Below are 112,181 nucleotides of genomic sequence, written 5' to 3'. Positions count from 1 at the left end.
CCTCCTCGTCCGAATCGGGACGGGCGGTGAGGCAGCGCAGATCGGCGTAGACCTGCATGGAATCGGTGTTGATGACCACGCCGCCACGCTGCTGCGCCAGCCGGGCGGCGAGCGCCGACTTGCCCGACGCGGTGGGCCCTGCGATGAGGATCGCCGCCGGGCGCCCCCCGGCCTCTCGGTCTGGCAAGGCGAACCTCCACGATGCTGGTCGCGGTCCTGATAGCAAACCCGGATCGGCCGTCCATCACCGACGCGGTGCTGGCCGAGACCCGCGCCGTGCTGCGGACGGAGCACCAGCCCCGGATCCTGCACGGGGAGGTCGCGGCCGAGCTGCTGGTCCCGGGCGAGCCCGCCGCCGCGGCTTCCCTCACGGACACGCTCCGGACGGCGCTCGCCGGCGAGCCGATCGACCTCGCCGTGCTCCCCGCCGACGCGCATCGGCGCAAGCGTCTGTTCCTGGCCGACATGGACTCCACCATGATCGAGCAGGAATGCATCGACGAGCTCGCCGGGACGCTCGGCCTCAAGGATCATGTCGCGGCGATCACCGAGCGCGCGATGCGGGGCGAGATCGCCTTCGAGCCGGCTTTGCGCGAGCGCGTGGCGCTGCTGAAGGACATTCCGATTGGAGCAATCGACGGGCTGATCGCTGAGCGGTTGAGCCTTACACCGGGCGGTTCCACGCTGGTGCGGACGATGCGCGCGCGTGGCGCTCAGACCTGCCTCGTCTCAGGGGGCTTCACCCTGTTCACCGGCCCGATCGCCGCGATGATCGGCTTCCACGAGCACCGGTCCAACGTGCTGGGCGTGGCGGACGGCCGGCTGACCGGTACCGTCGCGGATCCGATCGTCGGCAAGGCCGAGAAGCGCGCCACGCTGATCGAACTTCGCGGCGCGCTCGGCCTCAACCCCGCGGACACGCTGGCGGTGGGCGACGGCGCCAACGACCTCGACATGCTGGCGGAGGCCGGCCTCGGCGTGGCGTTCCGGGCCAAACCCGCGGTGGCCGCTGCGGCGCAGGTCCGGGTCGAGCACGGCGACCTCACCGCACTCCTCTACCTCCAGGGCTACGCGGCGGCGGAGTTCGTAGGATGAGCGCTCAGTGGATGGTCCGGGTCAGGGCCACCACGGTGCCCAGCACCGCCAGCGTCTGAAAGCCGATTGCCCCGGCGAGCCAGCGCACCGTCTCGACTTTGGCGGAGGCGATCGCGCCCTTGACGGCCTCGATGTCGGCCTTCGTTTCCAGCCGCAGCGCCTCAATATCGGCACGGGTCTGGATTTTCAGGGCCTCGATATCGTTTCGAACGACTTGGATGTCGGTCTGCACATCGCGGATGTCGGCTTTCGTGGCGATGTTTCCATCGAAGACGTCCACGAGTGCGTCAGCCAAGCCCTCCGCCTGCTCGGGGGACAGCTTCGCCTTATCGCGCAGGGCGCGGGCGAACTTCAATGTATCGAAGGCAACGGCTGTCATGGCTTCAGGATCGTCCGAGCCGACCCGACTCGCTGCACCAGTGTGCCGTCCCGCAGCACCACGGCAATGCGAGCTTCCCGAATGCAGAGGCCGCCGCTCCGCGCGAAGCGGCGGCCTGGGATCTTTCGTCCGACGATGCCGCTCAGTCCAGCCCGAGGGCCACGAACCGCACGTCGCCCGTCGCACTGGCCACCAGCAGCAGGACCGACTTGCGCCCGTCCTTCTTCAGGGCATCGATCCGCTTGGTCACGTCGGCCGGCGTGTTCACCGCCTCCTGGCCGACCTCGACGATCACCTCGCCGGGCTGGATCCGCTTGTCGGCCGCCGTCGAGTTCGGGTCGACGCGGGTGACGACCACGCCCTTCACGGTGTCCTTGATGGAGTACTTCTTGCGCAGATCGTCGGTCATGCCCGACAGGTTGAGGCCGAGCGCCTGACGGGTCGCGCTCTCGGGCTCCGGCTGGCGCAGGTTGGCGAGCTGCGGCTTGTCGCTGTCCTCCAGGCGCCCGAGGGTGACGGGCTTCGTCACCTCCTCGCCCTTGCGCATGACGACCACGTCGACCTTCTGGCCCACCGGGGTGGAGGCCACGATCCGCGGCAGGTCGCCGGACGCCTTCACGGGCGCGCCGTTGAACTTCAGGATCACGTCGCCAACCTCGATCCCGGCGGTCTTGGCCGGCCCCTTCTCGTCGACGCCCGCGACCAGAGCCCCCCGCGGCCCACCCTTGAGGTTGAGCGCCTCGGCGGTGGCGTCGTCGACGTTCTGGATGCGCACGCCGAGCCAGCCGCGGCGAACCTCGCCGAAATCGCGCAGCTGGTCGATCACCGGCTTCGCCGTGTCGGACGGCACTGCGAAGCCGATGCCGACCGAGCCGCCGGTCGGCGACAGGATCGCCGTGTTGATGCCGATCACTTCGCCATCCATGTTGAACAGCGGGCCGCCCGAATTGCCCTTGTTGATGGCCGCGTCGGTCTGGATGTAGTTGTCGTAGGGTCCGGACTCGATGTTCCGGCCCCGGGCCGAGACGATGCCGGCCGAGACCGAGCCGCCGAGGCCGAACGGGTTGCCGATGGCGATCACCCAGTCGCCCGGCCGCATCTTGTCGGAATTGCCGAACGGCACCGCCTTGAGCGGATGATCGGCCGGGGGCTTCACCCGCAGCACAGCAAGGTCGATCTTCGAATCCTTGCCGACAATCTCGGCCTTCAGCTTGGTGCCGTCGTGCAGGATCACCTGAATGTCGTTGGCATCGCCGATGACGTGGTTGTTGGTCACGACGAGGCCAGCCGCATCGATGATGAAGCCGGAGCCCAACGAGTTCGACTTGCGCTGGGCCCGCGGCGCCTCGCCGTCGCCGCCGCCACCGCCACCGCCCCGGCCGCCGCGGCGGTTGAAGAATTCCTCGAACAGATCCTCGAACGGGGTGCCCGGGGGCACCTGCGGCCCAGCGCGGCTGCCCCGGGCCTCGACCGTGGTGGAGGCCGAGATGTTCACCACCGCGTCCGTCACCTGATCGGCGAGGTCGGCAAGCGAGGCCGGCCCCTTTGCGAAGGCCGGGACCGGCAGCGCCGCGGTCGCCACCGAGGCCCCGACCAGGATCGCCGCCATCAGGCTGCGGGCACGCGAGAGGGGCTGCGCCTTGGCGCGGCCGAAGGGCGCCTCGGGGGCGCGCGCGACGGAATGCATGATCGACCTCTTCAAGACCGCGTTTCCGGCTCCGCGGATCCCTGACCGACGATCAGGGTCCACGTGTTGTCGCACAAGGTAGTCCCCGGGGGCCGGGGCGCCAACACGCTCAGCGTGCGGCGCCGGCGGTGGAACCGGTGGTCGCGCTCGGATCGGCGGCCCCGCGCGGGGGACGCACCGCAGCGGCAGCGGCCCGGCCCTGCGGGTCGCTGAAGTAGCGGAAGAAGTCCGTGTTCGGGCTGATCACCAAGCGCGTGTCCGATCCCTTCAGCCCGACCTCGTAGGCCTGCATCGACCGGTAGAAGCTGAAGAAATCCGCGTCCGCGCTGAACGCCTCGGCGAGGATGCGGTTCTTGTCGGCGTCGCCCTGGCCGCGCAGCTGCTCGGATTTCTGCGTCGCCTCGGCGAGGATGACCGTCACCTCGCGATCGGCCTTGGCGCGGATCGTGGCGGCGATCTGATCGCCGTTGGCGCGGATGTCGGCGGCCTCGCGCTCGCGCTCGGTCTTCATCCGCTTGTAGACCGCGGCCGAGTTCTGCGCGGGCAGATCGACGCGGGTCATGCGCAGATCCACGATCTCGATGCCCAGGAACTTGGCCTGCCGGTTCACGTCCTCCTGGATCTGGTGCATCAGCTCGCCGCGCTCGGTCTTGACGATCGCGTCGCGGGTCGAGCGGGCCAGCACGTTGCGCAGGCCGGAATTGGTGAAGCTCGCCAGCCGCTGGTTGGCCAGCCCGACATTGCCCACCGCCTGATAGAAGCGCAGCGGATCGAGGATCCGGTAGCGGGCGAAGGCATCGACCTCCAGGTTCTGCCGGTCGGCGGTCAGCACGGTCTGGACCGGCAGGTCGAGGTCGAGCACGCGCTTGTCGAAGATGACCACGTTCTCCATGAACGGGATCTTGAAGTAGAGGCCGGGCTTGTCCTCGCCGGTGGCGTTGAGGACGGCGCGGACCCGGCCGAACTGCAGGACCAGCGCTTGCTGCATCTGGCCGACGGTGAAGATCGAGGCGTAGAGCCCGATCGCGACGATCGCGGCGACCGCGATCAGGCCGGTGCGGAGAGCCTGTTTCATCGGCCGGCCCCCGTCTGGGTCTGGGCGCGGGCGCCGAACTCCGAGAGCGGCAGGACCGGCAGCACGCCGGCCGCCGTCGCGGTGCCGGGCTGCGTCCCGTTCTGGTCGATGATCACCTTGTTCACGGAGCCCAGGACCTTCTCCATCGTCTCCAGGAAGATCCGCTCACGGCTGATCGCCGGGGCGGCCTTGTAGGAGGCGTAGACCTCGCTGAACCGCGCCGCCTGGCCGGTGGCGTCGGCGGTCGCCTTGGTCCTGTAGGCCTCGGCCTGCTGGACGATCTGGGACGCCTTACCGCGGGCCTGCGGCACCTCGCGGCTCGCGTAGGTCTTGGCCTCGTTCTGCGCCGTGTCGGCGTCCTGCTGGGCGGCGTTCACGTCGATGAAGGCGGGACGCACCTCCGGCGGCGGGTTCACCGCCACGAGCTGTACCACCTCGATGCGGACGCCCGCGCCGTACTCGTCCAGCGCCTTCTGGACCATCTCCTTCACCTCCTGGGCGATGCTCGACTGCTCGTTGGTGAGGATCGCCTGGATGTTGCGGCGGCCGATCACCTCGCGCATCGCGCTCTCGGAGATCGCCTTGATGGTGCCCTCCGGGTTCTGGAGGTTGAAGACGAAGTCGGAGGCCTTCAGCGGGTTGACCCGCCACTGCACCTCGAAATCGAGATCGACGATGTTCTCGTCGCCGGTGAGCATCAAGCTCTCGTCCGGCACGTCGCGGGTGCGGCCCTGGCCGCCGGGACCGGAGCGAAAGCCGATCTGGATCGAGTTCTGGGAGCCGACATCCGGCTTCACCACCCCGCCGATCGGATAGGGGAAGTTGTAGCGCAGGCCCTCGCCCTTCGTGCCGACATAGCGGCCGAAGATCGTCTCGATGCCGACCTGCCGCGGGTAGACGGTGTAGAAGCCGGTGGCGAGCCAGACCGCGACCGCGAGCGCCGCGATCACCGCCGCGCTGCGGCCGCCGCCGAGACCGGTGGAGCCGCCTCCGCCATAGCCGCCGGTGCCGCCGCCGCCCGGAATCAGGCCACGCAGCCGGTCCTGCCCGCGCCGGAGCAGATCCTCGAGATTCGGCGGCGTCTTGCCGCCGTTGCCCCACGGGCCGCCGCCGCCACCGCCGTTACCGCCGGGCCGGCCCCAGGGACCTCCGCCGCCGCTCTGATTGCTCCAAGGCATCCTAGCCGTCGTCTCCCGCCTGTCCGCACCTGACCGACTTGCCAGCCGGCGCCCCTTGCCTGAACGGCCACGCTCGCCCGCCTAGTCCCGCCCCTCCGGTCCGATCGCCGTGCGATCCGGCCTGTATGGAGAGCTAAACACTTGCCCGGGCGCATCTTCCCGAAGAATGCGCAAGCCCGACGTGAACACGCGCACCCGACAGGCACCTGCGGGCGCATGCCCCGTGCTGTCAAGGCTGGCAGGTGGGCATGCGGGGGCCCAAAGGCAAATGCGGCGGCGCGCCTCAGCGCACGCGTTCACAATCCACGAACGCGAAAGCGTACTCGTCGCGCGGACCAGCCGGATGCGCCTCGCGCAACGTCTCGCAGAACTGGGCCCGGTCGAAGGTCGGGAATCGCACATCGCCCTCCGGCTCGGAATCGACCTCGGTGAGGTACAGGCGATCGGCCTGCGGAAGCGCGAGGGCGTAGATCTCGGCACCGCCCACCACCATCAGCTCCGTGCCGGCGGCGGCCGACAGCGCGGCGTCCCAGTCGTGAACGGTCTCGGCACCCTCGGCCCGAAAGGCGCGGTCGCGGGTCAGGACCAGCGTTCGGCGACCCGGCAGTGGCCGGCCGATCGAGTCCCAGGTCCGGCGGCCCATCAGCATCGGCTTGCCCATGGTGAGCGCCTTGAACCGCTTGAGGTCGCTGGACAGGTGCCACGCGAGGCCGTTGTCGCGGCCGATCACGCCGTTGCGGGCGACGGCCGCCACCAGGGAGACGATCGGCCTCATACCGCCACCGGTGCCGCGATGGCGGGATGCGGGTCGTAAGTCTCGATGGCGATATCCTCGTACCGGAAGGCGAAGAGGTCGCGGACCGCGGGATTGAGCCGCAGTTGCGGCAGCGGGCGCGGCGTCCGGCTCAAGAGGGTCCGGGTCTGCTCCAGGTGGTTCCGGTACAGATGCGCGTCGCCGAAGGTGTGGACGAAATCGCCGACCCCGAGGCCGGTCACCTGCGCGATCATGTGGGTCAGGAGCGCGTAGCTCGCGATGTTGAACGGCACACCCAGGAAGGCATCGGCCGAGCGCTGGTAGAGCTGGCAGGAGAGCCGCCCCTCGCTCACGTAGAACTGGAACAGGCAGTGGCAGGGGGCGAGCGCCATCTTGTCGAGGTCGGCCGGGTTCCAGGCCGACACGATCAGGCGGCGGGAATCCGGGTTGCGCCGGATCTCGTCGAGCACCCAGGCGATCTGGTCGACCGTGCCGCCGTCGGGCTTCTGCCAGGAGCGCCATTGCTTGCCGTAGACGGGCCCGAGGTCACCGTGTTCATCGGCCCACTCGTCCCAGATCGTCACGCCGTTGGCCCTCAGCGCGGCCACGTTGGTGTCGCCGGCCAGGAACCAGAGCAGCTCGTGGATGATCGAGCGCAGGTGCAGGCGCTTCGTGGTGACCAGGGGGAAGCCCGCCGACAGGTCGAAGCGCATCTGGTGGCCGAACACCGAGAGCGTGCCGGTGCCGGTCCGGTCCTCCTTGGCGGCGCCCGCATCGAGGATGCGCCGGAGCAGGTCGTGATAAGCGTCCATCCGCCATTCCTGCGCGTCGTCGGGGCGTCGGGCAAGCGCGCCACCGACATCTATGCACCGCCGTCGCGGATCATGGTGATCAGCCCGGCCAGAGCAGGTAGGTCACGAGCGCGAGGTTCGACCAGCCATGCAGGGCGATGCCGGGCCAGAGCCGCCCGGTCCGCCAGCGCAGCCACCCGAGGGCGAAGGCCAGGGGCAGCAGCGAGACCGGCCGGGCGAGCCCCCATGATGAGACATGGGCGGCCGCAAAGATGATCGCGGTAACCAGGATCGCCCCAACGGGCCCCACGGCCGCCTGGGCCCGCGCAAAGGCTTCGCCGCGCAGCAGCAGCTCTTCCGCCACGGGCGCCAGGATCGTGAGGTAGGCGAGCCACGCCGCCACCGCGGCTTGGCTCATGAACGGCGACAGCCGCACGTGCTGCCCGAAGCTCGCGCCGAACAGTTCCGCGGTGCCGGTCACCCAGGCGATGTGCAGCACCGGCCAGACCAGCAGGATCCCTAGCAGGAAGACGGGCCGCATTCCATTCGGGCGCTCCCGATCGAGGGCGAGGCGGCGGCGCCAGCCGGCGCGATCCCGCCACCAAGCCCCGCCGATGACCAGGAGGGCGAGGAAGATCTGACGCAGGGCATCGACCGCGAAGGCCCGGTGGGCGAGTTCCACCGCGCCGAGGAACGGGCGCCGCTCCGGAGGCAGGAACGGGTCAATCCCGTTCCACAGATCGAACCCGACGCGCACGGCGGCCAGCGACAGCAGGCTGGCCGCACCGAGATAGACGACGACGAGGGCGACCAACGCGCCGAGGCGCCAAGTCGCAGACCAGATTTGTTCGAAACGGCCCCGCCCGTCAGGCGCGGAGACATGGGACTGCGCACTTCCGGCAACAGCCTCGGCCGGAGGCGCGATAAGAGGCGCTGGCGCGACACGATCGGGCTTCAAAACCGGACCGATCCCCTCTATATCTCGGGAGCCGGTCGCGAGGCCGGCTATGGCGATAAACGTTCTTCGCAATAAACCTATCGGACCCGGGGGCGGTACCCGGCGCCTCCACCCGAACCCAGGACATGCTGCCGCAAGGCACGTGATCGGAAGCCTGGGCTCCGGCGGGGGCGAAATAGGATCGACGAGGGCGTAAAGGTTGGACTTTCGCTCGGCATGGTTCCGCCGTTATCGGGCCTTTGCAATAGTTGCCAACGACAACTTTGCTCCGGTGGCGGTGGCTGCGTAAGCGGTCCCCAATACCGAATTGAAGTCCTAGCGGGTAGCACCGCATAGGCGGGGTTCGGAGGCACCTGGCAACAGAAGCCTTCACTTCCTTTTTCTCGGTCCGGCCATCCGCGGCGGGGCGCCGGGCAGTCCGGGCTAGGGCGCGACCGCAGATGGCAGACGATCTGATCCGTTACGATCTTCTGGTGCAGGACGCCCTGCGCGGCGTGGTGCGCAAGGTGCTGACCGACGCGGCCCGCGAAGGGCTGATGGGCGAGCACCATTTCTACGTTTCGTTCCGGACGGAGGCACCCGGCGTGCGGATGTCGCAGGCCCTGCGCGAGAAATACCCGCAGGACATGACGATCGTCCTGCAGCACCAGTTCTGGGACCTCAACGTCACCGAGCACGCCTTCGAGGTCGGCTTGTCCTTCTCGGGTGTGCCGGAGCGGTTGCTGGTGCCGTTCGACGCCCTGTCGGGCTTCTTCGACCCCTCCGTGCAGTTCGGCCTGAAGTTCGACCTCAGCGAAGCCGGTGAGGCGCCCGAGGAGGCGAACGCCACCCCGGCCAAGGCCGGCCCGCGCGGGGCAGGCTCCGAGCCCGGCGAGGTCCGCCCCAAGGGTGCGGGTGTCGCTACGATCGGTGCGGCTGCACCGAAGGGTCTCCCAGCCCCCGCGGCAGCGAGCGACAAGGGCTCGCCGAAGCCGGACGAGAAGGCGGCCCGCCCCACCGCCAAGAAGGAGGGCGAGGAGGCAGGCGCCGAGGTCGTGAGCCTGGACGCGTTCCGCAAGAAGAGCTGAAGTCTTCCGAGGCCGAAACGACGGCCCGGGGATTTCAGGGGTGGACAAAGGGATTGCGCAGCCGGGTCTATCGGCGGGCGAACGGAAGCACCGCGCCAAGCGCTTCAACGGGGGCGTCAAGCTGGCCGCAACATTCTTTAACGCGACGCAATCCTGACGCTCGGAACAGCGTTCATCACGCCGCTCGTTCAACACCCGGCCGACGTGTTGACCAACAACGGCTAAGCTTTTCTACTCGCTGCCGTCCTCCTGCATCGGATTGGACAAACCGCGATTCGGTTGTTCCTACGGGCCGAGGAGTAGCGGAATGCCTCAGAGCTAGGCGCTTCAGATTCTAGCCCTCGCCGTAGCCATGTCGGCGCTTGGCCTCGGCGGTCTCTTTATTGCGTCACGGCTCTACGACCGCAAAACCCGTCAGCTTGAGGCGCGGCGGGGCGATTAGCCCCGCCCCTCGGCCTCCATGCGCAGCCCGTGCTCCGGCCGCAGCGTCACCCGGTGGAGCGGCGTGACCGGCGGGTGATCGGCCGGCAGATGGAACCGCACCGCCCGCACGATATGCGCCAGCAGGATCACCGCCTCCTGAACCGAGAAGCTCTGCCCGATGCAGACCCGCGGCCCCGCCCCGAACGGCAGGTAGGTGAAGCGCGCGATGCTGTCGCGGTTCTCGGGCATGAACCGCTCCGGCACGAAGGCCTCCGGGTCGTCCCAGAGCAACTGGTGGCGGTGGAGTACCCAGGGCGCCACCATCACCAGCGAGCCCCGCGGCACCTTGATCCGGCCGAACCGGTCGTCCCGCAGCGCCTGCCGGCTGAGGAACGGCACCGGCGGGAACAGGCGCATCGCCTCCTCGATCACCGCCCGCGTGTAGGGCAGCCGCTCCACGGCAAAATCCCCCGGCCCGGCGGCATCGACCTCGGCCTCGATCCGCGCCTGGGCGGCGGGATCCTGTGACAGGCAGTAGAGCGTCCAGGTCAGGGAGTTGGCTGTGGTCTCGTGGCCGGCCGCGATGAAGGTGACGATGTTCGCCTTCACGGCGAGGTCGGAGAGGCCGTTGCCGGTCTCGGGATCCTGCGCGGCGAGCAGCAGCGTGAGCAGGTCCCGCGGCGCCTCGCCCTGTGCCATCAGCGCCTTGCGCCGGGCGATCAGCGCGTCGACCACCTCGGCGAAGAAGCGCCCCGCCGGCCGCGCCCGCAGGCGGCCGATCCGCGGCACGAAATCCGGCACGCCGAACACGTCGAGCGGATCGATCGGCCCCACCGCCTCCAGAAACCGGGTGATCGCGCGTCCGAGGGCGTCCGGATCGCTGGGCAACCCGCTCGTAAAGATCGTCCGCTCCAGCACGTCCAGCGTGACGCGGGTCATCTCCAGGGCGACGTCGACCGGCTTGCCGGCCCGGCGGGCGAGGCGCCGGCCGAGGCGCGCGCCGGCGGCGTTCATCGCGTCGGAAAAACCCTGGACCGTGCGGGCGTTGAAGATCGGCGCCAGCGTCCGGCGCTGGAGCCGCCACTCGTCGCCCTCCGCGCTGAGCAGGCCGTTGCCGAGCCCGGGGGCCAGCACCCGGCGCTGGAGATCGTCCTTGCGGTAATTCTCGGCCTTCTCGATCAGCACAGTGCGAATCAGCGCCGGGTCGCTCACCAGGGTGATCCGGCCCATCGCGCCCTCAGCCGCCACCACCGGCAGCTTGAAATGCGCGTCCATCCAGGTGGTGATCGGGTTCTTCCGCGCCGCCCGCAGGAATTCGAACAGGCCGAGCGGTTCCTTCAGCCGTGGCGGCACGGTCGGGCGGAACCGGGGGGCGGCCTTCGGCTCGGAGAGATCGATCGTCGCGCTCATCGGCTCCTTCCGGCGGGAACAGAGCCCCGCCCTTGTCGGTGCGCCGGGGAAAACCGGCATCGCGATTCATCCGCGCCTCATTTAAGTAGGCACCGCACTGCACCAGACGTAGAGGCCACGATGTCGCCCACCGAGACCGCCACCCGCACCGAGTCCGACACCTTCGGTCCGATCGAGGTCCCGGCGCATCGCTACTGGGGCGCGCAGACGCAGCGCTCGATCCAGAACTTCAAGATCGGCACCGACCGGATGCCGGCGCCGCTGGTGCACGCGCTCGGCCTCGTGAAGCAGGCCGCCGCCCTGGTGAACAAGGATCTCGGTGCCCTCGACGCGAAGCTCGCCGACGCCATCGCGGCCTCGGCCGCCGAGGTGGTGGAGGGCCGCTACGACGACGAATTCCCCCTCGTCATCTACCAGACGGGCTCGGGCACGCAGTCCAACATGAACGCCAACGAGGTGATCGCGAGCCTCGCCAACGAGCGGCTGGGCGGCCAGCGCGGCGGCAAGTCGCCGGTTCACCCGAACGACCATTGCAACCGCGGCCAATCCTCCAACGACACCTTCCCGACCGCCATGCACATCGCGGTCGCCCGCGAGATCCAGGGCCGCCTGCTGCCGGCACTCTCCCACCTGCACGGGGCGCTCGACGCCAAGGCCAAGGCCTTCGAATCGATCGTCAAGATCGGCCGTACCCATCTGCAGGACGCGACGCCGGTCTCCCTCGGCCAGGAATTCTCGGGCTACGCCGCCCAGGTCGCGCTCGGCGGCTCGCGGGTCGCCGCGACCCTGCCGGGCGTCCTGGCGCTGGCCCAGGGCGGCACGGCGGTCGGCACCGGGCTCAACGCCCATCCGGAATTCGCCGACCGCTTCGCCGCTAAGGTCGCGGAGCTGACCGGACTGGCCTTCACCTCGGCCGACAACAAGTTCGAGGCGCTCGCCACCCACGACGCCCTCGTGTTCACGCAGGGCGCGTTGGCCGCGCTGGCCGCCGGCCTGTTCAAGATCGCCCAGGACATCCGCTTCCTCGGCTCGGGCCCGCGCTCGGGCCTCGGCGAGCTGTCGCTCCCTGAGAACGAGCCCGGCTCGTCAATCATGCCCGGCAAGGTCAACCCGACCCAGTGCGAGGCGCTGACGATGGTCTGCGCCCAGGTGATCGGCAACGGCACCACGGTGAGCTTTGCCGGTTCGCAGGGCAATTTCGAACTCAACGTGTTCAAGCCGGTGATCGCCAACGCGGTGCTGCAGTCGATCCGCCTGCTGGCCGACGCGGCGATCAGCTTCACCGACAATTGCGTGGTCGGCATCAAGGCCAACGAGGACAAGATCGCCGACCTGATGAGCCGCTCGCTCATGCTGGTCACCGCGCTCGCCCCCTCGATCGGCTACGACAAGGCCGCCGAGATCGCCAAGACCGCGCACAAGAACGGCACGACCCTCAAGCAGGAGGCGCTGCGCCTCGGCTACGTCACCGAGGAGGAGTTCGAGCGCGTGGTCCGGCCGGAGACCATGCTGGCCCCCAGCGCCGATTGATTTTGCGACTGGGCCGGCGCGTCTGTCCTGCGCCGGCCCGCCACTGCCGGGAAGCGATCCATGGCCGAGATCATCAACCTGCGTCAGGTCCGCAAGGCGAAGGTTCGCGCCGAGGCGGATGCCAAGGCCGAGTCGAATCGGATCGCGTTCGGTCAGCCGAAGAAGGCCAAGACCCTTCAGCAACGGCGCAAGGCCCTGGAGACCGAGCGCCACGAGGGTCACCGGCTCGAGCGGCCCGAAACCGACTCGGCGGAATGAGGGTCCGTTCGGACGCCTATGCCGCTGCCTCCGCATGAGCACCGGCCTCACCAAGCATTCCGTGATGATCGCGGGCCACCGCACCAGCGTATCCCTGGAGGATCCGTTCTGGACGGCCCTGCGCGAGGTCGCGGAGGCGCGGGGCCAATCGGTCCAGGCGCTGATCGGCGCGATCGATGCCGGGCGCGGCGGCCAGAACCTGTCCTCGGCGATCCGGGTGTTCGTGCTGGAGGCCGTGCGCAGGCCGCCGATCCAGCAAACGTGACCGCGCGCCGGATTGACCTTCCGGTCGGCCGCGCTTTGTGACATCGGCGCGACAGAACCACGCAGGACTTGCGACTCGATGACCACACGTGAACCGCTGCTCAAGCCCGTCCCGATCGCCGAGCTGCGGCCGACCCAGATGACCGTCGGCTACCGGGAGGTGGCGGAGAAACGCCGCCGCTGGCGCGCCTATGACGGCGAGAAGAAGCGCGAATTCCTCGGCGCGCATCAGATTCCGACGGTGCTGGGCCCCAAGAAGCGCCACTACGTCGTCGACCATCACCACCTCTCCCGCGCCCTGCAGGAAGAGGGCGTCAAGGACGTGCTGGTGACCGTGATCGCCGACCTGCACCATCTGGAGAAGGATGCCTTCTGGACGGTCTGCGACCACAAATCCTGGGTCTATCCCTACGATGCCGAGGGCGTGCGGCGCGACTTCAAGGATCTTCCGAAGACGATCACCGATCTGGCGGACGACCCCTTCCGGAGCCTTGCGGGCGAGCTGCGCCGGGCCGGCGGCTTCGCCAAGGACACGACGCCGTTCAGCGAGTTCCTGTGGGCGGACTTCCTGCGGCGCAACATCAAGGAGAAGCGCGTCGAGCACGACTTCTCGGCCGCGCTGGAGAAGGCCATGAGCTTGGCCAAATCCAAGGATGCCGGCTACCTGCCCGGCTGGTGCGGGCCCTCGGAGGGCTGATCAGATCCCCCAGTAGGGCGCCGCGTCGTAGTAGCGGTGGATCTGCTCCTCCCAGGCGCCGTCCGCGGCCGGATCGGTGCCCTCGGGGGTGCGGGCCGGGGCGGCGCGGAGTTGTTCCTCCGTGATGTCGAGCACATAGGCGTCCTGCCGCGGCTCGAACCGGAGTACGGACCAGGGCAGGGTATAAAAATCCTCGCCGAGCCCCAGGAAACCGCCGAAGCTCATCACCGCATAGGCGACCCGGCCGGAGATCTTGTCGAGCATCAGCCGCTCGATCCGGCCGATCCGGCTTCCGTCGGGCCGGCGCACATCGGTGCCGATGACCCGGTCGCTGGCAATCAGGCGGCGGGGTTCCCGCGGGGCGGGTTGGCCGGTCGCTGGCATGGGCGCCTCCCGATATCGTGCGTGCCTCTGCCCGAAAAACGCCCCGGGCGTGGGCCACGTTCCGGCACGCACCCCCGCCCGCCCCCCTCAGACGGACGACCCTCACCGCATGCCGATGCCGCGCCTCGCTTCGCCCCTGGCCCAGAGCCTCGCGCTCGCTGCCCTGCTCCTGCCGGCCGCCGCACAGGCGCAGGACCGTGGCAGCGTCAGCCCGAAACCCCTGCCGCCCCTGGAGCATCCGGACGCGCCCTCGACACCCGCCAAGGCGCTGTTCGGCCGCGTGACGAAGGCGTCCACGGGACCGGCCCATATCTACGGGTTCTACGCGAAGGGCTGCTTCGCTGGCGGCGAGGCGCTGCCGCTGGACGGGCCGAACTGGCAGGTCATGCGCCCGTCCCGCAACCGGATGTGGGGCACGCCCTACCTCGTGGATTTCATCGAGCACCTGTCGCAGAAGGCCACGCGGGTCGGCTGGCCGGGGCTGCTCGTCGGCGACATGGCCCAGCCCCGGGGCGGCCCGATGATCACCGGCCACGCCTCGCACCAGATCGGCATCGACGCCGATGTCTGGCTGACGCCGATGCCCGATCACCGCATGAGCCGGGCGGAGCGCGAGGAGACCTCCGCCACCGACATGGTCCGGCCCGACCGCCTCGACATCGACCCGCAGGTCTGGACGACGACGCACCTGCAATTGATTAAGCTTACCGCCGGGCAGCCGGAGGTGGAGCGCATCTTCGTCAACGCGGCGATCAAGAAGGCGCTCTGCCGCGACGCTGCCGGCAGCCGCTGGATGTCGAAGGTGCGCCCGATGTACGGGCACAACTATCACTATCATATCCGGCTGGCCTGCCCGGCCGGCCAGGAGGATTGCCAGCCGCAGGCCCCGCCCCCGGGCGGCGATGGCTGCGACGATCTCGGCTACTGGTTCTCGGACGCGGTGCTGCATCCGAAGCCCCCGAAGGTGCCACCGAAGCCCAAGCCCGCCATGACCATGGCGGCGCTCCCGACGGCCTGTCGGGCGGTGCTGAAGGCGCCGTGAGGCGATTGGGGGCGGTTCACGAACCCGCGCGATGTGCTAACGCCCCGGGATGCCCCGCTGGCTTTTCCTCATCTTCGCCGTCGCCGTTGCCCTCTCGGTGCTGGGCAGTGTGCTGATCGTGCTGCGCAGCCCGAACAGCACGCCGCAGCTCGGGGGCAATCTCCCCACCCCCGGGGCGCCGGGCATGCAGCCCAAGCCAGGCGGCAGCCCCCAAGGAACTTCCGGCGGCAGCCCTCAAGGACCAGCCGGCGGCAAACCCTGAGAACAATCAGGCGACGACGCCGGTCCCGACCGGGCAGTTGACGCCGGTACCGCCCAGGCCGCTATATTCGCCCGGGGTCTTGGCGAGGTGCTGCTGGTCGTCGCCTTCCGCGAAGTAGAAGGGCTCCAGCGGCTTGATCTCGGTGGTGATGTCCCGGGAACCGCGGGCCCGCAGCGCCTGGGCATAGGTTTCGCGCATCGCCCGGGCCGTCGCCTCCTGGGCCGGGCCATTGGTGTAGAGGCCTGAACGGTACTGGGTACCGACATCGTTGCCCGGACGTAGGCCCTGGGTCGGATCGCGGCCCTCGAAAAACGTCCGCAGCAGCGCTTCCAGTGGCAGCGCCTCCGGGCAGTTGCCAGAACCGGCGCTCGGCACCCCGGAAGCAGCCGAGACCGCGGACGATCGTCTCGGTGCCGGGCGGATAGGGACCTGTCAGCGGATGGCCGTTGACGATGTGGGTCTCGGCCGTCGCGAGCGGTGTCGGGCGTCCCGGCAGGGCCGCGGCGGGACTCGGCATAACCGGGCGCTTGCGGAACAGGACCATCGGCTCGCCTTCCGGTCTCGCGAATGGCGCTCAATATGGGTCCACCCGAGCCCCGAGAAGCATCGGGCCGCGCCCGAGGTTTGGAACCTTGAGGCAGGACTAGACCTCGCACGCGATTTACGGTTTTTAATCCCGGGTGGGCGGCGCTCAGGCCGCCATGCGGAAGGCAGAGCGGGATGGAAACGGGCTGGACCGCCACGAGCCACGTGCCGGACAACCTGCAAGGCAAGGCGCTCCGGGGCGACCCGTTCGCCGCGGCAGTGCGGGCGACCCGGATGCCGATGATCGTCACGGATCCGGGCCGGCACGACAACCCGATCGTGTTCGTGAACGACGCCTTCCTGAAGCTCACCGGCTACACGCGGCTCGACGTGACCGGCCGCAACTGTCGCTTCCTGCAGGGCCCCGAGACGGACCCGGTCACCATCGACTGCCTGCGCGCGGCCATTCGGCGGGAGGAGGATATCCGGGTCGACCTGCTCAACTATCGCAAGGATGGCTCGACCTTCCACCACGCGCTCCATGTCGGACCGGTGCGGGACGCCGCGGGCAAGGTCATCTATTTCTTTGCCGCGCAGCTCGATGTCAGCGGGCATTATGCTCTGACCGCCGAGATCGAGCGTCTGGAGGGCGAGCTGGCCGAGGCGAGGGCAAGGCTCGCCGGGCGATAGGGTCGGCGCAGCGGGTTCAGGGCTTCGTCAGGAAGCCGATCGGCTCGCGGCCCGGCTGCCCGAGCCAAAGCAGCACCGCGCCGAGGCCCAGCCCGATGAGTGAGGCCGGCGCCAGGGTCAGCGGCAGGCCCAGCACGTGCCAGAGCCAGGGCAGCGCTCCCTCGACGCTGCCCTGCAGAGCGCCGGCCCGGTCCTTGAACAGGGCGGCGATCACCTCGGAGATCGGCGTCACCCGCAGGCCATTGTTGGCGATCGAACGGGCGCCGTCATAGACCAGCGCGACGAAGCCGCCGGCCAACAGCAGGAAGCCCAGGACGCGGACCAGGAAGCGGAACATCGCGGACGTCTTCGAAGCCTTGCGCGCCCGGCTGGCGCCCGCCACGGGAGTATGGGTCCGGGCCGCCCCTGGCAACCGTCGTAAACCGCCGGTTGCCGGTCCGGGGCGCCCGTGCCACAGGCAGCGGGCGGCGGCGGGCCGTGTGGGAACGGTCGGCCTTGGACGCGCACGCGACGACACCCCCCCTGGGCCTCGTGATCTTCGATTGCGACGGCGTCCTGGTCGACAGCGAGCCCCTGAGCCTCGCCTGCCTCACGGCCGGCCTCAACCGGATCGGCGTTGCAATCGACTTCGCCACCGTGCGGGCACGCTTCACCGGCACCTCCATGACGTCGATCATGGGGCATATCGCCCGGGATTATGGAGTCACGGCGCCGCCGGACTTCGTGGAGGCGGTCAAGGCCGAGACCCTGGCGCTGTTCGATGCCGAATTGCGGGCGATGCGCGGCGTCGCGGAGGCGGTGGCGGCCCTCGGCCTACCGCGCTGCGTGGCGTCGAGCAGCGATCCGGTCCGGCTGCGCCATTCCCTGACGCTGACCGGGCTGCTGCCGCTGTTCGGCGCATCCGTGTTCTCCTCGGCGCAGGTGCAGCGCGGCAAGCCCTTCCCCGACCTGTTCCTGTTCGCCGCCGATCGTATGGGGATCCCGCCCGAGGCCTGTCTGGTCATCGAGGATAGTGTGCCCGGCGTCACGGCCGCCCGGAGCGCCGGCATGCGGGTCGCCGGCTTCACCGGCGGCGGCCATTGGGGCCACGACCCCGCGGGGGCCGACCTCGTGCGCGCCGGCGCGGCCCGGATTTTTTCGGACTTTTCCGATCTCGGCGCGGTGATCGCGGAGGCCTGACGCGTTCCGTCTCCCCCGGGCCTGGCCGGGACCGCGCCTCTGCCAAGCCCGGCCCCGAAAACGAAAATCGCTTCCGTTGACGGGCCGCGGCGGCATCGCCATCTTCAGTGGTGCCGCCGCAGGCTTGCTCTCGCGGCGGTCGCGGTGATTTGAGAAGCGTAGCTTGCGCCGCGTCATCAAACGCTAAAGCACTGCGACGGCCCCCGTGCCGCGCGGTCCTTCGGTCTGGAGGACATCTGATGTCGAAGCGAGACCCGTTCGACGCCTACAAGCTCCCCAATGCGCCCTGCTGTCGCGCCCAATATCGGCGCGGTCGACGCTAGCCGGTCGACCATCATCCAGCAGTCATCGCGATCCGGCATGGCTTCACGCCGGCCTAGGGAGCTCCAAGTGCCATGCACAGCCTCTTTGCAGAACGCACGCCCGGAATTGGCCTGACCACGGCCGATCCGACCCCCGTAAGCGTGCCAAGCCCCGGCGGGCCGCCGCGGGTGATCGAGATCGGCGAGATCACCGCCGGGATCGCCGTGCCCGAAGGGCGCGGGGTCCGGTTTTTTTCATCCGCCCGCGATTTCGACGGCCTCGACGGCACCCTCTTCCGCACAACCGAGCAGGCGACCCGCGCGGCCCGGGAGCGCGTGCGGAGCCGGGCTCACACCGGCGTCGGGCAGGATCGGGCCCGCCTCCGCCGCGCCTGACCGGAGCACCGGTCGCGCGCCCCGTCGAGGCGGCCGACGCTTCGGCGGGGGATCGGGGCATCGCGTCCTGGCGCCCTACCGGGCGCATTCCTCGCGGGTGCGCTTCATGGCCTCGGCGAAGCCCCCGAGCGCGTATTCATCGCTCGTGGGATTGCCGCGCAGCGACATGGTCTTGATGATCAGTTTCGGGTTGCGGGCGCTCATCTCGGACACGACCCGGGCCTCCTCGGCCGGGTTCTGCAGCCACGCGTTCCCGTCCTTCACCACGAGGCCGTAGCGGCTGCTGCCGAGGTTGAGGCTCGGGTCGGTGGGCGCAGCCGCCGAGCCGGGCTTGACCTGCGAGGCCGCGGGCTTCGACGGGAAGCCCAGCATCACCGCCACCTCGTTCTGGACGTTCTCGCCCTTGCGCACGCTCACGAACAGGTAGGCGGTGTCGCGCTTCAGGGTCTTGGGCGAGCGGGCCTGCGGCTGCGCGATGGCGTAGCAGAGCTTGTTGCGGCCGTCGCCGTTCACGAACACGTTCCAGTCGCCGAAGATCGCCACCGGCGTCGCCTGCTGCATGCCGGGGGGTGTCGCCGCCTTCCTCTCGGCGTGGGCGGCCGGCCGCTGGCGGCCGCGCCGACGCTCGCGCGAAGCCGGGGCCGCATCGTCGCCGCTCGTATCGACGGCAGCATCCTGCGCCCATGCGGCCGTCGCGGACAGGCCGGGCGCGCCGGCCAGCCCCCCGAGAAGACCGGTGACGAGACCGAAGGCGAGCAGGACTGGGATTCCGACCGGGAGCAGGCTAAGGACGCGGACCATCTTCACTTCCTGACGACGGGCGGCCCCAACAGGGGCCGGACCGGGATTCAGGATTAGTGAAGCTTGCGTAAAGCGTCGGCAAGATGGCGAGAGGGAGCCGTTCGCGTCAGATCGCGCGCGCTTCCACGGCCTGCGCAGCGATCACGACGGCGGCCACCGGCTCGACCGCGTCCGCGACGACCGGAGAAACCGCGTTCGGCTGGGCCGGCACGGCGCGCTTGCGGGGCGGATCGTTGTAGGGGGTGTTGTAACCCTTGCGCACGGCAGCCCAATAGGACTCCCGTGTCAGGCCCGAGCCGGTCAGGGCGGCGTCGATCATCGCCGTCGCCCGCGCCGCAAGATCCGGCACCTCTTCCGACCGCATCGAACTCTCGACAGGCATCCTGCGCACTCCGTTGCCCACGGCAAAGCTTATAGCGAAGCAGACTTAGCCAGATGGTGAACGCGCGGCTCCCCGGGATGGTTGCGCTGCACAAATCCGCGCCAGTCTGTGGGCAAGCCGGATCCCCGTGACCCGGAACGGGGCCGATTCCCCTCGGACTCCGATGCGGTCGGCATCCCCCAGTCGCTGGGCGACAGCGCTGGAAAACCCGGCGAATGCCCATTCCCACAATGCGGTTCGATGCCAGATCGACCTCGAATACCATATGTTTCCAGTATTTCCTCGGTAAATTCGTCAAGTTGACGTTGGATTTCCTCATCCAAGCCACAAGTTGGCTGTTTCCATTTGCATGACTCCAAAGCCACAGGCATTTTCTTCTTCCGCCTCGTGTGATTCTCTGATCGAACCGGGCCCGCGCGCCCAAGCGGTGAAGTCGCCATGGTGGGAGCCGTAAGACGGATTGCTTTGGCGCAAGCGGCCCAGAGCCGGCTCGTGGCGCTCCAAGATCCAGCGCCGCCCGCGCGCGGCGCACGCGCCGAGGACCGGAATCCCTGCGATGCCGCCGCGGGCATCCTGAGCCGTGCCAGACGGGCGGAGATGGAGATTCTGCTGGCGTCGATGGCCTCGGCGCCCCCCGGCGCCGACAGGATGGCAGCGCAGAGCCTGCAGGCGGCGGAGCGGAAGCTCGTGCGGCTCAAGGCGGAGGCTCGGGCGGCCGCGGCCTCCGGCGATCGGAGGGCGGCCCGCGCCATCGCCCGGGACCTTGCCGTGCTCGCCCGCCAGATCGCCGATGTCGCCCAGGATTACGCCGTCGCGCAGGCGCAGCCGGACTTGGTGTCGCCCGCCCTGGCCAAAGCCGCCGCGCGGATGAAAGCCGCCGCCCCGCCCGATGCCGGCGAGGCAATCGACGCGGGGGTCATGGTCGGAGAGGCCGCGGCGGCGGCGGCCGAGGTGGCAGGGGTCGCCGCCGCACCGGAGGAGCCGGGTACGGCACGGCCGGACGCCAGCGCGATCGATAGCGAGAGCCGCCAGATCCAGCAGCCGGCGGACCGAGATCTCGCACCCCTCGCGCCACCGCCATCCGGTCCGGGCGGCGCGCGCGACGAGGGCATCCTGGTCAAGGCCCACAGGCTGTTCGAGGACGCCTTGGAACTGTTGCACGCCCTGGAGGCGGTGGTCAGCCGACGATCGTCCTGGGTCGGCCGCCTCGGGCTGACCGCTCCGACCGTGATGCCGGTCTGGCCCTTCGCGCCCGTATCCGCGGGCGCTGGGCAGCTAGCCGTCGGCGCCCCACCCCCGGTGGCAGCTCCCGGTCCGTGAACACCCGGCGTGAAGCGTTCCTCCGGCGCGGGCGGGACGAAGTAGCGGGTGAACAGGTCGAACTCCGCCCCCGTCACCGTGCCGTCGTGTGTTTCTCGGCGTTCCGTCTTTGCAGACGGGCCCTGCAGACCGCATCGGGCCCATCGAGGACCTGGAGCTGGTGCGCGACCCCAGCAGCCTCGAACAGGATCCGCTTCCACGCCCGGCTGGCAACGGTGTTGGCCGGACAGTTCAGCACGACCGAGATCCCAAGGCGCATCAGGGCCGCGATGTGTGGCCCCATGGCATCGCGCAGCCGCACCGCGTTGCGGGCGCAATCGGCAAGGCCGGTTTGTTCGCCGGGATAGAGCCGGGCGAGCCAGTGATCCTCCGCCTACCACGAGGCTGCCGGGCTCCTGCCCCAGGCGGGCGGTCAGGGTCGATTTTCCAGCGGCGCTCTTGCCGCACGCGAGGTCCAGCGTCGCGTGGGTGACGGATACGGCGAGGGGCCTCGGAATATGCGGCGCGCAGGCCGCAGGGGCGTTCACATGCGGGACGGCCTGACGGATCGGACCGGGTGCCGAATTCGCGCGCGAATCGCGGCCCCTGCGCTGTGCGCCCACACGGTCATGGGTTCAGATTGCCATCCGCCAGCGGCGGCGCGAGAGAATGTCGCGCGGTCAGGCCAGCCGGTCGATCCAGCCCTGGGCCTGCTGGCGCACGTTGTCGGGCGCCGTGCCGCCGTAGCTGGTGCGGCTCGCCACCGAGTTCCCGACACCCAGCACCGCGTAGACCGCCTCGGTGATCCGCGGCTCGGCCTCCTGCATCTCGGGCAGCGACAGCTCTTCCAGCCCGACGCCCTTCGCGGAGGCCGCACCGACGAGGCGGCCGGTGACGTGGTGCGCCTGCCGGAACGGCAGGCCGAGTTCGCGCACCAGCCAATCGGCGAGGTCCGTGGCGGTGGCGTAGCCGGAGCCGGCGGCCCGGGCCAGGATCTCGGCGTTGGGCTCGAGGTCCTTCACCATGCCGGTCATGGCGGCGAGGCAGAGGGACAGGGCCTGGAGCGCGTCGAAGGTGCCCTCCTTGTCCTCCTGCATGTCCTTCGAATAGGCGAGCGGCAGGCCCTTCATGACGATGAGCAGGCCGGTCAGCGCACCGACGATCCGGCCGGACTTGGCCCGCACCAGCTCGGCGGCGTCGGGGTTGCGCTTCTGCGGCATGATCGACGAGCCGGTGGTGAACCCATCGGACAGGCGGACGAAGTTGAACTGGGCCGAGGTCCAGACCACCAGCTCCTCGGCGAAGCGCGACAGGTGCACGGCGCAGATCGAGGCGGCGGCGAGCGATTCCAGGGCGAAGTCGCGGTCCGCTACGGAGTCGAGGGAGTTCGCGGTCGGCCGGTCGAAGCCCAAAGCCGCCGCGGTGGCGTGCCGGTCGATCGGGAACGAGGTGCCGGCCAGCGCCGCGGCGCCCAGCGGGCATTCGTTGAGCCGCGCCCGGGCATCGCGGAACCGGCCCCGGTCGCGGGCCAGCATCTCGACATAGGCGAGGCAATGATGGCCGAAGGTCACCGGCTGGGCCGACTGCAGATGCGTGAAGCCCGGCATCACGGTTTCAGCGTGCCTCAGCGCCTTGTCGGCGAGGGCCCGCTGCAACTCGGCGGCCTGCTGGTCGAGGGAATCGAGGGTGTCGCGCACCCAGAGCTTCATGTCGGTGGCGACCTGATCGTTGCGCGAGCGCGCCGTGTGCAGGCGCCCGGCCGCCGGGCCGACGATCTCGGTCAGCCGGCTCTCCACCGACATGTGGATGTCTTCGAGCTCGCGCCTGAACGTGAAGGTCCCGGCCTCGATCTCGTCGCGCACGGACTTGAGCCCGGCCTCGATCGCGGCCACATCCTCCGCGGGAAGGATGCCCGCTTGACCCAGCATCGCCACATGCGCCAGCGAGCCGCGGATATCCTGGGGCGCGAGGCGCTTGTCGAATCCGATGGAGGCGTTGATCTCCTCCATGATTTCCGCCGGGCCGCTCGCGAAGCGGCCGCCCCACATCCGGTTGCTCATGTCGATCCTTCCGCGCCCTGAACGTCCCGGCAGGCAAAGCTGATGCCCGGCCGCACACCCATCCTGGCCGGCGCGGCCGTCGCCGCGCTCGCCGTCCTCGGGATCGCCCTATACGGGAGCGGTCTCCTGCCCGGCAACACGGACGGGGCGCTCCAGCCCTGCGCCACCGCCAAGCCGGCCCTCGCCCGGGTCGACGCCGCCGCCAAGGGCGAGGTCGCCGCCATGCAGGCGCCGGCGCAGGCCCGGCCCGCCCCCGAGATCCGGTTCAAGGGCCCGGACGGGACCGAGACCGGGCTCGCCGAGCTCAAGGGGAAGTTGCTGCTCGTCAATCTCTGGGCGACATGGTGCGCCCCCTGCAAGGCCGAGATGCCGGCGCTCGACCACCTCCAGGCGCAGCTTGGCGGGCCGGATTTCCAGGTCGTCGCCATCAACGTCGACACCCGCAACCTGGAGAAGCCGCCGGAATGGCTGAAGCAGGCCGGCATCCGCGACCTCGCCTTCTATGCCGATCCCGGTGGGCGCGTGCTTCCGGCGATCCAGCGCGACACCCAATCCCCCGGCCTGCCGACCACGATGCTGATCGACGCCCAGGGCTGCACGATCGGGGTGATGAAGGGACCGGCGGCCTGGGCGAGCCCGGACGGGCTGGCGCTGATCCGCGCGGCTTTGGGGCATTTGTCGTGAGAACAGCAGCGGCTCACGCCCGCTCGTAGAGAACGAACCGGCCCTCCGGCGCGAGTTGCTGGATGAGATCGAACGCGTCGCGGTTTGCCGTCAGCACCGGAAGACCCGCCCGGGTCGCCGGGGGGAAGATGAGCGCGTCCGCCAAGCAGGCGGTGCGCTGATGGCTCTGATAGCCTCGGGGCCTTCCCAGCGTACCGGACAAAATGCCGGCCGCCGCGAAGGTCTGAGCGTCGGGTGTCAGAAGACGCGTATCGGGGATCTGTGCGAACAGCTCGGCGTAATGATCGCGCAAAGCTTGCCAAGCCGGCCCGTGCGGGTCGGCGGCGGCAATCCCGACGGCCAGTTCGGCCAGCGCAACCGCACAGTGGAATAACAAGACACGACCGAGAAGACGCTTCAGATCCGCGGGCAGCCGGCCGGCGGCACCGTGGATGTAGGCGCCGGTATCGAGCACAAGGGCGACGGGCGCAGCCACGCTGCAGACAGTCCGATCGGCGAGTTCCTGCCGCGGACGCGGGGAAAGCCGCCTTCGACGCTTATCCCGCTTGCGCCGATGAAGGGCAGTACGGAGATCCACTCTCAGTGCGCACCCGTATCGAGATCATGGTCGGGTCCGAGGCGGCCGGCGGTACGTCGGAGAAAATCCGCGACCGGATCCGTTTGTGCCAGAAGCGCCCGTGCAATCGTGCCGAGCTCATCCGCGGAGGTGATTCCGGCCTCGCGCTTGGCGGCTTCCACCAGCGCCGACGGTACACACAGGCTCACCGACTCGGATTGGGAGTCGTCGAGCAGGCCGGATTTCCTGGCCTCCCTTAAGACAGCGGCATGGACCCGCGCTGTTGAGCGGGGGGCTCCTGACCGCCGGGTGGATGTGGGTTCCGGCGCAGCCACCCTCCGCCCTCCATTGAACGAATCATCCCGAGGCGCGGTCGCAAACGGTGCGGTCTCAGCGGACAGCCTTGCCCCCGCCCCCGTTGCGCGGCAAGTCCTGCCGCGATGACATCACATTCCAGAGATTACACCCCGCCGAGGCGCGGCCCGCGCCCCCTCTCGGCCATCCGCACGCTGCTCGCCAGCGAGGCGGCGGGCGGGCTGATCCTGATGGGCGCGGCGGCGCTCGCCCTCGTCGTCGCCAACGGCCCCCTCGCCGAGACCTACGCGCACGCGCTCCACGCCGCCCTCGGGCCGATGAGCGTGCAGCACTGGATCAACGACGGCCTGATGGCCGGATTCTTCCTGCTGGTCGGCCTGGAGATCAAGCGCGAGGCCCTCGACGGCCGGCTGCGCACCTGGCCGGACCGGATGCTGCCCGGCTTCGCGGCGCTCGGCGGCATGGCTGTGCCGGCGGGCGTGTATGCCCTCGCCAATCTGGGGAGCGACACCCTGCGCGGCTGGGCGATCCCGGCCGCCACCGACATCGCCTTCGCGCTCGGCGTCCTGGCGCTCCTCGGATCGCGGGCGCCGGTTTCGCTCAAGATCTTCCTCAGCGCGGTGGCGATCATCGACGATCTCGGCGCCGTGCTGGTGATCGCCCTGTTCTACAGTTCCGGCCTCGACCTCACGATGCTGGGGCTGGCCGCCCTGGTGGTCGCCGGCCTCTACGGTCTCAACCGGGCCGGCGTGTCGTGGCTGCCGGCCTACCTGATCCTCGGCCTCGTGCTCTGGGTTCTGGTCTTGCGCTCCGGGATCCATGCGACGATCGCGGGCGTGCTCCTGGCGCTCACCATCCCGATCCGGGTCAGCCCGGGGCGTCCGGAGGACGTGCAGTCGCCGCTGCACCGGCTGGAGCATGCGCTGGCCCCCTGGACCACGTATCTCGTGGTGCCGATCTTCGGCTTCGCCAATGCGGGCGTGACCCTGACCGGCCTGACCGCCGACGCGCTGCTCCAGCCCGTGACGCTCGGCATCGCGGCCGGCCTGTTCATCGGCAAGCAGGCCGGCGTGTTCGCGAGCCTGCGGCTCGCCGTCGCGCTCAGACTGGGTCAGCGCCCGTCCGGGGCGAGCTGGGGGCAGGTCTATGGCGTCGCCGTGCTGTGCGGCATCGGCTTCACCATGAGCCTGTTCATCGGCGGCCTCGCCTTCGCTGACCCGCAGCACGAGACCGCCGTGAAGCTCGGCGTGCTCGCGGGCTCCGCCCTCTCGGGGCTTGCCGGCGCCGCGATCCTCCTCCTGGCCCGGCCCCGCACGGCGAAGGCCTGAGCCCGCCCGCGCGAGACCGGCTTCGCCGCACAGGGCGAAATGCGCTACCCCGCTTGCGTATGCGCTTCTATCTCGGTCTCGCCACCACCTTCCACGATCCCGCCCTCGCCCTGGTCGGGCCCGACGGCACCCTGCTGTTCGCCGAAGCCGCGGAGCGCCACCTCCAGTACAAGCGCGCGCCGAACTGCGAACCGGACGCCCCGTCGCAGATGGCCGCGCTCCTGAAGGAGCACGTGCCGCCGGGCGCCGAACTCGTCATCGCCTCGAGCTGGGGCCCGCAATTCACCGCGTTCCTGCGCGGCCAGGCCGGGGCCGGCGCCTTCGACCTGACGGCGCTGTCCGCCCACACCACCACGCTCAACCGCTCCTTCGTGCCCGAGCAGGCGGAACGGGTGTTCATCGCCGATCTCCACGCCGCGCAGGAGCGGGCCGGCCATGGCACCCTGCTGGCGCTGAACCAAGAGGCGCGGATCACCGGCGCCGCGCCCCGGGCGTCGATTGCCGGGCAGCGACGCTATCCGCACCATCTCTGCCACGCCGCCTACGGCCTCTGGGGCAGCCCGTTCGCGGACGCCACCGCCCTGGTGGTCGACGGCATGGGCGAGACCGGCGCGGCGGCGATCTACCGGCTGGAGGGGGGCCGGATCAACGAGCTGCGCCGCCATCGCGGGCGCGGCTCCCTGGGCTTCCTCTACGGGTTGATCACCGATCTCGCGGGCTTCGACCAAGTGAAAGGCGAGGAATGGAAGATCATGGGGCTCGCGCCCTACGGCAGCCCCGATCCCGAGCTTGCTGCCCTGCTCGGCCGGCTCTGCACGGTCGCGGATGGCCGCCTGCGCTACGCCGATGCGGAGACCATCCGGGCCGTCGCCGAAGAGATCCGCGCCCGCCGCCCGGCCGATGCCCTGGAGAACGGCTGGGCCGACCTCGCCCGTTGCGGACAGGATCTGTTTTCGACCCTCATGGACGCGCTGGTGGCCGAGGCCTGGGCGTTGGCGCCCTCCGAGAACCTCGTGATCGCCGGCGGCTGTGGGCTGAACTCGTCCTATAACGGCCGGGTGCTGGGCCGCTCCGGGTTCCAGCGGCTGCACGTCCCCTCGGCCCCGGCCGACGACGGCAACGCGGTTGGCGCAGCTTGGCTCGCCTACGCGGAGGATCATCCGGACTGGGCCGGGCCGCCACCGGCGCAACGTCCGCTCTCGCCCTATCTGGGCGCCCGGGTTTCCACAGGCGCGATGGAGCGGCTCGCCGAGCAGGAGCCCCGGGCCCGGCGCGTCGGCCATGCCGAGGCGACGCGGGCCGCAGCCCGGATCCTGGCGGAGGGCGGCCTCGTCGGCTGGGTGCAGGGCCGGGCCGAGTTCGGGCCCCGGGCCCTCGGCAACCGCTCGATCCTGGCCGATCCGCGGCCGGAGGGGGCCAAGGACGCGCTGAACGCGAAGGTTAAATACCGCGAAGCCTTCCGGCCCTTCGCACCCTCGATCCTGGCGGAGGCCGGGCCGGACTGGTACGAGGATTACGCCGACAGCCCCTACATGGAGCGGACCCTGGTCTGGCGGGAGGCGGTCCGCGCCCGCGTGCCGGCGGTGGTCCACGAAGACGGCACCGGCCGGCTCCAGAGCGTCACGGCAGAGCGCAACCCCGCCTACGCGGCGCTGATTGCGGCCTTCGCCGAGATCACCGGGGTGCCGATCCTGCTCAACACCAGCTTCAACGTGATGGGCAAGCCGATCCTCCACAGCGCGGAGGACGCGATCCTGATGTTCTACACCACCGGCCTCGACGCCCTCGTGGTCGAGGATTGGCTGGTGGTGAAATGAGACGCGCCGCGCCCGGGAGGGACGCGGCGCGCGGTTGGGGCTGTGGTCCCTGCGGAGACTTTACTCGCAGACCTCGACGCGGCGGTAGGTGAACTCGCCGTCGCCGAGCCACTCCTTGCGGCGCTCGTAGTGGCAGATCGGGCCGCGGCGCTCGCGGATCACGACGGGCTCGGGCTCCTCGACCAGCACGCGGCGCGGGCGGTACTCCGGCGGCGGCGGGGGCGGGTTGTTGGCGCCGTTGACGAGGGCGCTGCCCACGACACCGCCGACCACGCCGGCCGCGAGGCCGCCGACGATCGCGCCGGTCTGGTCGCGGGCGGTGGCCGGGGCGACGGCCCCGAGCACCAGGGTCGCGGCAAGGGCGGCGGCCCCGGCGCGAATCATCGTGAAGGAACCGTTGAAGGACACGCGCAACATCTCCCGTTCGTGTTGAGCACAACTCAACACCGGGAGGATTAAAAATCCCCGAAGCGGCCCCATTCGATCGTGTGCCAGATGAACCGAACGGTTCCGGCCGGGGACCGTATCAGAGCAGCCCGTCGAGGCTCTCGACCACGACGGCCGGGGCGAGATCGCCGTATTCCTCCGGCAGACCCTTCCGGTTCACCCAGGCGGTGCGGAATCCGAAGGCGGCGGCCCCCGCCACGTCCCAACGGTTCGAGGAGCAGAACAGCACGTCGCCGGCTCCGACCGCCAGCCGCGTCAGGGCGCTCCGATAGGCGTCGGGGTGGGTCTTGAACACCTGTGCGTCGTCCACCGACAGAACCGCGTCGAGGTGATCGGCGAGCCCCGCCGAGGCCACCGCCCGGTCGACCATGGCGGCGTTGCCGTTGGTCAGGATCGCGGTGCGGATGTGGCGTTTGCGCAGGGCCGCCAGCACGCCTGGCACCTCCGGATAGGCGTCGAGGTCGCGATAGGCATCCAGCAGCCGCTCGCGCAAGGCCGGATCCACCCCGGGATGGACCGCGAGCGCGTAGTCGAGCGCGCGGACGGTGAGGTCCCAGAAGGCGGCGTAGCGGCCCATCAGCGCCAGGGTCCAGCTGTATTCGAGCTGCTTGTTCCGCCAGACCTCGGACAGGTGGTCGGCGTCCGGCCCCACCGCCTCGGCATAGCGCTGGACCGCAGCGTTGACGTCGAACAGCGTGCCATAGGCGTCGAAGACAGCGGCCTTCACGCCCGTGAGCGGTCCTGATGCGTCGGTCATGGCGATCCTCTCTGGGTGCTCCCGCCCGATCTGGGGCCGGAACCCGCCGCGGCGAGCCCGACCATGTTCTCACGCCCGGCGCAGGCGCAGGCCGAACAGGTGCAGCAAACCTGCCAACAGGCCACCATAAACCGCCGCGCCGGCCAGCCCGAGCAGCGCCAGCACAGCGAGTTCGCGCCCGTGCGGGAGGGCAGGCACCAGCGCCTGGGCGAGCCCCTGTCCATAGATGGCAACAACCGCCAGCCCAAAGCAGGCCAGCACGACCCCCGCGACGGTGAGCCCCAGGGTGCGACCCGGCGCCGTCCAGTTGCGGCGCCTGGCGAGCACCAGCAGGAGGATCAGGTTGACCCATTGGGCGACTGCTGTGGCAAGCGCCAGCCCCGTGACGCCGTACGAGCCGGTGAGCCACAGCTTCAGGGCAACGTTGACGCCGATCGCCGTGAGCGAGGCCCAGAGCGGGGTCTTGGTGTCCTGGCGGGCGTAGAAGCTTGCCGTTGCGCTGCGCACCAGCACCACGGCGGGCAGCGCGAAGCCGTAGGCGGCGAGTACCGAGGCCGCCCGGGCGGCATCCTCCGCGCTGAAGGCACCGCGCTGGAACAGGGCCGCCATGATCAGGCCCGGGATGGTCAGGAACGCCACGGTGAAGGGCGCCGAGAGCGCCAGGGAGAAGCCCGCCGCCCGGTTCTGTGCCGCATGCGCCCCGGCGACGTCCCCGGCGGCGATGCGTCGGCTCATCTCGGGCAGCAGCACGGTGCCGGCCGCGATGGCGATGACCCCGAACGGGAGTTGGTAGAGCCGGTCGGCATAGTAGAGTGCCGAGACCGCCCCGGTGGGCAGCCAACTCGCGATGATCGTGTCGGCGAAGGCCGCGATCTGGAACCCGGCCGAGCCGATCACCGCCGGCCCGAGCACCGCGAAGAACCGTTTGAGCGCCGGGTCGAGGCGCGGCACGGCGAGGTCCGGCATCACGCGCACCCGCCGGCAGCCCCACCAGAGCAGGCCGAACTGGAGCACGCCCGAAACGGCGACACCCCACGCGGCCGCATAGGCGGCGTTCGGGAACAGGAAGCTCAACCCCAGGGCCGCCAGCATGGCGAGGTTGAGCAGGACCGGCGCCCCCGCCGCCACGGCGAAGTGCCGGTGGGCGTTGAGGATGCCCGACAGCAGCGTCACCAGCGTCATGAACAGAAGATACGGGAAGGTGATGCGGGTCAGCGCCACCGCGAGGCGGAACCGCTCGCCATCCTCGGCGAAGCCCGGTGCCAGGGCGTGGACGACCCAGGGCATCGCCGGCAGGGCGAGGTTGAGCAGCACGAGCTGCACGATCAGCATCAGGGTGAAGACCCGGTCGGCGAAGCGGTGCGCGTCCCCCGGGGCGCCCGCCTCCGCGAGGCCGGCATAGGCCGGAACGAAGGCGGTGTTGAACGCCCCCTCGCCGAAGATCGCCCGGAAATGGTTCGGCAGCCGGAACGCGACCACGAAGGCGTCGGCCATGGGCCCCGCGCCCATCACGGCGGCCATCACGACGTCCCGGGCAAAGCCGGTGACGCGCGAGACCAGGGTCCAGCCGCCGACGGAGAGGATGGAGCGGATCATGAGTTGGGGCGCCACGCTCGGTGGCTCCCCTCCCCCCTCCGCGGGGGAGGCTGCCCCCCGGAGGGGGTCGAGCCGGGACGAAGTCCCGCAAAGGAGGAGCGACGGCGTAGAGCTGGACGTTGGCCGTCATGAAGCCCGCGCCCCGTCCGGAACCCGCGCCCCCCTCCCCCGACCCCTGCCGACGCAGGGGCCACCCTCCCCCGCAGAGGGGGAAGGGAGCACCGTAGAAGTATTGCGCTGGTCGATCGAAAGAAAATGGCCGGCCCCTTCAGCACCGGGTCATCCGGCGTGCGCGCATCAAGAACCGGTTTCGTTCGCCACCTCAAGGGTGCCGCGGACACGAGGCCCGCGGCACCGGCAGGATGCCTCAGGCGTTCGCCTCGGCGTACATCTTCTCCACGTGCTCCCAGTTCACGAGGTTCTCGATGAATGCCTTGAGATAGTCGGGCCGGCGGTTGCGGTAGTCGATGTAGTAGGAGTGCTCCCACACGTCGACGCCGAGGATCGGCTTGGCGCCGTGGACCAGCGGGTTCTCACCGTTGGGGGTCTTCATGATCGCCAGCTTGCCGTCCTTGACGGCGAGCCACGCCCAGCCCGAGCCGAACTGGCCGATGCCCGCCTGGATGAAGTCCGCCTTGAACTTCTCCGCGCCGCCGAGATCCTCGTCGATCTTCTTGGCCAGCGCACCGGGGATCGCGCCGCCGCCATTCGGCTTCATCCACTGCCAGAAATGGATGTGGTTGTAGTGCTGGCCGGCATTGTTGAAGAGCGGCTGATTCGTGTTGTAGGCGGCCTTCACGATCTCCTCGACGCTCTTGCCCTGGAGATCGGTGCCCTCGAGCAGCTTGTTGCCGGTATCGACATAGGCCTTGTGGTGCTTGTCGTGGTGAAACTCGAGGGTTTCCTTCGACATGTACGGCCCGAGCGCGTCGTAGGCGTAGGGCAGTTCCGGCAAGGTGAAGGTCATCGCGTCTGTCTCCGCTTGGCAAAGAACATGGGCAGGGGGCAGCCTCGTCCCCGGCGGGGGCTTCCGAGTCGAGAGACCGCTAGGTAAGTCGGGCGCCGCGGGACGGCAACGCCGTTCCGGGCCGGCCGCACGCGAAGTTCCCGGATCCCGGGGTATCGGGCGCCTGGGTCGGCACGCGGACAACCGGCAAAGAGCGGTATCCCGGGAGATTTCGCCAGCGGGTTTTGCAATATGACCGCCAGGCCTTACTGTGCGCGACGCCTTGAGGGCCGGCAGGGAGCCGGCACGTTCCAGAGAGTCTCATGATCGCTGCGCTGTTCGCGCTCGCCGCCGCCATGATCATCGGGGGCTGCGCCGCCGTGATCCAGGGCTTCCCGTATGTGCGTCTGGAGAGCGGGCTCGCGATGGTCATCGCGGGCTCGGTGGCGGCGTCCTCGGGGGCGGTCCTGCTCGGTCTCGGCGTGCTCGCCCTCAGCTTCCGCCGCGTCGCGAAGGCGCTCGCGCAGGTCTCGACAGCCGCGCCGCGGGACGCCGCGCCGATCACCGCGTCGGGGGTCGCCGACGAGGGCCGCGGCCGGCCGCCGGTCCTGCCTGCGGCGCCGGCCTTCATCGTGCCATCGGTCGTCGAGCCGCCCTTCGATCCCGAGCGCCCCCGGATCGAGCCGAACCTGAGCGTCGGCGCGGCAGCGGTTTCACCCGTGCCGGCCGATCTGCCGAAGCCGGTCCGGGTCGAACCGACTCCGCAGCCCCCCGCGCCGCCGGTCGTCCCGCGGGGGCCGATCCTTCCGAGAGAGGCCCCCACGCTCGACATGCGCCAGCCGGGGGCGCCCAGCAGGCCCGAGCCGCTCCGGCCGGCCGGCGAGACCGCCCCCGAGGACGACCTGTTCGCTGCGCCCGAATCCCCCCCGGGACCGGAAGCGGAACCCGCGCGCCCGAGCCCCGCACCGGAACCCGCGATCGCCGCCCCGAAGCCAGAGGGGCGCACCGTGGTCGGGCGCTACGCCTCGGGCGGCAACACCTACGTGATGTTCGAGGACGGCTCGATCGAGGCGGAGACGCCGCAGGGCCGCTTCACCTTCGCGTCGCTGGACGAGCTGAAGGCCTTTGTGGATGGCGGCGGCGAATCCGGCACGCGGGGCGCGGCCTGACCGCCCGCCGCGGGCTCAAACCAGCGGGTTGAGGCTGTCGTTACGCGCGGGGATCGGCGCCCGCATGGTGAGGGCGAAGCCCCCGGGGGCGTAATCGGTCGTCACCTCGGCCTGGACCTGGGCGATCAGGACCCGCTGCAGCAGCCGCGAACCGAAACCCTGGCGGCTCGGCGGTGCGACCGGCGGACCGCCGGTCTCCCGCCAGGAGAAGCGCAGGATCCCGGCCGGGCCGCCCGGCTCCAGCGTCCACGCCACCGCGACCCGCCCGGTGCGGTTCGAGAGCGCCCCGTACTTGGCGGCGTTGGTGGTGAGTTCGTGGATCGCCATCCCGATCGGCACCGCGATCTCGGAGGGCAGGTCGATGGCCGGCCCCGCCAGGCTGATCCGGCCCTCGGCCCCCCCCTCCGTGGTGACCTCCGCGTAGGGCCTCAGCTCGTTGAGCAGGAGGTTCTCCAGGGAGGCCATCTGCCAGGTATCCTCGGTGAGCACCGAGTGGGTATGGGCCAGCGATTTAATGCGCCCGACGAAGGCCTCGTAGAAGCTCTCGATGCTCGATGCCGTCCGCGCCGTGGAGCCCACGATCGCCTGGACGGTGGCGAGCGTGTTCTTCACCCGGTGGTGCAGCTCGCGGATCAGCAGGCTCTGGCGCTCCTCGGCGAGGCGCCGGTCGGTCACGTCCGCCACCACACCGATCAGGCGGCGCGGCAGGCGGCCGGGGGCGTCACGCTCGAACCGGCCGGCCATGTCGATCGTGCGCCATGCGCCGTCCGACTTGCGCCGAATGCGGCCGCCGATCTGCAGGATCCCGTCCTCCCGCAGCGCCCGCGAGATCGCCTTGCGCACCGCCGGCCGGTCCTCCGGGTGGAGGATGTCGTTGAGAAACTCGGCCTTGCCGATGGTGCCGTCCTCGGGCGCGTGCCCGAAGATCTCGTACATGTGCTCGTTCTCCCAGATCGCTTGGTCCTCGAGCATGTGCCACTCGAAGATGCCGAGCTTGGCGATCGTGGTGGCGACCCGCAGGCGCTGGTCACGGGAGAGGATCTCGTCCCGGGCCTCGACCCGGGTGGTGATGTCCTGAATAACGCCGACCATACTGACGGGCTGGCCGTCGGGGCCCGGAACGGCCTGTCCCCGGACCCGCAGGATCACCGTGCGTCCGGCCACCGTGATGGGCGTATCGAACTGGTAGGGCGAACCGGTCGTGCCCGCCTCGGCGGTGAGCGCGGTGAGGCGGGCAAGTTCGAAGTCCGACAGGCTGGTCTTCAGCTCATCCCACGACACGGAGCGGCCCGGCGGCCGGCCCAGGATCCGCGCGGCGCGGCGCGAGAGAGCGAGAAAGCCGGTCGCCCGGTCCCAGCGCCATTCCCCGAGGCCCGCGGCCGTCAGTGCCTCGCTGTTTGCTTCCGAATGGGCGACCGTATCCACATCGACCGACTCGATCACGAGGGTGCGGCCTGCCCGGTGTACCCGCACATCGAGGTTGCTGCCGTCTGCCCGGCGCCAGAATTGAAGGCCGGTCTGAAGCCCTCCGGGGCCCTCCCCGAGCACCTCGGCCACCGCCCGCCCGATCAGGGTGCCGGGTGCCCAGCCGATCAGGTCGTGGAGGGTCCGGTTGGCCGCGGCGATCACGGTCTCGTCCGCCGACAGCACGAGCAGGCCGATCGCGGCCTCGTCAAAGCCGGTGCGATACGGGTCGTCCGCCGCCGGGCCCTGGCCCACCCACTCACTCACTTGGACGAATCCTCGAGCGCGCCCCAGCGCGCTCTCGCAGGAGATGGCCCCTTGCCCGTCGCGACCGAATCAGGATGGCGCCCGAGCGTGGCCGTGGCAAGGTGGTCCCCTGGAATTGCGGTGCCCCGTCCCTGCGGGCTTAGAGCCTGGACGGCCGCAGGGGAAGCCAGGCGCGTCAGGCCGCAGGTCCGGCGCCGCGCGGTAGACGAACGAATTCCAGATAGGTCGGCCGCCGTCCGGCCGCCAGCGCCTTGGCCTCGTAGCGGGTGCCGGGCCAGCCCGGGAAGGGCTGCCGCCAATCCGACGCCCCCCGCGCCGTCCAGGTCAGAACCGGGCAGCGCGCGGCCCGGACCAGGGTCCAGCCGGCATAATCGTCGATGTCGCTGGCGAAGCGGAACAGGCCGCCATCCTTGAGGACCCGGCCGATCTCGACGAGCGAGGCGTCCGACACGAACCGGCGCTTGCGCTGGCGCCGCTTCGGCCAGGGATCGGGATAGAGCAGGTAGACCCGGTCCAGGCAGGCATCCGGCAGGCGCGCCAGCAGGGCGGTGACGTCCTCGTCGCGGATGCGGATGTTGCGCAATCCCCGCGCCTCGACCGCGGCCAACAGCTTCACCACGCCATTGACGAAGGGCTCGGCCCCGATGAAGCCGGTGTCGGGATGGGCCGCGGCCTGTGCGGCGAGGTGCTCGCCGCCGCCGAAGCCGATCTCCAGCCAGATCGCCTCGGGCGGAGCCGCAAGCCCGGGGAAGAGCGTGCGCGGGTCGAGGGGACCATCGTCCGGCGGCAGGGTCACGCGCAGCTTGGGCAGCAGGTCGGCGAGGCGCCGCTCCTGCTCCCCGCGCAGGCGCTTGCCCTTGCGCCGGCCAAAGAAGGCGCGCTCCGGCTCCCCGGCCGGATGAGTGGGGCCAACAGGCTTTTCGGTGTCCAACGGCTCAGCACACTTGGAGAGTGGACGCGCCCCTTTCCCGGACACCTGGAGCGTCAGCGGAAGGTGATCCGGGACCCAGCGCCCGAACCGCCGCGACGCGGCACGATCGGATCGCTCGGCATCCGCGCGCAACGGTTGCCCAGCGGACGCTGCGCGTCGTCCCGTAACGGGTCCGGACCGCATTCCGCTGGCGCTTCATGCGTCCGGGACAGGGCGGCGCCGAACACGCCGCCCGCCTCTGTTCATCCGCCCTCGACGGGCGACCGAAGCTCGGCCTGCGCTTCGGAACGACCGTGGCTCAGGCCAGAGCGGACTTCAGCTTGTCGGCGAGGTCGGTCCGCTCCCAGGAGAAGCCGCCATCGGCCTCCGGGGCGCGGCCGAAATGGCCGTAGGCCGCGGTGCGCGCATAGATCGGCTTGTTGAGGCCGAGCGCCGTGCGGATGCCGCGGGGCGAGAGGTCGAGCGCGTCCATCAGCACGCCTTCAAGCTTGGCCTCGTCGACGTTCCCGGTACCGTGCAGGTCCACGTAGATCGAGAGCGGCTTCGACACACCGATCGCGTAGGCGAGCTGGATCGTCGCCCGGCGGGCGAGACCGGCGGCCACGACGTTCTTGGCGAGGTAGCGCGCCGCATAGGCCGCCGACCGGTCCACCTTGGTCGGATCCTTGCCTGAGAAGGCGCCCCCGCCGTGGGGGGCCGCGCCGCCGTAGGTGTCCACGATGATCTTGCGGCCGGTAAGGCCGGCATCGCCGTCCGGACCGCCGATCACGAACTTACCGGTCGGGTTCACGTGCCAGGCGGTGCCCTCGTTGACCCAGCCCTCCGGCAGAGCCTTGCGGATATAGGGCTCCACGATGGCGCGCACGTCCGCCGAGTCCAGGGACTCGTCGAGATGCTGGGTCGAGAGCACGATCTGGGTGACCTCGACCGGGCGGCCGTTTTCGTAGCGGACCGTCACCTGACTCTTGGCGTCGGGGCCGAGCTTGGCGGCATCACCCTGCTTGGCCCGGCGCGCATCGGCCAGGTCCTTGAGGATGCGGTGGGCGTAGAAGATCGGGGCCGGCATCAGCTCCGGGGTCTCGTCGGCCGCGTAGCCGAACATGATGCCCTGGTCGCCCGCGCCCTCGTCCTTGTTGCCGGCGGCGTCCACGCCCTGGGCGATATCGGCCGACTGGGCATGCAGGTGGATGGCGACGTCGTTGTTCTTCCAGTGGAAGCCGGCCTGCTCGTAGCCGATATCCTTCACCGCCTCGCGGGTCAGGGCTTCCAGATCCTTGAAGGTGACCGAATCCGGCCCGCGTACCTCACCGGCGATGACGATGCGGTTGGTGGTGGCCAGCGTCTCGACCCCGAGCCGCGCTTCCGGCATCGCCGACAGGTAGGCGTCCACCACGGTGTCCGAGATCCTGTCGCAGACCTTGTCCGGGTGCCCCTCGGAGACGGACTCGCTGGTGAACAGGTAGTTGGAACGCGGCATGGACGGCCTCGGCAACAGGACACGCCGGCGCGATCGCGGCGCTTGACCCTTCTCGGGGTCGGGGTTCTCGCACCCGACCCCAGCCCGGTCAAGACGGATTAGCGAACGGATCCGCTATAACGGACGATGCGACTGGAAAAACGGCCAACACCAGATAGGGATCGCTCTGTCCCCGAGGACAGAAACCGAGCTGTGATCGATGTCTTTGCGTCCGCAACAGCCTGTATCCGAAAGCCGGTGAACCGCTCTCGAGTTGATGACCTAGCTGCCGAGCTTGTTCTCCAGCGCCCGGATCGCATCGGCGACGTCGCGGCGGGTCTCCTCGGAGCAATTCTCGATGATGTGACGGCCCACCACCTCGGCCAGCCCCTTCAGTCCGCTGTCGGACAGGGACGCCTGTTCGCGCTCACCGAAGCCCGGGGCGACGAAATCATCCGTCCGCGGCATGCCCTTGAAGAAGTAATCCATCGGCACCCCGGTCATGCGGGAGAAGATGTCGAGATGGACGGCGCTGATCCGGTTGGTGCCCTTCTCGTACTTCTGGAGCTGGGCGGCAGACATACCGAAGCTTTGCGCGACGCGGCGCTGCGTGAGGGATGCCTTCCGCCGCTGCTCAGCGATGCGCTGCCCGACATACACGTCGCGCTGATCGGTTTTCTGACCCGCCATGAAGAAGCTCGCCCACCCCCTTGCCACGATTCCTGGCGGCAAAGCTTAGCGCGAACCGGACATCTTGTCACCGGTGGGCGATCGACAGGATGAAGGATCTGCCTACGCGATAGGCTCCGCGCCGACCAAACATGCAAAAAAGTGGCGTCCCCGGCAGGGCTCGAACCTGCGACCCCAGGTTTCATACCACTTCGACTTTCGCCGCCGCGACCCGGAAGCCGCGTTCGTGGCCTGGACTATCCCTTCACCGTGAACCGGACTCGCGTCCGGCCTTTAGGTGCCGCCCGTCTAGTCTCTACACCTTCCCTCCGGACGCGCCGGGCGGGCTTGGCTCGGGATCGGCAGGGTGCCGGGCGGTGAGACGCCGGCGCCGGAAGCGTTCCCCGACTTTGAGCGGATCCGCCGCGCGGTTTCCCGGCGCGACGCCCAATTGAACCTGCTTAGGAAACCTGTGCTCTGTCCAGCTGAGCTACGGAGACAACCGCGGGCTCCATAGCATTTCCCGCAGGCGAGGCCAACCGCGCCCCGGTGGACAGGGCCTTCTCACGGGGCATGATGGCCCGGGGGATCGGATGCGCAGGACAGCGGGATCGGCGGAGCGGATCGGGGCTGCGCTGCTGGCGGCATGGGCGAGCGTGGCCGCCGCGCGGGGGGCACCGCGGGGCGGCGGGGCAGATTGTACGGCGGGACCGCCACGCGCCGAAATCCTGACGGGCGTCGGGCTCCGGGGCGAGCTCCGCCTCGCCTCGGGCGCCCGCGCGGTGCTCGATTCCCTGCGCTGGCCGGATGCGCCGGAGATGGTCGCCGCGGCGCAGGCTTGGCTCGACGCCCGGCGGGGCTCGCGCCTCACGCTGACGCCGCGGGGGGCGCCCGACCGCTGGGGCCGGGAGCGGGCCGACATTCAGCGCGCGGAGGGCGACGAGGATTTCGCAGGCGGTCTGATCGACGAAGGGCTCGCCTTCGCGGATGCGAACGAGATCGATTCGCTCTGCCGCCCGGCCCTGCGCCTGGTCGAGGCGGCGGCGCGGGCAAAACGACTCGGTTTGTGGCGCGTGGCCCTGCCGGACGCGGGCGATGGTCCGGCGCTGCGGGCGCTCGCCGGGCGCTTCGTGGTGGTGGAGGGCCTGCTGCGCCATGTCGGCGAGCGCGGCGCGCGGACCTATCTCGATTTCGGCCCACGGGGTGCCGACGCGCTCACGGTGACGGTATCGAAACGCACTTGGCGAATGGTACGCGGCCGTGGTTTGAGTGCGGCCTCGCTCGAAGGCCGGCCCGTGCGGGTGCGCGGCGTCCTTGAGATCTGGCGCGGTCCGACCCTGGAGGCCGGGGCCGACGCCATCGAGGTCCTCGGCGAGGCGGACCGGCCCGAGGCCGGCCCGGAGACGGAACGGGGGCTGCGGCGCTGATCGCGATGGGCGGGATCACGGGGGGATTCTTTCGGGCGGCGGGCGGTGTCCCGTCGAGGTTGGCGGCACTCTGTGCCGTGGCCTTATCGGCGAGCCTGATTCTGGGCGCCTGCGTGGCCGACCAGAGTGCCGCGACCGTGCAGCCGGCCGTGGTACGGGTGCCCGTCGAGGCGCCGCGGACCACCGGGCGCGAGCGTGTCGCGGATGCCGACCACGTCAAGCTCGTTGCCTCCTTTGGGGGCGAGGCCCGCGCGCCCAACGTGACCCGGATGCTCACCGAGGTGACCGACCGCCTCGTGAAGGCAAGCGACCGGCCGGACCAGAGCTACGTGGTGACGCTCCTCGACTCACCGGTGGTCAACGCCTTCGCGCTGCCGAACGGGCGGCTCTACGTCACCCGTGGGCTGGTGGCGCTGGCAAGCGACACCTCCGAGGTGGCGGCCGTGCTGGCGCACGAGATGGCGCACGTGACCCTCAACCACGCCACCGCCCGCAGCGAGCTGGAACTGCGCTCGCAGTTGGTCAGCCGGGTCGTGCGGGACGTGCTGAACGACCCCGATACCGGCGCGCAGCTCCAGAACCAGTCGCGCTTCGCCCTCGCGCGGTTCTCCCGCGAGCAGGAGCTGGAGGCGGACGCCACCGGGGTGCGCACGCTGGCCAAGGCCGGCTACGACCCGTTCGCGGCCGGGCGCTTCCTCACCGCCCTCAACCGCTCGACCGGGCTGAAGGCGAACAGCGCGAGCGAGCCCGACATGCTGGCGACCCATCCGGGCACCGCCGAGCGCATCACCCAGGTCACCCGGGCGGCCCGCCGCATCGGCGCGCCGGGCATCGGCACCGACGACCGGGCTGCCTACCTCGCCGCGGTGGACGGGCTCGCCTATGGCGACAACCCCCGCGACGGCGCGGTGCGCGGCCACCGCTTCCTCCATCCGGGGCTGGGCATCGCCTTCGAGGTGCCGGACGGGTTCACCCTGGAGAATACCCGCTCGGCGGTCCTCGGCACGACCCCGGACGGCAACCGGCGCCTGCTGTTCGATCAGATCGAGGCCAAGGAGGGCCAGCCCCTCGACGCGGTCCTGAGGGCGAGCTGGAACGACGCCTTCGACCCGGCGGGCTTCGAGAGCCGGGAGGTTGCCGGCCACCCGGCCGCCTTCGCGTTGTCGCGAGGCAAGGAATGGACCTTCCGCCTCGGGGCGATCCGAATCGGGGATTCGACCTACCGGATGATCATGGCCGCCAAGGGTACGACCGACCCCGATCCGGCCTTCCGCCGCTGGACCGCGAGCCTCGGGGCGATCTCCCCCGACGAGGCGGTGCTGCGCCCCCTGCGGCTGCAGCTGGTCCAGGCGACCTCGGCCAGTGCCGAGGAACTCGCCCGCCGCATGGCGGTGCCCGACCGGGCGCTCGAGCGCTTCCTCGTCCTCAACGGTCTGGAGCGGGGCGCCGCGCTGGTTCCGGGTCGGAGCTACAAGATCGTGACCGAATAGCCGCCCTGCGCGGCTACGGCTTGTGCGGGACGCGGCTCCGGAGATCCTTCCGGGGTCGTTCGAGGAGAGCGCCGTGATTCGATTCTTCTACAATCTCAGCCCCAATCCCATGAAGGTCGCCCTCTGCCTGGAGGAGATGGGCCTGCCCTACGAGCCGGTGCCGGTGGATACCCGCAAGGGCGAGCAGTTCGACCCCGCCTATCTGGCTGTCAATCCGAACGGGAAGGTGCCGACGATCATCGACGGCGACGTGACCGTCTTCGATTCGAACGCGATCCTGCTCTACCTCGCGGGCAAGACCGGCCGGTTCCTGCCGGAGGGCGAGCCGGTGCGGGGCGAGATGCTGTCCTGGTTGATGTTCGTGGCCACCGGCATCGGGCCGTTCTCCGGCCAATGCGTGCACTTCCGCCATTTCGCGCGGGACGGCGGCGCCTACGCCACCGAGCGCTACACCTACGAGGCGCGGCGCCATTGGGGTATCCTCGACGCGCAGTTGAAGGACCGGCCCTACATTCTCGGCGAGGACTACACGATCGTCGACATGGCGGCGTGGGGCTGGGCCCGGATGGTGCCATTCATCCTCGGCGAGGACGCCTTCACGGATCTACCCAACGTGAAGCGCCTGCTCGACGCGATCAACGCCCGGCCGGCCGCCCAGGCCGCCGAGGCGCTGAAGGGGCGCCACACGTTCAAGGCCGAGATGGACGATGAGGCCCGGAGCTTCATGTTCCGCTTCGCGCAGAACGCCGCCTGAGGCTTCACCGAATCGCGCCCCACCCGTCAGGGTACGGGGGCGGTCACCGTGAGCATCGGCAGGGTGATGGCAAGCGTGCCGCTCGGCGGTCTGTCGGCGCCCAGCGTCAGGCAGGCCGCGAGACCGAGACACAGGGCGAGACCGAGCAGGGAGGTCTCGAAGCCGCGGTAGACCCAATCCATGGTGGTGCCCTTTCGCGAGGCTTCACCAGAATGCGCCGGTTGGGTTAACGGATCGGTGTGCGGCCTCACCAACCGGAGGCGACGAGGGCAGCCCCCGTGGCGATCAGCGCGACGCCGGCCCAGGCGGCGAGGCTCAGGGTCTCGCCGAGGAGGCCCGCGCCGAGGATCGCCACCAGCACGACGCTGAGCTTGTCGAGGGGTGCGACCCGGGCAGCGTCGCCGAGCGACAGCGCCCGGAAATAGCAGAGCCAGGAGGCTCCCGTCGCGAGACCGGACAGGACCAGGAACACGAGGCTGCGGCCGGAGATCTGGGCGAGCCCGCCGGTCTGGCCTGAAGCGACGACGATCAGGCCTGCGAAGATCAGGATCACCGCCGTGCGCACGAGGGTCGCGACGTCCGACTGGACACCGGCGACGCCAACTTTGGCGAGAATCGCGGTCAGCGCGGCGAATCCCGCGGCGGCAAGCGCCCAGAAGCGCCAGGACTGCAGCAGCTGGCTCACGGAGATCTCATACGGTTTCGATTCGGGTGTCCGGCCGCACCGCCGTCTTTGCGAGCACAGCGAAGCCATCCCGTTGCGCGACACTCACAGATGGCGACCGGGCGATCCAGGCGAATGTCGTATCCGACTGAAAAGCCGCCGCGCTATGAGCGCAGCGGCTTCTCCGTCACAGAGCGCCGGGCCTGAGACCCGCGGACGTCACAGCAGCTTGTCGACCGTGATCGGCAGGTGGCGTACCCGCTTGCCGGTGGCGTGGAACACCGCGTTGGTGATCGCCGCTGCGGTGCCGACGATGCCGATCTCGCCGAGCCCCTTCACGCCGAGGGGATTCGCCTTGTCCTCCTCGTCCACGAAAATCACGTCGATGTCGTAGATGTCGGCGTTCACCGGCACGTGGTACTCGCCGAGATTGTGGTTCATGAACCGGCCGATCCGGTGATCGAGCATCGACTCCTCCTCCAGGGCCGAGCCGATCCCCATCACCACGCCGCCGAGGATCTGGCTACGCGCCGTCTTCGGATTGAGCACCTTGCCGGCCGCGATCGCCGAGACGACACGGGTCACCCGGACCTGACCCAGCTCCTCGTCGACCTTCACCTCCACGAAGACCGCCGAATGCGTGTAGGCCTCGTATTTTTGGTTGAAATCCTTGTCGGGACCGGCCTGCTCGACCGCCTCGACCTTGTCGACGCCCGCCGCCTGCAAGACCTCCACCAGGGAGACGCTGCGGCCAGGATCACCCGCCACCGAGATGCGGCCGTTCGAAAACACCGCCCGGTCAAAATCAACATTGGCCAGCGGCGAGCTCTCCATCGCGCGGGCGAGCTTGAACACCTGCTCGCCGACAGTGCGGCAGGCCTTCATCACGGCGGTGCCTGAAGAGGCCGCGGTCCAAGAGCCACCCGCGACGGGAGCTTCCGGCAGGCGGGTGTCGCCGAGCTTGGTGGTGACCGCGTCCATCGGCAGGCCGAGGGTGTCGGCGGCGATCTGGGTGAGGATCGTGTAGGTGCCGGTGCCGATATCGCCGGTGGAATTGCCCACCGTCAGGCGGCCGTCCGGCGTCAGGGTCGCGATGGCGCTCGACTGCATCATCATCGATTCCCAGACCCCGGTGGCGACGCCCCAGCCGACCAGTTCCCGCCCGTCCCGCATGGAGCGGGGCTCCGGGGAGCGCTTCGCCCAGCCGAACCGCTCGGCGCCCTGCGTGAAGCAGCTCTTGAGCTCCTTCGAGCCGAAGGGCTTGCCTCCGGCGGTGGCGTCGGACTCGGCGTAGTTCTTCAGCCGCAACGCGATCGGGTCCATCCCGGCCGCGTAGGCGAGTTCGTCCATGGCGGTCTCGATGGCGAACACGCCCGAGACGGCACCCGGCGCGCGCATGTCGCCGGGGGTCGGGGTATCGACCTTCACGAGGCCGTAGGTCAGGGCGACGTTGTCACAGCGGTAGAGGACCCCCGACCAGTTGACCACGACCTCCTGGTAATCCTCGTAGTGCGAGGTGCCATGGATCGCGTCGTGCCGGAGGGCGACGAGGCGACCGTCCCGCTCGGCGCCGAGCGCGATCGTCTGCAGGGCCTCGGGTCGGTAGGTGAACGACCACATCTGGTCACGGGTCAGGGTGACCCGCACGGAGCGCTTCAGCTCCTGCGCGGCCAGCATGGCCAGGAACAGCTGGTATTGCGGGCGCAGCCCCGAGCCGAAGCCGCCGCCGAGATAGGGATTGAGGACGCGGACCTGATCGGCCTTCAGGCCGAACACCCCGGCGAGGTACTGCTGGCTGTTCGAGACGCCCTGCACCTTGTCGTAGACCGTGTAGGTCCCGTCCGCCTCCACCACGACCGTCGAGGCGTGCGGCTCCATCGGGTTGTGGTGCTCGATGGCGAGGCTGTAGCCCTCCTGCACCCGCACGGGCGCGCTGCCGAACGCCGTGTCGGCATCGCCCCAGGGCTTCGGCGGCGGCTTGATGCCCTCGCGCTTGCCCGGCGGGTCGTAGGCCTGACTGCGCATGGCTTCGAGATCGGTCTCCGGCTCCTGGGCCGCGTAGGTCACGTGGACCAGGCTGGCGGCGTAGCGCGCGGTCTCGAAATCCTCGGCCACCACCAGGGCTACCGGCTGGCCGCTGTAGACGATCAAGTCGTCGTACAGGGCGCGGAACGGCGAGCCGGGGGGCGCCACCGCATCCTGAAAATTCTTGTCGCGCCACGCGGTGCGCGGCCGGTTCTCATGGGTGATCACCTTGAGGACGCCCGGCACGGCTTCGGCCTGGCCTGAGTCGATCGCCACGATCCGGCCCTTGGCGATCGCGCTCGACACAACGTACCCGTAGGCGAGGTCGGGGGCGGCGAACTCGCCCGCATACTTGGCAAGGCCGGTGACCTTGGCGGGGCCGTCGATGCGGCTGTGCGGGGTGCCGACGAAGGTGTCGCGGCCGGTGGAGCTGAAGGTCTGAGTCATGACGGGACCTACTGGATGCGCTTGTCGCTGAGCGACTGGGGCGTGCCGGCGGCGGCCTGTTCGAGGCCGCGCACGATGGCGCGCCGGGCGAGATCGACCTTGAAGCCGTTCTCCGATTGCGGCTTCGCCTCGGATACGATGAGATCGGCCGCCGCCTGGAAGGTTTCGCGGGTGGCGGGCTTGCCTTCCAGCAGGGCCTCGGCGTCCTGGTTGCGCCAGGGCTTGTGGGCGACGCCCCCAAGCGCGAGGCGCGCGGTCTTCACCCGGTCGCCATCGAGCTCCAGGCCCGCCGCCACCGAGACCAGCGCGAAGGCGTAGGACAGCCGGTCGCGCAGCTTCAGGTAGGTGTAGTGCTGCGGGAAGCGGCTCTCTGGTAGATCGACCGCAACGATGATCTCGCCGGGGGCGAGGTTGGTGTCCTTCTCAGGTGTGTTGCCCGGCAGGCGGTGGAACTCGGAGAACGGGATCGACCGGTCACCCTGCGGTCCGCTGACCTGCACAATGGCCTCAAGGGCGGCCAGCGCGATGCACATGTCGGACGGGTGGGTGGCGATACACTGATCGCTCGTCCCGAAGATCGCGTGGATGCGGTTCATCCCGCCGATCGCCGGGCAGCCGGAGCCGGGCTCGCGCTTGTTGCAGGCGGTGGCTGTGTCGTAAAAATAGTAGCAGCGGGTCCGCTGCAGCAGGTTTCCGCCGGTCGAGGCCGCGTTGCGAAGCTGCGCCGAGGCGCCGGCCAGGATGGCGTTGCGCAGCAGCGGATAGCGCTCGGCAACACGGTCGTAGTACGCCACCTTGGCGTTGGTGGCGAGCGCGCCGATCCGCAGGCCGCCCGCGTGATCCTCGATCTTGTCGAGGGGCAGGCGGGTGATGTCGATCAGCCGGCCCGGCTTCTCGACATCGTATTTCATCAGGTCGATCAGGTTGGTGCCGCCCGCGATGAAGCGTGCCCCGGCCCCGAAGGCCTGCACCGCCTCCGCCACCGTTCCGGCACGGACGTAATCGAAGCGGTTCATCGGGCGTCTCCCTGCATGACGTCCTCGATGGCGTCGACGATGTTGGTGTAGGCGCCGCAGCGACAGATGTTGCCGCTCATCGCCTCGCGGATTTCGTCCCGGGTGTGGGCATGGCCCTCGTTCATCAGGCCGACCGACGAGCAGAGCTGGCCCGGCGTGCAGTAGCCGCACTGGAAGGCGTCGTGCTCGATGAACGCCTCCTGGATCGGGTGGAGCGCGTTGCTGCCCGCCCGGTCGCCGAGGCTGGCGAGGCCTTCCACCGTGGTGATCTCGGCGCCGTCCTTCATCACGGCGAGGGTCAGGCAAGAATTCACCCGCGTACCGTTCACCAGCACCGTGCAGGCGCCGCACTGGCCGTGGTCGCAACCCTTCTTGGTGCCGGTGAGATCGAGTTTTTCGCGCAGCAGATCGAGGAGCGTGGTCCAGGGGGCGACCTGGAGTTCGCGCCGCTGCCCGTTGATCGTGAGCGTGATGCCGATCGGCGTATCCGCCGACACGGGCGGCTGTTTCTCAAGGAGCATGGCGTGTCCACGGTGCAGGGCGGCGCGTTCTGTCGATAACCATTCCAATCTGTGCCCGTTCCGGGACAGAGGGTCTCAGTTTCGAGTCGGCCGAGCAGGTGAAGAGATGGAACCGCTTCGCGGCGACGTCTCGCGCGGGGTCCCGGGTCGCATTCCGCTGGCGCTCCACGCGCCCGGGAAAGGGTCGATGTCTCATCCGACACCACCCCTTTCCCGGACAGGTGGAGCGTCAGCGGGTCTGATCCGGGACCCCGCGCAGGACTCGCCGCGATGCGGCTCCCAATCTCTCAAACCCACCGCCCGACATTGCCGCCCGCACCCCGCCTCGGCTAACCCTCGTCCTGCGAACAAACCCCGGAGCCCCCGATGGCCGCGCTCGACGCGATCCTCAACGACATCGACGCCGATCTGGAGAACGCCCTGGAGCGGCTGTTCGCCTTCCTGCGGATCCCGTCGATCTCCACCGATCCGGCCTATGCCGGCCCGTGCCGCGAGGCCGCCGCCTGGCTCGCCAAGGACCTGACGGCGCTGGGCTTCGACACCGCCGTGGAGGAGACCTCGCTCCACCCGGTGGTGCTGGCCCACAGGCCGAAGCCCGGGGCGCCGCACGTCCTGTTCTACGGCCATTACGACGTGCAACCGGTCGATCCCCTCGACCTCTGGACCACACCGCCCTTCGAGCCGCACATCGCCGATGACGGGCAAGGTGGAAAAAAGATCGTCGGGCGCGGGTCATCCGACGACAAGGGCCAGGTGATGACCTTCGTGGAGGCCTGCCGGGCCCACATCGCCATGAGCGGCGAGCTGCCCTGCGGCGTCACCATCCTGGTCGAGGGCGCCGAGGAGAGCGGATCGCAGGGCCTGCCGGAATGGGTCGCGGCCAACCGCGAAAAGCTCGGCTGCGACGTGGTGCTGGTCTGCGACACCACCATGTGGGACCGCGCCACCCCGGCCATCACCTCGTCACTACGCGGCCTCGCCTATTTCGAGGTGAAGGTCACCTGCGCCGACCGCGACCTGCATTCGGGCTTCTTCGGGGGCGCGGCGCGCAACCCGATCCACGTCCTCGCCAAGATCATCGCCGACCTGCACGACGCCGATGGCCGGGTGACCATCCCGGGCTTCTACGAGGGCGTCCACGAGCGCCCCGCCGAGGTGCTGGAGCAGTGGCGCGGCCTCGGCCTGACACCGGAGAAGCTCCTCGGCCCGATCGGCCTGAAGGAGCCCGCGGGCGAGCGCGGGCGGCTGCCGATCGAGCTGGTGCAGTCGCGTCCGTCCTGCGACGCCAACGGCATCATCGGCGGCTATACCGGCGAGGGCACCAAGACGGTGATCGCCTCCACGGCCTCGGCCAAGATCTCGTTCCGCCTCGTGGACGATCAGGACCCGCAGGCGCTGGCGCGGAACTTCGAGGCCTTCGTGCGGGAACGCATCCCGGCGGATTGCGCGGTCGAGTTCATCACCTACAAGGGCTCGCGGGCGATCAGCCTGCCCTTCGACATGCCGCAGCTCGGCGCCGCCAAGGCCGCTTTGGCCGAGGAATGGGGCGTGCCCGCGGTCACCGTCGGCGCGGGCGGCTCGATCCCGATCGTCGGCGACTTCAAGCGGATCCTCGGGCGCGATACCCTGCTGATCGGCTTCGGCCTCGACGACGACCGCATCCACTCGCCCAACGAGAAGTACGACCTGACGAGCTTCCACAAGGGCACGCGCTCCTGGGCGCGGATCCTCACGGCCCTCGGCCAGGGCTAGGGCTTCACCGGGCCGTCGCCCGCATCTTCGCGTCGATCCAGGCCCAGAGGGCCCGGATCTCCTCGGCGGCCAAGCCATCGGGGGCGTATTCCGTGACGCCGAGGCCGGTGGCCAAGGCGTCCTGGTGATCGACCCGGTGGACGATGCTCGGCTCGGCCAGCACCCCCAGCCCGTGCAGCTGCTCGGCATAGGCGCTGGTGCGCGGCGAGGGCAGCGGCGGGCACTGGTTCAGCACCAGGGCCAGCCGCCCGCGCAGACCGAGGCCGACCAGCGCCTTGAGGGTCGGGCGGGCCGCCACGATGTCGAGCCGCGAGGGCCGCACCGGCAGCAGCACGAAATCGGCCTCCTTCAGGGCCGGGGCGAGCCCGGCGGAGCTGCCGGCGGTGTCGAGGACGGCGAGCGTCGTGCCCTGCTCGGCCAGCTGGTCCAGGATCGCCGGGAGCTGCCCGATCTCCCAGGGCTGGACCCGGTCGACCGTGACGGAATCCTCCGTCCGCAGAGCGCTCCAGCCTGCCAGGGAGTTCTGCGGATCGAGGTCGAGGGCGGTCACGCGCTCACCCGCCTCCGCGGCGGCGACCGCCAGGGAGGCGGCCAGCGTCGTCTTGCCGGTGCCGCCCTTCTGGACGGCGACCGCGAGGATCCGCAGCGGCCGGGCGGCCCGTCGCAGCGCGGTCCGGGGCTCGACCCCGGATCCTTCAGGATCCATGCATCCCACCTGTCGATCGCCGGTATGGCCGTCGCACCTCACGCGCGATCGCGGAACCGCCGCCGTCCGATGGGACGCGGCCGACAGGGTCCGCGTCCCGGACCGGGGTCCTCGACCCGCGACTCGCGCATGCGCGATCCAGCCTGAATGATCGTAGTCCGGGTTTCATGACGATGGGGCTGTGAACATCTGAGGCCGCCGGACGACCCTCCAGTCGGAAGCGTGGGACATAAGCATCCGGATCGAGACCGGAAAAAGACGGATCCCGGCGCGCCTCTGATTTCTTCGGGACCCGTAACCGGCATCCCAAAAGATCTGCTTGTCGCAGACGCGATACTGATCCACCTGTAGCCCGCACCGCGCAATCCAGTCAAGATTTACAACCAATGGCTGATTATGACGACATTTGTATTTTATGTTCTGAATATGACAGATTTCCTCAAAGTATAAATCTGCGACCAAGATCTCAGAAATATACATTTGTATTAAAAAGATCAAAAAATTTCATATCTGTCATATTCGTCGACCGCGCTTGTCAGCAAGGGCCGCGACGGATCACCCTTGCGCCTCGGAGTCGGACCGCCTCTGACTGTCTCCCCGTGATTCGCGGCCGCCAGCCCTCCCGCATTCCGGCACGCCATGACAGATCTCTCGCATGACCCGGACTTCTTCGCCGTGCTCACCGGCAGCTACGCCCGGCGCCTGGGCGCGCCGCTGGTGCCCGACGGGGCGGATACGGCGTGGCTCTACGGGCAGGCGCCGTTCGCGGTCCTGGCCCATGACGGCGGCGCGGATCCGCGCTTCGTCTACGCCAACCGGGCGGCGCAGGCCTGTTTCGGATACAGCCGCGCGGAGCTGGTCGGCCTGCCCTCGCGGCTCTCGGCGGAGGCGCCCGAGCGCGCCGAGCTCCAGCGGCTGCTCGATGCCGTGACCCGGGACGGGTTCAGCCGGGACTACCGCGGCCTGCGCATCGCGAAGGATGGGCGCCGCTTCTGGATCGAGCGGGCCGTCGTCTGGCAGCTCGACCGCGACGGCGCGACGGTTGGGCAGGCGGCGACGTTCTCCGAATGGCGCGACGCCTGAAAGCGTCCACTCAGGCCCGCCCCTCCTGCACGGCGTGACAGGCGACGCCGTCGAGCAAAGCCGGCACCTCGGCGCGGCAGCGGTCGTTCGCCAGCGGGCAGCGCGGGTGGAAGGTGCAGCCGGAGGGCGGGTCGATCGGGTTCGGGATCTCGCCGGAGACCGGCACCCGGGCGCGGCCGACATGGGCGAGGTCGGGCACCGCGTCGAGGAGCATCCGCGTGTAGGGATGGCGCGGCGTCGCGAACAGGTCCCTGGCGGAGGCGACCTCCACGAGGCGGCCGAGATACATCACCCCCACCCGGGTCGCCATGTGGCGGACCACGGCGAGGTTGTGAGAAATGAACAGGTAGGTGAGCCCCAGCCGGTCCTGCAGGTCGCGCATCAGGTTGAGGATCTGCGCCTGGACCGAGACGTCGAGCGCCGAGGTCGGCTCGTCGCCCACCAGGAACTCGGCCTGGCTCGCCAGCGCCCGGGCGATCGCCACCCGCTGGCGCTGCCCGCCGGAGAATTCGTGCGGGTACTTTTTGGAATCGTCCGCGTGGAGCCCGACGAGGCCGAGCAGCTCGGCCACCCGGGCGCGGATCGCCCCCTCCCCCTGGATCAGGTTGAAGGCCCGGATCGGCTCGGCGATGATCTTTCCGACCCGCCAACGCGGGTTCATGGACGCGTAGGGGTCCTGGAAGATCATCTGGATGCGCGCGCGCAGGCGCCGCCGGGCGGCGGCTTGGCGCGGGTCGGTCATCGAGACGCCGGTGATCGTCACCTCGCCGGCGGAGGGCGGCAGCAGGCCGACCACCATCCGCGCGACCGTCGACTTGCCGGAACCCGACTCGCCGACGATCGCGAAGGTCTCGCCCTTCTCGATCGAGAAGCCGACGCGGTCCACCGCGGTGAGGAATTTCCGCGGCTCGCGCTCGATCACCCGGTTGAGCCAGGGTTTCGAGACGTCGAACCGGCGGCGCAGGTCGGTGACTTCGACGTAGGCGCTCACGCCGCTTGCTCCGCTGCATCGTACAGGTGACAGGCGACCCGGCTCGCATCGACCGGGATCGGCTCCGGCCGCTCGATGCGGCAGCGGGCAAACACCTTCGGGCAGCGCGGGTTGAAGGCGCAGCCCTGCGGGATGGCGGTGAGCCGCGGCATCGAGCCTGGGATCTGGCTCAGCCGGTCGGCCTCCTGCGACAGGGTCGGGATCGCTCCCATCAGGCCGACCGCGTAGGGGTGGTGCGGTTTGGCGATCACCGAGGCGACCGGGCCGATCTCGGCCACCCGCCCGGCATACATCACCGCCACCCGGTCGGCGGCCTCGGCGATGACGCCCATGTCGTGGGTCACCAGCATCACGGCGGTGCCGTGCTCGCGGCACAGGCGCTTCAGCAGGGTGATGATCTGGGCCTGGACCGAGACGTCGAGCGCCGTGGTCGGCTCGTCGGCGATGATCAACTCGGGCTCGGCGGCGAGCGCCAAGGCGATCACCACCCGCTGGCGCATGCCGCCGGAGAATTCGTGCGGGTAGCCGTCGATCCGCCGCTCGGGCGCCGGGATGCCGACCTCGGCCAGCAGATCGATGGCGCGGGTCCGGGCGGCCTTCGCCGACAGGCCGGTATGGGTGCACAGGGTCTCGACGATCTGGTCACCCACCCGGAACAGCGGATCGAGGGAGGTCAGCGGATCCTGGAAGATCATGCCGATGCGCTTGCCGCGCACCCGCCGCATCGCCTCGGGGGAGAGGTTGTCGATGCGCTCGCCGCGCAGGCGGATCTCGCCGCCGGCGATCCGCCCGGGCCGGTCGATCAGGCCGATCACCGCCGAGCCGGTCACCGACTTGCCCGCCCCGGATTCGCCGACGACGCCCAGGATCTCGCCGCGGCCGATATCGAACGAGACCCGGTCGATGGCGGTGAGCGGCCCGCGGCGGGTGTCGAAGGCGACCGTGAGGTCGCGGACGGAGAGGATGGTTTCGGTCATGGCGTAGCGGCTCCCACTGCGGAGCCTCCCCCAACCCTCCACCTCATCCTGAGGTGCGAGCGCAGCGAGCCTCGAAGGAGCCCTCCAGAAGCCGCGCGATCCCTGGAGCCCGCCTTCGAGGCCTCCGCGGCGCGCCGGCACCTCAGGATGAGGTGGAGGGTAGGATATGGCGGGAGAACGTGCAGAACCGAATCCATCACTGCAGCTTCGGATTGAGCGCGTCGCGCAGCCAATCCCCCAGGAGGTTGATGGCGATGACCAGCCCGGCCAGCGCCAGCCCCGGGAAGGCGACGATCCACCACTCGCCGGAGAACAGGAACCGGTTGCCGGTGCGGATCAGCGTGCCGAGCGACGGCATGGTCTCGGGCAATCCCGTCCCCAGGAACGACAGGGTCGCCTCGGTGATGATGGCGAGCGCCAGGTTGATCGTCGCGATGACGAAGACCGGGCCGGTGACGTTCGGCAGGACGTGGCGGACCATGATCACCGGCGGCGACAGGCCGATCAGCCGGGCCGCCTGGACGTAGTCCTTGCCCTTCTCGACCATCACGGAGGAGCGCACGGTCCGGGCGTACTGCACCCAGAACGACAGGCCGATCGAGACCACGATCAGGCCGATCAGCGGCCCGACATCCAGTGCGCTGCCGAAGCTCGCTTTGGCGACCCCGTCCACCACCAGGGCGATCAGGATCGCCGGGAAGGTGAGCTGCACGTCGGCGACCCGCATGATCAGCGTGTCGACCGCCCCGCCCGCATAGCCGGCGATCAGGCCGAGGGCGATGCCGAGGATGCCGGAGGTCACCACCCCGAGCACGCCGACGATCAGCGACAGGCGCAGGCCGTACAGCACCGCCGAGAGCACGTCCCGGCCCTGGTCGTCGGTGCCGAGATAGTAGGGTGCCTGACCGTCCGCCTGCCAGATCGGCGGCAGGTTGGAGTTGATCAGGTCGAGCTGGGCCGGGTCGTAGGGGTTTTGGGGGGCGATCCACGGGGAGGCGAAGGCGAGGCCCACCATCAGCACGGTGGCGATCAGCGCCGCCACGGCCGTCTTCGAGCGCAGGAAATTCGCCAGCAGGTCGGAATCGCGCCAGCGCGCGAGCCGGGAGGGTGGCACCTCGACCAGGGGGACCGGCGGGGCGTCGCCCGCGTCGATGTCGCGTCCGCTCATGCGTGCGCCCTCACGCTGTCCGCCCGGTCGAGAGCCGCAGGCGCGGGTCCACCACCGTGTAGAGGATGTCGACCACGAGATTGATCGTCACGAAGATCAGCGCGACGAGCAGCAGATACGCGGACATGATCGGGATATCGACGTTCTGCACGGCCTGGACGAAGAGCAGGCCCATGCCGGGCCACTGGAACACCGTCTCGGTGATGATCGAGAAGGCGATGACCGAGCCGAGCTGAAGCCCCGCGATGGTGATCACCGGCACCAGCGTGTTCTTGAGGGCGTGCCGCAGGTGGACGGCGCGGGTGGTGAGCCCCCGCGCCCGGGCGAAGCGGATGTAGTCGGTGCGCAGCACCTCCAGCATCTCGGCGCGCACCAGCCGCATGATCAGCGTCATCTGGAACAGGCCGAGCGTCACCGAGGGCAGGATCAGCGCCTTGAGCCCGGAGGCGGTCAGGAAGCCGGTGGTCCACCAGCCGAGCCGCACCGTGTCGCCCCGTCCGTAGGAAGGCAGCCAGCCAAGCGTCACCGAGAACAGGTAGATCAGCAGGATGCCGATCAGGAAGGTCGGCAGGCTGATCCCGATCAGCGAGACCGCCTGGAACAGCCCGGCGAGCCAGGAGTCGCGGAACAGCGCGCAATAGACGCCCATCAGGATCCCCACCACCAAGGCGAAGATCGTGGCGCAGAAGGCGAGCTCCAGCGTCGCCGGCATACGCTCGGCGAGGAGCTGCGAAACCGGCTGCCGGAACTGGTACGAGATGCCGAACCGGCCCCGCACCACGTTGCCGGCGTAGCGGACGAACTGGACCAGCACCGGGTCGTCGAGGCCCAGATCCGTCCGGATCTGGGCCCGCTCGGCCACGGTGGTGTCGGGGCCGACGATCTGGTTCACGGGATCGCCCGCGAACCGGAACATCGCGAAGGCGATGAGCCCGACGACCGCGAGGACCGCGGCCGCCTGGATCACCCGGCGCAGGAGAAAGGCGAGCACGCCTCAGCCTCCTACGACGGGTCCTTCGACACCCAGTAAAGCAGGAGCAGGTTGTCGGCCCGCTGGGTCAGGTGGACCTTCTTGGAGACGCCCCAGGCGAGCGCCTGCTGGTGCAGCGGGATGTAGCCCCAGTCGGCATTGAGGACGTCGAAGCCGTCCTTGATCAGGGCGTCGCGCTTGGTCTTGTCGGTCTCGGATTCGACCTTGTCGGCGATCGCGTCGATCTTCGGGTCGCAATAGCCCGCGAGGTTCCAGCCGCCCCGGCCCGACTTGTCGCCCGGCTTCCGGCAGCCAACGATCTCGTAGAGGATGTTGTGGCTGTCGAGGGACGACGGGGTCCAGCCCAGCAGGTAGAACGAGGTGTCATAGTTCGGCGCCAGCACCTTGGCGAAGTACTTGGCCTTCGGCTGGGCGTTGAGGTTCACCTTGACGTTGATGCGGGCGAGCATCGAGACCACCGCCTGGCATATCGCCTCGTCGTTGACGTAGCGGTCGTTGGGGCAATCCATGGTGAGCGAGAACCCGTCCGGGTAGCCCGCCTGGGCCATCAGCTCCTTGGCCTTCTTGAGGTCGGTGGCCGGGCGCTTGAACTCGGCGCCGCGGTCGTAGAGGGCCGGGGCGATCATCAGCGCAGAGGGCACCGCCTGCCCGCGCATGACGCGCTTGGCGATCGTGTCCTCGTCGATGGCGAGATAGAAGGCCTCGCGCACCTTGATGTCCTTGAACGGGTTCTTGCCCTTGACGCTCGAATCCTTCAGCTCGTCCCGGTCCTGATCCATGCCGAGGAAGATCGTGCGGAGCTCAGGCCCGGCCATCACGGTGGCGGTGCCGCTGGCGTTGACCCGCTGCTGATCCTGCAGCGGTACAGGGTCGATCCAGTCGACCTCGCCGGAGAGGAGCGCCGCGACCCGGGTCGCCGGGTTGGCGATGGTGGTAAGGATCGCCTCGTCGAGGTTCGACTCGACCTTACCCCAATAGCCGTCGAACTTCTTGAAGACGGTCTTCACGCCGGGCTGGTGCTCGGCGATCACGAACGGGCCGGTGCCGTTCTCGTGGAGCGTCGCGTAGCTCGGGCTGGTGGCGCTGGGCGGCGTCGGCTGGACGACGTTGTTCTTCTCGGACCACGCCTTCGACATGATCACCCAGGTCGGGAACTGGGCGATGGCGATCGGGTTCGGCTTCTTCAGCACCATGTCGACGGTGTAGTCATCGACCTTCACGAACTCGGCGTCGGCGGGCACGTTGGTGGTGAAGTTCGAGCCCGTAGCCCGGACGCGCTGGGCCGAGAAGAGCACATCGTCGGCGGTGAACGGCGAGCCGTCGTGGAACTTGACGTTCTTGCGCAGGTGGAAGCGCCAGCGGGTCGGCTCGGGCGTCTCCCAGGATTCCGCCAGCGCCGGCGCGAATTTCAGGTTCTTGTCGAGGGTGACGAGGGGCTCGTAGGCCGCTTCCTGCATCCCTTCCGTGAAGCTCTCCTTGAGGGAGTACGGATCGAGGGATTTCAGATCACCCTGGAAGGCGAAGCGGAAGACGTTGGCGGCCTGCGCGGGCAGCGCGGCGCAGGCAAACGTCGCGACCGCGACCGCGGACACGCCGCGGGCGAGGGTCTTCAGGGCAGAACGGGACAATCGGATCTCCGGAACCATGAAAGTTGAGCGCAGGCCGTCCCGCGGAAGCGGTGGTTGAGGCTTAGACCGGCCACCGCGCATCGGCAAACCGTCAGCGCGCGGCGCCCACAGCAAGGTTCGGACCAGGGGGATTGGTTGAGGGGCCAATCCCGGCGGTATCGGTGGCTGTTCGGAGGTTTTGGGTCGGGGATTAGGTAAAAAGCTGCGTGTGCATCCCTCCCCCCTCTGCGGGGGAGGGTGGCCCCTGCGTCAGCAGGGGTCGGGAGAGGGGAGCGCCGGTGCAGAACAGAGCGCTGGCCTTCATGAAGGTCGCACGACATCCGGAAACCGGCTTCCCCTCTCCCGACCCCCTTCGGGGGCCACCCTCCCCCGCAGAGGGGGGAGGGAGGGCGTGTGGCAGATCCGACCTAGGGACACCTCGGAACGACCGACGCCACGGCAAGCCCGATCCGCGCCTGCGCGCCTTCGCCCGTGAGCAGCGACGATCCTACACGCGGGCCGAGGATGCCTTCTGGCAGCAGGTGCGCGGCGGCCGCTTCCACGATTTCAAGTTCCGGCGGCAGGTGCCGATCCCACCGTACATCGCGGATTTCCTCTGTGCCTCAGCACGCCTGATCGTCGAACTGGATGGCGAGCCGCACGAGACCGAGGCGCGGCGGCGGCGCGATGCGAAGCGCGACGCTTGGCTGACGAGCCAGGGCTTCACGGTCCTGCGCTTCCCGAACGAGCTTGTGCTGAGCAATCTGGACTTGGTTCTTGACCGGGTCGGCGAAGCCATCGCGGCGCGATCCGGACATGGCACCTCCCTCCCCCCTCTGCGGGGGAGGGTACCCTGCGCAGCAGGGGGGGAGAGGGGAGCGACGGTGCAGGATCGAGCTCAGCCCGTCGCGAAAGCTGCGCCTTATCCTGAAACCGCGTCCCCTCTCCCGACCCCTGCTGACGCAGGGGCCACCCTCCCCCGCAAAGGGGGGAGGGAGATGCACGGGGCCGATTGCGCCTCTTCCGACGAGCAGGCGGCGCGCCACCCAGACCACGGGAGCCCCCACCCGTGAACATCTCCGAGCCGTTCATCCGGCGGCCGGTGGCGACCACGCTGCTCACGATCGGCGTGCTGCTCGCCGGTCTGTTCGCCTTCCTGAAGCTGCCGGTGGCGCCGCTGCCGCAGATCGACTTCCCGGTGATCCTCGTCCAGGCCCAGATGGCCGGCGCCTCGCCCGACACGATGGCGACCACCGTGGCGGCGCCCCTCGAACGGCGGCTCGGCGCCATCGCGGACGTCAACGAGATGACGTCCACCAACACCCTGGGCTCGACCCGGATCGTGCTGCTGTTCGGCCTCAACCGCGACATCGACGGCGCCGCCCGCGACGTCCAGGCCGCCATCAACGCGGCGCGTGCCGACCTGCCGACCGCGCTCCGACAGAACCCGACCTACCGGAAGTTCAACCCCGCCGACACGCCGATCATCATCCTCGGCATGACCTCGGACACGCTGACCCGCGGCCAGGTCTACGATTCCGCCGCCACCGTGGTGCAGCAGAAGCTCTCCCAGCTGCCGGGCGTCGGCAACGTCGACATCGGCGGCTCGTCCCTGCCGGCGGTGCGGGTGGAACTCGATCCCACCGCCCTGTTCAATTACGGCATCGGCCTCGAGGGCATCCGCGCGGCCTTGGCCTCCGCCAACGCCAACTCGCCCAAGGGCGAGATCGACGCGGGCGAGCGCCGCTACCAGCTCTACGCCAACGACCAGGGCCGCAAGGCCGCCGATTACCGCGACATCATCGTGGCCTACCGCAACGGCGCCGCGGTGAAGCTCACCGATGTCGGCCAGGTGCTCGACGGGGTCGAGGACAAGCGCAACCTCGGCATCGTCAACGGCAAGGCCGGCGTGCTGCTGTTCGTCTACAAGCAGCCCGGCGCCAACGTGGTCGAGACCATCAAGGCCGTAAAGGAGGCCCTGCCGCAGATCACCGCGGCGCTCCCCGGCGGCATCGACATCAAGCTCACCGGCGACCGCAGCGCCACGATCCGCGCCTCCCTCTCGGCCACCGAGGAGACCCTGCTGGTGGCGGTCGGCCTCGTGATCCTGGTGGTGTTCGGCTTCCTGCGCTCCTGGCGGGCCACGCTGATCCCGGCGGTGGCGGTGCCGATCTCGATCATCGGCACCTTCTCGGCGATGTACCTGCTCGGCTACTCGCTCAACATCCTGTCGCTCACCGCGCTGATCATCGGCACCGGCTTCGTGGTCGACGACGCCATCGTGGTGCTGGAGAACGTCCAGCGCCACATCGAGGAGGGCAAGCCCCGGCTCCAGGCGGCTTTGATCGGCGCCCGGGAGGTCGGCTTCACGGTGATCTCGATGAGCCTGTCGCTCATCGCGGTGTTCCTGCCGATCCTGCTGATGGGCGGCCTCGTCGGCCGCATCTTCCAGGAATTTTCGGTGACCCTGTCGCTGTCGATCCTGATTTCCTTGGTTCTCTCGCTCACGACCACGCCGATGATGTGCGCCCGGTTGCTCCGGGCCGAGGGGCACGGCCCCAACGGCGAACCTCCGGCGGGGCGCCGGCCGAACCTTGTGATCCGGATGCTGGAGGGCGGCTTCTCCCGGCTGCTAGGTGCCTATGCGCGGACGCTGGAGGTGGCGCTCGCCCATCCACGCCTCGTGCTGCTGACCCTGCTCGCCACGGTCGGGCTCAACGTCTACCTCTACATCACCGTGCCGAAGGGCTTCTTCCCCGAGCAGGATACCGGCCAGATGATGGGCGGCGTCCAGGCCGACCAGCGCATCTCGTTCCAGTCAATGGAGCAGAAGCTCAAGCAGGCGGCCGCAATCGTTGGCGCGGACCCGGCGATTGAAAGCGTCGTGGGCTTCACGGGCGGGCGCGGCACCAACTCGGCCAACGTGTTCGTCGGCCTCAAACCCCTCAACGAACGGGCGCCGATCTCTACCGTGATGGCGCGGCTACGGCCGAAGCTCGCGCAGGTCGCGGGGGCGCGCCTCTACGTCTTCCCCCGGCAGGACCTGCAGATGGGCGGCCGCCAGAGCTTCGCCCAGTACCAGTACACCCTCCAGGGCGACACCCCCGAGGAGCTGTTCGCCGCCGCCCCGAAGCTGGTGGCGGCCCTGCAGAAGGACCCGACTTTCGCGGACGTGACCTCCGACCAGCAGGAGGGCGGGCTGGAGAGCCGGGTCGTGATCGACCGCAACACCGCCTTCCGCTACGGCATCACGCCGAACAAGATCGACAACACCCTCTACGACGCCTTCGGCCAGCGGCAGGTCTCGACGATCTACAATCCGCTGAACCAGTATCACGTCGTGATGGAGATCGCGCCGCGCTACCTGGAGACCCCGGAGACGCTCAAGCAGATCTACGTCTCGACCTCCGGCGGCAACGCGGCCGGCTCGGCGACCACCAACGCGGTGGCCGGCACCGTGGCGGCGGCGGGCGGCGTCAACACCAACGCGGCGACCGGCACCAGCAGCCCGGGCAGTGCGGCCTCCGCGTCCGGCGCCGCCGCCGGCTCGGGGGCGGTCGGCGGTGCGACCGGGAGCACGGGCGCCGCCGCGGCGGCCGCCTCCGCCAGTACGGCCGACACCGCCTCGAACGCCGCCGCCATCGCGTCGGATTCCGCCCGCAACGCCTCCTCCAACGCCATCGCGGCCTCGAAGGGCGGGGCCTCGTCGAGCGCCCCGGTCTCGGCCGCCAAGGAGACCATGGTTCCGCTCTCGGCCTTCGCGCGGATCGAGCCCGGCAACGCGCCCACGCAGGTCAGCCACCAGGGCCTGTTCGTGGCGACCACGATCTCGTTCAACCTCGCCCCGGGCAAGAGCCTGTCGGACGCGACCGACGCCATCGACCGGGCGATGGCCTCCCTGCACCTGCCGGCCACGATCCACGGCGAGTATGCCGGCGCCGCCAAGAACTACGTCGCCTCGGCCTCGCGCCAGCCGCTGCTGATCCTGGCGGCGATCCTGGCGGTCTACGCGGTGCTGGGGATCCTGTACGAGAGCTTCGTGCACCCGCTCACGATCCTCTCCACCCTCCCCTCGGCCGGCGTCGGCGCGGTGCTGGCCCTGCTGGTGACCGGGACCGACTTCACCATCATCGCGCTGATCGCCGTGTTCCTGTTGATCGGCATCGTGAAGAAGAACGCGATCATGATGATCGACGTGGCGATCGATTCCGAGCGGACCCGGGGCGCGAATCCCGTGGATGCGATCCGGGAGGCCTGTCTCCTGCGCTTCCGGCCGATCATGATGACCACGCTGGCGGCGATGCTCGGCGCGGTGCCGCTGATCCTGGGCACCGGCGAAGGCGCGGAGCTGCGCCGGCCGCTGGGCATCGCCATCGTGGGCGGATTGATCGTGAGCCAGATCCTGACGCTCTACACCACCCCCGTCGTGTATCTCACCCTTGACCGATTGAGGCACAGGGTGCTCGACCGCCGCAGGCGCGCCGGACGGGGCGGAGAAGCGGCCCTGCCGGCCGGAGAATGATGGTTAAGGTTTCACGTGAAACATCGGCGGCCGCGGTCGTGCGCGCGGGTCGGCCCAACCCGCACCCTCATCCTGAGGTGCGGCGAAGCCGCCTCGAAGGAGGCCTCCAAGAGTCGCGCGGCTGGCTGGAGGGCTCCTTCGCGGCCTTTGCTGCGCTCCGGCACCTCAGGATGAGGTTCAGGGTGGGAGGTGCGCCTCCTGCCGACCGTCGGCTTCACACCTTTGCCGCCCTCCTCCTCGCTGCCCCGCTCCTCGCGGGCTGTGTCGTCGGCCCCGACTATTCCCGGCCCTCCGTGGAGACACCGCTCGGCTACAAGCAGGGCGGGGTCCGGGAGGACAGCCCGGCCTATATCGCGGCTCGCAAGAAGGGGTTCCGCGAGGCGCGGCCGAGTGATGCCGTCGAGCGCGGCGACTGGTGGCGGGTCTTCCGGGATCCGAATCTCGACCGGCTGATCCGCCTCGTCGACGTCGACAACCAGTCGCTGCGGCAGGCGGTGGCGAACTATCGGCAGGCCCGGGCGCTGGTCGCCTCCGCGCAGGCCGCCCTGTACCCGACGGTGATCGGCGCCCCGAGCATCACCCGCGCTGCCAGCGGCAGCACCGTGCGCACGAGCGAGTCCCTGGTGGGCCAAGCGAGCTGGCAGCTCGATCTGTTCGGCGGCACGCGCCGCACGATCGAGAGCGAGGCGGCGCTGGCGCAATCCGATGCCGCCACGATCGCGCTGACCCGCCTCACCATCCAGGCCGAGGTGGCGGCCGATTACCTGACCGTCCGCTACGCCGATTCCCTCCAGAAGGTGCTCGACGAGAATGTCGAGAACTTCAGGAAGACCGCGCAGATCACCGAGAACCAGTACGCCGCGGGTGTGGCCGCCCGGTCCGACGTGATCACGGCCCAGACCCAGGTCCAGACCATCGAGGCCCAGGCCATCGCGGTGCGGCTGACCCGGGTGCAGTACGTGAACGCCATCGCCACCCTGATCGGGCGCCCGCCCTCCGAGGTGTCGATCCCGGTCTCCGGCATCAGCCGGAATCCCCCCGCCGTGCCGGTCGGGATCCCGGGCGATCTGCTGGAGCGGCGCCCCGACGTCGCCCAGGCCGAGCGCCTCGTCCAGGCGCAGAGCGAGCGCATCGGGGTCGCGGTGGCCGCCTTCTTCCCCACCGTGACGATCTCGGCCCAGGGCGGCGTCTCGGGACTGACCCGCACCGGCCTGTTCTCGGCCGCCAACCAGTTCTGGTCGGTGGCGGGCTCGGCCAGCGAGGTGCTGTTCGACGGCGGCGCCCGCACGGCGGCCCTGCGCTCGGCCGAGGCCGCCTACGACGCGCAGGTGGCCAATTACCGCCAGGTGGTGCTCGCCGCCTACGCGGAGGTCGAGAACCAGATGGCGGCCCTGCGCATCCTCGGCCAGCAGCAGACCGCACAGGACAAGGCGGTCGAGCTGTCGCGCAAGGCGGTGGAGATCACGCTCAACGAATACCGGGCCGGCACCCAGAACTTCACCACCGTGGTGACCGCGCAGGGCCTGCTGGTGACCAACGAGATCAACGCCCTTCAGGTCCGGCTCAGCCGCTTCACCGCGGCGGTGACGCTGATCCGGGCGCTCGGCGGCGGCTGGGACGTGCGCTCCCTGCCGAGCGATTCCGAGCTGAAGGGCCCGAGTCTCCCGATCGACCGGGGCGGTCAGGCGGTCCGCCCCGACGAGTAGGCCCGGCGGGCGGTCCTGGGTTTCAAAAGGGACGCGTCCCTTTTGCGGGTGCAGGGCAGCGCCCTGCTGTACGGATCCTGGGTCCCCTCCTGGGGGCCCAGGATCCGTATGCCGGGGTTTCACCCCGACACCCCACCAAAGGGCTTCGGCCCTTTGGGATCCCGTTGGTCGGAACGCGCCTCACCGCGGCGGGTTGTCCCGCCGGTTTGCTGCAGCGCAGCCGGACAGGAGCCAGGGCCATGGCCGAGCAGACGACAGCCCTCAAGAACGATGCGGCCTGCGGCACCAAGCCGGCGCCGCCCTGCACGCTGGTGATCTTCGGCGCGGGGGGCGACCTGACCAAGCGCCTGCTGATGCCCTCCCTCTACAATCTCGCGGGTGCGGGACTGTTGGATCCGGGCTTCTCGATCCTCGGTGTCGACCACGGCGAGGGCACCGATGAGTCGCTGCGCGACAACCTCACCCAGACCCTGGAGGCGTTCAGCAAGGACCCGACCTCGGAGTTCCACGCCGACCATATCGATCAAACGAGCTGGGGCTTCATCCGCGAGCGCCTGCACTACCTGAAGGGCGATTTCGAGAAGCCCGAGACCTTCGAGGCCGTGAAGCAGAAGGTCACCGGCAACGCGGTGTTCTACTGCGCGGTGGCGGCGCGCTTCTTCGGAACGATCGTGGACGGGCTGGGTCAAGCCGGCCTGCTCCGCCAAGAGGGCGACACCTTCCGACGCGTCGTGATCGAGAAACCGTTCGGCTCCGACCTCGCCTCGGCCCGGGAACTCAACGCCCGCATCCTCAAGCAGGGCGACGAGAGCCAGTTCTACCGGATCGACCATTTCCTCGGAAAGGAGACCGTCCAGTCGATCATGGCGTTCCGCTTCGCCAACGGGTTGCTGGAGCCGGTCTGGCGGCGGGAATACATCGACAGCATCCAGATCACGGCGGCCGAGACGGTGGGCGTCGAGGAGCGCGGCGGGTTCTACGAGCCGACGGGTGCGCTGCGCGACATGGTGCCCAACCACATGTTCCAGCTCCTCTGCATGGTCGGCATGGAGCCGCCGAACTCCTTCGACGCGGAGGCCGTGCGCACCGAGAAGGCCAAGCTCGCCGAGGCCGTGCGGCCGATCCCGCCGGAGGATGCGGTCCGCGGCCAGTACACGGCCGGGACCTCGGAGGGGCGCGACGTGCCCGCCTATCGGGACGAGCCGCATGTGGCCAAGGATTCGGTCACCGAGACCTATATCGCCCTGAAGCTCCACATCGAGAACTGGCGCTGGGCGGGCGTGCCCTTCTACATCCGCACCGGCAAGCGGATGACCGGGCGGCGCACCGAGATTGCGGTGCTGTTCAAACCGGCTCCCTTCAAGATGTTCGAGGACACGCCGACCGCCGATCTGGGGCCGACCGTGATGCGGATCCTGATCGACCCCGACCATGGGGTGAGCACCGAGTTCAACGTGAAGGTACCGGGGCCGCAGATGAAGATCGGCCGGGTGCGCTCCGGCTTCCGCTACAAGGATTTTTTCGCCGATACGCCGAATGTCGGCTACGAGACCCTGCTCTACGATTGCATGACCGGCGACGCGACGCTGTTCCAGCGGGCCGACAACATCGAGGCCGGCTGGGCGGCGGTGGACCCGCTGCTCAAGGGCTGGCCGCAGGCGGATGTCAAAATCTATCCCGCGGGAAGCACCGGCCCCAAGGAGGCCGACGAGCTCCTGGCCCGGGACGGCCGGCACTGGTTGGGGTTGGATGGGGAGACGGATTGAAAAGCGAGGACCTGTGCCGTGTCTCGCGACCAGGCATTCGGACCCGGCCGTTTTCCAGACGGCTCCAACGTGTTAGCATCCAGCGATCATCGGAGATGATCCGTCGAGCTTGGGACGACGACTTTGGGCGATGCGACGTTTACCTTTCAGGTCGATGAAATCCTGAAGACCGCATTTTCTCAGGCAGCACAGGATCGGAATCGCAACAGCGCTCAGCTCTTGCGTGAATTCATGCACGCGTATGTCCAACAGCAACGGGACGAAACCGAGCATGATGCTTGGTTTCGCCGGCAGGTTCAGATCGGGCTGGATTCTGCCGAGAGCGGCCGTGTCGACTCCGCCGAGCATGTTGAAGAGCGGTTCGCTGCCAAGCGGGCAGCCACGCAGCGGCGACTCGACGCCGCAAAATGAAGGCGTTGGTCGGGACGCTGGAAGCGCTTCAGGACCACGACGCCATCTACGATTATATCGAAGCCGACAATCCGGCGGCTGCCCTCGCATTCGATAAGCGGTTCACTGAGAAGGCTGCCCGCTTGGTAGATCATCCCGCGCTCGGTCGGCGGGGTCGGGTCGCGGGCACCCGCGAGATGAGCGTGCACCGCAGGTACATCATCGTACAAGGTCGATGATAGCGCCGTGCAAATTCTTCGCGTCCTGCACGCCGCTCTGCAAAAGCCACCTTGGTCGGGGTGACAAGTCCTTACTAAAATTCCCGCGGCACCGGCTATGCAGTCGCAGGACTTCCGATGACCGGGCGTCTTGCGAGGTCCGGTGCCAAACCCGCCCTCACCGACGCTTGAACGGCAGCATCGCCGCCACTGCCAGCGCGTCCACCCTATTGTTAAGCGGGTCGCTGGCGTGCCCCTTCACCCAGTGCCACGCCACCTCGTGGCGCTCCCGGGCGGCGTCGATGCGGCGCCAGAGATCCTCGTTCTTCACGGGCTTCTTGTCGGCGGTGCGCCAGCCCCGCGCCTTCCAGTTGTGAATCCAGCTGGTGACGCCCTGGCGCAGGTACTGCGAGTCCGTGAACAGGTCGACCCGGCAGGGGCGCTTCAGCGCCTCCAGCGCCTCGATCGCCGCCAGGATCTCCATGCGGTTGTTGGTGGTGTGGGCCTCCCCGCCGGACAGCTCCTTCCGGGTATCGCCGAAGATCAGGATCGCGCCCCAGCCCCCGGGCCCGGGATTTCCCGAGCAGGCGCCGTCCGTGTAGATCTTGACCCGCGTCGCCTCGGCCGCGGGTTCGGTCACGTCGGTGCTCATGCGGTCCTCAGCCCTGCCGCCCGTAATCCTGCGCGTCCCGCGCCTGCCGGTGGAAGGTGAGCCGGCGATCGAATTCCCGCGGGTCCTTCGGCTTGACCAGGGCGCCCGGGGGCACGTTCAGCCAGTCGACCAGCCGGGTCAGCATGAAGCGGAGCGCCGCCCCCCGGCACAGGATCGGCAGGGCCGCGACCTCGGCCGGTTCCAGCGGTCGCACAGCCTCGTAGCCAGCAAACAGGGCCGTCGCCATGTCGCGGTGGAAGGTGCCGTCGGGATCGAAGCACCACGCGTTGAGGCAGACCGCGATGTCGTACGCGAAGGCATCCGTGCAGGCGAAGTAGAAGTCGATCAGGCCCGACAGGGCGTCGCCGATAAAGAACACGTTGTCGGTGAAAAGATCTGCGTGGATCACCCCGCCCGGTAGGTTGTGCGGCCAATGCGCCTCCAGGAAGGCAAGGTCGGCCCGGGTGCGTTCCGCGAGGCCGGGCTCGACCGAATCGGCCTGGGCCTCCCCTTGCGCGAAGAGGGGCCGCCAGGACGACACCGAAAGATTGTTCTCCCGGACCATCGGAAAGTCGCGGCCGGCGGCGTGCAGTGCGGCCAGCGCCCGGCCGAGTTCCCGGCAATGCTCGACGCCCGGCGCCTTGACCGAGACACCCTCCAAAAAACTCACGATCGCGGCGGGCCGGCCGCAGAGCTGGCCGAGGGCCTGGCCGGCCCGATCCCGCACCGGCTGCGGGCAGGCGAGGCCCCGGGCCGAGAGGTGCTCCATCAGTCCGATAAAGAACGGCAGGTCGGCTTCCCGCACCCGCTTCTCGTAGAGCGTCAGAATATAGCTGCCGCCGGTGGTGTGCAGGAAAAAATTCGAGTTCTCGACGCCCTCGGCGATGCCCTTGAAGGAGAGCAGGCTGCCGATCGCGTAGGCCGACAGGAAGTCGGCGAGCGCCACGTCGGATACCTCGGTGTAGACGGCCACGTGTTCGCGCTCGGGTTGGAAGTCACGGACGGTGCGGGTCATCCAACCCGCGCCCTCATCCTGAGGTGCCGGAGCGCAGCGCAGGCCTTGAAGGAGCCCTCCCGCCAGCCGCGCGATCCCTGGAACTCTCCTTCGAGGCCCGCTGACGCGGGCACCTCAGGATGCGGGTGTGGATGGGAGCAGTCCCCGAGATCTGGCCCCCGAAGCCGCCTACTCGGCGGCCTCGCTGCGCAGCTCCCGCGGCAGCGGGAACACCATATCCTCGATCACGGTCGAGACCGTATCGACGATCACGTCGTAGCGGGCCGCGAAGGCGTCGATGATCTCCTCAACCAGCACCTCGGGGGCCGAGGCGCCCGCCGTGAGGCCAAGCTTTCGGATCCCCTCGAAGGCCGGCCAGTCGATCTCCTCGGCGCGCAGCACGAGCCGGGTGATCGGGCAGCCGACCCGCTCGGCGACCTCGCGCAGGCGCTGCGAGTTCGAGGAGTTGGAGGAGCCGACCACGATCAGCGCGTCCACCAGCGGTGCCACCTGCTTCACCGCCTCCTGGCGGTTGGTGGTGGCGTAGCAGATGTCGTCCTTGTGCGGCCCGGTGATGGTCGGGAATTTCTGCTTGAGCGCCTCGACGATGTGCCTTGTGTCGTCCACCGACAGGGTGGTCTGGGTCACCCAGGCGAGATTGTCGGGGTTCTCGGGGTTCAGGGCGGCGATCTGGTCGAGATCCTCCACCAGGGTGATCGAGCCCTTGGGCAATTGGCCCATCGTGCCCACCACCTCGGGGTGGCCGGAATGGCCGACCAGCAGCACGTGGCGGCCGCGCTTGTGATGGATCTCGGCCTCGCGATGGACCTTGGTCACCAGCGGGCAGGTGGCGTCGATCGTGGTGAGCCCGCGGGAATCCGCATTGGCCGGCACGGTCTTCGCCACGCCGTGGGCGGAAAAGATCACCGGGGCGGCGCCATCCGGCACCTCGTCGAGCTCGCGGACGAACACGGCGCCCTTCCGCTTCAGGCTCTCGACCACGTACTTGTTGTGCACGATCTCATGACGGACGTAGACGGGCGGTCCGTAGATGGCGAGGGCCCGCTCCACCACGTCGATGGCCCGCACCACGCCGGCGCAGAAGCCGCGTGGGGCGCAGAGCAGGATCTCCAGCGGCGGCTTGTCGGCGGTGCCCGGGGCGGGCGCGAGGGGCGCTGTTTCGGCGGTCATGAGGGGGATGTGGCGAGGGCGGGGCTATCCTGTCAACAGGCCAGATGGCGGAACCGGGCTGCGTGACGGAGGCGGGACGCTCCTGTAGCACGATTGCCGCGCGGTTTGGACCCGTATCCGTTCAGAGGCGCCGGAGGCCCGTGACGGCACCGTAACTGTGGGCCTGGATCCGCTCCACCGCCTCCGCCAGGGGCTCCACTGCCACCGCCATGTGATGGCCGTTGGCGTGGATCAGCGTCTCGGCATCCAGCATCAGCCCCACATGGCCGCGCCAGAACACGAAATCGCCCCGGCGCAGGCCCGCGGCATCGAGGGGGAGCGCCCGGCCGAGGGCGCGCTCCTGCATGTCGGCGTCGCGTGGGCAGGGCAGGCCCGCGGCATCGAGGCAGAGCTGCGCGAGGCCGGAGCAATCGAGCCCGAGACTCGTCCGCCCGCCCCAGAGGTAGGGCGTGCCGACCAGGCGCATCGCGGTGGCCACGTAATCCGGTTCGTGCTCCGCCACCGGGGCGCAGTGGCGGGCGAACACGTAGCCGCCTCCCGTCTCCAGGTAGGCGCCCGATTCCCCGGTCACCACCAGACGCGCGCCGAGGCTCAGATGGCCGCGGACCGTCCGCTTCAGGTCGGGTTCCGGATACAGGAAGGTGCGCAAAGCCGTCACCCGGTGGGTCGGCTCCGGCCCGGCCGGGCCGAGGCTGTCGGCGGGCAGGTAGCCGACATAGCCGTCACGGGCGAGCTGCACGAAGGCGAAGCCGTCCGCCTCGGCGTAGAGGGTGACGGCATCGCCGAGCAGCGCCTCGGTGTCGAGCCCGGCTTCCGGGGCGGGTTCGCGCCGCAGGGGGGCCGAGGGTGCCGTGACACGGCGGGGGCTGCCGGCCACGAAGCGCGCGGCGTCGACCCGGCCGCGCAGGCGTTCATCGGCGATGTCGGCGCGCGCGGGGGTCAGCCGCGGATCGAGGGTCTCGGTCATGGGGCGACGCTATCACAGCCGCCTTCACGATGGGTTGCGGGTACGCGGCCGGCATACGAAACCGTTGCGCGTACGCGGTTGCGCTTCTATGTCGCAGCCATCGGCCGACAGGAAACGATTCGGAGCCGATGTGTTCGCGTCCTTGGCGGCGCCGCTGCCGGCCCCTGTGCTGCGGTAGAAACAACCCGCCAGGCATGCACCCGCGGCGGCGGTCAAACGTCTTTGATGCACTGCACAACCGGGCCGGAAGGCGCTATGTCTGGCCTATGAAGACTGCGAGTCGCCCCGTGAAGAAGACGCAGAAGAGCTTCGCCGACCTGCCGCCGATCCGGGTGCGTCGCGAGCCGCCGACGATCACCGAGGCGGTCGCGGCCGCCCAGGACTTGGCCGACGATGTGGAGCAGCAGGCCGAGATCGCGGCCGGCCTGATGGGCCTGCCCGTCGACGAGGTCCGCCCCCACGTGCTCGCCGCCAAGAAGGCGAAGCCCGAACGCGTGCCCGAACGGATCCTGACCCAGGCGAGCCCGAGCCGGGCGCCACGCACCGTCGTGGTCGAGCGCCGCACCCGCCCGACCGTGGTGATCGAGCGCCGCACCCGACCCCTCGCCCCCTCGCGCTGACGGGATCCGGCGCTACCAGGGCAGCGTCTCGCCCCGATAATCGAGGTAGTGGGCGCCCGGCCGCCCAAGTTGTGCGGTGATCACGTCGGCGAGGCCCGTAACGCTGGTCGCCACGTCGATATCGGCCTCCGCGCCGCCCATATCGGTGCGGACCCAGCCCGGGTGCAGGATCAGCACCGAGACATTGTCGGCCCGGTGCCGGATCTCAAAGCTGCGCGCCAGGGTGTTCAACGCCGCCTTGCTGGCCCGGTAGTTTTCCCAGCCGCCCGACGCGTTCAGGCTGACGCTGCCGAGGATCGAGCTCATCAGGGCGAGGCTGCCGCCGGGCGCAAGGCGATCGAGGAAGGCCTCCGCAAAGCGGATCGGGCTGATCGCGTTGGTGAGATAGACCTGCGCGGCGACCTCCCGCGGCACCGCGTGCAGCGGATCATGCGCCTGCGTGGCGACGCCGGCCACCACGAAGATCAGGTCGAAGCGCTGGTCGGCCAAGCGATCGTGCAGGGCCGCGACGCCGGCATCGTCGTCGATGTCGGCGGTCTCGACGCGCAGGGATTGCGCGTCCAGGCCGGCGAGGTCGGGGGACGGGCTGCGCTGGGTCGCGGTGACCCGCCAGCCCCGTTCCAGAAACGTCTCGACGAGGCCGAGCCCCAGGCCCCGGGAGGCCCCGACGATCAGCGCGTTCCTTTGAGACTGGGTCATGGTTGGGCTCCCGCTTCCGGTCGGATAAGGGGGGATCGGGTCCGGAGGTTTCGCGACCGGGGCCAGTTTGCGAGGCGGTGGCGCTTCAGGTTCGCCCGTGAGCAGCGTGATCGGATCACGGTCTGTTCGACCATGCACGCGCAGGCCGCGGACACGGCCGTTCCATCCCTTCACGACCCTTTCTGGGCTGGAGGGAGTGTTTGCTTTCCGGCGGTCCGAACGGCCTGGCTTAACGGAATCAATTGAGGGCGGCTTGTTCGACTCGTGGCAAGGGTTGGCTCGGAGCAGACGGAATCACGTTGCAGAGCATTTCGCCCGCGCCTGAAAGGCCGCCGCGTCGACCCGACAGAATCTGAACCGTTCTGACAGTCCGATATCAGCGTAGACGCGTTGTCGTGAAAACGATCGACGACCTGTTCCGCACGGCCCCAAACCCGACGCCTCCTCATTCGAACATTCTATGGGCGTTGTTTTAACTTATGCGCGAGCGCGAGGGTCCGCTCGGCGACAGCATCTGTGTTCAAGTACTCAAATTCCGCAAATCGTCCGACCGACATTATATCAACGCTTTCAAGGTAGGATAGTATTTTGTCGACGTTTTTCCGATGGTCCAGATCATAAATTACATAAGCATAGTTCTCATGTCTAATTGCCACATCAGTAATATCGGACCGATCAATAAATCCGGCTTTCACCATCCCCGTGATGACCTGCTCAACGATAGTGTTTTTTGACACAGTGGAAAGATAGCTATCCGGCCTAAACGTCACCTCGGCCATGAGCGTACTGCCACCATCCGGCATACAATATTGCTCGCCCAGATGATTGAGTTTTGACAATCTATGGAATATCACATCTTCGTCCGGGATATATAAACCGAAATGGTTCCCGATCTTATCCCTGCGGACTTGGACAACGACAATATATATTGAATTATAAAGCAACCGGTCCAACGTTCGGATTATGTCATCTGGTGGCTGAAGCATTTTTAGCAATTCTTGCATCGGTATAGTGCTGACGATTTTTTTCGCGAAAAACTCTTCGGTGCGAGTCTTTATTTTCCAACCCGCGGCCGACTTTTCCAATGCACAAACCTGAGCGTCGGTGCACACCGTTTGCCCCTTCGCCTCGGCGCGCGCCTTGTAACTGTCAACCAATGTCTGGAAACCACCACTTGCGGGGTAATGGTAGTACAGCTGATGTGTGTAGCCTTCCGATGCTATGCCGTTTGCGGATGCAATCACATCTTCGCGGGGAGGCTTCGGAATACGATCGACCATCTGTTTATCCATACAGGATGGATCGAATTTCCAGATTTTCTCGTTGTATGGTTGAAGATATAAACGCGTGATGCCTTCGCCGAAAGTACCCAGAAAAAACTGGAGCATGTTTGTACTGACGTAGCGATCGTACGGATTGTGCAAAAATTCCCGTAAACAACAATCACGGTCTAGCGGATCGAGCGACGAAAGATCATTCTCGAAAGGATATTTAATATATCGTCCCTTGAGGACAATTTGATTGGATCTTCTGATTTTATTCGTCTTGATCATCGACGTGTGAAGATCAAGAATCTCCCGATTCTTCGAAAATATGACATGTGGGCCGATATCGTAATCAATGCCATTAAGCGCATAGCTGCGACTGAGTCCACCAACCCGATCCTGAGATTCCAAGACGATGCTGCTTCCATCTATGAATGAGGCAAACGACAGCCCTGCGATTCCTCCTCCCAAAATAGCATACTCGTACATAATATCGTGTCCTTATGATCTTTAGATACTATAGTATAAGAATATACGATCTTATAGAATTTGATGTCCGAATCTTGATATCCCACCATATTCAAGGTAGTCCGCCGTGACACCATATGCTCGACAGACCATCATGCCATCCCGGCGTGCAGCCTCAGTGTCATAGCTCTGTCCCACAGGACGTGTGTGACGCACGGGAACGGCGTCGATCACACCGATGCGATTTCTGGGATCTCCAAGGATGACGGGCCAAGCATAATCCAACCCCCAACCGCTTGTTCCAAAATGGAAGGTTCCGCAACAACGACGCAGTGCAGATTGTGAAAAGAACGGAGTCATAATCTCTACGAAATTCGTAAATCTTATAATTTTTTCCGGTTGGTGGCGGAGAATAGAATGTGAGATATAACTGTCATGCGATAGCGATGGCTGCGCGAGAATCAAATTAAAATCGACACAGAGCTGAAATATCCTATTCAAATCCCTCCAGCTCGTGACGATATCGTCGTCCGGGAACGCGACGTAGTCGTAATCAAAGATTGGACTTCCGGGATAGCAAAGTCGATGCAGGCATTGCAGTTTAGAGCCCTTCCTTAATAGGACGCTGTATTCCGATGATGGACGCTGGAAAAACGAGGTCTCATCGCCATACCATGCCAAGCAAAGATCCCATGATCTGCGACTGGGATCAATGTCTTGAGGCCATTGCGTATGAAGCGATTTCGAATTGGCGAATAAAACAATCAAATGTTTTCTACGTTTTGCGATCGGTTCAAGAATTTGAATGTCTTGTGAGAAAGGCGCGCGTGCGTACCGATCGGTTTCTCTGAGATAATGTGTTTTGATCTGCCCTGATTCATCGATCCCAGCCAGAACCATTTTCTGTGGTGTCGACGTGCGATCAATGACAAATCTGACTACAGTAGCGTTGGATTCATCCTTGAAATGAATCATTTCATTTTCAATACACCAGCGTACAACCCTAGGATTTCGGATGCCGCCAATTTCTCCGTCTTCGTTCAAAATAAGTTGAGGAGAAATGACGCTACCGTCGACGCTGCTGAAAACCCATGCGTACTGGCATAGTGATGCCTCGGCTTGCTTGGACGAATTTCGCGTGTGGGCGTCTGTTGGGTGAGGAAGTCTATGTTCCGTAAAATGCCCATTATTGGAATCGTTTTCGGCTAAATCTCGCAATTTTAGTTTTGGATACATTGATGTATCTCGCGTATCCGATGTATTAACTTGGTCGTATGAAACTAAAGCCATAATATTCATCCTGTGATCGGGCATCTGTCTCCTACATTACAGGGGCTCTTTTGTGATTACCATCCCGATGACTCACCGCCCTCGGCATTGCGGATCATACTATGCATCGGGTTGTGGCGGTTCTGCTGCCGCGAATTGGGCTGCCGGCGCTGGATCTTCGCCAAGACACGTGCGGGCGTCCACATGTCATGGGTCCGGTGCGCACGATAGCTGCGCGAGACTCAGGCCGGAGTTGGGATGGACTTGCCTACACCGGAGAACGCCGCACGCCTCAAACGGCCTCAACACGCTGGCGAGTTGCTGAACGGGGCTGCGGCTCGTCATCCCCGTCGGCGTCGGCGATTGGGGGATGCGGAAGGACAGTCGTTACGGCACGATCCTGCTCGACCTCGGCCGTCACCGCGTGAGCACTCTGCTCCCGGATCAGGCCGCCCCGCCCCACCGGCTGATCTGTCGACAGGCACGGAAGCCCCCTGGACGTTTTGCTCGCCGCCAGCCGGCATGTTGATGCCAGCATGCGATCCTTCTGCAAGCTGGCAGCACACGAGAGCTCTGCTCTGGCCGAAAGTGGCCTCCGGTCCAGCTCAGCAGAAGGCGCGTGCTCCCGGAGACAATCAATCCGCCGTCTGCACCGACCACGTGGCGTGGCGGATGCCCGGCGCGCGGGCGAGGTCGTTGGTCACGGCGTCGAGTTCCTCCGCCTTCACGGCGCTCGCCGTCAGCGTCGCCACCACGTCGACCGCGGACTCGCCCCGCTCCTCGATCGCGACGCTGCTCACGGGATAGTTCGCCGCCTCCAGGCGCTCCACCAGCAGATCCTGCGCCGGGCCGGCCTCGCCGGGGGCCGTGGTGACCTGAACCTCGTAGGTCGCCTCGGTGGACGATTCGCGGATCGGCGCGCGGTTGATGGCGTTCACGAGCGGCCGAAGGGCCGTGTTGCAGGCCAGGACCGTCACCATCACGAACACCGCCTCGAGGGGCAGGTCGGCGCCGCAGAACGCCCCCACGGCGGCCGAGCACCACAGGGTGGCGGCCGTGTTGAGGCCGCGGACGTTCATCCCCTCCTTCATGATCACGCCGGCGCCGAGGAAGCCGATGCCGGAGATCACGTACGCCACCGTGCGCACGCCCCCGTCCGGCCCGGTCAGCCGCATGCCGAGATCGACGAAGGCCGAGGCGCCCACCGCCACCAGCACCGCCGTGCGCAGGCCTGCGGTGCGCTGGCGGTACTGCCGCTCGGCCCCGATGATCGTGCCGAGCACGAAGGCCACGAGCAGGCCGATGGCGGATTTCGCTTCTTCGGGGAGGGCGGCGTAGCTGGTCATCGGCGGTTCTTGAGAGCGGGGCGGTGACGAAACCGTGACATCACGGCCCGGTCCCGGCCCGAAAAGGGCGACGGAACCGGGATTGACGGCCGCACCGGGCAGCGGGCACACCGGCAGGAGCCTGAGGATCCCTTAAGAATTCGGGACCCGGCCGAGGAGACGTGCAGGATGCAGCACACGGCCCGAGTGGCGGAACAGGCCCGCGCAGGACACAGTCGCGCATGAGCGACGCCCTTGCCGAACGCCGTCCCGAGACCCTTCCGGATGCGGCCCTGCACGGCCGCGTCATGGCGCTCCGCGAGGGGCTGGAGCGCGGCCTGATCGGCAGCGCCGGCCTCGTCGAGCGCCTGCTGATCGGGCTCCTGACCGGCGGGCACCTGCTGATCGAGGGCGCGCCGGGCCTCGCCAAGACCCGCGCGGTCAAGCGGCTTGCCGACGGGCTCGACGGCTCCTTCGCGCGCATCCAGTGCACGCCCGACCTGATGCCGGCGGATCTGACCGGCACCACCGTGTGGCGCCAGGACAGCGGCACCTTCGAGTTCCTGCCCGGCCCCCTGTTCCACGCCCTCGTGCTGGTGGACGAGGTCAACCGCGCCCCGCCCAAGGTGCAGTCGGCTTTGCTCGAATCCATGGCCGAGGGGCAGGTCACGGTCTCCGGCCACACGCACCGGCTGTCCGACCCGTTCATGGTCGTGGCGACCCAGAACCCGATCGAGCATGCCGGCACCTTCCCGCTGCCCGAGGCGCAGCTCGACCGCTTCCTCCTGCACGTCGTGGTCGAGATGCCCGACGCCGAGACCGAGCGGGCGATCCTCGACCTCGTGGAGGGCGAGATCACCCATCACATCGAGGCGATGCCGGTGCGCCTGTCGCTCGCCGATGTCCGCGCGGCCCGGGAAGCGGCGCTTTCCACCTACGTGTCGCCGGCGTTGAAGGATTATCTCGTCCGGCTGGTGGCGGCGACCCGCACCGACGCGGCGGCGCCGGACCTGCGCGCCATGATCGAGCATCCCGCCTCCCCGCGGGGCACCCTGGCGCTGATGATGGCCGGCAAGGCCCGGGCCTGGCTGCGGGGCCGGGATCACGTGATCCCTGAGGACGTCACCGAACTCGCCCGCGACGCCCTCTCCCACCGGATCGGCCTGACCTGGCGGGCCGCCGCCGAGGGCAAGACCGCCCGCGGGCTCGTCGGCGAGCTGGTGCAGCGGGTGCGGGCGCTCTGACGGTGTTCGGATTCGGGCAGGCGCGCCGTCCCGCGATCCCGTCCCCCTCCGTGGGAGCGGACGATCGGGCGGGCGCCGAGGGCGGCATCCACCTCTCGGGCGAGGCCCTGATGGGCCTGCGCCACCTCGCCCGGCGGGGCTCGGCGCCCGCGACCCGAACGCTGGCGGGCCTGCCGGGCGGGATCGTCACCCGGCGCCGGGGGCGCGGCTCCGAGCCGGAGGATGTCCGGCTCTGGTCGGAGGGCGACGACCGCCGCTTCATCGACCGCAACGCCACCGCCCGGACCGGGCAGCTGCACGTGCGCACCCATCACGACGAGCGCGACCGCGCCGTGGTGCTGCTCGCCGATTTCCGCCCCTCCATGCTGTTCGGCACCCGCCGGACCCTGCGCTCGGTGGCCGCCGCCGAGGCCCTGGCGCTGCTCGGCTGGCGGGTCGCGGCCGATGGCGGCCGGGTCGGCCTCGCGGTGGCGACGGCCGGGGCGCCGACCGTCCTGCGGCCGGCGGGCGGCGAGCGCGCCATGATCGCGGTGACCGGTGCCCTCGCGCAGGCCCATGCCGACGCCCTGGACAAAGTGTCGGGCGCGCGCCCTGAGCCGGAGCCGCCCCTCGAGGCGACGCTCGGCCTCGCCCGCAGCCTGCTGCCGGCTGGCGGCCACATCGTCATCGCAAGCGCCCTGGACGATCCCGGTCCGGGCTTCGACGACCTCCTGACCCTGCTGGCCGAGCGGATCGCCATCCGGCTGATCCTGGTGAGCGACGCCTTCGAGCGCGCGCGACCGCCGGGCTACTACCCCTTCGCGCTGGCGGACGGGCACCGCGGGACCGCGCTGCCGACCGCGACGCCCACGGGACAGGCCGAGGCCCGGCTCGCCGATTACGCGCATCGCGGCATCGCGGGCGTGCGCCTCGATGTCGAGACCGGGCCGGAGGCCTACGCGCCGCTGATGGAGCGCCTCGATGCGGTGCTGTGAGGCGGGATCGCCATCAGGGACACGGCGATGAACACCGCCACGATACCTGCCACGATACCCGCCGAGACCCCCCTCGGCCTCGATCACCTCCGCGGCCTCCACCTGCCCGGCGGGGCCGCGGGGGCCGTGCAGGGCGAGATCGTCGCGGCGGCTCTCCTCGGCTTCTGCGCCGCCCTGCTGGTGGGCCTCGTCCGCTACTGGCGCGGCCGGACGCGGGCCACGATCCGCCGGGCGGCGCTCGCCGAACTCGCCCGGAGCCGCGGGCTCGATCCGGAGGCGCGGCTCCTGGCCCAGGCCCGCCTGCTGCGTCGGCTCGGGCGGACACTCGGCGGCGAGGCGGAGAGCCGGGCCACCGGTGCCGACTGGGCGGCCCGCCTCGACTGGCTGTTCAAGACCGACTTCTTCACGCGGGGCGCCGGACGGGTGCTGGCCGACGGCCTGTACCGGCGGCAGGCGCCGGACCTCGACGCCCTGGACGCCGAACTCGGCCGCCTGATCGGGCACATGCGGGCATGAGTACCTTCCTGCCCGCCTGGCTCAGCGCCCTCCTGTCGGCCTTCGACCTCGCCGCGCCCTGGGCGCTGCTGGCCCTGCCGCTGCCGCTGCTGGCCGCCCGCCTGATCCCGGCCGAACCCGAGGGCGGCAGCGGGGCGCTGCGCGTGCCCGGCACGCTGGTGGGCGCGGGACGCTCCGGCGCCGACCTCGCCGCCCGCGGCCGGCGCCGGGCCGCCCTGACCTGGACGCTCTGGATTGCCCTGGTGGTGGCGCTCTCGGGTCCGCGCCTCGTCATGCCAGCGACGGCGCTGCCGGCCTCCGGCCGCGAGATCATGATCGCCATGGATCTCTCGGGCTCCATGGAGCGGCGCGACTTCGCCCTCGACGGCGAGACCGTGACCCGGCTCACCGCGGTCAAGCGCGTCGGCACCGATTTCATCCGGCGCCGGGCCGGGGACCGGATCGGCCTCGTGATCTTCGCCGACCAAGCCTATGTGGCGGCGGCGCCGAGCTTCGACACCGCGGCGGTCGCCCGGGCGCTCGACGAGGCGACGATCGGCATCAGCGGCCGCTCCACCGGCATCGGCGACGGGCTCGGGCTCGCCCTGCGCCGGCTGGACCCGCGGGATACCGGGGGCGAGGCCGAGCCTCGGAAGGCCGCGAAGGCCGTCATCCTCCTCTCGGACGGCGCCAACAATGCCGGCCAGACCGCCCCCAAGGATGTCGCCGACCTCGCCAAGGAACTGGGCATCAAGGTCTACACGATCGCGCTCGGCCCCCGCGACATGGCGGACGCCGACGGCGAGCAGGACGTGGTCGACACCGAGACCCTGCGCGACATGGCGCAGGCCAGCGGCGGCGAGGCGTTCCGGGTGCGCACCACCGACGATCTCGTCAAGGTCGCCGACGCCATCGACCGGCTGGAGGGGGGCCGCGCCCTGGCGCCGCCCCTGCCGCTGCGCCGGGACCTCTGGCCCTGGCCGGCCGCCCTGGCCCTGCTTGGCGCCGCCGCATTGCTGGCCAGCCGGAGGGGGGCGTGATGCGGGACGTTTTTTGGCCGACCAAGTGGGTCGTGACCTGCCGCAGGCCCAGTACGCCTCCCCCTCCCCCCTCTGCGGGGGAGGGTGGCCCCTGCGTCAGCAGGGGTTGGGAGAGGGGAGCAACGGTGCAGGCGAGGGCGCCGGCCTTCATGAAGGCTGCGCCCCTTTTGGAAGCGGCGCTCCCCTCTCCCCCCCTGCTTCGCAGGGTACCCTCCCCCGCAGAAGGGGGAGGGAGGGCGCCTGCCATCTCCGGTTCAGCCCCATGAGCCCCCTCGACGCATTCGCCCTCCTGCGCCCCTGGTGGTTCCTGGCGATCCCGGTCGTCGTCCTGCTGGCGCTGCGCGCCGCCTCGCGCTCGGCGCCCCTCGGCGACTGGGTCCGGGCGGTCGATCCGGCGCTGATGGCCCACCTCGCCCGCACCGGCGCGGTGCTCGGCGGACGCCGGCAGGCGAACCTCGCCGCCGCGCTGGCGGCCGGACTGATCGCCCTGGCGCTGACCGGCCCCGCCGTGGAGCGGGCGGACGGGCGCACCTTCCGCAATCTCGACGAGACCGTGATCGTCGTCGACCTCTCGCGCTCGGTGGCGGAGGGCGGCAACCTCCAGGGCGTCCGGCAGGCCGCCGCCGCGGTCGCCGAGGCCGCCGGAACCCGGGCGGTCGCCCTCGTGGTCTACGCGGGCGACGCCTATCTGGCCGCCTCGCCCACCACCGACCGCGACAGCCTCGGCACCACCCTGTTCGCGCTGGACGCCGACACCGTGCCGGACCGCGGCTCCCATCCCGAGCGCGGGCTGGCGCTCGCCCGCCGCACCCTCGCGGAGGCCAACGTGGTGTCGGCCGACGTGGTGCTGATCAGCGACGGCGATGGCATCGGCGAAGCCGCCACCCGCGAGGCGCGCGCCATCGCGGCGCAGGGCTGGCGGCTCCAGGCCCTGTTCGTCCCCGCCGACAAGCCGCTGCCGGCGAACGCCCCGAAGCCCGACCGGGCCGCCCTCGACGCCCTGGTGCGGGCCGGCGGCGGCACGGTCGCCGATATCGCCACCCCCGGCCCGGTGCTCGACGCGGTCGGCGCCGGCTTGGCCCAGCACCTCGCGGCCGGCGGCTACGGCGTGCTGGCCTACGCGGATCTCGGGCGCTGGCTGCTGCTGCTCGCGGCCGTGCCGGCCCTGGTCCTGTTCCGCAGAAGCGCATGATGAGGAGCGCGTGATGCGGCTCACCCTTCCCGACTCGGGCTTCGCCGCCCCGCTCCGGGCCGGCCTGCCGCCGCGCTGGCGGCGGCTCGCCCGGATCGCCGGCCTGGGGCTCGCCGGCCTCGGCCTCCTGGCGCTGCTCGCCGTCTCGCAGCCCCGCACCGGGTTCGGGCGCCTGCTGATGGGGATCGGCCTGCCGGGGCTCGCCGCCGACGTCTTCGCCGACCCGGCCTGGCGCGCCGCCGCCCTCTACGAGGCCGGCCGCTACGCGGACGCGGTCGCGCTGTTCCGCACCGGGGGGCGGCGGGCGAGCTACAATCTCGGCAATGCGCTCGCGAAGGCCGGCGACCTCACCGGCGCGCTCGCGGCCTACGACGAGGCGCTGCGCTTCAACCCCCGGGACGCCGACGCCCAGGCCAACCGCTCGCTCATCGCCCGGATGCAGGCCGAGGTGATCGACCGCGGCCCCGGCGGCGGCATCGCCAACGGCACCGCCCAGTACGGCGCCCGCTACAACAACACCGGCAACCAGGACCAGAACAACGATATCAACGCCGCCTCCAGCGGCGAGGGTCTGGCCGGCAACAAGGAGTCGAACGCCAGCGCGTCGCTGCCCGGCAACAGCAAGGTCGCCCGCCGCGGCAAGGCCGAGCAGCAATCGATCGACACCGGCAAGGGCCAGGCCCGGGGCTCGGCCGGCGACGCGGCCGGCCGTGGCCGGACCGGGGGCGGCTCCGCCATGGTGGCCGAGGCCCCCGAGCGCGAGGTCCGCCGGGTGACCAAGAGTTTCGAGGCCCACGAGATCCGCCCGGACCGGCTCTGGCTCCAGACCCTGCCGGACGATCCGGGCCGCTATCTCAAGCTGCGCCTGCGCGCCGAGCAGACCCGCCGGGTCGAGGCCGGCACCGCGATTCCCGCCGGGAGCAACCCGTGGTGAGTTTTTTTGGGGTTTTGGGTCGGCGTACCCTTGCCGGGATGCGCCAATCCCCTCCCCCTTGGGAGGGGTCAGGGGTGGTGCACGAGGCACCGCTGCGCGCGATCCTGCACCACCCCCACCTCCAACTCCTCCCCGCAAGGGGGAGGAGAGAGCCCTATGGCCAACGACCTGCGAGCATCGGAGCCCCTGCGCATTGGAGGGAGACGCGCGCATGGCCCCTCGCCCTGCTCCTCGCCCTCTCCCCCCTCCCCGCCCGCGCCGAGATCGAGCCCGGCGACCTCACCCTCACGGTCACCGCCGAGCTGAACGGCAACAGCGCCCCCTTCCCCCGCGAGATGGTGCTGTTGAAGATCCACGGGGTCTACAAGCAGCCGATCCTGCTGGAGGAGGTGGTGCAGCCCTCGCTCGCCAACTTCTCCTGGACGCAGCTCGGCCGCGACCATTGGAGCAAGGCCAAGCTCCCCGACGGCCAGAGTGCCATCGCGTTCGACCGCACCGTGGCGATCTTCCCGCATCATGCCGGCCAGTTCACCATCGAGCCGTTCACCCACAAGCTGACCGTCAACGACGTCGGCGAGCGCCGGGTGGTCGAGGTGCGCTCGCAACCCATCCCGTTCCCGGTGGCGCAATGGACCGCCCCGACCGGCGGCCCGGATGCCAAGGAGCCCTGGTGGCTGCCCGCCAAGGACGTGGCGATCACCGATTCCTGGAGCCCCGACCCCGAGACCATCAAGGTCGGCGAGACCGCCCGCCGGATCGTCACCCTGGAGGCGCAGGGCATGGTCGCCGAGGGCCTGCCGCCCCGGCCGGTGATGCGCACCCGCGGGATCATCACCTTCGCGGGTCCCGTCACCCGCGAGACCCTGCTGACGCCCTCGGGCCCCGTGGCGCGGGCCACCTACCAGTGGGACGTGAAACCCGGCGTGCCGGAGATCATCCCCCTCGACGCGATCGCGATCCCCTGGTTCGACACGAACACCCGCACGATGCGCGAGACCGAGATCCCGGCCCGGCAGATCGGCGGCGGCCTGCCCGATCGCGAGACCGACCGGGCGCCCCCGCCGATCCCCGCCCCGCTCACGGTGGCGGCCGCGGCGCTGGCCGCCTTCGGGCTCGGGCTGGCGCTGATCGGCTTCGGCCTCGGCCGGCCGACGCTGCGCCTGTCCGGGCCGACCCGGCGTCGCCTGCAGGCGGCGGCCCGCGCCGGTGACCCGGCCGGGTTCCGCGCCGCCCTCGACGCGGCGATGCGCGAGGCACCGGAACTCGCCCGGATCTGGCGGGCGCGGCCCGACCTTGCGGCGGCCTTCGCGGATCTCGACCGGTCTGTGTTCGGCGCCTCGGGGGCGGCCGCGCCCGATCTGCCGGTCCTGGCCCGTGCCCTGTCGCGCGCCCAACCGGTCGCCGCGGCGCCCGGCCCGGACCGGCTGGCGCCCCTCGACGGACCGGCCCGGTAAGCGCGGCTGCAGGGGGAACTCCGATCCTCGCCTTGTGAAGGGTGGCCCGGGAACAGCCCGCGCGGCTATGATTTGGGTCGCCGGCGCCGATCGCCACCGGAGACTTTCCCGACATGCCCACGATCCTGACCCGACCCGTTCTCGCCGCGGCGCTCAGCGCCGCCCTGGTCCTGCCAGCCGCGCTTCCGACCGCAGCCTCCGCCCGGTCTGCTGGCACCGAGCGCACGCTGAAGATGGTCGACACCGACAAGGACGGCACCATCGACCTCGCCGAGGCGCAGGCCGCCGCCGGCAAGGTCTTCGACGGCGCCGAGAAGGACAAAGACGGCACCGTCGACGCCAAGGAGCTGAAGGGCCGGCTCAGCAAGAAGGACCTCAAGACCGCCGATCCCGATTCCGACGGTACCCTCGACCGCAAGGAATACCTCGCTTTGGTCGAGCAGCGCTTCAAGGCGGCCGATCCGGATGGCGACGGCAAGCTCGACGCCAAGGAACTCAAGACCCCCGCCGGCCGGAGCCTGCTGCAGCTCCTCAAGTGAGACCGGCCTGATCGACGGCCATTGCACAGTTCCTGGGCAAGGACTATTTCTGTGCAATGGCTCAAGATCTGAGCAGGCATCAATATTTTGCACGATCTTGCGTCATCTGAGCGAGCTCCATAGGTTTGCAGTATCCGGTCGAACAAGAACCGGATGAACCAACAGGGAGGAGCGCGATGCCACGCGCGATCGACGTCAAAGACAGGTTCCGCGCGCGGCTGCAGGAAGCCGATGCCAGGAGCAACGAGTTCCGCCAGAAGCTTCTGGAAGAGGGCACGCGGGCACTGCAGCCGGTGGTGGGCGTCCTCAACCTGATGGCCGAGGTGCTCAACGAGGAGGACAACGTCCACGGCAGCATCACGGGCCTGGAAGCCAGGATCGATCAGGACAACTTCATCAGCCTGTGCGCGCAGCTGCGCGGGACCGAAGCCGAGCAGAAGATCAAGATCACGTACGGGCCGGAACTCGGCGGCAGCAACTTCATCTCGGTCTCGGGCCTGAACCAGCGCTACAACGAGCGCCTCATGCCGGGCGCGGGGCGCTGCGCCAGCGGCCGGACGGTCGGCAGCGACATCCAGCTCGACGAGCACCGGGGCGACGAGCTGGCCGAGGTGGTCCGCGAAGTGGTGGAGGATTTCTACGCCGCCCAGATCGCGCAGCGCAGCCACTTCGCCTTCGCCCGCTGACGAGACCGGAAAACCGGATTCCCCTGTCGGCGATCCTGCGCTAAGCCTGTCGCCGATGGGGATGGAGCTCCCCGACAACCGCCCGGCCTCATCAAGCCGGGCTGATGGCTCCTACCGCACGGGCGCGCGTTCCGCCGTCCGCGGTGGGGCCGTGCGCCGAAGCCGCGACGCGCGACGCCGCCCGACCGAACAGGAAGGGCAGGCATGATCAACACCCTCATCGTCATCCTCGGGGCCGGGCTCGGCGGCGGGGCCCGCCACGGCATCAACGTCGCGGTCAGCCGGCTCCTGCCGGGCCTCGGCTTTCCCCTGGCCACGCTGATCATCAACGTGCTGGGCTCGTTCCTGATGGGCGTGCTCGCGGAGGGGTTCGCGCTGCGCGGCGCGGCGGGCCATCCGGCGCGGCTGTTCCTGACCACCGGGATGCTCGGTGGTTTCACCACCTTCTCGACCTTCTCGCTCGACGCGATCAGCCTGTACGAGCGCGGTGAGACCGGCATGGCCGCCCTCTACGTGCTGGCCTCGGTCGCGACCGGCCTCGTGGGCCTGCTGGCGGGCCTCGCCCTGGTCCGGGCGGTCCTGAGCGGCAGCTGAAAAAAGTCCCGGTTTCAAAAGGTCTTCGATCTTTTGCGGGTGCAGGGCAGAGCCCTGCTGCCGGGCTTCGCCCGGTGCCTCAGGGGCGCCGCCCCTGGACCCCGCCAAAGGGCTGAGCCCTTTGGGAACCCCGGACTCAGTCCGCGATGAATTTCAGGCGGTGATCGCGATAGAGGTCGACGATCGCGGCCGCGGTCTCCTCGATCGAGCGGCGGGTCACGTCGATCGTCGGCCAGCGGTTCTTGGTGAACAGCCGGCGCGACATCGTGATCTCGTCGGCGACCGCCGAGCGGTCGACGTAGAGCGAGGATTCGTCGGCGTTGAGGCTGGACAGCCGGTTCTGCCGGATCTGCACGATCCGCTCCGGCGAGGCGAACAGGCCGACCACCAGGGGCTTGCGGGCGCGCTCGATCGCCGGTGGCAGCGGCATGCCGGGCACCAGCGGAAGGTTCGTGGTCTTGAGGCCGCGGTTGGCAAGGTAGATCGAGGTCGGCGTCTTCGAGGTCCGGCTGACGCCCAGCAGGATCACGTCGGCCTCCTCCAGATCCTCCGGCAGGTTGCCGTCGTCGTGGGCCAGCGTGAAGTTCATGGCGTCGATGCGCTTAAAGTACTCCGCGTTCAGCATGTGCTGGGCGCCGGGCCGGGCCGTGGTCTCGGCGCCGAGATAGGCGCGCAGCAGGTCGTGGACCGGTCGCAGCACCGACAGGCAGGGGGATCCGGTCTCGCGGGCAACCTCCTCCAGCCGCTCGCCGAGATCCCCGCCCACCAGGGTGTAGAGCACGAGGCCCGGTGCCGCCCGGATCTCCGAGATCACCCGGTCGAGCTGCGCGGCCGAGCGCACGAGGGGATAGACGTGCTCGATCGCCGAGACGCCCTCGTACTGGGCGGCGGCCGCCCGGCCGACATTGATCAGCGTCTCGCCGGTCGAGTCGGAGACGAGGTGGAGGTGGAAGTAGCTGCGGCCCATCCGGACGCCTTTCGCGAGGCCCAGGTTGTCCACCGCCGGCCGCCAGGGGAGTCGATGAGTGTGGATAGGATGCCCCGTCGGGCCGGTCCAGCGTCAGGCGATGTTCGGTTATCGACTCCGCCGTTCACAGGCCGTTGATCCGGCCAGGCGGAATCCGGGCCCGTGGGAGAATCCGGGACGCAATCGGGGTGCGAACAGAACTCGGCGTTGCCAAGCCGCTGACGGACCGTCCGGTTCTCGCAACTTGGAGCAAATCCTTTAAAGCCTCGTTAACGGCGCGGCGGCGGGGATGGCCTGTGGACCCGTTTGCGACCCCGAATCTCAGGCCCCCAATAGAAAAAACAGAGTCCTAGAATCTCTCTTTTCTTTTCGAAGGGGCCTGTGTGGGGATCGGCGTGCCTCGACTCGACAGGAGGCGCGCCGACGGGCATGCGGGGTGGGGCAAACGGGGTGGAGCGCAGATGACGGGGACGCCGAAGGGGGAGCGCAAGGTCCTGCGTGTCCTCGAGGGAGAGGCCATCGGGCCGCCCCCCGCCTGGATGATGCGCCAGGCCGGCCGCTATCTGCCGGAATATCGGGCGACCCGGGCCGAGGCCGGCTCGTTCCTCGACCTCTGCTACAGCCCGGATTTCGCCGTCGAGGTGACGCTCCAGCCGATCCGGCGCTTCGGCTTCGACGCGGCGATTTTGTTTTCGGACATCCTCGTCATCCCCCACGCGCTCGGCCAGGACGTGCGCTTCGTGGAGGGCGAGGGGCCGCGCCTCGACCCGCTCGACGGGCGGGAGGCGTTTTCACGCCTGCGCGAGGCCGGTGACCCGGCGGTGATGGACCATCTCGCGCCGGTCTTCGAGACGGTGAAGCGGCTGCGCTCCGAACTACCCGGCGAGACCACGCTGCTCGGCTTCTGCGGCGCCCCCTGGACGGTGGCGAGCTACATGATCGGCGGCCGCGGCACGCCGGATCTCGCCCCCGCACGGGCCTTGGCCGAGGGCGACACGGCCCTGGTCGATACCCTGATCGACCGGCTTGTCACGGTGCAGACCGACTACCTCGTGCGCCAGCTCGAGGCCGGTGCCGATGCGGTGCAGATCTTCGAATCCCATGCCGGCACCCTGCCGCAGGCCATGCCTATAACCGCGCCGGCCTCCGGCGGGGTGGTCGAGCCGGTGGGCGACGTCGCCGAGAGCGCCCTGCCCGATGGACCCGCCGCCGACGCCCTTACCCGCTGGTCGCTGCAACCCATCGCCCGGATGATCGCGGGCGTCCGCGCCCGGGTGCCGGGGGCGAAGATCATCGTGTTCGCCCGGGGCTCGGGGCTCGACGGCCATGCCCGGGTGGTGCCCGAGACCGGTGCCGACGCCGTCGGGGTCGATTGGGGCGTGGACCTGAAGGCCCTGCGCGGCCGGGTGCCGGCCACCATGGTGACGCAGGGCAACCTGCATCCCGACACGCTGATCGAGGGCGGCCCGGCCCTTGACGCGGCGGTCGACGCCGTGCTGGCGGCGACGTCAGGCCTGCCGCACATCTTCAACCTCGGCCACGGCATCACGCCGCAGACGCCGGTCGCCCATGTCGAGCGGATGCTCGCGCGGCTGCGCGGGCAGGGCTGAGGCCGAGCGCGTGCTGTACGACTGGATCAAGGCCCTCCACGTCATCAGCCTGATCGCCTGGATGGCGGGCATGCTCTACCTGCCGCGGCTGTTCGTCTACCACGCCGGTCTGCCGGCGGGCTCGGAGGTGCAGTCGGCGACCTTCAAGGTGATGGAGCGCCGCCTGCTCAAGGCGATCATGACCCCGGCCATGATCGCCACCTGGCTGTTCGGGCTGACGCTGGCCTGGATGAGCGGCTACTACGCGGCCCCCTGGCTTCAGGCGAAGTTCGCGCTGGTCCTGGCGATGTCAGGCATCCACGGCTGGCTCGCCCGGATGGTCAAGGATTTCGCCGCCGACCGGAACACCCGCGCGCCCCGGTTCTACCGGATCCTCAACGAGGTGCCGACGCTCCTGATGATCGGCATCGTCATCCTGGCGATCGTCAAGCCGGGCCTCTGATCCGGGGATCCTGTGATCCCGGGCCGGATTCACCACGCCGGTGCGGCCCTGGGAGCTTTTCGCGGGGCGGCTCGTTCTGAGCCCATGGCGAACCGACTTTCCACCGCCCTGGCCCTAGCCCTCCTGGCGTTCAGCCCGTCCGCCCACGCGGCGAGCTTCCCCTGCGACAAGGCCGAGGCGCCCGACGAGACGGCGATCTGCGCGCATCTCCCCCTCAACGACCGGGACGTCGAGATGGCGACCCGGTTCGAGATCCTGAAGGCGGTCCTGCCGATGGGCGGGCAGACGAAGCTGCGCGAGGATCAGGAGGCGTGGCTCAAGGAGCGCCGGACCTGCGGCGGCGACGTCGCCTGCCTCACCGGGGTCTACGATGCGCGACTGAAGGTGCTCCGCGCGGTGCTGTCAGAGTTCGCCAAGCAGGGGCCGCAATAACCGCTCGGTTCCCGCAGCAAACCGCCAAAAACCCTCTCACAACCGCGCCAGCAGCCGCTCCGCCAGGGGGTTCTCGGCCGCGAAGGCATAATCCACCCGCCGCACCGTCACGGCCCGCGCCCCGGCCTCGACCAGCGCGCCGGCCAGCTCGAACACCGCGCCCTCCGGGCAGCGCAGCACGATCTCGCCCTCGGGTCCCCGCGGGGCGCCGTAGGGCAGTTCCGCCTCGTGCAGGCCCGCCAGGGTGGCGAGGTCGATCGTGCCGCTCTCCGGCAGGGCGGCGCGTACCTCCCGGGTGGTGCGGGCGCGCTCCTCGGCGGCGATCCGGCCGAGCACGGTGCGCAGGGCCGCCCGCTGGCCTTCGCCCCAGGGCGCCTTCAGGGACGCCACGAGATTTGCCTCCGAGCGCAGGATGACCCCGTCCTCCAGGATCTTCAGGGCGTTGGCGGAGAGCGTCGCCCCCGTGGTGGTGATGTCGACCACGATCTCGGCCGAGCCCGCGGCCGGTGCCCCCTCGGTGGCGCCGAGGCTCTCCACGATCCGGTAATCGGCCACGCCCTTCTCGGCGAAGAACCGGCGGGTCAGGTTCACGTATTTGGTGGCGACCCGCAGGCGGCGGCCGTGGCGGGCGCGCATCCCGGCCGCGACCTCGTCGAGATCCGACATGTCGCGCACGTCGATCCAGGCCTGGGGCACCGCCACCACCACGGTGGCGTTGCCGAAGCCGAGCGGCGTCAGCAGCTCCACCTGGCCGCGCACGTCCGGCAGGGTCTCGCGGATCAGATCCTCGCCGGTGACGCCGAGATGGGCGGCCCCGGAGGCGAGCTGCGCGGCGATCTCGGAGGCCGAGAGGTAGCGCACCTCGACATCCGGCACGCCCAGGAGCTTGCCCCGGTAGTCGCGGGCGCCCGCACCCTGCGCGAGCTTCAGCCCGGCCCGGCCGAAGAACGCGTTGGCGTTCTCCTGAAGCCGCCCCTTGGACGGGACGGCGAGGATCAGGGGTTCCGAAGCGCTCATTGTCCGGCTCCCGCCACGCGCTCGATCCAGAAGGTGCAGCCCACGGCGGGCAGAGGAACCGGGCTGCCGAGATGGCCGAGCAGCCCGTCGTAGCGGCCGCCGCCGACCAGGATCGGACCGTCGGGTTCGGCCACCTCGAAGATGAAGCCGGTGTAGTAGTCGAGGTTGCGGGCGAAGCCGCCCTGGAAGCGGAACCGCTCGATCGGCAGGCCGCGGGCCGCGATGAAGCCGGTGCGCTCCTCGAACAGGTCGAGGGCGGCCGAGAGGGCGTCGTGGCGGATGTTCGCCTCAGTGACCAGCGCCCGCAGGTCGCGCGCCGCCGCGTCCGGATGGCCCGCGATGGCGCGGTAGCGGTCGAGCACGGCGCGATTCTCGGCGTTGAGTCCGGCGCCGCCATGGGCCTGGGCGGCCGCCTTGGCGAGGAAGCGCTCGGCGATCTCGCCCGCGCTGCGCCCGCCCACCGCCGAGATCCCGGCGATCGCCAGCACGTCCTCCACGAAGGCGCGGACGCCTCGCGGGTCCTGGCCCTGGATCGCCGCCAGCAGGCCGGCATGCGGATCCTCGGGCCGCGCGCCGGCGCCGTTGGTCACGGCGTCGAGGGAGCGGCCGGCGGCGAGCGCCCGGAGCGTCCGGCGCTTGGCGGCGGGCGGGACCGCGAGCCCGTCGAGGAGCGCCACGGTCAGCCCCATGTCGCCGAGCCGCACCGCCGGGTCGGACCGGCCGAACAGCGCGAGACCTTCGAGGGCGAGGCCCAGCACCTCGGCATCCGCGGCCGGCGTGTCGGTGCGCCCGATCGACTCGATCCCGGCCTGGAAGAACTCGTCGGGCTCGTCGGCGGCCAGCCGGAAGACCGGGCCGCAATAGCTGTAATCGGCGGCCTGCCCGTCGGCTTGCGACCGGTGCAGGCGGCAGACGGGGATCGTGAATTCCGGCCGCAGGCACAGCTCGGCCCCGCCCGCATCCTGGGTCACGAAGATCCGGCGGCGGATATCCTCGCCCGAGAGTTCCAGGAACGGCTCCAGCGGTTGCAGCACCGGTGGGGTCACCGGCCGATAGCCCGCCGCATTCAGATGGGCGGAGAGCCGCGCGCGCGCCGCATCCCCCGCCCCCGTCTCGCCTGCCTCCGGTCGTGTCATCGTATCCACCTCGCGGGCGCTCTGTAGCAACCGCGGCCGGGCTTGGCGACACGCCCCGACGGAAGGCACGGCGCGCGGGATTGCGCAGAGATCGTGTCGCTTCACGGAACGGTAACGTCGCGCCGACAGGGCTTTGGGAAGGACTCCGACATATCCCGGCCTCTCCGTGCATCTGCCCCTTCGCCTTCGGACCCAATTCCTCGTTCTCGCGGGGTTGATCGGCACCATCGTGATCGCGGTCGGCGGCTAGGCCGCCCTGCGGATCCAGCAGAGCGCGGCCGTCACGGAGCGGATCGGCGACCGGTTGCTGCCGGCGGTCGATCTGCTCGGCGATCTGCGCGCCACCATGACCCGCGTGCGCCTGGGCGCCACCCGGGTGATCGACGAGACGGAACCGTCGGCCCATACCCGCGCCCGGGAGCGCAACGCGGCCCGCATCGGCGCGATGCAGGACCTGATCCGTGCCTTCGCGGCCCTGCCGGCCGAGCCCGGGACCGCGGCGGCGTTCGCGGCCTTCACCGAACGCTGGCAGGCCTATCTGAACGCGCAGACGGCCGCCTTCACCCAGGTGGCCGCGGGCGACGCCGCCGGCGGGCGGGTCGCCTTCAACGGCCCCGCCAACACGCTCTACGACGAGGCCTGGACACGTCTCGACACGCTGAAGACCGGCTACAGCCACAGGGCGCAGGAGGCGGCCGGGCAGGTGCGCGACACCAGCGCGGCGACGCTGACCCTGATCCTGCTCGGGACCGGCTTCGGCGCGGTCCTGGCGCTCGCCCTGATGGGGTGGCTGGCCGGCGACATCGCCCGCCGCGCCCTGCGGGTCGCCGCCGCCATGTCGGAACTGGCCGCCGGCAACACCGCCGTGACGGTCCCCCACACGGATCGGCACGACGAGATCGCCGACATCGCCCGGGCGGCTTTGGGCTTCCGGGCGAGCCTGGAGCGCAACCGGGCCCTGGAGGCCGAGACCGCGCTGGCCCGGGCCGACGTCGAGACGCAGCGCCGGACGGCGATGCAGGCCCTGGCGCAGACCTTCGAGGGCAGCGTCGGCGCAGTGATCGAGACCGTGACGGCGGCGGCCGCACAGCTCCAGACCACCGCCCGGAGCATGAGTTCCAATGCGGTCCAGGCCTCGGACCGGTCGGGGGGCGTCGCCCGGGCGGCCGAGGAAGCCGCCGACAATGTCGGCACCGTCGCGGTCGCCGCCGAGCAACTCGGCACCTCGGTCCTGGAGATCGGCCGGCAGGTCCGGGCCTCGACCGGTCTGGCGCAGGCCGCGGTCGCGGAATCCGGGGAGACCGCCGCCCTGGTTCAGGACCTGAGCACCGCGGTTGTCCGGATCGGCGACGTGGTGGAGCTGATCTCCAAGATCGCCGCGCAGACGAACCTGCTGGCGCTCAACGCCACGATCGAGGCGGCGCGCGCGGGCGCGGCGGGGCGCGGCTTCGCGGTGGTGGCGAGCGAGGTGAAGGCGCTCGCCGAGCAGACCGCCAAGGCGACCGAGGAGATCGGCCAGCAGATCGCCCGGGTCCAGGATTCCACCGGGCAGGCCGCCGGGGCGATCACCGGGATCGCCGGGCGCATCCGCGAGATCAGCACGGTCGCCACCTCGATCGCGGCCGCCGTCGAGGTGCAGGGCGCCGCCACCCAGGAGATCGTGCGCAACGTCTCCGAGGCCGCCGCGCGGACCAGCGCGGTCACCGACAATGTCGTGGGCTTGGCCGGCGCCGCCGACGAGACCGGCGCGGCCGCCGCCCGGGTGCTGAGTTCGGCCAACGCCCTGTCCCAGGAATCGAAGCGGCTCGGCGCCGCGGTCGGGCAGTTCCTGGCGGGCCTGCACGCGGCCTGAGGCGGGGTCTGGGATTGGAGCATCCACCCCGGTCCCGATCGCCCGTTCAAGCATCCGGGATGCGGGCTATGCCTATTCGATGTGTCTTTCGGACAAGATACGCGACAAAATCACCCTGAATTTCATTGATCCATCGCAAAATTCAGTCAATTTGGTCGTCAAAGCCGTAATTAAGGCTTCAAAGGCGAATGGATTGCGTCCGCCGCAGGGTCTGATCCATTGTCGCATGATCGAATCATCCGGCAAAGGTAGAGTCGATCCCGTGATGGCTCGGCGCGTCCTTCAGATCCTCGGACGGCGGCGGGGTGGACTCGCCGCCGCGCTGATGACCGTCCTCATGGCGCAGGCGCCCGCGCAGGCCGAGCCCAAGCTCGAACGCGTCGTGTTGGTCTCCCGCCACGGCGTGCGGGCGCCGACCGCCTCGCTGGCCGCGCTGGAGGCCAGGACGGGCCGGCCCTGGCCGGCCTTCCCGGCCGAGCCGGGCGAACTGACGGCGCACGGCGCCGAGGCCCTCTCGCGCATGGGGGCCTACCTGCGGAGCGTCTACGCCAAGGCGGAGCTGCTGCCCGAGACGGGCTGCCCGGCGGTGAACGCCGTGCAGGTCTGGGCAGACGGTGCCGCGAACCGCACCCGCCGGAGCGGCCAGATCCTGGCCGACGCGATCGTGCCGGGTTGCGGCCTCGTGGCGCGTCATGGGCCCGTCGGCGCCCTCGACCCGGTCTTCGACAGCGGGCGCGTCTGTCCCCTGGACCCGGCCGAGGCCCTGGCGGCGATCCAGCGCAGGACCCTGGGCGGGGTCGCCGTCACCGACAAACCGTCCGAGAAGGCCATCGCGGCGCTGAAGCGGATCCTCGGTCCTGCGGCCTGCAAGGCGGCTCCGTTGGCCTGCCTCGAGGGTCCCAGCACGCTGACCGCCGAGCCGGCCGGTCCGAAGATCGACGGTCCCCTGGCTCTGGCCGCCACCGTGTCGGAGAACCTGCTCCTGGAATATGTCGAGGGGCTGCCGGCCGATCAGGTCGCTTGGGGCGAGGGCTCGCCCGAGACCCTCGCGGTCCTGCTGGCCGCCCATCGGCGCGCGGCCGACCTGTTGCGCCGGACCCCCGAGATCGCCCAGTTCCGGGGGGTGACACTGCTGCGGATGCTCGCGGACCTGCTGACGGGCGAGGCCCCCCGGGGCCTCGGCGTGCCGCCGCTCGGGGCGAGCGCGCGTCTGGTCGTGCTGGCCGGCCACGACACCACCCTGTCGACCCTGTCGGGCGCCCTGGGCCTCGGCTGGTCGCTGCCCGGCCAGCCGGACCCGACGGCCCCCGGCGCGACCCTCGCCTTCGAGGTCTGGCGCCATCCGGAGACCGGGATGCGGACGATCCGGATCCGGTTCTTCGCCCAGACCCTCGATCAGCTGCGCTCGGCCCGGGCGCTCGGGCCCAGCGATCCGCCGGTCTCGCTGCCTCTGACGATCGGGATCTGCCCCGCGCGGGACGGCGGCTGCGATCTGGAAGTGTTCGCCACCAAGGTCCGCGCCGCCCTGCCACCGGTCTGCGTGCGGTAGCGCCGCGTCCCGGTTTCGAAAGGTCGAGACCTTTCGCGGGTCCAGGGCAGAGCCCTGGTGCCGGACTTCGTCCGGTCACGGGGCTCCGCCCCCGAACCCCTGCCCAAGGGCTCGGCCTTGGGAACCCAAATTGTCAGAGCGGACGGATGCTTCCGAGCCGAGCCCCGCGGGGCCGACGACCCGGTTTGCGCCGGGTCAGGGCGGAGAGCGCGGGACCCGCGGCGACGCCGGCGCTGAGGATGGGGGCGCTGCCGGTGCCGGGCGTGGCCAGGGCCACGGCGCTCGGCAGCCGGCCGGGGATCGGGCGGGCCGCAGAGGCCGGCACCGCGCAGGCGAGGAGCAGGCCGGCCGACAGGATCAGGGACTTGGTCGTCGTCTCGGCACGCATCCCCGGACTCTCCCTGCCGACAGGGTCGCGGCATCGACCGGGGACAACGCCGCCGGAGGCTTCGCGTTTCACCCCGCGGTCGATGGGAAATGCCGAGCCAGCACGGCCCGCACCTGCGCCACCAGATCGGCTTCGGGACACGAGAACTGCGCCGGCCGGGCCGCCTTCCACTCGGCGTTGCTGGCGATGGAGTCCGCCGCCCGGGCCCCCTCGATCAGGTCCTTGATCTGGACCTCGCCGGCCAGCCGCTCGTTCGAGCCCTGGATGATCGCCACGGGCGCGCGGCGGCGGTCGGCATATTTCATCTGCGCCTTCATGCCCGCAGACCCGAGATAGAGCTCGGCCCGGATGCCGTCGGCGCGCAGCAGCGCCACGAGCCGCTGGTAATCGGCCATGTTCTCCCGGTCGAGAACCAGCACCACCACCGGCCCAGGCGCTTCGGAGCCGGCAAGCAGCGGGCTGTTCACGAGCTGCAGGGCCGAGAACAGGCGCGAGACGCCGATCGAGAAGCCCGCCGCCGGCACCGGCTCGGCCCGGAAGCGCCCGACGAGCCCATCGTAGCGCCCGCCCCCCGCCACCGAGCCGAAGCGTACGGTCTGGCCGTCCTCGTTGGTGACGGGAAACGTCAGCTCGGCCTCGTAGACCGGGCCGGTATAGTATTCGAGGCCGCGCACCACGCTCGGATCGGCCCGGATCACGTCGTGGCCGTAGCCGGCGGCGGCGCAGAGGCGCATGATCGCGTGCAGCTCGGCGATACCCTCCCGGCCGGTCTCGGACTCGCCGACCGCGTCGTGCCAGCCGGCAAAGAACTTTTCCGAGAACGCCACCTTGTCGGCGCCGTCCGCGGCATTGGCCTGGAACGACACGTAGGCGAGGATCCGCCCGATCGCCGCCTCGTCGAGGCCCGCGCCCTTGGTGAAGTCGCCGCTCTCGTCCTTGCGGCCGGCGCCCAGGAGCTGGCGCACCCCATCGACACCCAGCCGGTCGAGCTTGTCGATGGCGCGCAGGACGGTCAGCCGCTGGCCGGCCCGGTCGGCGCCCGCGAGCCCCGCGGCCTCCATCACGCCATCGAGCACCTTGCGGTTGTTGACCTTGACGACGTACTGCCCGCCGAGCCCGAGCCGGTTCAGCGTGTCGGCCATCAGCATGCAGATCTCGGCATCCGCCGCGATGCTGCCCGCGCCCACGATGTCGGCATCGAACTGCATGAACTGGCGGAACCGGCCCGGCCCCGGCTTCTCGTTACGGAACACGTAGCCGGCCCGGTAGCTGCGATAGGGCTTCGGCAACGCGTCGAAATTCTCGGCCACGAACCGGGCGAGCGGCGCGGTCAGGTCGTAGCGCAGCGAGAGCCACGCCTCGTCGTCGTCCTGAAACGAGAACACGCCCGCATTCGGCCGATCGAGGTCGGGCAGGAACTTGCCCAACGCCTCGGTGTACTCGACGAAGGGGGTCTCCAGGGCCTCGAAGCCGTAGAGCTCAAAACTCCGCCGGATCGTCTCCAGCATCCGGTGCTGCGCGGCGATCTCACCGGCGCGCCGGTCGACGAAGCCGCGCGGCAGGCGGGGTTTCAGGATATCGGGCTTCGCGGTTTCGGGCTTGGACATGTGAACGCGTTCGCTTCTCGCGGGCTAGCGCCCGGATCCGGCATCGGATGGAGGCGTCCCCTGCGGGCGGGGATCCTGCGTCCGGGCTCTAGAGCATGCCGGGGGAAAGGGGAATTCGGTTCGCGGAACCGTCAATGGGCCGGGACGCGCTCTTCTCCCCGCAAGGACTACGACGTTCGCGGATCGGGTCCGAACCCGCGTCTCTCCCTCCCCCTCAGAGGCGGAGGGAGAGACGCGGGACCGCTTGTGGCCTGTAGTCAAACGGTGTTGAGCTGATCCAGCAGCCAACTCGAAACCTGGGTCCGATTGCTCGGATCAGCCTCAATACGGCGCCGTCAGCTTCAGCCAGAGCAGAGCCGCGAGGCTCACCACGGCGATCGGCATCTGGAGCGGGCGCAGGCGGGCATGGGCGAGCGGCACCTCGCCGGCGCGGGCCTGAATCGGGTCGAGGATCCCGACGAGGGCGTAGCCGAGGATCAGCATCGCCAGCCCTGGCACCGCCTTGCCCACCACGGCGGCGCACAGGCTGAACAGCCCGAGCGCGTAGAGCACCAGCATGGTGACGATCTGCGACAGCCGCGGGCCGCCCTCGGTCCGGAAGCTGACGCCCCGGTGGACGCCGGCCAGGAACAGCAGGATCGAGGCCGCGTAGAGCAGGGTGAACAGGGCGACCAGATAATCGAGCGGCTGGCCGTTCAGCCACCACGCCGCGGCGGCGCCGGCCGCGATCGGCACCATCGGGCCGAAGCCGAACACGATGTCGAGCCACGGAATCCGGCGCGGCTCGTGGGTGGTGAGGGTGCGTCCGGTGGCGTCGTCGCGCATGGCGTTCGGGCGGGGCTCTCGGGTTGAGGATCTGCTGCGCTGCAGCGCCGGGACGGTGAACACGCTCACCTCGACCCGGTTCCGGGACGGTCTGCGGCGTGGCGTGTCTAACCCCGGCGCGGCCCGTCCGCGAGAGCCTTCGCGAGGCTCTTGAGTGCGGGTGAGAAACGCGTTATCTGTGGTGGGCCCTCACCACAAGGTCTGCGCCGCAGCGCGCCCGTGAGCCGTGAGGGTCCTGCCAGTACGGTTTCGCCAATCTGATCCTCGGGCCCCTCGCCGCAGCGCGGCCCGCCCTTCGGCGCCCGTCCCCCGGGTGCTTGGCACAGAACCGGCCCTCCCACCTTTTCCGTCGGTTGCAAGACACCCATGACGACAAACCCCGACGACCTCGCCGAGATCGAGACCGCGGAGCCGGACGATCTGCCCGCTGATCGCCCGACCATGCCGGCCGCCCTTGAAGGTGTCCGCGAGGTCAAGCTCCAGGACCTCAAATCGAAGACGCCGACCGACCTGACGGCCTTCGCCGAGGAGGTCGAGGTCGAGAACGCCTCGACCATGCGCAAGCAGGAGCTGATGTTCGCCATCCTGAAGCAGCTTGCTGCCAAGGAGGTCGAGATCATCGGCTCGGGCACCGTCGAGGTGCTGCAGGACGGCTTCGGCTTCCTGCGCTCCTCCGACTCGAACTACCTGCCCGGCCCGGACGACATCTACATCTCGCCGACCCAGATCCGCCGCTTCGGCCTGCGGACCGGCGACACCGTCGAGGGCCCGATCCGCGGCCCCAAGGACGGCGAGCGCTACTTCGCGCTGCTCAAGGTCAACACGATCAACTTCGAGAACCCGGAGAAGATCAAGCACAAGGTCCACTTCGACAACCTGACGCCGCTCTTCCCGACGAAGCGGTTCAAGCTCGAGCTGGACAACCCGACCAAGAAGGATTTCTCGCCGCGGATCATCGACATCGTGGCGCCGATCGGCAAGGGCCAGCGCGCCCTGATCGTGGCGCCGCCGCGCACGGGTAAGACCGTGCTGATGCAGAACATCGCGCAGTCGATCACCCTCAACCATCCCGAGTGCTACCTGATCGTGCTGCTCATCGACGAGCGGCCCGAGGAGGTCACCGACATGCAGCGCTCGGTGAAGGGCGAGGTCATCGCCTCGACCTTCGACGAGCCGGCCACCCGCCACGTGCAGGTCGCCGAGATGGTGATCGAGAAGGCCAAGCGCCTCGTGGAGCACGGGCGCGACGTGGTGATCCTGCTCGACTCGATCACCCGGCTGGGCCGCGCCTACAACACGGTGGTGCCGTCCTCCGGCAAGGTGCTGACCGGCGGTGTCGACGCCAACGCCCTACAGCGGCCCAAGCGCTTCTTCGGCGCCGCCCGCAACATCGAGGAGGGCGGCTCGCTCTCGATCATCGCCACCGCGCTGATCGACACCGGCTCGCGCATGGACGAGGTGATCTTCGAGGAGTTCAAGGGCACCGGCAACTCCGAGATCATCCTGGACCGCAAGGTCTCCGACAAGCGGATCTTCCCGGCGATCGACATCACCCGCTCGGGCACCCGCAAGGAGGAGCTGCTGGTCCCGCCGGATGCGCTCAAGAAGACCTACGTGCTGCGCCGCATCCTCAACCCGATGGGCGTCACCGACGCGATCGAGTTCCTGCTCGACAAGCTGCGCCAGACCAAGAGCAACGGCGACTTCTTCGACTCGATGAACACCTGATCGGCCTCCGGTCGAACGCCCCGGTCGGCGCGGCCTCACGCGCGCCGACCGCCGTGACCCCGGGCAACGCCCCGTCGGTCAGCGCCGTGCTGACCGGATTGCGTCGCTCCGCCCGCAAAGAGGCTGTGCCGAAACCGGCAACCGGAACCACGATGAGACAGGCTGCCCTGTCCCAGGCCTGACATCCGGGCAGCGTGGCGCGCGAAAGAGCTTGCGCAGCCGGGCGGATCCGCACAGGCCAAGCACCGGTTCATGCCGGGGCGTCAGGCCCGCATCCGGAGCCCGCGCTTGTCCGCCCCGAGTCCGACAGCATCCCGTCCCCCCGCATCGCCGCCCGCACGCGACCGGCGCCCCCGGAACGCCGCCGGCCGGGGCAGCCTGAATCGCCCCGGCGCCGACCTGCGGCGCCTGCCGACCGGCCTCGATCTGCGGAACATCCGCCTCGTGGAGGGCGTGCGCGCCGCCTTCGCGTTCGGCGTCGTCATCCTGATCAACATCTGGCTGCAATGGCCGCCCCTGCTGACCATGGCGCTCGCCGCCAATCTCGCCTGTTTCTGCGACACCGGCGGTCCGATGCGGGCGCGCCTGCGGGTGCTCACCGCCTTCTCGCTCCTTGGCGGGTTGCTCTGGGCCGGGCTCGGCCTGATCCAGCCGTTGGGTCTGCCGGTGGTCGTGCCGGTGGCCTGCGCGCTGATCTTCGCCTGCTCGTATGCCCGCGTCTGGAGCGTGCAGGCGCAGGCCGCCGGCAACGTGCTGGTGGTGGTGCTGTGCATCGCCCTCGACCGGCCGCTCACCCTGGCGCAGGCGGCCACCACCGTGGTGATGTTCGCGGCCGGCGGCCTCTGGGCGACGTTCCTGGCCCTGGTGATCTGGCGGCTGCACCCCTACCGGCCGGCCCACCGGGCGGTGGCCGAGGTCTGGCGCGACCTCGCCCGGCTCTGCGGCGACCTCGAACGGCTCGTCGCCCTGCCGGAGCCCGACACCGAGGCCTTCGACGGCCACGCGCGCGGCCACCGGCGCGGCGTCCGGACGAGCATCGAGACCGCCCGGACCATGATCCTCGACCTCGCCCGCTCCCGGGAGCGCGTCTCGGATCGGACCGCCCAGGCGCTGCTGCGCCTGGAGAGCGCCGAGCAGATTTTCTCGGCCTTGATCGCCGTGGGCGAGCTGATCGACAGCCGGCCCGATGGACGCCGCCGGGCCCTCGCAAAGGTCTTCCTGCGCCGCCTGCGCCCCCTGCTGGTGACCATCGCGCGGGCGATCCGCGACGATGTCGCCCTCGACCTCGGCCGCCTGGAGCATTCCATCGCCCGGACGGCTGAGGGCCTGTCGGAGGATCCGACCCTGGCGCGGCTGGCCGAGCGGATCGTCGGGCGCGTGCGGATCGGCGCCAAGCTCTCGACCCCGGAGGGCTATCGCCCCGGCGGCACGCTGACCGAGGGGGGCCGCATGGATCGCTGGACCCGCTATGTCGGGCCCCTGCGGCAGAACTTCACCTTCGCGTCGCCGAACCTGCGCCACGCGCTCCGGGCCAGCACCGTCGCGGCCCCGGCCCTCGCCGCGACGCTGACCTATGCGGGCGCCTTCACGCACTGGCTGGTGATGACCGTGGTGCTCACCATGCAGCCCTTCTACGCGGCGACGTGGCAGCGGGCCCTGGAGCGGATCGGCGGCACGGTGCTGGGCGGTCTCATAGGGGCGGTGCTGGCCTACTACGCCACCACCCCCCTCGCCGAGGCCGGGCTGATCCTCGTGCTGTCGATCGTCGGCTTCGCGGCCCGCCAGATCTCCTACGGCTTCTTCATCGCCTGCCTGACGCCCCTCGTGGTGCTGCTGGTGGAGCTCCTGGAGCCCGGCCACAGCTCCTGGGAGATCGTCGCCATGCGGGGCGGCTTCACGGTGCTGGGCGGCGTGATCGCGGTGGCGAGCTGCCTCGTGCTCTGGCCGATCTGGGAGCCCGATCAGGTCCGCCAGGAATTGCGCCGGGCGCTCAAGGCCCATGCGGCCTTCGCCGAATCCGTACTGGGGGGGAGTGCCGGGCCTGATCGCGAGGTCACGATCCAGGCGAGCACCCGCGCGACCGGCCTCGCCCTCAACGACCTGGAGGCGGCGCTGTCGCGGGCCCTGCAGCAGCCCCGGGCCGGCCACCATCCGGAGGTCGAATCCGCCCTGGTGGCCGACGCGACCCTGCGCCGGATCAGCGCCCGGCTCACCGTGCTGCGGCACGCCCCCGAGGCCGTGGCCCCAGAGGCCGAGGCGTGGCGGGCCTGGATCGTCGCGACCCTGACGGCCCTGGGCGAGGACCAGCCACTGCCGGAGCGGCCCGCCCTCAACCGGGGGCAATCGCTGGTGCGGCTCGTAAGCCAGGTGGATCTGCTGGTGGGAACCCTGCGCCCGGGCGAGATCCGCGGGGAACAGCCTGTCTGACAGCACCAAGCAGGGTTTCGAAAGGGCGAGCCCTTTCGCGGGTCCAGGGCAGAGCCCTGGTGAACGTCAGGGCTCTGCCCTGACAACCCGCCAAAGGGCTTCAGCCCTTTGGAAACCCGTATCCCGTTCGCCTCAGAACCGCGGCAGGGCGTTGGCCGGGCCGCCGGCATGCGGGCCGGCGTAGCGGTAGGCGAGCGGCCGGCCGTAGCTGGCGGGGGCCTGCGACGCCACCGTGGCGTTGCCGATCCAGCCCGAATAGGCCGAGGCGGGATAGGGGGAATGCCGCGAATCCAGACCCTGCGCCAGGGCCGGCGTGGCAACCGCGGCGACCAGGGCGGCGGCGGCGAGCATGCGGATCGTCATGATGATCTCCGAACGGCTTCGGTTGACTTCAGCGGGACGTCATCCGGTCAATCGTGTCGGGTGAGGAAGATCGCAGCCGTTATGAACGGACTGGCGGTCTTGATCGCTCGGCTTTGCTTGGCCGATGGTGACTTCTCAACCGGAATACTCTGCCTCGGGTTCGCGTATTGCTGTGCGTTGGCGCACGGGACCCGCAGAGAGGGTTTCTCGATGCGGATCGCAGCCGACATCATTCCTCGGGTTGCTGGAGCGGGATAGAAGATTTACCATCCCTTTGCGTTGAGACCCGGGCCCGGCCAAATGAAAGATTGTACAGGAAACCGAAACGCCGATTCTGGTTGGCGGCGTGACCTGACCGTAACCTCGCAATTACGCAGGCCTGCATCGCGGCGTGGGGTTTTACTGGGGATCCTGGCTTGTTCGTCAGCCGCGATCGCGGCGGGTCGTGATGAGCGCGACGCGCCGGGATGGCGAGACAGGGCGTTGCAAGGGCTCGCCGCGGAGATCCGGGCGGAGGACATCACGGCTTTCCTGATCCTCCAGGGGGGCCTCCTCGTCGCGGATTGGGGCGACAGCGCCCGTAAGGTCAATGTCGCCTCGGTTCGCAAAAGCCTACTGAGCGCTTTGTACGGGATCCCGGTGGCGGCCGGCCGCATCCGGCTCACCAGCACCCTGGCCGAACTCGGAATCGACGACCTCCCGCCCGGCCTGACCCCGCTGGAGCAGCGCGCGACGGTGCGCGACCTCCTTATGGCCCGCTCGGGCATCTATCACCCGGCCGCGTCCGAGACCGCCGACATGCGCCGCAAGCGGCCGCCGCGCGGCAGCCATGCCCCGGGCTCCTTCTGGTACTACAACAACTGGGACTTCAACGCGCTCGGCACGATCTACCGTCAGGCGACCGGCGAGGACATCTTCGAGAGCTTTGCCCGGCGCATCGCCGGGCCGATCGGGATGGAGGATTTCTCCTCCGTGGACGGACATTACGTTACCGAGGCGGCGTCCCAGCATCCGGCCTACCGGTTCGATCTCTCGGCGCGGGATCTGGCCCGCTTCGGTCAGCTCGTCCTCGAAGGCGGCCGGTGGCAGGGCCGGCCTCTCATCCCGGCGGACTGGCTTCGGGAGTCGACACGCCCCTATTCGCGCACGGACCATGACGATCTGGGCTATGGCTATCTGTGGTGGACGCTCGATGCCGACCGGTTCGGTCCGGATGCCGTGATGGCCTCCGGGTATGGCGGCCAGAAGCTCGCGATCCTGCCCGCCAAACAGCTGGTTGTGGTGCAGCTGATCGAGAAGCGGGACGGCCCGCATCGCGACCGCACCAAAATCTTCCTGGACCGGCTGGCGCGCATCCTGGCAGCGGCGCCGTAGGCGCAGGAGGGGTGCGTCCGGCGGGGAAGCATGCCACAGACCGCGCCGAACGGATCCTGCCGGAAGCCCTGGACATGAAGTTGATCGTCGGCCTCGGAAATCCGGGCGCGCGCTACGCGGGCAACCGGCACAATATCGGCTTCCTGGCCGTCGACGCGATCGCCCGCCAGCACCGGGCGAGCCCGTTCCGCCTCCGCTTCCAGGGCGAGGCCGCCGAGGTGGTTCTCGGCACCGAGCGGGCGATCCTGCTGAAGCCCTCGACCTTCATGAACGAGTCGGGCCGTTCGGTCTCGGAGGCGCAGCGCTTCTACAAGATTCCGCTCGGCGACGTGATCGTGCTCCACGACGAACTCGACCTCGCCCCGGCCAAGCTCCGGGTGAAGCTCGGCGGCGGCAATGCCGGCCATAACGGGCTGCGCTCGATCACGGCGCAATGCGGCAACGACTATCGCCGGGTCCGGCTCGGCATCGGCCATCCCGGCGACAAGGCGCTGGTGCACGCTTACGTGCTCAACGATTTCGGCAAGGCCGAGCAGCCCTGGGTCGAGGATCTCTGCCGGGCCGTGGCCGACCACGCCGCGCTGCTGGCGGCCGGCGAGGATGCAAGCTTCCAGAACAAGGTCCACCTCGCCCTAGCGGGTCGCGGCTGGGACGAGGTGAAGACGCTGGGCGCGAAAAATTGACACGAAAACACGAGGACACGATAGGATCGGCCTCGGAGGCTGCCATGAAGAACGTCACCGTGACGATGGATGAGGCTCTGCTGCAGCGGGCGCGCGTCGCTGCTGCGCGTGACGGCAAGAGTCTGTCGCGCTTCATCGCCGAGTCCGTCGAGCAGCGCGTCGGCCGGCCGCTGACGCAGCTTGAGGCGATCGAGCGGTTCCTGGCCGGCCCCCTGATGAATCTGACCGACGAGAATGGACGCGCACCGACGCGCGATCAGATCTACGATGACTGAGCGGATTTTCGTCGATACCAACGTACTGATCTACGGACGCGATACCAAGCAGGGCGACAAGAGGATCAAAGCGCAAGCGCGAGTGCGAAGCCTCGGTGCGCGGGGCGCCGCGCGCATCAACATGCAGGTCCTCAACGAACTGACACGTTGGATCCTGAAGAACGAGCCGGGGCGTTCGCTGGCTGACATCCGGCAGGAGATCGAGGCGCTCAAGGCCTGGGGCGACAAGCCCCTGGACGAGGAGGAGCTTGAGGTCGCCTGGGCGGTGCGAGACAAGCTCGGCTATCAGTGGTTCGACTGCCTCCTGTTGGCTTCGGCCCGGCTCGCGGGGTGCCGCTACTTCCTGACCGAGGATATGGCGCACGGCGCTGTGTTCGACGGCCTCACCCTCATCAACCCTTTCCGCACGTCGCCCGACGATGTGCTGCGACGAACCTGATCACGGAACGGACCCATGGGCTTCAAATGTGGCATCGTCGGCCTGCCGAACGTCGGCAAGTCGACCCTCTTCAACGCGCTGACGCAGACGGCGGCCGCCCAGGCGGCCAATTACCCGTTCTGCACCATCGAGCCGAATGTCGGCGAGGTGGCGGTGCCCGATCCCCGGCTCGACGACCTCGTCCGCATCGCGAGTTCGAAGGAAAAGATCCCGACCCGGCTGACCTTCGTGGATATCGCCGGGCTGGTGCGCGGTGCCTCCAAGGGTGAGGGGCTGGGCAACCAGTTCCTGGCCAATATCCGCGAGGTCGACGCCATCGCCCACGTGGTCCGCTGCTTCACGGACGGCGACGTCACCCACGTGGAGGGCAAGGTCGATCCGGCCGCCGATATCGAGACCATCGAGACCGAGCTGATGCTGGCCGACCTCGACAGCCTGGAGCGCCGGGCCGTCGCCCTGGAGAAGAAGGCCAAGGGCGCCGACAAGGAGGCCAAGGAGAGTCTCGACCTCGTCAACCGGGCGCTCCCGCTCCTGCGCGAGGGCAAGCCAGCCCGGCTGGTGGAGCGCAAGCCCGACGAGGAGAAGCTGTTCCAGTCGCTCGGCCTGATGACGGCGAAGCCCGTCCTCTACGTCTGCAACGTCGACGAGGGCGACGCCGATAGGGGCAACAGCTATTCGGACGCGGTCTTCGCCCGCGCCAAGGCGGAGGGCGCCGTGGCCGTGGTGGTCTCGGCCAAGATCGAGAGCGAGATCGCCGTGATGCCGGAGGCCGACCAGGCCGAGTTCCTGGAGGCGGTGGGGCTCACCGAGCCCGGCCTGAACCGGGTGATCCGCGCGGGCTACGATCTTCTCGGCCTCGTCACCTACTTCACGGTCGGCCCCAAGGAGGCCCGCGCCTGGACGATCACCAAGGGCACCCGCGCGCCGGGCGCCGCCGGGGTGATCCACTCGGATTTCGAGAAGGGCTTCATCCGCGCCGAGACCATCGCGTTCAAGGACTACACGACGCTCAACGGCGAAGCCGGGGCCCGGGACGCCGGCAAGCTGCGGCTCGAAGGCAAGGAGTATGTGGTGCAGGATGGCGACGTGCTGCACTTCCGCTTCGCCAACTGAGTCCGGCTCCCCCGTCCTCGCGCGCAGCGAAGCGACCCCGGGCAGCGCGGCCCCTCCGAGCAGGGCGCCGCCGGATTGCTTCGCTCCGCGCGCACGGATGGCGGATCCCGATCCCCGCCCTGCTGACCAACGAGGCGAATTGCCATGCCGGACCCCGCCCTCGAAGATTTCTCCGTCGGCGACGTGATCGTCGGCGAGCCGCTGACGGTGACCCGCGATGACATCGTGGGCTACGCGAAAGACTTCGATTTCCAGCCGTTCCACCTCGACGAGGCGGCGGCGGAAGGCACCTTCGCGGGCCGGCTGATCGCCTCGGGCTGGCATACGGCCGCCCTCGGCATGCGGCTGCTCCAGCAGGGGCCGTTCCGGGGCGGCTCGTCGCTGGGGGCGCCGGGGATCGACGATCTGCGCTGGCTCCTGCCGGTGCTGCCGGGGGACGCCCTGACGCTGACGTTCCGGGTCCTTGGTATCCGGGACTCGGCCTCGAAGCCCGGCCTCGGCTTCGTGACCGCCGAGGTCGCCCTCGGCAACCAGCGGGGCGAGACGGTGCTGACCCAGCGCTTCACCTTCATGCTGGCCCGGCGCGGGACTGATCCGCTGCCCCCGCGGCCCGTCGCGACCGGCGAGCCGGGGCCCGTGACGGAACCGGAGGATGCCGAGATCCTGCCGTTCCTGCGCGATGCCGAGATCGGCACCGTGCGCGATCTCGGCCCCTACCCGTTCAGCGCCGAGGCGATCATCGCGTTCGCGCGGGCCTACGACCCGCAGGCCTTCCACCTCGACCCCGAGGCGGCCAAGCGCAGCCATTTCGGGGGCTTGTGCGCCTCAGGCTGGCACACGGCGGCCGCCTACATGAACCGGCTGCTCATGACCCGGGCCCGGGACGAAGCCTACACGGCCGCGCGCGGACCCGTGCCGGAGGCAGGCCCCTCCCCCGGCTTCAAGAACCTGCGCTGGCTCAAGCCCGTCTATGCCGGCGACACCGTACGGTTCAGCGCCAAGCTCACCGACAAGCGCGCCTCGGCCTCACGGCCCGGCTGGGGGCTGGCCTTCGCCCGCAACACAGGGGTGAACCAGCGCGGGGAGCCGGTTTTCGCCTTCGACAGCGCCGTATTCCACCGCTGGGAGCCCTAAGCGCGGCAGTACCGTGATGGTTGGGCCAGACGGATGGCCAGTATCCGAAACTGATATTTTTATACCGCCCAGTATCGACGATCGATGCTGGGCGGGATATCAGGACGGACTCGAGTGAACCATCACGCCGGTCGGCGTGCCAGAGGTGTGCATGCTGCTGTCGTCAAGAAGACAGGTCGTATTCGTTGGGAATTGTAATGCCTCTGATTTGGCTTCTTTCTTCTCACAGATCGATGCGTTGAAAGAAGAATTCGCGTTTCATTCTCTTCCCCTGCACGCAACACCCGTTCCGTCCCCCGAGCTGCAGGCGATCGTCGATCAGGCCCACGCCGTCTTCATCCAGGGCATCGCCGAAGCCGAGCGGTACGAGCGGGACTCGGTTCCGCCGGGCGTGGCGCGCTTCGGGTATCCGAACCTGCTCCGGCGCACGTTCTGGCCGTTCGACGGCCTGATCTATGGCCGGGACCCGCGCGCGGAGGCCGATGCCGCCGCGAGCGGCCCGGTGCGCTTCGCCGATGGCCTGCTGGCCCGGCTGCGCGGCGACGTCCCGGATCCCGAGCAGCGGTTCATCGCCTATCGCGACCTCGCGGTGCCGGGCCTGGCCAAGAACTTCCCCCGCCTCCTCGAGATGGAGGACGAGACCCTGGCGGCGATCGACGCGACCTACCGCTGCGATCTCGGGGCCTTCGTCCGCGACAACACCCGGACGCAGCAGCTCTTCCACTGGCTCGGCCATCCGAGCGGCCTGCTCTACCGGGAGCTGATGGCCTATTGCTGCGGCAAGCTCGGCATCGCCCCCGCCCTGCCGGACCCGTCCACCCTCGACGCGTGGGGGGCGATGCAGGTGCCGGTGCATCCGGCGGTCGCCGAACGGCTCGACCTGGACTGGGCGCAGCCCGGCCGGATCTACCACTACGCCCCGGTGGGCCACGTCACCTGGGAGGACTACACGCGGATGTACATCCGGCATCTCGGCTGAGGCGGAGAGCGGATTCCATGACATCCCCCGGCCTTTCCTGGCTCCCGGCGCCACCCGACGATTGGCGCGACCGCCTCGAGGCGGCCCTGGCCGAGCCCGATCCGGCCCGCGCCTGGGCGGGCCTCGGCGCCCTGGCGCGGACGAATCTCGATTTCGTGCAGACCAATCGCGTCGATGCCGGGCTGCGCAAGCGCTTCCCCGACCAGCCGCCCCACCTGACCACGCGGCCGGTGCGCCTCGCGGTTCTCGGTTCGGCAACGCAGAGCCATCTGTTCCCGGCCCTGCGGGTCGCCGCCCTGCGCCGCGGCCTCTGGCTGACCCTGCACGAGACCGGCTATGGCCAGTACCTGCAGGAGCTCGAAGCGCCGGGGCCGGAACTCCTTGCCTTCGCGCCCGACACGATCCTGATCGCCCTCGACGCGCATCACCTCACCCAGGGCGCGCGGGATTTCGCGGATCTGGCTGAGGCCGACGCGGCCGTCGATCGGATGGCGGAGCGCCTCGAAGGCCTCTGGCTGGCCGCGCAGGCGCGGTTCGGAGCCCGGGTGCTGCAGCAGACGGTGCTGCCGGTGTTTCCGCCCCTGTTCGGGAGCAACGAGCACCGGATGCCGGGCTCGCGCCACCGCTTCGTGACGCGCCTGAACGCGCGGCTGCGCGAAGGCGCCGACGCCGCCGGCATCGACCTGATCGCGGTGGACGATGCCGCCGCCCGGCACGGAATCGGCGCGTGGCACAATCCCGTGCTGTGGCACCGGGCCAAGCAGGAGATCCCGCCGAACGCGGCGCCGCTCTACGGCGAGCTGGTGGCGCGGGTCGTGGCGGCGCGGCAGGGGCTGACGGCGAAATGCCTTGTGTTCGACCTCGACAACACCCTCTGGGGCGGGGTGATCGGCGATGACGGGCTCGACGGCATCGTGGTCGGCAACGGCGACGCGCAGGGGGAAGCGTTCCTCGCCGTGCAGCTTTTCGGGCTCGATCAGGCCAAGCGCGGCATCCTGCTCGCAATCTGCTCCAAGAACGACCCCGCGAACGCGCTGGCGCCCTTCGAGAGCCACCCCGAGATGGCGCTGAAGCGCCAGGACATCGCCTGCTTCGTCGCCAACTGGGACGACAAGGCCACCAACCTCCGGGAGATCGCGCGGCAGCTCAATATCGGGCTCGATAGCTTGGTCTTCGTCGACGACAACCCGTTCGAGCGCGATCTCGTCCGGACCGAATTGCCGATGGTCGCCGTGCCGGAGGTGCCGGAGGATCCCGCCCTGGTGCCGTATTGCCTCGCGGAGGCCGGCTATTTCGAGGGCGTGGTCCTCACCGCCGACGATCGCGACCGCACCGCGCAGTACCGGCAGAACGCCGAGCGGGACGCGGCGCTCGCGGGATCCACCGACCTCGAATCCTACCTCCGGGGCCTGCAGATGGTCCTGGAATGGTCGCGGTTCGACAGCGTGAACCTCGCGCGGGTCGTCCAGCTGATCAACAAGACCAACCAGTTCAACCTGACGACCCGGCGCACCGACGAGGCCGAGATCCGCGCCGTGATGGCCGACCCGGACGCCCTCGGGCTGCACCTGCGGCTCCGGGACCGGTTCGGTGACAACGGCATCATCGCGGTGGTGATCTGCCGCCTGCAACAGACCGATCTCGTGATCGACACGTGGCTGATGAGCTGCCGCGTGCTGAAGCGGCGGGTCGAGGAGGCGACGCTGGCGGTGCTCGCCGCCGAGGCCGCCCGGATGGGCGCCCGGGCGCTTGTCGGCACGTACCGGCCGACGCCCAAGAACGGGATGGTGTGTGACCACTACGCCCGCCTCGGTTTCTTCGCGGCGGGCGGCACGGCGGCGGACGGGACGACGCGCTGGCGCCTCGACCTGCCGGGGCCTCAGCCTTCCGAATTTCCCATGACCATCGTGGAGACCACCCGATGACGCAGCAAGCCATCCATGCCGGGCTGACGCAGATCTTCCGCGACGTGCTGGCGGACGACGCGATCGAGCTTCGCCCCGAGACGACGGCCGATGATGTTGAGGGCTGGGATTCGGCGAGCCACATCAACATCCTGCTCGCCGCGGAGGAGCAGTTCGGCATCCGGATGTCGAGCGCGGAGATCGAGAAGCTCACGAGCGTCGGCGCGCTCGCCGACCTGATCGCGGCCAAGATGCAGGCCAAGGGCTAGCGCATAATCCTGCATCGCGGATCTCCGGTCACGGGTTTCCAAAGGGCTCCAGCCCTTTGGCGGGGTGTCGGGGCAGTGCCCCGACATTGGACGAAGTCCGACACCGGGCGCTGCCCTGCACCCGCAAAAGGACCGGACCTTTTGAATCCGGGATCTTCGGCGATCCTTCTGTACCGACCCGACCGGACCCCCCAGGAGGGTCGCCTTGGACAGCCTGACCGAACGCCGCTTCACCCCCGAGGACCAGCAGGCCTTCGCGGCTTTGTCGGGGGATTCCAACCCGATGCACATGGACGCCAAGGCAGCCCGGCGCACGCAGGCCGGGCGGCCGGTCGTGCATGGGATCCACGCCGTCCTGTGGGCCCTCGACGCCGCCGGGGATTGCCTCGACGGGGTTGGGGCTCTGACGGTCCGGTTCGACAGGATGATCCATGTCGGCGACCTCTGCCGGCTCCGGCTGGAGCGGCGGGACGCCGGGCGCGCGCAGATGGCCATCCTCGTGGATGATGTGGCGGTCACCCGGATCGACCTGTCGCCGCACGCCGACCGGCCTCTCCCGCCCGTAGAGCCCGAAGCGCAAAGCTTCGCGTTGGAGGCCCGCGCGGACGCCTTCGCGGCGGCCTTCCCGAAGGCCTCGACCGCGCTCGGCCCCGGCTTCCTGATCGATCTTGCCGGCCTGTCGAAGCTCGTCGGGATGGTCTGCCCGGGCCTGCACTCGATCTTCCGCGGCTTCTCGGTGACCCGCGGGGCGGAAGCCACCGGGTCGGCGATGCGCTACGCCGTGCTGCGCGACGACGAACGCTTCAACCTCGTCACCCTGCAGGTGACGGGTGCTGCCCTGAGCGGGACCGTCGAGGCGTTCCGGCGCGCGCCGCCGACGGAACAGCCGGGCGTCGATGCGCTGCGGGGTCTCGTTGAGCCGGATGCCTTCGCCAGGCGTCGGGCCCTGGTGGTCGGCGGGTCGCGCGGCCTCGGTGCGCTGACGGCGAAATTGCTGGCCCTGGGCGGGGCCGCGGTCACCCTCACCTACGCGGTCGGCGACGGCGAGGCCGGTGACGTCGCGCGCGAGATCCGCGCGGCCGGCGGCACCTGCGCGATCCTCAAGCTCGACGTGCGGCAGCCGATCGCCGGGCAGATCCCCGCCGGCGCGGCCTTCGACCAGCTCTACTACTTCGCGACGCCGTTCATCTTCGGCAAGCGCGGCCGGAGCCTCGACCCCGCGCTGCTCGCGGAGATGATGGTGTTCTACGTCCACGCCTTCTACGAACTCTGCGCCGGCCTGCGCGAGGCCGGCCCGCAGGCCATCGCGGTGTTCTACCCGTCGAGCGTCGCCGTGACCGAGCGGCCGGCCGGCCTGACCGAGTACGCCATGGCGAAGGCCGCCGGCGAGGTGCTGTGCGCGGACCTGCCCCGCCTGCTCAAGGGCGTCCGCGCCCATATCGTCCGCCTGCCGCGCCTTCAGACCGATCAGACGGCCAGCGTGCAGCCGGTGGAGACCGGATCGGCGATCGACGAGATGCTGGCGGCGATCTGGAGCGTGCAGCGCGGCTGAGCATCGCTCCCGCTGCGCAAGCCCTCCCGATCCCTCGGATCGGACCCTGTCGCCGAACGCGCCGAGCCTGCTCAGGTGAGGCAGGAGGTTGGCCCATGACGGATCGACTGGAGAAGGCGGTTGCCGCAGTGCGCCGGATGCCCGCCGCCGAACAGGACACCATCGCCCAGGCCATACTCAGCCTCGCGCAGATCACCGAGCCGCTGGATGTCGCGCCCGAACACGTGGCTGCCATGACGGCGGGCCTCGACCAAGCCGATCGCGGCGTCTTCGTGGAGGGTGACGCGGCCGAAGCCGTGGCCGCCGCCTTCGGTTCGACGCGTAGCCATATCCAACCCACCCCCTCATCCTGAGGTGCCGCAGCGCAGCGGAGGCCTCGAGGGAGGGCTCCAGAAGGCACTGCGATCTCTGGAGCCCGCCTTCGAGGCCCGCTTCGCGGTCACCTCAGGATGAGGGGGTGAGTTGGATGATCCGGCGCAAGACGTCAGCCGCTATAAAAAAGACTGGGACACCGCGGCCAGGAACACTCCTCACGCCGCCTTGCGCCGCTCCGGATAGAGCCCGTACAGCCCCTCGGCACTCGCGTCGCACACGCCGCGCTCGGTGATGATGCCGGTCACCAGCCGCGCCGGCGTCACGTCGAAGGCCGGGTTGGCCACGGGGCTGCCCGGCGAGACCACCTCGATCGTGGCGAAGCCGCCATCGGCCAGCCGCCCGGTCATGTGGGTGACCTCGCGCCCGTCGCGCTCCTCGATCGGGATCTCCGTCACGCCGTCCTGCAGCGTCCAGTCGATCGTCGAGAACGGCAGCGCCGCGTAGAACGGCACGCCGGTGTCGTGGGCGGCGAGCGCCTTCAGGTAGGTGCCGATCTTGTTGCAGACGTCGCCGCGCGCCGTGGTCCGGTCCGAGCCGACGATGCACAGGTCGACCTGCCCGTGCTGCATCAGGTGGCCGCCGGCATTGTCGGCGATCACCGTGTGGGGCACGCCGTGGCCGTGCAGCTCGAAGGCGGTCAGCGCCGCGCCCTGGCTGCGCGGGCGGGTCTCGTCGACCAGCACGTGGACCGGGACGCCCTGCTCGTGCGCGGCGTAGACCGGCGCCAGCGCCGTGCCCCAATCCACCGTGGCGAGCCAGCCGGCATTGCAGTGGGTCAACACCGTGACGGGCTTGTCGCCGCCCTTGGCCCCACCCTTGGCCTTGTGCAGGTCGGCGATGATCCGGCCGCCATGGGCGCCGATCGCGCGGCAGCTCGCGACATCCTCCTCGGCGATGCGGCCCGCCTCCGCGAAGGCGCGGTCGAAGCGCTCATCGGGTGCAACCTGCCGCAGGTTGGCGGCGACCCGATCCAGCGCCCAGCGCAGGTTGACCGCGGTCGGCCGCGTGGCGGCGAGGGTGGCCACCGCCCGGTCGATCCCGTCATGGGAGGCATCCGCCCGCATGGCGAGCGCCAGCCCGTAGGCCGCGGTGACGCCGATCAGGGGCGCGCCGCGCACGATCATGGTGCGGATCGCCACGGCGGCCTCGTCCAGGGTGGCGAGGCGCTTCAGCTCGAACGCGAAGGGCAGGCGCGTCTGGTCGATCACCTGGACGCTCACCCCATCGGGGTCCGGGAAGATCGTGCGGTAGGGCTGGCCGTCGATGTTCATGGCCGAACCTGTGCCACAGCGGGGCAGATTTTGCACCCTCTGGCGAGGATTGCGACGGTCTGGGGACACGCGGCCAGAGGCTGGTCAGGCTTCCTCAACCTTAGCGGCTCGTTAAGGGGGCCGTGCCTAGCCTGAGGGGTAAGTTCCCGTTCCGCGTCCGGTCCCGCATGCGCTCGCTTCGCCGTCCCGCATCGCCCTACGACACTTTCGTCGACAGCGTTCGCCCGTTCCTGGGCAAGCGCCTGACGGAGCTCGGCGGGCTCGTGCTGTTCACCGGCGCGGTCGCGCTGACCGTGGCTTTGGCCACGTGGTCGATCGACGACCCGAGCCTGAACCACGCCACCGACCATCCGGCCCACAACGTGCTCGGCCAGCCCGGCGCCGTGCTGGCCGACCTCGCCATGCAGATCCTCGGCCTGGGATCCCTCGCCTTCGTGCTGCCCCCGGCCCTCTGGGGCGTGCGGCTGATGCGCGAGCGCGACCTGCCCGACGGGGGGATGCGGATCGCGCTCTGGATCATCGGATTCTGCGCGGCGAGCGCGGTGGCGAGCGCGCTGCCACCCACCACGCGCTGGCCGCTGCCCACCGGGCTCGGGGGCGTGGCCGGCGACGGGCTGCTGTCGATGGCCCGGGTGATCGTCGGGGCGGTCTCGTCGGCCGCGGCCCATCTCGTCGGCTTCGTCTACGCGGCGGTGGCGATCCTCAGCCTCACCGGGGCCTGCCGCTTCGGTGCCGTGGAGGAGGAGTCGCTGCATGATGAGCCCTATCCTGTCCGGCGTCCGCCGGTCAGGAACCGCGACGAGCGCGAGGATGCCGATGAGCCGGGCCTCGGACTTGTGGGGGTCGGTGCCCTGGCGCAGGGCCTGATGCGGCTCCGCCTCGCGGCCTCCGACCGGATCGCCGGGTGGCGGTCGGGCCGGGCCGAGCCGTTCGACGGCGCCTCCCCGGCGCTCGCGGCCCGGCGCGCCTTCACGGATGCGGACCTGCCCTGGGCCGATCATCTGCCCGGTGGCGCCCCGCCCGGCCCGGGCCGGCGCGAACCCGTCTTCGACGCGGCGCCCGCCGAGGGCGAGCCCGACCACGCCGTGATGCCGCACGCCGAGGCCGAGGGCTTCGAGGCGCCGCAACAGCCCCTCCCCCAACGTGCCCCGCAGCGTCCCCAGCCGCCCCAGCCCGAGCCGACCGCCTCCCGGGTGGCTCCGCCGGCCGCTGCGCCCGTGCCGGCCCGCCGTGCCCCGGCGCCGCCGCTCCGACCCGAGGATTACGCCCTGCCGGCCCTCGACCTGCTGGCGGCGCCGCGCGGCCCGTCCCAGGCCAGCCTGATCTCGGCCGATGCCCTGGAGCAGAACGCCACGCTGCTGGAGGCGACGCTCGGCGATTTCGGCGTGCGCGGCGACATCCTGGCGGTGCGGCCCGGCCCGGTCGTCACCCTGTACGAGCTGGAGCCGGCGCCGGGCACCAAGTCCAGCCGCGTGATCGCGCTGGCCGACGACATCGCCCGGTCGATGTCGGCGGTCTCGGCCCGCGTTGCCGTGGTGCCCGGCCGGAACGCCATCGGCATCGAATTGCCGAACGCCAAGCGCGAGACAGTGTACTTACGCGAGCTCCTGGCCTCGACGGATTTCGCCGAGAGCAAGCACAAGCTGGCGCTCTGCCTGGGCAAGAACATCGGCGGCGGGCCGATCATCGCCGACCTCGCCCGCATGCCGCACCTGCTTGTGGCCGGCACCACCGGCTCAGGCAAGTCGGTGGCGATCAACACGATGATCCTGTCGCTGCTCTACCGGCTGAAGCCGGAAGAGTGCCGCCTGATCATGGTCGATCCGAAGATGCTGGAGCTGTCGGTCTACGACGGTATCCCGCACCTGCTCTCCCCCGTGGTGACGGATCCCAAGAAGGCGGTGATCGCCCTCAAATGGGCCGTGCGCGAGATGGAGGAGCGCTACAAGAAGATGGCCAAGATCGCGGTGCGCAACATCGACGGCTACAACGCCCGGGTCGCCGAGGCGGCGGAGCGCGGCGAGGTGCTGACCCGGACCGTCCAGACCGGCTTCGACCGCCACACCGGCGAGGCGGTCTACGAGGACGAGGCGATGGACCTCGCGCCGCTGCCGTACATCGTGATCGTGGTCGACGAGATGGCCGACCTGATGATGGTGGCCGGCAAGGACATCGAGGGGGCGATCCAGCGTCTGGCCCAGATGGCGCGGGCGGCGGGCATCCACCTGATCATGGCGACGCAGCGGCCTTCGGTCGACGTGATCACCGGCACCATCAAGGCGAACTTCCCGACCCGGATCAGCTTCCAGGTGACCAGCAAGATCGACTCGCGGACCATTCTCGGCGAGATGGGCGCG

106 protein-coding genes, 1 other RNA gene, 2 pseudogenes and 1 riboswitch (1 of these 110 running past the window's edge) are annotated in these 112,181 nt (G+C 69.5%); of the genes and pseudogenes, 57 read left to right on the top strand and 52 right to left on the bottom strand.

Annotated features, from left to right (window positions below; translation table 11 throughout):
• Positions 1 to 187, bottom strand: partial view of a tRNA (adenosine(37)-N6)-dimethylallyltransferase MiaA gene (miaA, locus tag MKK88_RS26510; protein WP_244005135.1) — the beginning only. The gene continues 728 nt to the left of window position 1, outside the view; 187 of the gene's 915 nt are visible here — the first part of the coding sequence; it begins with the start codon at positions 185 to 187; its stop codon lies off the left edge, out of view.
• Positions 188 to 201: 14 nt separating this feature from the next.
• Between miaA and serB the strand changes: the two genes are divergently transcribed.
• Positions 202 to 1,095, top strand: coding sequence for a phosphoserine phosphatase SerB (serB, locus tag MKK88_RS26505; RefSeq protein ID WP_244005133.1), 894 nt, complete (start codon positions 202 to 204; stop codon positions 1,093 to 1,095).
• Positions 1,096 to 1,099: 4 nt separating this feature from the next.
• On the opposite strand, the gene MKK88_RS26500 is transcribed toward serB, so the two are convergent.
• From MKK88_RS26500 to MKK88_RS26470, 7 genes are all read right to left on the bottom strand, one after another.
• Positions 1,100 to 1,474, bottom strand: a complete 375-nt coding sequence (locus MKK88_RS26500; RefSeq protein ID WP_244005132.1) for a hypothetical protein — start codon at positions 1,472 to 1,474, stop codon at positions 1,100 to 1,102.
• A 142-nt stretch (positions 1,475 to 1,616) separates the two neighbouring features.
• Complete coding sequence (locus MKK88_RS26495; protein WP_244005130.1) at positions 1,617 to 3,161, bottom strand: DegQ family serine endoprotease; 1,545 nt, start codon at positions 3,159 to 3,161, stop codon at positions 1,617 to 1,619.
• Positions 3,162 to 3,270: 109 nt separating this feature from the next.
• On the bottom strand, positions 3,271 to 4,236 hold the full coding sequence (gene hflC, locus MKK88_RS26490; protein ID WP_244005128.1) for a protease modulator HflC: 966 nt from the start codon (positions 4,234 to 4,236) through the stop codon (positions 3,271 to 3,273).
• Positions 4,233 to 5,414 (bottom strand): FtsH protease activity modulator HflK, encoded by a 1,182-nt coding sequence (hflK, locus tag MKK88_RS26485; protein WP_244005126.1) that lies wholly within the window; start codon positions 5,412 to 5,414, stop codon positions 4,233 to 4,235. The genes hflC and hflK overlap by 4 nt, the downstream gene beginning before the upstream one ends.
• Positions 5,415 to 5,697: 283 nt before the next feature.
• Positions 5,698 to 6,189: a dihydrofolate reductase gene (locus MKK88_RS26480; protein WP_244005124.1), complete on the bottom strand. Its 492-nt coding sequence runs from the start codon at positions 6,187 to 6,189 to the stop codon at positions 5,698 to 5,700.
• Entirely contained in the window at positions 6,186 to 6,980 is a 795-nt protein-coding gene (locus MKK88_RS26475) for a thymidylate synthase (protein WP_244005122.1), read from the bottom strand. Before MKK88_RS26475 ends, MKK88_RS26480 begins: the two co-directional genes overlap by 4 nt.
• A 79-nt stretch (positions 6,981 to 7,059) precedes the next feature.
• On the bottom strand, positions 7,060 to 7,773 hold the full coding sequence (locus MKK88_RS26470; RefSeq protein ID WP_244005120.1) for a CPBP family intramembrane glutamic endopeptidase: 714 nt from the start codon (positions 7,771 to 7,773) through the stop codon (positions 7,060 to 7,062).
• A 135-nt stretch (positions 7,774 to 7,908) separates the two neighbouring features.
• Between MKK88_RS26470 and ssrA the strand changes: the two genes are divergently transcribed.
• Together ssrA and MKK88_RS26460 are read left to right on the top strand one after the other, a co-directional pair.
• Positions 7,909 to 8,291: a transfer-messenger RNA gene (gene ssrA / locus MKK88_RS26465) on the top strand.
• Positions 8,292 to 8,357: 66 nt separating this feature from the next.
• Positions 8,358 to 8,984, top strand: a complete 627-nt coding sequence (locus MKK88_RS26460; RefSeq protein WP_244005118.1) for an SspB family protein — start codon at positions 8,358 to 8,360, stop codon at positions 8,982 to 8,984.
• A 438-nt stretch (positions 8,985 to 9,422) separates the two neighbouring features.
• On the opposite strand, the gene MKK88_RS26455 is transcribed toward MKK88_RS26460, so the two are convergent.
• Entirely contained in the window at positions 9,423 to 10,817 is a 1,395-nt protein-coding gene (locus MKK88_RS26455; protein ID WP_244005116.1) for a cytochrome P450, read from the bottom strand.
• 120 nt (positions 10,818 to 10,937) lie between these two features.
• Between MKK88_RS26455 and fumC the strand changes: the two genes are divergently transcribed.
• The 4 genes from fumC to MKK88_RS26435 all read left to right on the top strand — a co-directional run bounded on the left by fumC (position 10,938) and on the right by MKK88_RS26435 (position 13,566).
• Positions 10,938 to 12,347: a class II fumarate hydratase gene (fumC, locus tag MKK88_RS26450; RefSeq protein ID WP_244005114.1), complete on the top strand. Its 1,410-nt coding sequence runs from the start codon at positions 10,938 to 10,940 to the stop codon at positions 12,345 to 12,347.
• Between the two features lie 60 nt (positions 12,348 to 12,407).
• Positions 12,408 to 12,605 carry a DUF4169 family protein gene (locus MKK88_RS26445; RefSeq protein ID WP_244005112.1) on the top strand — a complete coding sequence of 66 codons (198 nt, stop codon included), beginning with the start codon at positions 12,408 to 12,410 and terminating at the stop codon, positions 12,603 to 12,605.
• A gap of 34 nt (positions 12,606 to 12,639) precedes the next feature.
• Positions 12,640 to 12,870 (top strand): ribbon-helix-helix domain-containing protein, encoded by a 231-nt coding sequence (locus MKK88_RS26440; protein WP_244005110.1) that lies wholly within the window; start codon positions 12,640 to 12,642, stop codon positions 12,868 to 12,870.
• Between the two features lie 78 nt (positions 12,871 to 12,948).
• Positions 12,949 to 13,566 carry a ParB-like protein gene (locus MKK88_RS26435; protein ID WP_244005108.1) on the top strand — a complete coding sequence of 206 codons (618 nt, stop codon included), beginning with the start codon at positions 12,949 to 12,951 and terminating at the stop codon, positions 13,564 to 13,566.
• Here the strand turns inward: MKK88_RS26435 and MKK88_RS26430 are convergent, their stop codons facing one another.
• A complete protein-coding gene (locus tag MKK88_RS26430; RefSeq protein WP_244005106.1) occupies positions 13,567 to 13,950 on the bottom strand; it encodes a PRC-barrel domain-containing protein in 384 nt (127 codons plus the stop codon).
• A gap of 109 nt (positions 13,951 to 14,059) precedes the next feature.
• On the opposite strand from MKK88_RS26430, the gene mepA reads away from it, so the two are divergent.
• Entirely contained in the window at positions 14,060 to 14,992 is a 933-nt protein-coding gene (gene mepA / locus MKK88_RS26425; protein ID WP_244005104.1) for a penicillin-insensitive murein endopeptidase, read from the top strand.
• Between the two features lie 268 nt (positions 14,993 to 15,260).
• Here mepA and MKK88_RS26420 read toward each other — a convergent pair.
• A pseudogene (locus MKK88_RS26420) lies at positions 15,261 to 15,798 on the bottom strand (peptide-methionine (S)-S-oxide reductase).
• Positions 15,799 to 15,974: 176 nt separating this feature from the next.
• Between MKK88_RS26420 and MKK88_RS26415 the strand changes: the two are divergent.
• Positions 15,975 to 16,469, top strand: coding sequence for a PAS domain-containing protein (locus MKK88_RS26415; protein WP_279602545.1), 495 nt, complete (start codon positions 15,975 to 15,977; stop codon positions 16,467 to 16,469).
• A 16-nt stretch (positions 16,470 to 16,485) separates the two neighbouring features.
• Here MKK88_RS26415 and MKK88_RS26410 read toward each other — a convergent pair whose 3' ends face one another.
• A complete protein-coding gene (locus MKK88_RS26410) occupies positions 16,486 to 16,806 on the bottom strand; it encodes a PetM family of cytochrome b6f complex subunit 7 (protein WP_244005207.1) in 321 nt (106 codons plus the stop codon).
• A gap of 158 nt (positions 16,807 to 16,964) precedes the next feature.
• On the opposite strand from MKK88_RS26410, the gene MKK88_RS26405 reads away from it, so the two are divergent.
• Positions 16,965 to 17,648 (top strand): HAD family hydrolase, encoded by a 684-nt coding sequence (locus MKK88_RS26405; protein ID WP_244005102.1) that lies wholly within the window; start codon positions 16,965 to 16,967, stop codon positions 17,646 to 17,648.
• A gap of 395 nt (positions 17,649 to 18,043) precedes the next feature.
• Positions 18,044 to 18,346 (top strand): hypothetical protein, encoded by a 303-nt coding sequence (locus MKK88_RS26400; RefSeq protein ID WP_244005101.1) that lies wholly within the window; start codon positions 18,044 to 18,046, stop codon positions 18,344 to 18,346.
• Positions 18,347 to 18,421: 75 nt separating this feature from the next.
• Here the strand turns inward: MKK88_RS26400 and MKK88_RS26395 are convergent, their stop codons facing one another.
• Positions 18,422 to 19,147: an invasion associated locus b family protein gene (locus tag MKK88_RS26395; RefSeq protein WP_244005100.1), complete on the bottom strand. Its 726-nt coding sequence runs from the start codon at positions 19,145 to 19,147 to the stop codon at positions 18,422 to 18,424.
• 106 nt (positions 19,148 to 19,253) lie between these two features.
• Entirely contained in the window at positions 19,254 to 19,511 is a 258-nt protein-coding gene (locus MKK88_RS26390) for a hypothetical protein (RefSeq protein ID WP_244005098.1), read from the bottom strand.
• A gap of 510 nt (positions 19,512 to 20,021) precedes the next feature.
• Between MKK88_RS26390 and MKK88_RS26385 the strand changes: the two genes are divergently transcribed.
• The gene (locus tag MKK88_RS26385; RefSeq protein ID WP_244005212.1) at positions 20,022 to 20,849 is read left to right on the top strand and encodes a hypothetical protein; all 828 of its coding nucleotides are present in this window, start codon (positions 20,022 to 20,024) and stop codon (positions 20,847 to 20,849) included.
• A gap of 73 nt (positions 20,850 to 20,922) precedes the next feature.
• Here the strand turns inward: MKK88_RS26385 and MKK88_RS34160 are convergent.
• Both MKK88_RS34160 and argH read right to left on the bottom strand, forming a co-directional pair.
• Positions 20,923 to 21,159 (bottom strand): annotated as a pseudogene (locus MKK88_RS34160) (AAA family ATPase); the annotation flags it as partial.
• Between the two features lie 349 nt (positions 21,160 to 21,508).
• The gene (argH, locus tag MKK88_RS26375; RefSeq protein WP_244005096.1) at positions 21,509 to 22,888 is read right to left on the bottom strand and encodes an argininosuccinate lyase; all 1,380 of its coding nucleotides are present in this window, start codon (positions 22,886 to 22,888) and stop codon (positions 21,509 to 21,511) included.
• A gap of 42 nt (positions 22,889 to 22,930) precedes the next feature.
• Here argH and tlpA point away from each other — a divergent pair, with 42 nt between their 5' ends.
• The gene (gene tlpA / locus MKK88_RS26370; protein WP_244005093.1) at positions 22,931 to 23,572 is read left to right on the top strand and encodes a thiol:disulfide interchange protein TlpA; all 642 of its coding nucleotides are present in this window, start codon (positions 22,931 to 22,933) and stop codon (positions 23,570 to 23,572) included.
• A 13-nt stretch (positions 23,573 to 23,585) separates the two neighbouring features.
• Here tlpA and MKK88_RS26365 read toward each other — a convergent pair whose 3' ends face one another.
• The gene (locus MKK88_RS26365) at positions 23,586 to 24,047 is read right to left on the bottom strand and encodes a type II toxin-antitoxin system VapC family toxin (RefSeq protein WP_244005091.1); all 462 of its coding nucleotides are present in this window, start codon (positions 24,045 to 24,047) and stop codon (positions 23,586 to 23,588) included.
• Between the two features lie 521 nt (positions 24,048 to 24,568).
• Between MKK88_RS26365 and nhaA the strand changes: the two genes are divergently transcribed.
• Entirely contained in the window at positions 24,569 to 25,771 is a 1,203-nt protein-coding gene (nhaA, locus tag MKK88_RS26360; RefSeq protein ID WP_244005089.1) for a Na+/H+ antiporter NhaA, read from the top strand.
• A 59-nt stretch (positions 25,772 to 25,830) separates the two neighbouring features.
• Complete coding sequence (locus tag MKK88_RS26355; RefSeq protein ID WP_244005205.1) at positions 25,831 to 27,588, top strand: carbamoyltransferase; 1,758 nt, start codon at positions 25,831 to 25,833, stop codon at positions 27,586 to 27,588.
• Positions 27,589 to 27,648: 60 nt separating this feature from the next.
• Here the strand turns inward: MKK88_RS26355 and MKK88_RS26350 are convergent, their stop codons facing one another.
• The 4 genes from MKK88_RS26350 to MKK88_RS26335 form a co-directional block, all read right to left on the bottom strand.
• Positions 27,649 to 28,005, bottom strand: a complete 357-nt coding sequence (locus MKK88_RS26350) for a hypothetical protein (protein WP_409566713.1) — start codon at positions 28,003 to 28,005, stop codon at positions 27,649 to 27,651.
• Between the two features lie 109 nt (positions 28,006 to 28,114).
• Positions 28,115 to 28,792: a haloacid dehalogenase type II gene (locus MKK88_RS26345; RefSeq protein WP_244005087.1), complete on the bottom strand. Its 678-nt coding sequence runs from the start codon at positions 28,790 to 28,792 to the stop codon at positions 28,115 to 28,117.
• A 69-nt stretch (positions 28,793 to 28,861) separates the two neighbouring features.
• Positions 28,862 to 30,388 (bottom strand): murein biosynthesis integral membrane protein MurJ, encoded by a 1,527-nt coding sequence (gene murJ, locus MKK88_RS26340; RefSeq protein ID WP_244005201.1) that lies wholly within the window; start codon positions 30,386 to 30,388, stop codon positions 28,862 to 28,864.
• 367 nt (positions 30,389 to 30,755) lie between these two features.
• A complete protein-coding gene (locus MKK88_RS26335) occupies positions 30,756 to 31,355 on the bottom strand; it encodes a superoxide dismutase (protein ID WP_238285806.1) in 600 nt (199 codons plus the stop codon).
• Positions 31,356 to 31,657: 302 nt separating this feature from the next.
• On the opposite strand from MKK88_RS26335, the gene MKK88_RS26330 reads away from it, so the two are divergent.
• Positions 31,658 to 32,503, top strand: a complete 846-nt coding sequence (locus MKK88_RS26330; protein ID WP_244005085.1) for a hypothetical protein — start codon at positions 31,658 to 31,660, stop codon at positions 32,501 to 32,503.
• Between the two features lie 15 nt (positions 32,504 to 32,518).
• Here the strand turns inward: MKK88_RS26330 and MKK88_RS26325 are convergent, their stop codons facing one another.
• The 4 genes from MKK88_RS26325 to MKK88_RS26310 all read right to left on the bottom strand — a co-directional run bounded on the left by MKK88_RS26325 (position 32,519) and on the right by MKK88_RS26310 (position 37,311).
• Positions 32,519 to 34,234: an HWE histidine kinase domain-containing protein gene (locus MKK88_RS26325; RefSeq protein WP_244005083.1), complete on the bottom strand. Its 1,716-nt coding sequence runs from the start codon at positions 34,232 to 34,234 to the stop codon at positions 32,519 to 32,521.
• A gap of 175 nt (positions 34,235 to 34,409) precedes the next feature.
• A complete protein-coding gene (locus tag MKK88_RS26320; protein ID WP_244005081.1) occupies positions 34,410 to 35,165 on the bottom strand; it encodes a tRNA (guanine(46)-N(7))-methyltransferase TrmB in 756 nt (251 codons plus the stop codon).
• A gap of 298 nt (positions 35,166 to 35,463) precedes the next feature.
• Complete coding sequence (metK, locus tag MKK88_RS26315; protein WP_244005079.1) at positions 35,464 to 36,642, bottom strand: methionine adenosyltransferase; 1,179 nt, start codon at positions 36,640 to 36,642, stop codon at positions 35,464 to 35,466.
• Between the two features lie 261 nt (positions 36,643 to 36,903).
• Positions 36,904 to 37,311, bottom strand: a complete 408-nt coding sequence (locus MKK88_RS26310; RefSeq protein WP_244005077.1) for a helix-turn-helix domain-containing protein — start codon at positions 37,309 to 37,311, stop codon at positions 36,904 to 36,906.
• A gap of 572 nt (positions 37,312 to 37,883) precedes the next feature.
• Between MKK88_RS26310 and MKK88_RS26305 the strand changes: the two genes are divergently transcribed.
• From MKK88_RS26305 to MKK88_RS26295, 3 genes are all read left to right on the top strand, one after another.
• Complete coding sequence (locus tag MKK88_RS26305; RefSeq protein ID WP_244005075.1) at positions 37,884 to 38,717, top strand: thermonuclease family protein; 834 nt, start codon at positions 37,884 to 37,886, stop codon at positions 38,715 to 38,717.
• Positions 38,718 to 38,722: 5 nt separating this feature from the next.
• Entirely contained in the window at positions 38,723 to 40,207 is a 1,485-nt protein-coding gene (locus MKK88_RS26300) for a M48 family metalloprotease (protein ID WP_244005072.1), read from the top strand.
• Positions 40,208 to 40,280: 73 nt separating this feature from the next.
• On the top strand, positions 40,281 to 40,961 hold the full coding sequence (locus tag MKK88_RS26295) for a glutathione S-transferase family protein (RefSeq protein ID WP_244005070.1): 681 nt from the start codon (positions 40,281 to 40,283) through the stop codon (positions 40,959 to 40,961).
• A gap of 26 nt (positions 40,962 to 40,987) precedes the next feature.
• Here the strand turns inward: MKK88_RS26295 and MKK88_RS26290 are convergent, their stop codons facing one another.
• From MKK88_RS26290 to MKK88_RS26270, 5 genes are all read right to left on the bottom strand, one after another.
• A complete protein-coding gene (locus MKK88_RS26290) occupies positions 40,988 to 41,143 on the bottom strand; it encodes a hypothetical protein (RefSeq protein WP_244005068.1) in 156 nt (51 codons plus the stop codon).
• Positions 41,144 to 41,208: 65 nt separating this feature from the next.
• Positions 41,209 to 41,646 carry an EamA family transporter gene (locus MKK88_RS26285; RefSeq protein WP_244005067.1) on the bottom strand — a complete coding sequence of 146 codons (438 nt, stop codon included), beginning with the start codon at positions 41,644 to 41,646 and terminating at the stop codon, positions 41,209 to 41,211.
• Positions 41,647 to 41,844: 198 nt separating this feature from the next.
• Positions 41,845 to 44,097, bottom strand: a complete 2,253-nt coding sequence (locus MKK88_RS26280; protein ID WP_244005065.1) for a xanthine dehydrogenase family protein molybdopterin-binding subunit — start codon at positions 44,095 to 44,097, stop codon at positions 41,845 to 41,847.
• Between the two features lie 8 nt (positions 44,098 to 44,105).
• Positions 44,106 to 45,113, bottom strand: a complete 1,008-nt coding sequence (locus MKK88_RS26275) for an FAD binding domain-containing protein (RefSeq protein WP_244005063.1) — start codon at positions 45,111 to 45,113, stop codon at positions 44,106 to 44,108.
• Entirely contained in the window at positions 45,110 to 45,634 is a 525-nt protein-coding gene (locus MKK88_RS26270; RefSeq protein WP_244005061.1) for a (2Fe-2S)-binding protein, read from the bottom strand. The genes MKK88_RS26275 and MKK88_RS26270 overlap by 4 nt, the downstream gene beginning before the upstream one ends.
• A 366-nt stretch (positions 45,635 to 46,000) precedes the next feature.
• Between MKK88_RS26270 and MKK88_RS26265 the strand changes: the two genes are divergently transcribed.
• On the top strand, positions 46,001 to 47,386 hold the full coding sequence (locus tag MKK88_RS26265; RefSeq protein ID WP_244005058.1) for a M20/M25/M40 family metallo-hydrolase: 1,386 nt from the start codon (positions 46,001 to 46,003) through the stop codon (positions 47,384 to 47,386).
• 4 nt (positions 47,387 to 47,390) lie between these two features.
• On the opposite strand, the gene MKK88_RS26260 is transcribed toward MKK88_RS26265, so the two are convergent.
• Positions 47,391 to 48,092, bottom strand: coding sequence for an AAA family ATPase (locus tag MKK88_RS26260; RefSeq protein ID WP_244005056.1), 702 nt, complete (start codon positions 48,090 to 48,092; stop codon positions 47,391 to 47,393).
• A 639-nt stretch (positions 48,093 to 48,731) separates the two neighbouring features.
• On the opposite strand from MKK88_RS26260, the gene MKK88_RS26255 reads away from it, so the two are divergent.
• Complete coding sequence (locus MKK88_RS26255) at positions 48,732 to 49,175, top strand: MEKHLA domain-containing protein (RefSeq protein WP_244005053.1); 444 nt, start codon at positions 48,732 to 48,734, stop codon at positions 49,173 to 49,175.
• 10 nt (positions 49,176 to 49,185) lie between these two features.
• On the opposite strand, the gene MKK88_RS26250 is transcribed toward MKK88_RS26255, so the two are convergent.
• From MKK88_RS26250 to MKK88_RS26230, 5 genes are all read right to left on the bottom strand, one after another.
• Positions 49,186 to 50,166, bottom strand: coding sequence for an ABC transporter ATP-binding protein (locus MKK88_RS26250; protein ID WP_244005051.1), 981 nt, complete (start codon positions 50,164 to 50,166; stop codon positions 49,186 to 49,188).
• Positions 50,163 to 51,143, bottom strand: coding sequence for an ABC transporter ATP-binding protein (locus tag MKK88_RS26245; RefSeq protein WP_244005049.1), 981 nt, complete (start codon positions 51,141 to 51,143; stop codon positions 50,163 to 50,165). The genes MKK88_RS26250 and MKK88_RS26245 overlap by 4 nt, the downstream gene beginning before the upstream one ends.
• A gap of 196 nt (positions 51,144 to 51,339) precedes the next feature.
• Positions 51,340 to 52,311: an ABC transporter permease gene (locus tag MKK88_RS26240; RefSeq protein ID WP_091718322.1), complete on the bottom strand. Its 972-nt coding sequence runs from the start codon at positions 52,309 to 52,311 to the stop codon at positions 51,340 to 51,342.
• Positions 52,312 to 52,321: 10 nt separating this feature from the next.
• A complete protein-coding gene (locus MKK88_RS26235; RefSeq protein WP_244005047.1) occupies positions 52,322 to 53,302 on the bottom strand; it encodes an ABC transporter permease in 981 nt (326 codons plus the stop codon).
• Positions 53,303 to 53,313: 11 nt separating this feature from the next.
• Positions 53,314 to 54,930, bottom strand: a complete 1,617-nt coding sequence (locus MKK88_RS26230; RefSeq protein ID WP_244005045.1) for an ABC transporter substrate-binding protein — start codon at positions 54,928 to 54,930, stop codon at positions 53,314 to 53,316.
• Between the two features lie 302 nt (positions 54,931 to 55,232).
• On the opposite strand from MKK88_RS26230, the gene MKK88_RS26225 reads away from it, so the two are divergent.
• The 6 genes from MKK88_RS26225 (at position 55,233) to MKK88_RS26200 (ending at position 63,532) form a co-directional block, all read left to right on the top strand.
• Entirely contained in the window at positions 55,233 to 55,982 is a 750-nt protein-coding gene (locus tag MKK88_RS26225) for an endonuclease domain-containing protein (RefSeq protein WP_244005199.1), read from the top strand.
• Positions 55,979 to 59,431: an efflux RND transporter permease subunit gene (locus tag MKK88_RS26220; RefSeq protein ID WP_244005043.1), complete on the top strand. Its 3,453-nt coding sequence runs from the start codon at positions 55,979 to 55,981 to the stop codon at positions 59,429 to 59,431. The genes MKK88_RS26225 and MKK88_RS26220 overlap by 4 nt, the downstream gene beginning before the upstream one ends.
• A 170-nt stretch (positions 59,432 to 59,601) precedes the next feature.
• Entirely contained in the window at positions 59,602 to 61,137 is a 1,536-nt protein-coding gene (locus tag MKK88_RS26215) for an efflux transporter outer membrane subunit (protein ID WP_409566712.1), read from the top strand.
• 239 nt (positions 61,138 to 61,376) lie between these two features.
• On the top strand, positions 61,377 to 62,903 hold the full coding sequence (gene zwf / locus MKK88_RS26210; RefSeq protein ID WP_244005039.1) for a glucose-6-phosphate dehydrogenase: 1,527 nt from the start codon (positions 61,377 to 61,379) through the stop codon (positions 62,901 to 62,903).
• 123 nt (positions 62,904 to 63,026) lie between these two features.
• Positions 63,027 to 63,314 (top strand): hypothetical protein, encoded by a 288-nt coding sequence (locus MKK88_RS26205; RefSeq protein ID WP_244005037.1) that lies wholly within the window; start codon positions 63,027 to 63,029, stop codon positions 63,312 to 63,314.
• A complete protein-coding gene (locus MKK88_RS26200) occupies positions 63,311 to 63,532 on the top strand; it encodes a type II toxin-antitoxin system RelE/ParE family toxin (RefSeq protein ID WP_244005035.1) in 222 nt (73 codons plus the stop codon). The genes MKK88_RS26205 and MKK88_RS26200 overlap by 4 nt, the downstream gene beginning before the upstream one ends.
• Positions 63,533 to 63,689: 157 nt before the next feature.
• On the opposite strand, the gene rnhA is transcribed toward MKK88_RS26200, so the two are convergent.
• From rnhA to MKK88_RS26180, 4 genes are all read right to left on the bottom strand, one after another.
• Positions 63,690 to 64,163: a ribonuclease HI gene (rnhA, locus tag MKK88_RS26195; RefSeq protein WP_244005033.1), complete on the bottom strand. Its 474-nt coding sequence runs from the start codon at positions 64,161 to 64,163 to the stop codon at positions 63,690 to 63,692.
• A gap of 7 nt (positions 64,164 to 64,170) precedes the next feature.
• Positions 64,171 to 65,136, bottom strand: a complete 966-nt coding sequence (locus MKK88_RS26190; RefSeq protein WP_244005198.1) for a homoserine kinase — start codon at positions 65,134 to 65,136, stop codon at positions 64,171 to 64,173.
• A gap of 210 nt (positions 65,137 to 65,346) precedes the next feature.
• On the bottom strand, positions 65,347 to 66,348 hold the full coding sequence (ispH, locus tag MKK88_RS26185) for a 4-hydroxy-3-methylbut-2-enyl diphosphate reductase (RefSeq protein ID WP_244005031.1): 1,002 nt from the start codon (positions 66,346 to 66,348) through the stop codon (positions 65,347 to 65,349).
• 121 nt (positions 66,349 to 66,469) lie between these two features.
• Positions 66,470 to 67,315 (bottom strand): C40 family peptidase, encoded by an 846-nt coding sequence (locus MKK88_RS26180; protein WP_244005029.1) that lies wholly within the window; start codon positions 67,313 to 67,315, stop codon positions 66,470 to 66,472.
• A 287-nt stretch (positions 67,316 to 67,602) separates the two neighbouring features.
• On the opposite strand from MKK88_RS26180, the gene MKK88_RS26175 reads away from it, so the two are divergent.
• A complete protein-coding gene (locus MKK88_RS26175; protein WP_244005027.1) occupies positions 67,603 to 67,935 on the top strand; it encodes a hypothetical protein in 333 nt (110 codons plus the stop codon).
• 12 nt (positions 67,936 to 67,947) lie between these two features.
• Here the strand turns inward: MKK88_RS26175 and MKK88_RS26170 are convergent, their stop codons facing one another.
• From MKK88_RS26170 to MKK88_RS26155, 4 genes are all read right to left on the bottom strand, one after another.
• On the bottom strand, positions 67,948 to 68,634 hold the full coding sequence (locus tag MKK88_RS26170) for an SDR family oxidoreductase (protein WP_244005025.1): 687 nt from the start codon (positions 68,632 to 68,634) through the stop codon (positions 67,948 to 67,950).
• Between the two features lie 458 nt (positions 68,635 to 69,092).
• Entirely contained in the window at positions 69,093 to 70,388 is a 1,296-nt protein-coding gene (locus MKK88_RS26165) for a protoporphyrinogen/coproporphyrinogen oxidase (RefSeq protein WP_244005023.1), read from the bottom strand.
• 51 nt (positions 70,389 to 70,439) lie between these two features.
• On the bottom strand, positions 70,440 to 71,681 hold the full coding sequence (locus tag MKK88_RS26160) for a DUF707 domain-containing protein (RefSeq protein ID WP_244005021.1): 1,242 nt from the start codon (positions 71,679 to 71,681) through the stop codon (positions 70,440 to 70,442).
• A 590-nt stretch (positions 71,682 to 72,271) separates the two neighbouring features.
• Complete coding sequence (locus MKK88_RS26155) at positions 72,272 to 72,982, bottom strand: MgtC/SapB family protein (RefSeq protein WP_244005019.1); 711 nt, start codon at positions 72,980 to 72,982, stop codon at positions 72,272 to 72,274.
• A 221-nt stretch (positions 72,983 to 73,203) separates the two neighbouring features.
• Here MKK88_RS26155 and MKK88_RS26150 point away from each other — a divergent pair, with 221 nt between their 5' ends.
• The 10 genes from MKK88_RS26150 to crcB all read left to right on the top strand — a co-directional run bounded on the left by MKK88_RS26150 (position 73,204) and on the right by crcB (position 82,113).
• Positions 73,204 to 74,205 (top strand): AAA family ATPase, encoded by a 1,002-nt coding sequence (locus MKK88_RS26150; protein ID WP_244005017.1) that lies wholly within the window; start codon positions 73,204 to 73,206, stop codon positions 74,203 to 74,205.
• Between the two features lie 35 nt (positions 74,206 to 74,240).
• Positions 74,241 to 75,179 carry a DUF58 domain-containing protein gene (locus tag MKK88_RS26145; protein WP_409566716.1) on the top strand — a complete coding sequence of 313 codons (939 nt, stop codon included), beginning with the start codon at positions 74,241 to 74,243 and terminating at the stop codon, positions 75,177 to 75,179.
• A gap of 27 nt (positions 75,180 to 75,206) precedes the next feature.
• Complete coding sequence (locus MKK88_RS26140; protein ID WP_244005015.1) at positions 75,207 to 75,695, top strand: DUF4381 domain-containing protein; 489 nt, start codon at positions 75,207 to 75,209, stop codon at positions 75,693 to 75,695.
• On the top strand, positions 75,692 to 76,714 hold the full coding sequence (locus MKK88_RS26135) for a VWA domain-containing protein (protein ID WP_244005013.1): 1,023 nt from the start codon (positions 75,692 to 75,694) through the stop codon (positions 76,712 to 76,714). The genes MKK88_RS26140 and MKK88_RS26135 overlap by 4 nt, the downstream gene beginning before the upstream one ends.
• Before the next feature lie 262 nt (positions 76,715 to 76,976).
• Positions 76,977 to 77,906 (top strand): VWA domain-containing protein, encoded by a 930-nt coding sequence (locus MKK88_RS26130; protein WP_244005011.1) that lies wholly within the window; start codon positions 76,977 to 76,979, stop codon positions 77,904 to 77,906.
• 13 nt (positions 77,907 to 77,919) lie between these two features.
• Positions 77,920 to 78,840 (top strand): tetratricopeptide repeat protein, encoded by a 921-nt coding sequence (locus tag MKK88_RS26125; protein WP_244005009.1) that lies wholly within the window; start codon positions 77,920 to 77,922, stop codon positions 78,838 to 78,840.
• A 176-nt stretch (positions 78,841 to 79,016) separates the two neighbouring features.
• Entirely contained in the window at positions 79,017 to 80,294 is a 1,278-nt protein-coding gene (locus tag MKK88_RS26120; protein WP_409566715.1) for a hypothetical protein, read from the top strand.
• A 113-nt stretch (positions 80,295 to 80,407) separates the two neighbouring features.
• A complete protein-coding gene (locus tag MKK88_RS26115) occupies positions 80,408 to 80,833 on the top strand; it encodes an EF-hand domain-containing protein (protein WP_244005007.1) in 426 nt (141 codons plus the stop codon).
• A 176-nt stretch (positions 80,834 to 81,009) separates the two neighbouring features.
• Positions 81,010 to 81,519, top strand: a complete 510-nt coding sequence (locus MKK88_RS26110) for a hypothetical protein (RefSeq protein ID WP_244005005.1) — start codon at positions 81,010 to 81,012, stop codon at positions 81,517 to 81,519.
• Positions 81,520 to 81,567: 48 nt separating this feature from the next.
• Positions 81,568 to 81,640: riboswitch (Fluoride riboswitch) on the top strand.
• An 83-nt stretch (positions 81,641 to 81,723) separates the two neighbouring features.
• Complete coding sequence (gene crcB / locus MKK88_RS26105) at positions 81,724 to 82,113, top strand: fluoride efflux transporter CrcB (RefSeq protein WP_244005003.1); 390 nt, start codon at positions 81,724 to 81,726, stop codon at positions 82,111 to 82,113.
• 136 nt (positions 82,114 to 82,249) lie between these two features.
• On the opposite strand, the gene MKK88_RS26100 is transcribed toward crcB, so the two are convergent.
• Positions 82,250 to 83,080, bottom strand: coding sequence for a pyruvate, water dikinase regulatory protein (locus MKK88_RS26100; RefSeq protein WP_091716387.1), 831 nt, complete (start codon positions 83,078 to 83,080; stop codon positions 82,250 to 82,252).
• Between the two features lie 461 nt (positions 83,081 to 83,541).
• On the opposite strand from MKK88_RS26100, the gene MKK88_RS26095 reads away from it, so the two are divergent.
• The 3 genes from MKK88_RS26095 (at position 83,542) to MKK88_RS26085 (ending at position 85,564) form a co-directional block, all read left to right on the top strand.
• Positions 83,542 to 84,690 carry a uroporphyrinogen decarboxylase gene (locus tag MKK88_RS26095; RefSeq protein ID WP_244005001.1) on the top strand — a complete coding sequence of 383 codons (1,149 nt, stop codon included), beginning with the start codon at positions 83,542 to 83,544 and terminating at the stop codon, positions 84,688 to 84,690.
• A gap of 10 nt (positions 84,691 to 84,700) precedes the next feature.
• Positions 84,701 to 85,132 (top strand): protoporphyrinogen oxidase HemJ, encoded by a 432-nt coding sequence (gene hemJ / locus MKK88_RS26090; protein WP_244004999.1) that lies wholly within the window; start codon positions 84,701 to 84,703, stop codon positions 85,130 to 85,132.
• Positions 85,133 to 85,216: 84 nt separating this feature from the next.
• The gene (locus tag MKK88_RS26085; protein ID WP_244004997.1) at positions 85,217 to 85,564 is read left to right on the top strand and encodes a lysozyme inhibitor LprI family protein; all 348 of its coding nucleotides are present in this window, start codon (positions 85,217 to 85,219) and stop codon (positions 85,562 to 85,564) included.
• A 36-nt stretch (positions 85,565 to 85,600) separates the two neighbouring features.
• Here the strand turns inward: MKK88_RS26085 and hisG are convergent, their stop codons facing one another.
• Together hisG and MKK88_RS26075 are read right to left on the bottom strand one after the other, a co-directional pair.
• Positions 85,601 to 86,581 (bottom strand): ATP phosphoribosyltransferase, encoded by a 981-nt coding sequence (gene hisG / locus MKK88_RS26080; protein WP_244004995.1) that lies wholly within the window; start codon positions 86,579 to 86,581, stop codon positions 85,601 to 85,603.
• On the bottom strand, positions 86,578 to 87,717 hold the full coding sequence (locus MKK88_RS26075) for an ATP phosphoribosyltransferase regulatory subunit (RefSeq protein WP_244004993.1): 1,140 nt from the start codon (positions 87,715 to 87,717) through the stop codon (positions 86,578 to 86,580). The genes hisG and MKK88_RS26075 overlap by 4 nt, the downstream gene beginning before the upstream one ends.
• A 304-nt stretch (positions 87,718 to 88,021) precedes the next feature.
• Here MKK88_RS26075 and MKK88_RS26070 point away from each other — a divergent pair, with 304 nt between their 5' ends.
• Both MKK88_RS26070 and MKK88_RS26065 read left to right on the top strand, forming a co-directional pair.
• The gene (locus MKK88_RS26070) at positions 88,022 to 89,569 is read left to right on the top strand and encodes a methyl-accepting chemotaxis protein (RefSeq protein ID WP_244004991.1); all 1,548 of its coding nucleotides are present in this window, start codon (positions 88,022 to 88,024) and stop codon (positions 89,567 to 89,569) included.
• 265 nt (positions 89,570 to 89,834) lie between these two features.
• Positions 89,835 to 91,118: a histidine-type phosphatase gene (locus MKK88_RS26065; RefSeq protein WP_244004989.1), complete on the top strand. Its 1,284-nt coding sequence runs from the start codon at positions 89,835 to 89,837 to the stop codon at positions 91,116 to 91,118.
• Positions 91,119 to 91,251: 133 nt separating this feature from the next.
• Here the strand turns inward: MKK88_RS26065 and MKK88_RS26060 are convergent, their stop codons facing one another.
• The 3 genes from MKK88_RS26060 to MKK88_RS26050 form a co-directional block, all read right to left on the bottom strand.
• On the bottom strand, positions 91,252 to 91,506 hold the full coding sequence (locus MKK88_RS26060; protein ID WP_244004987.1) for a hypothetical protein: 255 nt from the start codon (positions 91,504 to 91,506) through the stop codon (positions 91,252 to 91,254).
• 68 nt (positions 91,507 to 91,574) lie between these two features.
• Entirely contained in the window at positions 91,575 to 93,113 is a 1,539-nt protein-coding gene (gene hisS / locus MKK88_RS26055; protein WP_244004986.1) for a histidine--tRNA ligase, read from the bottom strand.
• A 321-nt stretch (positions 93,114 to 93,434) separates the two neighbouring features.
• Entirely contained in the window at positions 93,435 to 93,938 is a 504-nt protein-coding gene (locus MKK88_RS26050; protein ID WP_244004984.1) for a DUF3429 domain-containing protein, read from the bottom strand.
• Positions 93,939 to 94,304: 366 nt separating this feature from the next.
• On the opposite strand from MKK88_RS26050, the gene rho reads away from it, so the two are divergent.
• Together rho and MKK88_RS26040 are read left to right on the top strand one after the other, a co-directional pair.
• Positions 94,305 to 95,666, top strand: a complete 1,362-nt coding sequence (gene rho, locus MKK88_RS26045) for a transcription termination factor Rho (protein WP_244004982.1) — start codon at positions 94,305 to 94,307, stop codon at positions 95,664 to 95,666.
• 252 nt (positions 95,667 to 95,918) lie between these two features.
• Positions 95,919 to 98,093 carry an FUSC family protein gene (locus tag MKK88_RS26040; protein WP_409566711.1) on the top strand — a complete coding sequence of 725 codons (2,175 nt, stop codon included), beginning with the start codon at positions 95,919 to 95,921 and terminating at the stop codon, positions 98,091 to 98,093.
• A 132-nt stretch (positions 98,094 to 98,225) separates the two neighbouring features.
• Here MKK88_RS26040 and MKK88_RS26035 read toward each other — a convergent pair whose 3' ends face one another.
• Positions 98,226 to 98,456 (bottom strand): hypothetical protein, encoded by a 231-nt coding sequence (locus MKK88_RS26035; RefSeq protein ID WP_244004978.1) that lies wholly within the window; start codon positions 98,454 to 98,456, stop codon positions 98,226 to 98,228.
• 483 nt (positions 98,457 to 98,939) lie between these two features.
• On the opposite strand from MKK88_RS26035, the gene MKK88_RS26030 reads away from it, so the two are divergent.
• From MKK88_RS26030 to MKK88_RS25980, 11 genes are all read left to right on the top strand, one after another.
• A complete protein-coding gene (locus tag MKK88_RS26030; RefSeq protein WP_244004976.1) occupies positions 98,940 to 99,830 on the top strand; it encodes a serine hydrolase domain-containing protein in 891 nt (296 codons plus the stop codon).
• A 74-nt stretch (positions 99,831 to 99,904) separates the two neighbouring features.
• Complete coding sequence (gene pth, locus MKK88_RS26025; RefSeq protein ID WP_244004974.1) at positions 99,905 to 100,513, top strand: aminoacyl-tRNA hydrolase; 609 nt, start codon at positions 99,905 to 99,907, stop codon at positions 100,511 to 100,513.
• 44 nt (positions 100,514 to 100,557) lie between these two features.
• Positions 100,558 to 100,788: a hypothetical protein gene (locus tag MKK88_RS26020; RefSeq protein WP_244004972.1), complete on the top strand. Its 231-nt coding sequence runs from the start codon at positions 100,558 to 100,560 to the stop codon at positions 100,786 to 100,788.
• Positions 100,781 to 101,227, top strand: a complete 447-nt coding sequence (locus MKK88_RS26015; RefSeq protein ID WP_244004970.1) for a PIN domain-containing protein — start codon at positions 100,781 to 100,783, stop codon at positions 101,225 to 101,227. The genes MKK88_RS26020 and MKK88_RS26015 overlap by 8 nt, the downstream gene beginning before the upstream one ends.
• A gap of 15 nt (positions 101,228 to 101,242) precedes the next feature.
• A complete protein-coding gene (gene ychF / locus MKK88_RS26010; protein WP_244004968.1) occupies positions 101,243 to 102,340 on the top strand; it encodes a redox-regulated ATPase YchF in 1,098 nt (365 codons plus the stop codon).
• Positions 102,341 to 102,484: 144 nt separating this feature from the next.
• Positions 102,485 to 103,474: a MaoC family dehydratase gene (locus tag MKK88_RS26005; protein ID WP_244004966.1), complete on the top strand. Its 990-nt coding sequence runs from the start codon at positions 102,485 to 102,487 to the stop codon at positions 103,472 to 103,474.
• Between the two features lie 151 nt (positions 103,475 to 103,625).
• Positions 103,626 to 104,453, top strand: a complete 828-nt coding sequence (locus tag MKK88_RS26000) for a WcbI family polysaccharide biosynthesis putative acetyltransferase (RefSeq protein WP_279602542.1) — start codon at positions 103,626 to 103,628, stop codon at positions 104,451 to 104,453.
• A 17-nt stretch (positions 104,454 to 104,470) separates the two neighbouring features.
• On the top strand, positions 104,471 to 106,378 hold the full coding sequence (locus MKK88_RS25995) for an HAD-IIIC family phosphatase (RefSeq protein ID WP_244004962.1): 1,908 nt from the start codon (positions 104,471 to 104,473) through the stop codon (positions 106,376 to 106,378).
• Positions 106,375 to 106,626 carry an acyl carrier protein gene (locus tag MKK88_RS25990; protein ID WP_244004960.1) on the top strand — a complete coding sequence of 84 codons (252 nt, stop codon included), beginning with the start codon at positions 106,375 to 106,377 and terminating at the stop codon, positions 106,624 to 106,626. Before MKK88_RS25995 ends, MKK88_RS25990 begins: the two co-directional genes overlap by 4 nt.
• A gap of 205 nt (positions 106,627 to 106,831) precedes the next feature.
• Positions 106,832 to 108,178 (top strand): SDR family NAD(P)-dependent oxidoreductase, encoded by a 1,347-nt coding sequence (locus MKK88_RS25985; RefSeq protein ID WP_244004958.1) that lies wholly within the window; start codon positions 106,832 to 106,834, stop codon positions 108,176 to 108,178.
• A 95-nt stretch (positions 108,179 to 108,273) separates the two neighbouring features.
• The gene (locus MKK88_RS25980) at positions 108,274 to 108,531 is read left to right on the top strand and encodes an acetyltransferase (RefSeq protein ID WP_244004955.1); all 258 of its coding nucleotides are present in this window, start codon (positions 108,274 to 108,276) and stop codon (positions 108,529 to 108,531) included.
• A 177-nt stretch (positions 108,532 to 108,708) separates the two neighbouring features.
• Here the strand turns inward: MKK88_RS25980 and mtnA are convergent, their stop codons facing one another.
• Complete coding sequence (gene mtnA, locus MKK88_RS25975) at positions 108,709 to 109,824, bottom strand: S-methyl-5-thioribose-1-phosphate isomerase (protein ID WP_244004953.1); 1,116 nt, start codon at positions 109,822 to 109,824, stop codon at positions 108,709 to 108,711.
• A 167-nt stretch (positions 109,825 to 109,991) separates the two neighbouring features.
• Here mtnA and MKK88_RS25970 point away from each other — a divergent pair.
• The coding region (locus tag MKK88_RS25970; protein WP_244004952.1) for a DNA translocase FtsK at positions 109,992 to 112,181 on the top strand (2,190 nt) is incomplete at its 3' end.

This window comes from Methylobacterium sp. E-005 (assembly GCF_022829725.1).
Classification (GTDB): Bacteria; Pseudomonadota; Alphaproteobacteria; order Rhizobiales; family Beijerinckiaceae; genus Methylobacterium.
This window is presented reverse-complemented; position numbering and strand designations above follow the sequence as displayed.

Excerpts from the sequence above, each read along its gene's own strand:
- MKK88_RS26430 (WP_244005106.1), bottom strand. The coding sequence starts at position 13,950 with ATGCCAGCGACCGGCCAACCCGCCCCGCGGGAACCCCGCCGCCTGATT.
- MKK88_RS26155 (WP_244005019.1), bottom strand. The coding sequence starts at position 72,982 with ATGACCAGCTACGCCGCCCTCCCCGAAGAAGCGAAATCCGCCATCGGC.
- MKK88_RS26135 (WP_244005013.1), top strand. The coding sequence starts at position 75,692 with ATGAGTACCTTCCTGCCCGCCTGGCTCAGCGCCCTCCTGTCGGCCTTC.
- tlpA (WP_244005093.1), top strand. The coding sequence starts at position 22,931 with ATGCCCGGCCGCACACCCATCCTGGCCGGCGCGGCCGTCGCCGCGCTC.
- MKK88_RS26065 (WP_244004989.1), top strand. The coding sequence starts at position 89,835 with ATGGCTCGGCGCGTCCTTCAGATCCTCGGACGGCGGCGGGGTGGACTC.
- MKK88_RS26445 (WP_244005112.1), top strand. The coding sequence starts at position 12,408 with ATGGCCGAGATCATCAACCTGCGTCAGGTCCGCAAGGCGAAGGTTCGC.
- MKK88_RS26355 (WP_244005205.1), top strand. The coding sequence starts at position 25,831 with ATGCGCTTCTATCTCGGTCTCGCCACCACCTTCCACGATCCCGCCCTC.
- hisS (WP_244004986.1), bottom strand. The coding sequence starts at position 93,113 with ATGTCCAAGCCCGAAACCGCGAAGCCCGATATCCTGAAACCCCGCCTG.
- MKK88_RS26480 (WP_244005124.1), bottom strand. The coding sequence starts at position 6,189 with ATGAGGCCGATCGTCTCCCTGGTGGCGGCCGTCGCCCGCAACGGCGTG.
- MKK88_RS25980 (WP_244004955.1), top strand. The coding sequence starts at position 108,274 with ATGACGGATCGACTGGAGAAGGCGGTTGCCGCAGTGCGCCGGATGCCC.
- fumC (WP_244005114.1), top strand. The coding sequence starts at position 10,938 with ATGTCGCCCACCGAGACCGCCACCCGCACCGAGTCCGACACCTTCGGT.
- MKK88_RS26290 (WP_244005068.1), bottom strand. The coding sequence starts at position 41,143 with ATGGATTGGGTCTACCGCGGCTTCGAGACCTCCCTGCTCGGTCTCGCC.
- MKK88_RS26415 (WP_279602545.1), top strand. The coding sequence starts at position 15,975 with ATGGAAACGGGCTGGACCGCCACGAGCCACGTGCCGGACAACCTGCAA.
- serB (WP_244005133.1), top strand. The coding sequence starts at position 202 with ATGCTGGTCGCGGTCCTGATAGCAAACCCGGATCGGCCGTCCATCACC.
- MKK88_RS26305 (WP_244005075.1), top strand. The coding sequence starts at position 37,884 with ATGCGCAGGACAGCGGGATCGGCGGAGCGGATCGGGGCTGCGCTGCTG.
- MKK88_RS26455 (WP_244005116.1), bottom strand. The coding sequence starts at position 10,817 with ATGAGCGCGACGATCGATCTCTCCGAGCCGAAGGCCGCCCCCCGGTTC.
- MKK88_RS26095 (WP_244005001.1), top strand. The coding sequence starts at position 83,542 with ATGACGGGGACGCCGAAGGGGGAGCGCAAGGTCCTGCGTGTCCTCGAG.
- MKK88_RS26015 (WP_244004970.1), top strand. The coding sequence starts at position 100,781 with ATGACTGAGCGGATTTTCGTCGATACCAACGTACTGATCTACGGACGC.
- rnhA (WP_244005033.1), bottom strand. The coding sequence starts at position 64,163 with ATGAGCACCGACGTGACCGAACCCGCGGCCGAGGCGACGCGGGTCAAG.
- MKK88_RS26075 (WP_244004993.1), bottom strand. The coding sequence starts at position 87,717 with ATGACACGACCGGAGGCAGGCGAGACGGGGGCGGGGGATGCGGCGCGC.
- MKK88_RS26200 (WP_244005035.1), top strand. The coding sequence starts at position 63,311 with ATGAAGGCGTTGGTCGGGACGCTGGAAGCGCTTCAGGACCACGACGCC.
- argH (WP_244005096.1), bottom strand. The coding sequence starts at position 22,888 with ATGAGCAACCGGATGTGGGGCGGCCGCTTCGCGAGCGGCCCGGCGGAA.
- MKK88_RS26390 (WP_244005098.1), bottom strand. The coding sequence starts at position 19,511 with ATGCGGTCGGAAGAGGTGCCGGATCTTGCGGCGCGGGCGACGGCGATG.
- MKK88_RS26345 (WP_244005087.1), bottom strand. The coding sequence starts at position 28,792 with ATGACCGACGCATCAGGACCGCTCACGGGCGTGAAGGCCGCTGTCTTC.
- MKK88_RS26020 (WP_244004972.1), top strand. The coding sequence starts at position 100,558 with ATGAAGAACGTCACCGTGACGATGGATGAGGCTCTGCTGCAGCGGGCG.
- MKK88_RS26215 (WP_409566712.1), top strand. The coding sequence starts at position 59,602 with ATGAGGTTCAGGGTGGGAGGTGCGCCTCCTGCCGACCGTCGGCTTCAC.
- MKK88_RS26160 (WP_244005021.1), bottom strand. The coding sequence starts at position 71,681 with ATGCCCGATCACAGGATGAATATTATGGCTTTAGTTTCATACGACCAA.
- MKK88_RS26280 (WP_244005065.1), bottom strand. The coding sequence starts at position 44,097 with ATGACTCAGACCTTCAGCTCCACCGGCCGCGACACCTTCGTCGGCACC.
- MKK88_RS26170 (WP_244005025.1), bottom strand. The coding sequence starts at position 68,634 with ATGACCCAGTCTCAAAGGAACGCGCTGATCGTCGGGGCCTCCCGGGGC.
- zwf (WP_244005039.1), top strand. The coding sequence starts at position 61,377 with ATGGCCGAGCAGACGACAGCCCTCAAGAACGATGCGGCCTGCGGCACC.
- mepA (WP_244005104.1), top strand. The coding sequence starts at position 14,060 with ATGCCGATGCCGCGCCTCGCTTCGCCCCTGGCCCAGAGCCTCGCGCTC.
- MKK88_RS26180 (WP_244005029.1), bottom strand. The coding sequence starts at position 67,315 with ATGACCGAGACCCTCGATCCGCGGCTGACCCCCGCGCGCGCCGACATC.
- MKK88_RS26125 (WP_244005009.1), top strand. The coding sequence starts at position 77,920 with ATGCGGCTCACCCTTCCCGACTCGGGCTTCGCCGCCCCGCTCCGGGCC.
- MKK88_RS26265 (WP_244005058.1), top strand. The coding sequence starts at position 46,001 with ATGGCCGCGCTCGACGCGATCCTCAACGACATCGACGCCGATCTGGAG.
- hisG (WP_244004995.1), bottom strand. The coding sequence starts at position 86,581 with ATGAGCGCTTCGGAACCCCTGATCCTCGCCGTCCCGTCCAAGGGGCGG.
- MKK88_RS26275 (WP_244005063.1), bottom strand. The coding sequence starts at position 45,113 with ATGAACCGCTTCGATTACGTCCGTGCCGGAACGGTGGCGGAGGCGGTG.
- MKK88_RS26225 (WP_244005199.1), top strand. The coding sequence starts at position 55,233 with ATGAAGGTCGCACGACATCCGGAAACCGGCTTCCCCTCTCCCGACCCC.
- ispH (WP_244005031.1), bottom strand. The coding sequence starts at position 66,348 with ATGACCGCCGAAACAGCGCCCCTCGCGCCCGCCCCGGGCACCGCCGAC.
- MKK88_RS26100 (WP_091716387.1), bottom strand. The coding sequence starts at position 83,080 with ATGGGCCGCAGCTACTTCCACCTCCACCTCGTCTCCGACTCGACCGGC.
- MKK88_RS26040 (WP_409566711.1), top strand. The coding sequence starts at position 95,919 with ATGCCGGGGCGTCAGGCCCGCATCCGGAGCCCGCGCTTGTCCGCCCCG.
- MKK88_RS26475 (WP_244005122.1), bottom strand. The coding sequence starts at position 6,980 with ATGGACGCTTATCACGACCTGCTCCGGCGCATCCTCGATGCGGGCGCC.
- MKK88_RS26330 (WP_244005085.1), top strand. The coding sequence starts at position 31,658 with ATGATCGCTGCGCTGTTCGCGCTCGCCGCCGCCATGATCATCGGGGGC.
- MKK88_RS26460 (WP_244005118.1), top strand. The coding sequence starts at position 8,358 with ATGGCAGACGATCTGATCCGTTACGATCTTCTGGTGCAGGACGCCCTG.
- MKK88_RS25990 (WP_244004960.1), top strand. The coding sequence starts at position 106,375 with ATGACGCAGCAAGCCATCCATGCCGGGCTGACGCAGATCTTCCGCGAC.
- metK (WP_244005079.1), bottom strand. The coding sequence starts at position 36,642 with ATGCCGCGTTCCAACTACCTGTTCACCAGCGAGTCCGTCTCCGAGGGG.
- MKK88_RS26255 (WP_244005053.1), top strand. The coding sequence starts at position 48,732 with ATGACAGATCTCTCGCATGACCCGGACTTCTTCGCCGTGCTCACCGGC.
- hflK (WP_244005126.1), bottom strand. The coding sequence starts at position 5,414 with ATGCCTTGGAGCAATCAGAGCGGCGGCGGAGGTCCCTGGGGCCGGCCC.
- MKK88_RS26085 (WP_244004997.1), top strand. The coding sequence starts at position 85,217 with ATGGCGAACCGACTTTCCACCGCCCTGGCCCTAGCCCTCCTGGCGTTC.
- rho (WP_244004982.1), top strand. The coding sequence starts at position 94,305 with ATGACGACAAACCCCGACGACCTCGCCGAGATCGAGACCGCGGAGCCG.
- MKK88_RS26310 (WP_244005077.1), bottom strand. The coding sequence starts at position 37,311 with ATGGCGGGTCAGAAAACCGATCAGCGCGACGTGTATGTCGGGCAGCGC.
- MKK88_RS26115 (WP_244005007.1), top strand. The coding sequence starts at position 80,408 with ATGCCCACGATCCTGACCCGACCCGTTCTCGCCGCGGCGCTCAGCGCC.
- MKK88_RS26395 (WP_244005100.1), bottom strand. The coding sequence starts at position 19,147 with ATGGTCCGCGTCCTTAGCCTGCTCCCGGTCGGAATCCCAGTCCTGCTC.
- pth (WP_244004974.1), top strand. The coding sequence starts at position 99,905 with ATGAAGTTGATCGTCGGCCTCGGAAATCCGGGCGCGCGCTACGCGGGC.
- ychF (WP_244004968.1), top strand. The coding sequence starts at position 101,243 with ATGGGCTTCAAATGTGGCATCGTCGGCCTGCCGAACGTCGGCAAGTCG.
- MKK88_RS26035 (WP_244004978.1), bottom strand. The coding sequence starts at position 98,456 with ATGACGATCCGCATGCTCGCCGCCGCCGCCCTGGTCGCCGCGGTTGCC.
- MKK88_RS26165 (WP_244005023.1), bottom strand. The coding sequence starts at position 70,388 with ATGTACGAGTATGCTATTTTGGGAGGAGGAATCGCAGGGCTGTCGTTT.
- MKK88_RS26130 (WP_244005011.1), top strand. The coding sequence starts at position 76,977 with ATGAGCCCCCTCGACGCATTCGCCCTCCTGCGCCCCTGGTGGTTCCTG.
- MKK88_RS26435 (WP_244005108.1), top strand. The coding sequence starts at position 12,949 with ATGACCACACGTGAACCGCTGCTCAAGCCCGTCCCGATCGCCGAGCTG.
- MKK88_RS26500 (WP_244005132.1), bottom strand. The coding sequence starts at position 1,474 with ATGACAGCCGTTGCCTTCGATACATTGAAGTTCGCCCGCGCCCTGCGC.
- MKK88_RS26270 (WP_244005061.1), bottom strand. The coding sequence starts at position 45,634 with ATGCTCCTTGAGAAACAGCCGCCCGTGTCGGCGGATACGCCGATCGGC.
- MKK88_RS26335 (WP_238285806.1), bottom strand. The coding sequence starts at position 31,355 with ATGACCTTCACCTTGCCGGAACTGCCCTACGCCTACGACGCGCTCGGG.
- MKK88_RS26410 (WP_244005207.1), bottom strand. The coding sequence starts at position 16,806 with ATGTTCCGCTTCCTGGTCCGCGTCCTGGGCTTCCTGCTGTTGGCCGGC.
- MKK88_RS26245 (WP_244005049.1), bottom strand. The coding sequence starts at position 51,143 with ATGACCGAAACCATCCTCTCCGTCCGCGACCTCACGGTCGCCTTCGAC.
- MKK88_RS26050 (WP_244004984.1), bottom strand. The coding sequence starts at position 93,938 with ATGCGCGACGACGCCACCGGACGCACCCTCACCACCCACGAGCCGCGC.
- MKK88_RS26110 (WP_244005005.1), top strand. The coding sequence starts at position 81,010 with ATGCCACGCGCGATCGACGTCAAAGACAGGTTCCGCGCGCGGCTGCAG.
- hflC (WP_244005128.1), bottom strand. The coding sequence starts at position 4,236 with ATGAAACAGGCTCTCCGCACCGGCCTGATCGCGGTCGCCGCGATCGTC.
- MKK88_RS26400 (WP_244005101.1), top strand. The coding sequence starts at position 18,044 with ATGCACAGCCTCTTTGCAGAACGCACGCCCGGAATTGGCCTGACCACG.
- mtnA (WP_244004953.1), bottom strand. The coding sequence starts at position 109,824 with ATGAACATCGACGGCCAGCCCTACCGCACGATCTTCCCGGACCCCGAT.
- MKK88_RS26060 (WP_244004987.1), bottom strand. The coding sequence starts at position 91,506 with ATGCGTGCCGAGACGACGACCAAGTCCCTGATCCTGTCGGCCGGCCTG.
- MKK88_RS26440 (WP_244005110.1), top strand. The coding sequence starts at position 12,640 with ATGAGCACCGGCCTCACCAAGCATTCCGTGATGATCGCGGGCCACCGC.
- MKK88_RS26240 (WP_091718322.1), bottom strand. The coding sequence starts at position 52,311 with ATGAGCGGACGCGACATCGACGCGGGCGACGCCCCGCCGGTCCCCCTG.
- MKK88_RS26260 (WP_244005056.1), bottom strand. The coding sequence starts at position 48,092 with ATGGATCCTGAAGGATCCGGGGTCGAGCCCCGGACCGCGCTGCGACGG.
- murJ (WP_244005201.1), bottom strand. The coding sequence starts at position 30,388 with ATGATCCGCTCCATCCTCTCCGTCGGCGGCTGGACCCTGGTCTCGCGC.
- MKK88_RS26495 (WP_244005130.1), bottom strand. The coding sequence starts at position 3,161 with ATGCATTCCGTCGCGCGCGCCCCCGAGGCGCCCTTCGGCCGCGCCAAG.
- crcB (WP_244005003.1), top strand. The coding sequence starts at position 81,724 with ATGATCAACACCCTCATCGTCATCCTCGGGGCCGGGCTCGGCGGCGGG.
- MKK88_RS26300 (WP_244005072.1), top strand. The coding sequence starts at position 38,723 with ATGGGCGGGATCACGGGGGGATTCTTTCGGGCGGCGGGCGGTGTCCCG.
- nhaA (WP_244005089.1), top strand. The coding sequence starts at position 24,569 with ATGACATCACATTCCAGAGATTACACCCCGCCGAGGCGCGGCCCGCGC.
- MKK88_RS26140 (WP_244005015.1), top strand. The coding sequence starts at position 75,207 with ATGAACACCGCCACGATACCTGCCACGATACCCGCCGAGACCCCCCTC.
- MKK88_RS26005 (WP_244004966.1), top strand. The coding sequence starts at position 102,485 with ATGCCGGACCCCGCCCTCGAAGATTTCTCCGTCGGCGACGTGATCGTC.
- MKK88_RS25995 (WP_244004962.1), top strand. The coding sequence starts at position 104,471 with ATGACATCCCCCGGCCTTTCCTGGCTCCCGGCGCCACCCGACGATTGG.
- MKK88_RS26150 (WP_244005017.1), top strand. The coding sequence starts at position 73,204 with ATGAGCGACGCCCTTGCCGAACGCCGTCCCGAGACCCTTCCGGATGCG.
- MKK88_RS26350 (WP_409566713.1), bottom strand. The coding sequence starts at position 28,005 with ATGTTGCGCGTGTCCTTCAACGGTTCCTTCACGATGATTCGCGCCGGG.
- MKK88_RS26000 (WP_279602542.1), top strand. The coding sequence starts at position 103,626 with ATGCTGCTGTCGTCAAGAAGACAGGTCGTATTCGTTGGGAATTGTAAT.